The organism is Streptomyces sp. NPDC025651 (assembly GCF_055558735.1).
On record NZ_JBVHLZ010000001.1, the window covers coordinates 854329 to 960264 of the forward strand.

Sequence of the window (105936 nt, forward strand, 5' to 3'; positions counted from 1 at the left end):
CTCATCCGACTCCCGCAACTCGGCGACCGCGGCACGCCCCGCACAGTGCACCCGCACCCGCCACGCGCCCTTCGCGCCAAGCTCGATCAGATCGTCGGTACGGCCGAGCGACGGCGTCCACACAGCCACATCACCACTCACCGACTCAAAGGCCACCTCGCCCCGCGCATCCCACGCAGAGCCGTCCTCGCCGGGCGGATCCCCGTCCCACACCTGCACCGTCACCACCGCGGTATGGGTATCGCCGGCACTCGCCACATCAACCCGGCCGGGAAACGCATTCACAAACACATCGGCATCGAACCCATCAGGGAACTCGACCGGAAGCTCAGCATCCCAGGACTCCACAAACGCAAACGCGTAATTGTCCACGAACACATCGAACCGCTGCTCCTGCACCAGATCAGCCACGAGAGCCACTCCCACCCGAACACCCGGACACGAACCACGATCGTATAGCCGAAGCCCCCGCCCCCGAGGCAACGCCGGCGCGGAGTGAAACGTTGCCCTCACCCGCAGCCGGCGAGACCCTGGCCAGAAGGCGAGGAGGACCACCATGGGCTGGATCGACCGCGAACACATCCCCACGCTCCAGCAGGACTGGCGCTACACCCGGCTCCTCAACCTCACCCGGCGGCTCCTGGAGGCAGGCGTGCCCCAGTGCGGCAACTGCGTGGGCGGGACCATCACCGTCGTCGACGACCAGGGCCACGAGACCACCGTCAACTGCGACGCCTGCGGCGGCAGCGGGGAAGTCGGCGCGCTCGTCGACAACGAAGACGACGGGCAGGTCGGCGGACGGTAGTGGACGCGGCACGTGCGCCGGGAATGTGCCTCACATGGCCGGTTCGCGCGCTTGTCGACATTTCAACCGGCCTCCACCCTGACCAGGTCAACTGACGACCACAGGGGGGCTCATGCCATTCGGCGGCGGAGACAGGACCCAACTGCAACAACTCGCCGAACAACTCGACCAGATCAGCCGCGACCTCGCAGCACTCAAACAGCAGGTCGCCGACCAACAACACGCCATCGACCAAACCCGGCAGGACACCACCGCGGCCATCACCACCGGCCTCGCCGAGATCCGATCCGTCGCCCGCGACGGCATCAGCCGCAGCCAAGACATCGTCACAGGCCCACTCGCCCAGATATCCACCGAACTCGTCGCCATCCGCGGCGGCATCAGCCAACTCGACAGCCAGCTCAAGACAGCGCCACCGGACCCCCCACCAGCGAGGCAGGACCGCCCACTGGACCCGGCGCCTGAGCCGAGTGCCGCTGAAGAGCAGACCTCCGAGCTCGCCCTGCCTGAACCGGCCGCACCCGAAGTGGTCACCGAAACCACACCCGACGAGACGATCCTCTGCGCCGCCGCAGGCATCTCCGCCGCCACCCTCCAAGCTCACCGCGACACCTGGGAATTCCTCGTCAAACACGCCGGCCCCGACCAGCACTTCCACGTACCAGGCGCCGTCACCATCCAGGACGGCGCCGTCACCGCCGCAGTATCAGGACCCAGCCTCGTAGCGGCCATCACCAGCCTCGACGACGTCAGCCGCACCGGAAACTCACCCGGCACCCGCGCCATCGCCGGACACCTCCACAAACGGCTCACCGACACCGTCAAGGCCATCGTCGAGAACCCGCACCGCGGCGACGGCGCCGAACCCGTCACCATCGTCATCGACGACCGGGCAGCAGCCCCGAACAACGACCAGCCAGACAGCGACTGAGCGACGAACGCCCCCACCCGTCAGGGTGGGGGCTTCGGTGCGCCGGGCGTCAGCCGACGTCGCGGAACGGCAACTGCTCAAATCGCAGCGGCGCCACCCCGCCCAACTTCCCGTGCAGATACCGCAGGCCGCCGACCGTGATCCGGATCTGCGGTTTGGCCAGCACCTCCTCCCCGGTACGCGGGTGCCGGTACGACTGCGGGCGCTCCGTCAGATGAGAGGCGTGCCGCGAGTAGGGGACCCCATTTCGGTCGACCATGTTCAGCGCGCGGATCACCTTCATGAGCCGCTGCTGACCGGTGTCGATACTGGGGTCCCGGTTGAGGATGAAGGCGGCATCGCGGAGGCTGTAGTCGCCCTCGGCTGACGCGAGAACGTCCCACGCCTGCGCCGAGGGCTCCAACTCCTTGATGCGGGAGGCCAGCAGCTCCTTCTCCTCCTCGGCTTGCAAGACCATGAGGGCAAGATCCTTGCGCGAGACCTCCTTGGCCGAGTACGAGCCTGTCTTGCGGATGGATGGGATCACCTCGTGAGTGATCCAGCGTTTGAAGTCCTTAGCCTGCGGCTTCCGTGATCCCAGGACCAACGAGTAGAGGCCCGGCTCGTTGACGTAGGCGAGCAACTGTAGGCCGCCAGGGGTGTGCGTTGAACGCATCCCCTTCTCGTCCTCGTCGAGGCGGGACAGCGCACGCCCCGTATGGAGGTCGAGGACGGCGCAGACGTCGGCGGCGACCCACCAGGGTTCCCCGGCCTCGATCTGGGCTCGCACTTCGTTGCCGCGGAACACGAAACGTTCGACTGTCCGGTCTTCGCCGGGATCGTCGGGGGATGCGACCATGACCATGGTCTCTCCGATCTGTTTGGACGCAGCGGATTGATCGACTGGGCCCGTCCTGGACCGCCAAGAACAGGGCGGGCCCGCCGCATCTCACGATACCGAGCCGAGCGACTAACTTTCTATAACTTCGACTAGATTCGACTAGCTGACTGGTCGAATCTAGTCGAGGTTGGCATACTGGGGTCATGACAGACGACGCCTATGAGCACCTCGCGGTGATGGTGCGTGAGCGCCGACTGGAGCTCAGCCTGTCGATCACCGCCGTTGCGGAGATCGCCGCCCTGTCCAAAGAGACCTACAAGAAGGTCGAAGCGGGGCAGCCCATCCGTGACTCCAGCTACTCCAAGATCGACCATGCGCTCTCGCTGGCCCCAGGATCCTGCCGATCCGTCCTCGACGGTGCCGAAGCCGTGACAGTTCTTACCGGGCCGCACGCCACTCAATTCCCTACGCTGCGCGTCGCCCTCGAAACTGCAGCCCGCGATGCCATCGTCAGCGCGGCCATCGCGACGAAGGGCACACTCACCGCTGCCGAGATTCGAGAGCTCTCGGATCGCATCCTTGAAGAACTCAGAGACCGCGGCGTGCTCGGCCAGCAGCGGGACTGACACAACAACGCCCCCAGCCTGTTGTCGGGCTGAGGGCGCTGGCGTGCGCGGTCAGGCTTTATGAGGCAGTGCATCGTCGAGGTACTCCTGCACGGGCTCGAAGAGTCCGTAAGGCACATACTTCCGGATCTCATCGTGGTTGACCCATGCGACCTCGGCCAGCTCTTCGGCGTCCGCGACACGTGCTGTACCCGACACTGGCTCGCACGCCACATAGGTCATGTGCCGGCCCGTCTGCGGGTGGACGCGGTCACCGAGCACGGTCGTGGCCTTGACCTCCAGGTCCACCTCCTCGGAGACCTCTCGGACGGCCGCCTGCTCCGGTGTCTCGCCCGCCTCGATTCCTCCGCCCGGGAACGCCCAGAGGAGCTTGCCTTCACGCTCCTGGCGCTTGATCATCAGGACCTTCCCGGCGTCCACGATGATCGCGGTGGAGATCGGCTGCTGTTCGGTCTGCTCGCTCATGCGATCGCCTCCAGGGGTCAGTTGGCCGTGCGCAGGCTTGCGAGCAGCGCTGCTTCTAGGTACCTCTCGCGTTCGAGGGCCCCTTGCTCAACCGCCTCGGCATAAGGCACGCCCTGCGCCAGAAGCTCGTCGCGCTTACGCACCATCGCGAACCTGGCCTTCAGGCCGATCGACCTTTTGCGGCGCGCCTCGGGGGAGACGGCCCGCGCTGTGGCGGCCACCTGCTCTCGCCAGGCTGGCGTCTGGTGGACGTTGTGCACTGGTTCCTCGTTGGCGATGGCATCGCTCTCGGCCCGTGCGGCCTGGAGCCTTGTCCCGAACCAGACGACCCGGGTGCCCTCAACTTGAGGCCACCACGGCTTGTCGGCGCGGTGCTGCACAATGCGCGCTTCGGGGTTGTTGCTGATGCCGACGTACAAAAGTCGGCCGACTTCGTCGTAGAGGCGGTAGAGCGCGGTTCGTTCGGTCACTCCGGCCTCCTGCTGTACCGGGCAAGGGTGCCCTGCGTGGTCGACGGTTCTTGCAGGGACAGCGCCCACGGCCCGGTGTTGGTGTCCATGTCCTTGCCGAAGCCGACCCATTTGCCGACCATGCGCGTTCCGGTCGGCTCGACGAGCATCTGGATCGCGCCGTGGTAGCGGGCGCCTCGGTAGTAGCCGTCAACGGCCGTCTGCTCGACCCATGTTCCGGTAACCACGCTGCCCTCGATGGTGAGATCCATGGTGAGCGGGGAGTCGGGGTTCGTGGAAGCACCCGGAAGTGAGCGCACCGTGAGGCGGTTTCCTCGCTGGAGCACGAGCACGTAGTGCTGGGCCACGAAGGTCTCGTCACGTCCGCTGGAGTAGTACTCGTAGCGAGACAGCCAGACGCCGTTGTAGCTGGAGCGCGGCGACGACTTGGGTACCGGCCCCGGGGCTGGCGGAGCGACGCCCTCTGGCGAGGGCTGTACGTCGTGCCCTCCGGACTTGTCCTCGGACACGTGAGGAAAGTTCGCCGACGCCGAGAAACCGAGCTCCTCGATGGCCATCCCAGTGACGGCCTCCAAGGCCCGAATGTAGGGAGGCTGGGGGCGCTTGGTCTGCCCGGCCTCCCATCTCTGGACGAGCCGCTTGTTTGCCGACGCCGCACCCTGCTGCTTCAGTGCATCGGCGAAGTTCTCCTGACTCATGAGCATGCCCATGCGGACGGCCCGGAGTGTGGCGTTTGGTGTCGTCATGTGAGTAACCGTAGCCAGCGAAGCCGAGGAATGACACCGGTTTGACGCCCTAATGCCGTCAAACTGACGTCATCTTTGCCGCCGCGCGCCGTGGACTCGCGGGTTCACGCTGTGGTCATGCCTGATCACGGAATGAGCCTCGGGCCGTCAGGCCTCGCCATCGGGAGCCTCTTCGGCTTCGCCCGCCTGCACGATCCGCCGCACCTGCTGACGCGTGTAGCCGGTTGCCTCGCAGATGTCCTTCTGTGTCACGCCGTCGCTGTCGGCGTAGCGAATGGCGACATGCAGTTCCTGGCGCAGGATCTCGGTTCGCGCTTCGGCGTCCCTGAATCGTGCTGCCACCTGCTCCAGTGATCGCTTGTCCATAGAGGTCAGTGTCCCATCCGCCAACATGGAACCTGACGTTACGCGAACAAGCTGAAATTGCCTAGGTCTATGCGCTTGACGAAGGAACATGATGTTCCCTATGGTGGGACTCGTTGGAAGGCAAGAGCCCAACAAAACGGCCCCGCCCGGTGTTGGAGCACCGAAGCGAGGCCTAGGTCAGACGTCCTTAATGCCAAGGAGACCGACCATGGCAACAACCGTACAGCCCGCCCTTGAGGCGGCCCAAGCACTCGACCTCCCCACCGGCCACCCGTCGTGGTGCGTGCTGCGCCATTACGGCTCGGGCGCCCTGGACCGTATCCACCACGGCGAGGTCGTCGACCTCCCGCTGCCCGGTACGGACCGCGCCCTGCTGGCCTACGCGTTCCTCGCCGAGGACGGCCACACGCCCCGCCACCTGTTCGTCGAGGACGGCCTTGGTGGCGCCGAACTGGACCACGCCCACGCCGTCACGTTCGTCGTGAACCTGCGGGCTTTCGCTGACCAGGTCGAGGGTCTCGTGCAGCACCTGCCTGAGGGTGAGGTGCAGCGATGAGTGCCCCCACTGCCGCTCTGTTTGGCACGGAGTCTCCGGCTGAGGCTGCGGAGCGTATCGCCCGGATCGAGGGCCGTCTGCTGGATGCCGAGGCCGTGCGTGCGGCTGGCGTCGGCCGGACGCCGCCGGTGAAGTCGTACCCCTCCTATGAGGCGGCGCTGGCTGCCGGCCGGGGGATCGGTGCCCGGCGTGCGGATGATGCCGCACTGATGGCGCTGTTCTGCGCGGGCCCGCTGCAGCACCTGGTGGGTGCCGTGTCGGAGGAGCTCGTGTGGAGTGGCGCGCAGGTGACCGGTCTTTCTACGCGGGAGCTGGCGACGCTGGCCACCCACGACGTGATGGCCGTGTCGGATCTGCAGTGGGAGGTGGCGTGATGACCACCTTCACCGTCCGTCCTGCGGCGACGCAGCCGGGTTTGTCGGAGGCCGATCGTCTGGCGCACGACAAGTCGACGCTGGTTCGTCGCCGGATCCTGCACCGTGTCCCGGCCGGTAATCCGCGCGGCTCCTGGCCGGCGGATGAGTTCGCCGCGGCCCGTCGCGCGGAGGGTGTTCCGGCGGAGGTCGTGATGGATCTTCCGTCGGACAGCTTCCTCGTTGTGGTGAAGGGGGCGTCGTGATGTTCCGTCGCCTCACTGCTGAGCAGCTGGCCGCCAAGGACCACGTGCGTCGTGTCGCCCGTCGTGGTGATGCCGAGGCCACGGCCAGGGCGGAGCGCTTGCAGGCTGAGGTCGACGCCCGCGCGAAGGCGAAGCGCTAACCCCCATACCGCCGCGGTGGCGGATGCCAGTGGCTCCCCTCCGTCCCGCCACCGCGGCTCCCAACTTGTTGATCCCTGACATCCGCCCTGGAGGGCTGCCATGTCGTACATCAGCACTGCTCCGAGCGTCGCCGAAGACGTCGTCGAGAGCATCAACTACCACCAGAGGAACCTCGGTGCCCGCTACCACAGCGAGTACGGAACCGACCGGCTGACAGTCGGGCAGATGACCGCCGCGGCTGGGGCCACGGTCGAGGTGATGGCGCTCGTCACGTTCGAGAAGAAGGTCCGCTACGGCCTGGACGACGAGCGCTTTGTCACGGTCGGCGCCTCCGCGAAGTGCCACGGCTGGGGCTGCGCCGATCCGTGCAGCGAGGAGTCGTTCGGCGAGGCGGTGCCGCTGGACGCGAACGTGTACGACACCGCCGCAGCTGTCGAGCCGCTCGTCCAGGCGGCCCGTGAGTGGGCGCAGGCGCACGCCGAGACGTGCCGTGCCCAGCCCTACACCGGCCGCTAATCCCCTGACCGCCGCGGTGGCGGGGCCATTCATCCCCCACGGCACTCCGCCATCGCGGCTCCCCTGGCCTTTGTCCGGTCGTGACGGACGTATGCCGCAAGTGCAGGCAAGGGCGCGCAAGACAACCAATCAACCGATCACGGAGGAGAACGTCATGGCTGGCTGGGACCACGTGCGGAACGAGCCGATCTCGGAGGAGAACACGCAGGAGGTGCTGGCGGGACTGTCTGCCGCCGCGCAGGCGGCCGAGCTGTCGGGTGACTCCATGTACGCGGAGGCGTGTCACCGGGAGATGAACCGGGAGCTCGACGAGCTTGATCAGCTGAAGGGCCGCTGATGACCGCCGCGATTGTTGCTGCCGCCGCTGCTCTGGTCTCCGCGCTGTCCGGTGTGCTGCTGCAGGCGCTGATCGGTGGCCGTCGGGAGCGTGTTGAGCGGCGGCGTGCCGAGTTCGTGGCCGCGATCCGCGGCGTGCTCGGCGCCTACGTCGAGTTTCGCGGCGAGCAGTACCTGAAGATCGCTGCCCGGCGTGAGGGACACGGTGACACCGACGAGTCCCGCCGGGCCCGCTATGCGGCCCGCAGCGCGTTCACCGCGGCGATCGACGGCCTGTACACCGCCACCGGCGACCGGCAGCTGCTGGCGTCGGTGGAGGAGGCCCGCGAACTGGTGGTGGCCCTCGGTGACGCGGCGTCTGCCCCGGGGCGGGTCGACGAGGAGGCGGTGACACGCCTCGGCCGACAGGCCCGCGAGAAGCACACCGCGCTCCGCCAGGCCGCCCACCGCGCCCTGCACCCCTGAACGTCAGCCCCGGCAGCCAGCCGCGAGGGCGCCGCATCGGACGCGACTAGCACTGACGGGCTGCCCGATCCGCCGGACCCTGCACTCCCGGCGGTGAGGGGAACCGCGCCAGCGCTTCCAAACCCACCGGAAGGAGCGACATGTCGAAGGCATCCCGTGCCGAGCGTAGGGCCGCCAATCAGGCGAGCAAGGCCGCGGACGCAGCTCTGCACGCCAATCAGCAAGCCGAAAAGGCTGCCGGGATTACCGAGGAGACCCCGGAGTATCTGCGGCTGAACGCTGCCGCGAACGCCGCGGCGAAGAACGCGTCCTGGTGGCGCCGCTGACCGGCTGCCTGTGGTCCCGGACCTGGTGCCGGGGCTGCGGGGAGCCGGGACAGTCCCGGTCCGGAGGGAGCGCGTCGTGGACGACTTCCAGCAGCGCATGTTCGAGAACAGCGAGCGCGTCTACCAGCAGATCGAGCAGGGCCAGGTCGACGATGTCGAGGCCGCGCTCATGGACGCCCAACTTGAGGCGTCACAAAGCGACGAGAGCTGACCGGGGGCCGCCGTGAAGCCTGAGGAATTTCACTGCAGTGGCTGCGCGCAGCACTACCTGCTCCACAAGGGCGGCAAGAACCTGCCCTGCACCTGGTGCGAGCAGCACGCCAAGGAGAGCGAAGGCCAGCTGATCACCGCACTCGTTGCGGCCGCTGTCGGCATGGCCCTCTGACCAGACCACCCCAGCTCACCCGTCGAAGGGAGCCCGTCATGTTTGGACGCAAGACCGCCGTGGCGCTCGACACCGCCGCCGGGGCCCTGCGCCACACCGGCAAGAAGGTCGCAGGTGAGCGCGGAGGCAAGGTCGGCGACGCCATCGCCACCAAGGTGCTCGGCCCGCTCCGCGACCGCTGCAACGAGAACTGCACCTGCCCGGACTGTAACCCCCGCTGATCCCCCCATCCGAGAGGAGGCCGTCATGGGCCTGTTCCGCTGCAGGAAGTCCGTCGACCCCTTCGATACGCCGGAAGGGAAGCGAGAAGGCGCTGCGGATGCCGAGCGCCAAGCCGCCGAATTCCGCTCCAAGGGCGACATCGCGGCAGCCGAAGTCTGCGAGCGGTGGGCCGAGAAGACCCGCCGCGACGCCGACGAACTTGAGTAACCCCCACCCCCCTCTGAGAGGAGGCCGCCATGCGGCTTCTGATGTTCCTGCTGCTGGCGGCCTTCCTGCTCCTCGTCGGCGCCCAACCCGCCGTAGGCGAGGCCACGGTCGGGCTCGCCCTGCGCGGCGCGGCCGTACTCATCGCACTCACCCCCGGCACGGTGTGGCTCGCCGCCGGAGGCTGGCTCGCACTCCGGAGGACCACGTGAACTCCCCGCCCGCCCGCACCGGCTGGGACCCGCTCGTCGCGGTGTCTCTGATCGCTGGTGTCGGCTTCACCGCCAGCGCCGAGTACCACCTCGCCCGCACGATCGGCGCCCCGGTACCGGTGGCGGTACTGCTGCCCCTCGCCCTCGACGTGTACGTGGTCGCCGCGATCCGCCGCGCCTGCGGCCGGGACATCGCGCTGTCGCTCATCTTGATGGGCGTCGCGCAGGTCTCCGCGCACATGCTGGAGGCGCACGTCGTGGCGGTTTCAGTACCGCTCGTCGCCGCCGTCTCCGTGCTGGTACCGCTCGTGATCTGGCGCGTCCACGCGCTGGCGGTACTGCCCGCGAAACAGCAGGCGAAGACCGGTACCGGTGGCGGTACCGAACCGGCCGTCGACATCGAGCGAGTACCGGTACCGGGCACGCCTCCAGTACCGGTGACCGACCCGGTACCGCAACTCGCCGCGAGCCGCCCGGAACTCGACGCCGTACCGGATCCAGTACCGGCCCCGGTACCGGTACGGCCGCGCCGCCGAAGCACTACCAAGACCGCGAAGAAGACCGGGCGCAGTACCGGTACTCAGTCCCGGCAGAGGGCGGCCAATGCCGCCTCGTTCGACGAGCACGTCAAGACCGCCACGGCCTGGCTCTCCGAGGAGCCCGCGCTGTCCGGTACCGCCATCGGCAACCGGCTCGGTACCGGCGACTCCTACGGCCGACGCGTCCGCCGCGCCGCCCTCGGTACCGGGACCGCTGGCCCCGAGCACCCGACCACCAACTCCACCGTCGGACAAGGCGGAGAGGGCTACAACTGATGAGCATCCACAACGGCACAGCCGTCGAGGAGAAGCTGCGGCCTCTGACTCTGGTCAAGCCGACCGCCGACGAGACCGTCAGCCCGGAACCCGCCGAGGAGACCGCCGCGCGCAAGGTGCGGCTGCGGCGCCTGAAGGCCGTCATCACAGCCGACCGCACCCGCGAGGTGTACCGGCTCGTCGTGCGCCACGGTTCCTACGTGGCGGGCGGCACCCGCATCGTGACCCGCCGCGCCTGGGACTCGCGCAGCACGTCCCGGTTCGAGCGGATGATGCGCACCGCCGAAGCTGCGGGCAACGTCGAGGAGGCCAAGGAGTGGGAGGAACGCGCCCACCGCTTCCGCCAAGCCCGCCACCAGCGGCGCATGGAACTGCTGAAGGCGATGCGGGAAGCCCCCAAGGCCGTGGTGGCCGGCACGGCGGCCGGGGCAGGCACTCTCCTGCTTCTCGGGATCGCCCTGGCCTGGGCGAACGGCGACATCAAAGACGTGATCGCCCCGGCCGAGTTCGTCATCGACCTGATCCGCTGGGCATTCATCATCGGCTCCGTCGTCTGGGGCGCGGCGAAGATGTCGTTGCCCGCGCTCGGCTTGCTCGCCCTGTGGCGCGTCGGCCAGCAGCGGCAGGCCGCCCCCCAGTGGGCCCTGCCTGCCAAGCTCCGCGGGGACGGTGAGCCCATCACCCCGTCGATCGTGGTCAAAGCCCTGCGTGACCTGGGTATTTCCGACCTCCGCAAGGCGATCGTGGCCATGGAGGACGCCGGGGCGAGCATGCTCTCCGTCATTGCGCCTGCCGGTTGCGGCGTCGAAGTCGACGCCACCCTGCCGTCCGGAGTGTCCACCGAAGAGGTCATGAAGAAGCGGCGCAAGCTCGCCGAAAACCTCGGCCGCCACGAGCACGAGGTGTACATCACCGTCGCCCCCGCAGCCCGCACGGTGCGGCTGTGGATAGCCGACAGCGGCGCCCTCGACGAGCCCGTACCCGCATCACCACTGGTCACCGACCCGGACATGACCGCCGACTACAAGTCAGGCAGGGCGCCGTGGGGGCCGAACCTGCGCGGCGACGCCGTCCTCATCAGCCTCTACCAGAAGCACATTCTGGTCACCGGCCTGTCCAACCAGGGAAAGACCGCCTCCCTGAGGGCCCTCGCCCTGTGGCTGCTCCTCGACCCCACAGTGGAGTTCCGCATCGGAGACCTCAAGGGCATCGGTGACTGGCGTATGTTCCGCGGACTGGCCACGATCCTCATCGAAGGCCCCACAGACGACCACGTCATCGACGTGACCGAGATGGTCGAGGATGTCTTCGAGGAGATGCAGCGCCGCCTGCTCGCCCCAGCGGGCACCGTGTTTCCACCCCTCGTCTGCATCGTCGACGAAGCCCAGGTCGCCTACGGGTGCGGAGCGATCGGCCCCGACAAGCGCCCCTACGGCGGCGCCAAGGCCACATCCCGCTACTTCCAGGCCGTCAAAGGCATCCACGACCAGGGCCGTGCCGTGAACGTCACGATGTGGGAGGGCACCCAGGACCCCACCGACCAGAACCTCCCCAAGCGCTCCCGGGAAGGCAACCACATCCGTGCCGCCCTGGTCCTCGGGACCAAGTCGCAGGCCGAGATGGCGCTCGGTGAAACCCCTGTCGAGAAGGGTGCTGCGCCGCACAAGCTGCGCCAGGGCCTGGACAAGGGACAGCTCGTCGCCGCAGGTGAGGGCGTCCCGCTGGAGCCCGGCCAGGTGTCCGTGAACATCCGCACCCATTACATCGACGGTGACGAAGCCGCAGAGATCGCCGAGCGGGCGAAGACGCTGCGGAACCGCGTGACGACGATGGACCGGCTGCAGGCCATCGAGGAGCGCGACGAATTGGAGGACCTGGCCGCCGTCATCGGCAGCGAGGAGCGCGTGCGCACCCCGGAAGTCCTGCACCGACTCAAGAACCTCGACAAGCCCTACTACGAGTACTGGGACGGCAGCCGGCTCCGGAAGCTCCTCACCGACCACGACGAGGACACCGGCACCTACAAGGGCTACCCCGTGGTGAACCGCGACAGGGTCCACAAAGCCCTTTCCCATCGCGAATAGCCGCCTCCGAGAGCTTGGTGAGGCAGGCGATCCCTGGTGACTTTCCACCAACCGCCCCACCCACCAGCCCCACCAGTCCTGACCTGCATGTTCATGGGCTTGGTGAGGCAGATGAGCACCCCACCCAGACGGCTGGAACCCCTGAATCCGACGGCTCCGGTCGATCGCAACGCCTCACCCACCAGCACGATTCCCGTTTCCCGAAGGAGAACTCATGCCCGCCTCGTACACGCCCGCCGAGCGCCGCCGGATCGCCCGGCTGAGCGCCAGGACCATCAAGCAGGCCGTCGCCTCGGACGGCCCGAACGGCACCACCGACATCGTCGACCCGGCCATCGGCGCCGAACTCGATCACATTCGGCAGCGCGGTGAGGACCGCTACGAGCGCGAAGCCCAAGCCGTCTTCGCCAACCTGGACCGCGCCGAGAACGCCGTCGCTCAGGCCAAGGCGAACTTGAAGACCGCCGACAGCAAGGCGAAGCCCGCCGCCCGCCGCGCCCTGCAAGAAGCCAAGGCTGCCCAGCGCAAAGCCGACCGAGCCGCCCGCAAGTACTGACCCAACCCCGAAAGGAGCCCGCCATGGGCCTGTTCAACCGCAAGACCGGACCCGAGCCGGAGATTGTCGCCACCGCCGCTGAAATCGACGCCGCCGCCAGGGGCATCGCCGCAGACGACAGCACTCTCGCCGACCAGCTGTGCGACCGCGCGGGCGAGGACAGCCAGCGCGTGGCCATGGCCATCCTCGCCCGCAGCGTCGACTACACCCCGCAGGACTGAGAGGACGCCATGACCGAGCTGCCGTCCGACCGGCTGCCCGACCACCTTACGGCCGGGCAGCAGCCGGTACCCGCCCACCACCGGCCGCCGAACGTCATGTACTCACCGGACGGTGTGCCCTACCACTTCACCGTCGGTCAGCCGCCCGCCCCCTCCGGGCAGTACGCGACGGCTCAACTCCCCGATACGCGGCGCTTGGCGCCGGAGATGGAACGCTTGATCATCATCACGTTCCTGATCCTCGCGGTGATGGTCGTCTGTGTCGGAGCAATCTGCGCGATTGTCCTGATCTGCGGCGGCACCCTCATGGGCATCATCGGCGCTGTCGGAGCGAACGCCACCCAGATCACCATCGCCCTCATCGGCGTGATCCTCGCCGCCGGATGGGCCGCCACCAAAATCCGCCCCAGCAAGACCAAGTAGCCCACCCGACCCTGAAGGAAACCTCATGATTCGGACCATTCACCGTGCGTTCAGCACGACCGTCGAATGCGATCGCTGCGGGTTCCGGCAGACCGCAAGCAACGACGCCCTCGCGAACGCCGCCGTCCACTCCCACACCTGCCAGCGCCGCCCGCGCTCTGTCGTCCGCAACGCAAACCGCACCAGCCGAAACGACTGAATGGAGATCCCCATGACCACTACGACCGAGACTGCCGCGTTGAAGGAGCGCGCCGTGTACTTGCTCGTCGAGGCCGCGAAGTGCGTGCGGGCCGGCGCCTTCAACCCGCCCGTGATCCGGAAGAGCCAGACCGCAGTGGAAGCGGCCGTCGCTGCGGGCGCATCCCACACCGACGTCCTCCGCACCCAGCAGGAACACCCCAACGCCCAAATCTGCGCCGTCGAATACGACGGCCCCGCCTGGCGATAGGAGACCCATATGAGCTGGCCGAAGAAGACCATCCCGAACTTGACCGATGAGGAACTCGCCACCGCGATCGAGGAGCACGAGGGCGACTCGGACCCGGTCACTCAGCAGATCACCGAGGGCTGCATCCGCGAGTGGGAGCGCCGCCATGGCCTTCCCGTCACCGACCGATAGGAGACCCGTCCATGACCACCACCGTGCTCAGCGAGAAGGACATTGTTAGCCGTCACGCCGAGGACGTGGCGTATGCGGCCGAAGCCGACCCGGCTACCAGCCTTGACACCCTCATCAGCCAGCTCGACGCAGCCGTCATCAACTTCGAGGCGGCGGGCATCAACGGCCACGAGGATCTGGAGCTAGCGTCGACGCTCCTTGGCGAAGCCCGCCACGCCAAGGACGAGGCCGCACGCGGCACGTTCCTTCAGCGTGCCGACGAACTCCTCGCGCCCCTGTACGACATGAACGACGAGCTCAGCTGTATCTGACCGGCGACCGAGAAGAGCCTGGCCCGCACGCGCAGCGCCCCCTCCGCATGCAGCGCGGAGGGGGCGCTGCGCGAACACTACAGAGAGCCGAACGGATGAACCGAGGATGATGAGCCCCATGGCCATGAAGAAGATCGAACACAAGGCGCCGAAGAAGGCGTTCCTCACCCTCGATGAGCTGGCCGCGTTCGCTCAGGAAGCCTTGCGGTCCGGGGCGGACGGCGGCGAGGTCGTGGAAGCGGCCGTGAGTTTCGGCGGCAAGCTCCAGGCCCTGAGTGTCGAGGTGCCGGTCACTCCTGCGATGGACCGCGACTAGCGGGCTGGGCGGGCACGGCGCGAGCCATCCACCTATCGTCGGTCAGTAGCCGGGGGAGTAGGACCGGCTCCAACCCCAGCCGGGCGCATAGGAGTTCGAGGGCCTGCTGGCGCTCCCGCTCCGTGTCCGCCTGCACCGCGAAACGCACCGACATGCGGCCAGTGTGGCGCGGCCGGTGGGGGAGCGGGTCGGGAACGGGGGGATTACTCCGTCGTCGGCTGGGCGAGGTCGGTTCGGGCGCCCTGGCCGGGCCGCATGAGCGACGACGACATGGCCGCCGAGCGCCACGAGATGGTCGACGCCTACGCCAAGACCCTCGAAGCCGCTGGCTACACGGTGGAGCGCCGAGGTCCTCGTGCCCGCAAGCCGTACCTGCTGGCGCGCAAGGCCTGACCCACCCCAGGGCCCGCCGATCCACCGCACAACCGCCCCCAGGGGGAACCGCATGATCCGCTCGAACCGCCTCCGCCGCGCCACCGTCAAGGCCCGCCGAGGCGCCGCCGGTTGAGCCCAGCCCGGCCGGGCGTATGGCTGGTGGGAAGACGACCCGCGCACATGCGCCCGCTACGACCGCGACCACTGGGAACGAGACGAGGCCCCGTGACCGCCCCGTCGTCACCACCCTGCGAGAGGATGCGACATGACCTTCCGAGACTGGCTCTACAGTGCGATCGGCCCTTGGCTGGCGGGAGTTGCCGTCATAGCCGCGATCGTTCTGCCCGGTGATGCTGCGACTCCACGGATTGCAGCGGGAATCGTGGTCGGTATCGCAGTCGTGACAGTCGGGAGCGCGATTGGGAATCGAGCGCTACGGCGCCGGTGAACCCCAGGCTCGCTGGCAGGGCAGGGGCTCGCGGCAGTTCACGACTGTGCCATTGGTCTCCAGTGTCAACCCTCTGGTGCACTATTGGCTCAAGCGCATCCTGCTTCCCGTACCACCCGAGGAGCCTGCCGTGCACGACCACCCCACTGGCCTCGAAGACTACGAGTGGCCTGTCTGCATAACCCCCGGCTGCGGGCGGCAGCTTTGGGTCAGCGAGACGGGACGCTGGGCTTGTCGGCCCTGCGAAGACAAGACAGCTGTCCGTATCGCTGAACTCCCCACCCTGTTCCGGCGTCTCGACACGACCGCGGCGTTGATGCGGGGCGCGCGACGCATCGGCGGCGGAAGCACCGGCTCGAAGAACCCGCCGATCCCGCCGCGGCTCGAAGTCCTGGCTCTCGTCGGCCCCGGCGGTGTCGCAGCCCGACTGTCGGCGATCGAAGACTCGTGGCGGCAGACGCTCGGCTGGACCGTCGCACCGTGGCGCGGCTCCCCGGCCCAAGCCGTCCCTGGACACGTCGAGTTCCTCGGAAACAACCTCCTGTGGGCCTGCTCCAGCTACGAGTCCGTCGGCCAGGACATCGACGACCTGCGACGCCTCCACAGCGAATGCAAGGCCATCGTTGACGATGAGCGGAAGCCCGGCCACGTGCAGATCGGTAACTGCCCAGCCCACCTCGAAGGCCTCCTTTGCGGGCAGCCGCTCACCGCCTCCGCCGCATCCCACCGCGTCCGGTGCCCGGCATGCGGCAGTCGGTGGGAGACGCTGGGGGAGTGGAGGCAACTCCGCGCCGCACAGGAGCAGGTGGTCGAAGAGGCTTCTGCCGAAACTGCCGCGACAGCAGCCTGACCTTCGCGCCAACCTGGAACGTCACCGCGCACCCTGGAGCCCTTCATGCAGAAGATCCCCACGCTGTTCGTCCGCGATCCCGACGACCGCCGCCGAGTCCTGTCGGACGTGACGCCCGGCTGCGAATGGGTCCTCGACGGCCACGGCGTCGCAACCCGCAAGTACGACGGAACGTGCACGCTGCTCGACGAGTCCGGGGAGTGGTGGGCGCGCCGTGAAGTGAAGCCCGGCAAGACCCCACCACCGAACTATGTGCCGGTCGAGCGTGACGCCACGACCGGCAAGACCGTCGGCTGGGAGCCAATAGGGCAGTCGTCGTTCGCGAAGTATCACGCCGAAGCGGTCGAGATCCGCACCGGGTGGCCCCACGGGACTTACGAACTCTGCGGGCCGAAGATCAACGGTAACCCGGAAGGCCTAGACCGTCACACCCTCATCCGTCACGCGACCGCCGAGGTCATCGACCCCGGACTCGACTACCGCACCTATGACGAGATCGCCAACTTCCTTGCGGGGCATCAGTGGGAAGGCATCGTCTACCACCATCCGGACGGACCCATGGTGAAGATCAAAGCGCGTGACTTTCCGGGGGCAGCATGAGCGAGATCGCCGACTTCCTGCGGGCCCGGTATGCAGAAGCCAGGGATGCCGCGGAGGCCTGCTTGAACGAAGTAGGGTCCACGCGGGCCGGAGACACGTATTCCGACGGGTCGGGAGTCGCCACCAGCGACGATTTCCCCAGCTACCCGTGGGGAATGGAACCTGCCGAACTCGCCTATGTCCAGCGGCAGCACCCGCAGGATGTCATCGCCGACCTCGACGCCAAACTCGCGCTCATCGGCGAGGCGGAAACCTCGGAGGCATCGGTGGGACAGCCGGACTATGACGGAGGTGGGGCCGACACCCTGTGCTGGGTGCTCTGGATCCTCGCCCAGCCGTTCGCCGGGCATCCGGATCACAAGGGGGAGGAGTGGGCGCCGTGAGCGAGCGGTGCGGGACGCTTCGCGAACTCGCCGACGCCTGCGACGAGCAGGCTCGACGCGCACGGATCTCCGAGCGAAAGCGCTGGCAACTCCGGGACGAGGCGGCCTTCTACCGCCGCATGCTCTCCAACCGAGTTGCCTGTGACCCTCACACGCTGACCCTCCGCCCGTGCCTGCACCTAGACGTCACCGAGCGGTGGTGCCGCCACCACGGCTATCGCACTGTCGCAGGCGTCGACGGCATGACCATCCAACGAGGCAGTGAACCCGCCCTCATCATCAAGCCCGGCGATACCTTGCGTTGGGACGGGGAGCGGCTATGGGTGGTGTGAGCGGCCTACGCATGCCGACCTGCATGTCCTGCTTGTATCTAAGATCCTGGATGCTGTAACGTCCGTATTTGACGATGGAACATCCGTCGCAACCGTCACCCGAGACCCCCACCGTGAACATGCCGGTGGGGGTCTTCGCGTACCTCGGGGAGGTGCCATGGTCGCCTACCCGAACCCTGACGGGCTTGAGATTCACTTCGCTCAACTTGCAGGCAACGCCGACCTCGGCGACCTGTGGGATGCCGCCCGCGAAGCCGAGGTGAAGCCCGGCACCATCCGCGTCTGGGTCACCCGAGGAAAGATCGAACCCGTCCTCGACGGTGAAGCAGGCCAGTACTTCCACCTCCCCACCATCCGAGCGGCGGCAGCAGGCGGCGCCAAGTACACGCCCGCCGACCCAGCCGCCAACAGCCGCGGCCCCCACAGTCACGCCGCCTGAGTCCCCTGCGCATGGTGGTCGGCGCAGGCCGGGCCTCGTAGCGCCCCCAGCGCTCGGCCCACCCGTCCGCCCGGCTGTGGGGGCCGGGCGGACACCAACCCCAGCCGGGGCGGCCCCCCTGTTCACCCGCCCCTGTCCCGCCGCCCCACGCCCCCGCCGGGCGGCGGGACACCCCGGGCTCGAGGAGGTGGCCATGCGGCGCCGGCTTCTCACCATCACCGGACTTGTCCTCGCTTTCCTGCTCTGGGGCATTACCGCTCCGCCCGCGAAGGGCGCCGCTACCTGGCAACTACGGTTCGTCGACACCTTCAACACCGACGTCGCCAAGGGCCGGTTCACCGACTGCAACCACAATGTGGACACGCCGAAGGCGTACTGCGGCGGCCTGTCCGGCAGCGTGCGCGCGAACTGGTGGGCGTACCCGAAGGGCTGGCCAGACACCGCCACCCAGCGCGGCTATCCGGTCGGCGGCCTGTATGACCCGGCATCCACGGTGTGGATCTCCGGCGGGCAGATGCACATCCGCATGTGGCGCGGCGCCACCGGACCCGTGCACTCCGCCGCGGTCGTACCCAAGCGACTGATGGAGCAGCGGTACGGGCGGTACGAGGAACGCTTCCGCGTCTCCAAGGTCGCCGTCGGCTACAAGAGCGCGCACCTGCTCTGGCCCGTCGTCAACGAGACGTGCCCCGGCTGCGAGATCGACTTCCCCGAGTCCGAGTGGACCGAGGACATCCACGCCTTCACCCACCCCAAGGGCGGCGGCGCGCAGGACGCCTTCGACACCAACCGGGCCTGGACCTCATGGCGGACCTCGGTGATCGAGTGGCGGCCAGGCGAAGTGAAGTACTACCTCGACGGCCGTCTCGTCGGCCGCTCCGCGCGCGGCATCCCCGACAAGCCCATGAGCTGGATCATCCAGAACGAAGCTGCCCTCAACGGGGACCGGGCCGCACCCAACAGCAGCGCACAGATGGACATCGCCTACGTCAAGGGCTGGTCCTGGGGCTGACCCCGAGAGGAAGATCAAAATGGCCAACATCACCTTCAACGTGGCCCTCGGGAAGATCGCCTCACTGGCTGCGCTCCCCGCCACCAACGACGCGCTCATCGCCGTCCCCATCGAGACGTCCGGCATCGTCTCCGACGCGACCATGCGGGACTACGACGACCTCGCCGCGCTCCTCGCCGGCGCCTCCAACGAGCAGACCACCATGGGCCGCAAGACGCTGACCGGCGTGACTGTCACCGTGGACGACACCAACGACCGGGTCGCCGTCGACGCCGCGGATATCACGTGGACCGCGGCCACCGGCAACGCCATCAGCGCGATCGTCATCTGCTACGACCCCGACACCACCGGCGGCACCGACGCAGACCTCATCCCGCTGACGAAACACGACTTCACAATCACGCCTGATGGCAGTGATGTGACGGCAACCGTGGCGGACCTCTTCCGCGCCACATCGGCGGCCTGACATGCCGCTCGACGCGACCGGACGGGCCCGCGCCCTGGCGCAGTGGATGCGGGACCTCGACCTGCCACTGTCCGGGCTCACCAAGCCGGACCTCGCCGCCGCGCTCGCCGCCACCGACGACTGGATCGACGCCAACCAGGCATCGTTCAACTCGGCGCTACCGCAGCCCTTTCGCGGCACGGCCAGTCTGCAGCTGAAGACGCTGCTGTTCTGCTACGTGGCGATGCGCCGGGCCGGCAGGCTCCGAGCGGAGGAGGACGGCTGACATGGCCAACGTCCGACTCGACCTCGACCCCGAACAGGCCGTGTTCCTCGCCTCGACGTTCCCGCAGTACGACAAGGCCAACGGCACCAACTTCCCCGTCTCCGGCCTGCGGTATGACGCCGCCGCAGACGAGGCGGCCTTCTGGAAGCTCGACAGCTTCGGCTACGGCTCCGGCAACCTGACCATGGATCTTCTCTGGTACGCGGAGAACGCCACGAGCGGTGTGGTCCGGTGGGGCGCCTGCATCGCCGCGATCACCCCCGATGCGGATACCCAGGACGTCACCACGGACGGCCTTGCGACCGAGCAGACCGTCGACGACACCCACCTCGGCACCACCGGCAAACGCGTCCACAAGGCCAGCATCACGATCAGCAACCTCGACTCGATCGCCGCGGACGACGTCGTGTGGGTGCGGATCCGCCGCGTCGGCTCCAACGGGGCGGACACCATGGCCAACGACGCATGGCTGCTGCAGGCCCGGCTCACGTACTCCGACACCTAGCAGGGGGCCGGGATGGCCGTCAGGACTTCAGCAGACGGCCAGGACTACACCCACACCCTCACCCTCGGCGCACAAACGCAGATCAGCGCCTGCGGCTGGTACAAGCTCAATGCCGACCGCAACGCGAATCAGGGCTTCATCTCTATCGGCGTCAACAACAGTGACTACTGGTCCGTCTGCACCGACAGCAATGGCACCACCCTCAAGTTCTTCGACGAGGCCTCCGCCTCCACGGGCGTCGCCCTGACCGTCGGCACCTGGTACTTCATCGCCGCCTCCACCAACGGCGCCAACGGCTCCCTCTGGGTCGTCGCCCAGAGCACCGCCGCCTTCCCCACAGCGATCACCTGGACGACCGGCGCCACCAGCACGACCGCCACCTCCCTCTACCTCGCCGAGCATCACGCCACCGGTTTCTGGCTCAACGGGTGCCTCACCGGCATGAAGGTCTGGATCGGCGCGACCCTGACCGCGGCCGAGTTCGCGGCGGAGCGCTGGTCGAACCGCCCGCAGCGCACCGCGAACCTCACCGCCTGGTACCCGCTGATCCGACCCGAGACCGCCGACTACTCCGGCAACGCCCGCACCCTGTCCGGCGGCAGCGGAGCAACCCAGGAAGACGGGCCGGGTGTTGGCTGGAGCCCCGGACGGCCCCGCCGCGTCAAGAAGTCCACCGCGGTCTCCCAAGCCCTCACCCACGCCGCCGAAACCGGCACCGCGCAGCCGCTGACCCGCACCAAGACCAAGCCCCTCGGTACGGCCACCGAAACCGGCACCGCACAGGCGCTGGCCATCCCCGGCACACCGCTCGCCGACCTCACGGACAACTTCAACGACAACACCGTCGACGGGGCGCTGTGGCCCAACAGCTTCGGCACCTACAGCGAAACCGGCGGACGCGCCCGCATCGCCTGCGCCACCGGATACAGCGCCTACAGCAGCGCACTCGACTACACACTCGCCGAATCGTCGGTCTACCTGCGCTCCTACCCGCCCGCCGCCGGCGGAGCCACCACCGAGGCCTGGTCGCAGATCCTCATCAAGTCCGCCACCGCCGGAACCGACATCGGCTTCGAACACCGGCTGACCACCGGCCAACTGGCGATGTTCTCCCGCGTCGCCTTCGCCGACGCCGGCGAAGTCGCCATCACCTACTCGCCGACCGATCACGCCTGGCTGCGAGTCCGCGAGACTGCAGGCACCACCTACTGGGACACCAGCCCCGACGGGACCACGTGGACGAACCGGCGCACGCTGGCGAGCCCGGCCTGGGTGGGCGACAACAACCTCGAGTTCCAGCTCATCGCCCACCGCAGCGACGGCGCCGACGACGTCGCAGAGTTCGACAACGTCAACGTCGCCCCGGCTACGGTCGTCGCCCTTGGTACGGCCACAGAGACGGGCAGTGCCCAGGGACTGGCAGGCAGAAAGACCCGCGCACTCGGCCCTGCGGGCGAGACCAACATCGCGCAGACGCTGGCCAAAACCAAGCGGGCGACCCTGCCCACGGTCGCTGCCGCGGAGACGGCGCAGGACCTCGGCCGGATCAAGTCCCGCGCCCTGCCTGCCGCTACGGCTGTCGCAGCCGCGCAGCCGGCGGGCAAGGCCAAGGCCCGTGCCGTCACAGCCGGTTCGGAGGCGTCGGCAGCACAGGCACTCGGTCGCACCAAGACCAAGCCGCTCGGCACCGCAACCACGGCCGAGACCGCCCAGCCACTCACTGGCCGCAAGACTGCACTCCTTGGCTTCGCCACCGAGACCGGCCAGGCGCAGACTGCAGGACGCTCCAAGCGGGCAGCTCTCGCGCCTGCGGGAGAGGTCGGCTCTGCCCTGTCGGCGGGGCAGAGCAAGACCCGCACCCTGGCCCCCGCCGCAGAAGCGGATGCCGGTCAGGCGATCGGACACCACAAGTCTCAAGCCCTGGGGCAAGCTACCGAGTCCGCGACGGTGCAGCCCGTCGGCGGATCCAAGAGCAAGCCGATCGTTCCCGCGGCGGAAGCTGGCACCGCGCAGGCCCTCGGCAAGGTCACGGGCCTCGGCGTCGCCGCCTGCGTCGAGACTGCACAAGGCCTGCGTGAGAGCAAAACCCGCACCATCGGTGCCGCGGCTGAGTCGGACGGCGCCCAGGCCCTGGGGTACGCCCGCCCCCTTGCACCGGCTGGCGAAACGGCAGACGTCCAGGCTGTCACCACAGCCAAGAGCAGGGCCCTGACCGCGGCCGCCGAGACGGCATCAGCACAACCAGTGGGTGCAGCCAAGACGGCCCCGCTCACCACCACGGCACCCGTCGAGAACGCTCAGCCACTCGGCCGCGCCAAGTCATTGCCGCTGCCCACCGCCACCTCCCAGGAGACAGCGCAGCAGTTCGGTGGAGCCCGCGAAGCCGACCTCGGCACCGCCCAGGAGAGCGACGGCACACAGCCGCTCCAGGGCACGAAATCCGCACCGATCACAACCGCCGGAGAGCAGAACACGGCAGGCGCAGTCGCTGCAGGGAAGAGCAGAGCCCTTGCTGCAGCAGCAGCCGAAGCCGCGCAGTCGCTCACGGCGGGCAAGGCCAGGCCGCTCGACCAGGCTGCCGCAGTCGAGGCGGCGCAGAACCTGACCGCCCGCAAGTCCCGGACACTGGGCGTAGCAGGGGAGACCGGGCAGGCCCTGCCCGCCGTCCCCGCCGGATCACTCACGCCGACGGCCGAGGTCGACACGGCGCGCCCCCTCGGCAGGGCCAAGGCCCAGCCGCTTGGGACCGTCCTTGAGACAGGGGAAGCCCGGTTCGTCGCCGCCTCCAAGCACGCCGTGCTCGGGACGGCCGGCGAGACCGACAGCACGCAGACGCTGCACCGCACACCCCAACTCGGGACCGCGGTCTCCGCCGAGACCGCGCTCGCCCTGGGCAGGGCCAAGAGGCTCCATCTCAGCACCGCCGAGGAAGCCGCCACGGCACGGCAGCTGGGCCGCGACAAGAGTCTCCAGGTGGGCGCCGCGGGCGAGACGGGCACCGCGCTCGCCATCGGCTCCAGCATCCCGCCGCCCGTCGACATCGACGTCACCGTCGGCGCCCCCTACAGCCGCTGGTCGGCCGGAGCCCCGCACAGCGACACCTACGGCACCAGCGTCATGCCGTCCGCCTGGCGGGCCGGCACACCGCACCCCCGCCCCTACGAGGCCGAAAGGCCGGACGGCAGCGGCTTGGAGGTGGGCGCCCCGTGCTGATCCCCGCCTCCTCGACCGAGTACCTGCACGTGCCAGTCACCGCCCCGGAGGGCGTCGACCTGACCGGTGCGCCGGTGCGGATCGCCGTCGTCGGCCACTGGGACAACCCGGCCAGCACGGAGTGGAAGACCGCGGCGTGGGACGACGGCGAAGCCGTGCTCCTCATCGGGCCCGGCAGCGAACTCGCCCTCACCCGCGGCGACTACCGGGTGTGGGTGTCCGTCGACCCGCCCGGCGCCGAGAACATCACCCGCATGTCCGGACACCTCGGCGTCACCTGATCAGGAAGGAGGGCAGTAGCCATCGCAGACAACTTGAGCAACACGGCGGAGAACAGAGCGCTCGACTGGCTTATGGGCACGTCGACCACAGCTCCGACATTGCCGCTGAAGGTCGCCCTCGTCACCGCCAACGGCTCGGACTCCGCGGCCGGAACTGAGGCGACCGGCGGCAGCTACGCGCGCAAGAACTTGACCGTCGGCGCCGCAGCATCCGGCACCACCTCCAACAGCGCCGACCTCGTGTGGACCGGCATGCCCGCTGGGACGTTCGTCGGCGTCGAAATCTGGGACTCCGCAGGCAGCCCGGTGCGCCTCTGGTACGGGCCCCTCGCCGCGAGCCGCACCCTGCTCGCCGGCGATGAACTCCGCATCACCGCAGGCGGCTTGACGTTCGCGCTCTCGTGATCGCGGGGTGAGTCGTGGCCCTGTTCTCGACCCTCGTGGACACATTCAACGACAACGTCATCGGACCGGACTGGGGCAACTCCTACGGCGGCGTCTCCGAGACGGGAGGGCGAGCCCGCGTGCCGTGCGTGGCAGGCACCTACGCCGGCTACCAGACCGCCAGAGTGTGGACGCTCGCCGGAAGTTCCGTCTACCTGCAGGTTCCCCTCGCCGCAGCCGCGACCGGCGCCACCGTGGAGGCGCAGACAGTCTTCGCCATCACCCCGGATCCGCTGCAGGGCACGAACCTCGCGTTCAACATCAACACGGTGGCGGGCACCATCCGGTGCGAGTCCAACACCAACTACACCGACGGCGCCGCCGTCTCACTCACCTACTCCGCCGTCACGCACCTGTGGCTGCGGATCCGCGAGACCGGCGGAAACGTCCTGTGGGACACCTCCACCGACGGCTCGGCATGGACGAACCGCCGCACGCTCGCCACCCCCGCCTGGGTCACCAGCGCGGTCAACGGATGCGCGCTCGACCTGTGGTCCTACCGCAACAACGGCACAACGAATTACGCGGAGTTCGACAACGTCAACACCCCCGCGTCCTCAGCGGCGGTCTACTTCGCCTCGGCCGCGCTCACCGCCGACGGAACCCAGACCGCCGCGGCAACCCGCTCCATCGTCGTGGCCGCAGACCTCACCGCTGACTCCTCCCTTGACGCCGCCAGCGTCCAGGCCGCCACCGCCTCGGCCGCCCTCGCCGGGAGCAGCGAGCTCGGAGCGAAAACCGACGCCGTCGACACCGACGACATCACCGTCCAGCTCAGCGAACCGCGCGGAGGATGGACGGTGAGCCAGCCGTGGATCTAGCCGCCATCAGCACCGAGTTCGTGAAGGTCACCGTCGTCGCCCGCGCCGGCGGAACCCAGATCCAGCTCGCTGTCCCGCCGCAGTTCGCGTTCCTCCTCACCGACACCAGCCCCGTCACCGAGGACTGGCTGACCGGCGAGTGGATCGCCCCCCACGGCCGCATCCTCATCGGCCCGAACGGCGGCGTCACAACGCTGGAGCCCGGCGAGTACAGGCTGTGGATCAAGTTCGCGGGCGGCTCCGAAACCCCCGTCTACCGCACCGGAACCGTCACCGTCTACTAGGAGCCCGCGCCATGGCCGACGACCTGCTCGTCATCATTCCCACCCGCGGCAGGCCTCAGGCTGTCCCGGAGATTGTGCAGGCGTGGGGCGAGACCGGTGCCACCGCCGATCTGCTGTTCGCCGTCGACACCGATGACCCGGAGCTCGCCGCGTACAAGAAGCACGCCGTCGCGCTGAAGGGCGACAGCCGGGTGCGGTTCACGTTCGGCAAGAGGCGACGGCTCGTCGGCACCCTCAACCAGCAGGCCGTCAAGGCCGCCAAGACGTACCGGTTCCTCGCGTTCATGGGCGACGACCACCGGCCGCGTCCGGCCGCCATGTCGTGGGACGAGCGCATCCGCGTCTGCCTGTCCGGCGGCCCTGGCATCGTCTACGGCAACGACCTCCTCCAGGGCGAGGCCATGGCGACCGCCGTCGCGATGACTTCGGACATCGTCGAGACGCTCGGCGTGATGGTGCCCGACTGCCTCGTGCATTTGTGCGCCGACCTGGTCTGGGTCGACTGGGGTCGCGGTATGGGCCGGATCACCTACCTCGACGACATGGTCATCGAGCACCTACACCCAGCCAACGGCAAGGCGCAGGTGGATCAGGGCTACGAGGAGTGCAACAGCCCCGAGCAGGTGTCCACCGACTCGGCTGCCTACTACGACTACCGCGACAACGGCGGACTCGAAGCCGACCTGGCCAAGCTGCGGAAGCTCGTCGAGGAGGCATCGTGAGTACGACGCCAACGACAGAGCAGCGCTGCTCGGCGTACTGGTTCATGGGAGACGTGCACTGCGGCCTTAAGCGAGGTCACGAGCAACCCCACCATGGAACTGCTGAAGGCCATCGCTTCAAGTGGACAGGGGATCACCCGCGCCAGCGAGACCTGATCAGGGAGGCGCGGTGACCGCCGAAGCCGTGATCCAAGCCTGGGATCAGGCCGACCCCGACGCGATCCACCCGCTGCGCCGCATCTCCGAGGCCGCGTACTGGGAGTCCGGCCACGTGCAGGCCGACATGCTCGCCACCGTGATCCCCGACGGGGCGAAGGTCCTCGACTTCGGCTGCGGTGACGGGCGCGTCGCCATCCCGCTCTCCGGGCTCGGCTACGACGTGACCGCCGTCGACGCCTCGCAGCGGATGCTCGACCGGCTCACCACACGCGCGCCCGACCTGACCACCGTGCAAGCCGACGCCGATGGCATCGCCGGACATCTCGGCCGCCGACGTATGGACGCCGTGTACGCGCTCGCCGTGCTCATCCACCACAGCTACGTCGACGGCCTGCACATCATCGGCAGACTCCGGGCCGCCACGAAGCTTGGCGGGATCCTCGTCCTCGACTGGCCCGTCTCCGAGACACCCGAAGAGGCCGACTCGTGGATCGGCGTCACCACCTGGTCCCGCCAGCAGCAAGCCGACGCGTGCCAGCGGATCGGACTCGAACCCGTCGACAGCGGACTGCCGTGGGGCGTCTACCGGGCCATCAAGACCAGCTGAGGAGGCGGCATGCGCGTCCTCCTCACCGGCAACCGGGGCTTCGTCGGCTGTCACCTTGAGTCGGCCATGGTCGAGCGCGGCTGGACGGTCACCGGCATCGAACTGGCCTACCCGTTCCTGTACGACGCCCTCGACTTCTTCCGCACCGACGACCGTCGCTGGGACCTCGCCATTCACTGCGCGGCGGTCGTCGGCGGTCGGGCCAGCATCGACGGCAGCCCCCTCGGCGTCGCCACCAACCTCGCCCTCGACAGCTGGCACTTCCGGTGGCTGACCCGCACGAAGACCCCTCGCGCCGTGTACTTCAGCTCGTCCGCGGCCTACCCGGTCGCGCTCCAGCAGCCGGGCGAGATCCACCGACTCGTCGAGACGGACATCGACTACGAGCGGCCCGGACGGCCCGACGCGACCTACGGGCTGACGAAGCTCGTGGGGGAGCAGCTCGCCCGGTACGCCGAGGCAGAAGGCTGCCGCGTCCACATCCTGCGACCGTTCTCGGGCTACGGTAGCGACCAGGACGAGGCGTACCCGTTCCCTGCGTTCATCCGCCGGGCCCGCGAGCAGCAGGACCCGTTCGAGATCTGGGGCGACGGCAGCTCGACCAGGGATTGGGTCCACGTCGACGACATCGTCGGCGCCGCCCTCGCAGCCGTCGACCAAGACGTCACCGGGCCGATCAACGTCGGCTGGGGCAGGGCCGTCAGCTTCGACGAACTCGCCCGCCTCGTCACCGCCGAGGCCGGCTACCAGCCCGAGCTGAAGCATCTCGCCACCGCGCCGCAAGGCGTCCACCACCGCGTGTGTGATCCGAAGCGACTGTTCGACGTGTACCAGCCCTGTGTGGAACTCGAAGAGGGCATACGGCGCGCGCTCACCGCATAAAGGGGGCGACGTGAGCCGATCGATCTACCGCTACGAGATACCCGTCGACGACCAGTGGCACGCCCTGGACCTCACCGGTGATGTCGTCCACGTCGACTGCCGCAGCATCTACGTCGTCGAATTGTGGGCCATCTGCATCGACCGCCCTGCGACCCGGCGCAGCTTTCGCGTCTACGGCACCGGCCACCCCATCCCCGACGACACAAAGCACGTCGGCACCACCATCGCCCCCGGCGACCACCTCGTCTGGCACCTCATGGAACTGCCCCGATCCGGAAGGCCCGCGCCGTGACGACCACCTACGAGTTCACGTTCAAGAGAGCCGACGCCGGCTTGGCGGTCTATGCGGGTGGGCTGCACGTCATGACCATCCCCAAGGCAGACCGGGCAGAGCCGAACGAACAGCACGGCGGCTACAACTTCTACGACCCGCACGACGCTTACATCACCTGGAAGCCGGACTGGCTGCTCCAACGCACAGCCCACGACAGAGCCCAGAGCATCGAGTTCGGCAAGCTCCTGAACCGGATGTCCGGCTAGCTCCCCACGGAAGGCCCGCGCCCATGGCCCGCCACCAGATCACCATCACGATGTGGCAACCGTCGCCGATCGAACGCCTCTGGTACTGGAGCCTCGGCATCCCGGCGCCCGCTGCATGTGGCCCGCCGCGGAAGCGGGAAGCGTGGGTCCGGCTTCTGCCGCAGTGCTTGACCCGCATCCATCAGCGGTACGCGAAGGTCAACGGCTTCTACTGGCTGCCCTGCCTACTCTGCTCCCGCCCATACGGCGGCCACCAGCACGCGGGCAGCATCCCCGACCCCGAGTACGGGCCCGGCTCCGGCCGCACCGTCGGCATCTGCCCACACTGCACACGCCGTGGACGGCACGTCGCCCTCCCCGACGACGACCTGCCCGTCTACTGACCCCCGGAGCCCGCGCCATGGATCTCCACGCCTGGATCACCCATCAAGTCGAAAGTGTTGAGCGGTCGATCGAAGACGACTGCATCGCGAGCGACGAAGCCGCGCCCATCCTGCGCCGCTGCGAGGCTGACCGCCGCATCCTCGCCCGGCATCGCCTCGACCCGAACGTCACCTACGAGGCCGCCTGTGAAGGCTGCCGCACCTACGGTGACCTGGACATGGCGTGGACCGACAACCTCAACGACTGCCCCGAGCTGCTGGATCTCGGCCACGCCCACGGCATCACCGACGACATCCTCGCCGGACTCGACCAGTCGCGACCGCCAGAGCCGCAGGGGCGAAGGCAATCCGACGAACCATCGGTACTCGGGTCGGCTGCCGAGGCATGGCATGAAGCCCTGCTCGGCACCCTGCGCCCCACCTCGCCCATCACCACCAGCGACGTACCCGCCGCACTACGCGGCCCCCGCTGGAAGCCGTAACCGACCACCCACAGGAGCCCGCGCCATGGCCCGCTACACGATCAACTACCTGACCGGCGACACCGAGACCATCCAGGTCGATCGCATCGAAGAAGAGGGAACGCAGTACACCGCCTACCTCGGTAACGATGAGGACCACTCCGTGATCGTCAGCCACATTCCGGTCGCCAACATCCGCAGCATCCACCGCCAGGACGCCCAGGCGGTGACCGACTGATGACTGCCGTCCCCAGCTACAGGGAGCTGGCCCAGCGCACCCTCGGACAGGCGGCCCAGGATCTCAATGCGATGCCGCAGGGCAACGTAGCCACCGCCGAGATCACTGCCCGCGCGGCCAAAGCGAACGCCATCGCCACCGTCGCCGTAGCCCAAGCACTCCTGGAGATCGGCGACATCCTCCGCGAACGACTCCCGCGAGGAGACGCCTGATGGCCCGCCTCCAGATCCTCGAACTCCCCACCGAACACCACGGCGAAGACATGACCACGCCATTCGTCCTCGTCATCGACGAAGCCAGCGAAGACGTTGCCAGCACTCTGCACGGGCCGGAAGACGCCTCCTACGCCACAGCGATCAAGCGGCTCACCGGACGATCCCTCGCAGAGCAGATCGGCGCCCGCGCCATCCTCGTCTTCGAAGAAACCATCGACATCCCCGCCAACGACGTGCCACTCGACGCCGACGGCAACCCGCTCTTCCTCAAGGTCCACGTCGAGGGTGAGTTCGAGAAGTTCCGCGAGCAAGTCCAGGACGAAATCCGCAAGGCGCAGACGGAACTCCGCGACGTACTGAACCGCGATGCCTGACGTGACGGTCAAGCTGGCCGACGGCATCCGTGAGATCACCGTCGAGATCAGCGGCAGCGACGACGACCCACTCGGACACGCAGAAGCGGCAGCCGTCCGGCTCTACGGCCTCGCCACCGCCGGAAGCCCCAACGGGCGGCGCGTCGGCTTCAACAACTGGGCGCTCAGCAGCGACACCGAACGCGGCCCCGAGGAGTAGAACATGACCGCCGTCAACATCCGCGTAGCCGAGCCTCTGCTGCCCTTCTTCGAGACAGCCTTTCAGACGCTCGGGGCCACTGAGATCGACCGGACCTCAGACCCCGACGACGCATTCATCACCGTCGTCACCGTCGACATGCCCGGAGCCCCCACCGAAGCGCACACCATGGACGCCGACCTGACGTTCGCCACGGACCGGCCCGTGCACATTCAGCAAGCGACCTATCTCGACGCGCACGGCACGGAACTCGCGACCGTCACCTACTCGTGAGCGGAGGCTGGCAGAACTCCGGGCGGAAGCAGCGCCTCCCGTCTGGGTGGGCGAAGATACGGGCGCGCATCCTCGCCCGCGATCCGATTTGCAAGATCTGCAACATCAGGCCCAGCCGGTTCTGCGATCACATCGTGGCCAAGGCGGACCTCAACGGGGACACGGATCTTCAGGGCGTGTGCGGACCCTGTCATGATCAAAAGAGCAGTCGTGAAGGGAACGACGCCCAACGCGCCAACCCGCGGCCAACTCGCACTAGGCCCAGTGAAGTTCATCCGGGAATCTTGCGAGATGATCGGTAGAATTGGGGCAACAAGAAACCCCGGCGAGTGCTGGTAACACTCCCGGGGCGTGGCCGATCTAGCTAGGAGATCGACATGGCAGAGGGTATATGCAGCGAGCCCCATTGTGTGAGGAGAGCCAAGAGGCGAGGGCTCTGCAGGGCTCACTCGCCAAGTGCTCGACCATGCCGGGTAGAGGGGTGTGAGCGGCCGGTAGACAGCCATGACCTCTGCCCCATGCACGTTAGGCGCTGGCGCCTGACCGGCGACCCGGGGGAGGCGGACTCTCGACACCGCCCGAACGGAGCCGGACACGTTCGCCCTGATGGATACATTGTGACGCGGAACCGAAGCCATCCCTTGGCCGGTACGCGAGGCTACGTCTACGTGCATCGGGCGGCCCTGTACGACCGGATCGGCCCAGGGCGCCACTCCTGCCACTGGTGTGAAGTCCCCGTCGAATGGGGAGACTCCAGCTCGCCTCTCACTGCCGACCATCTCGACTGGGATCGGCGCAACAACGACCCTGGGAACCTTGTCCCCAGCTGCCTGGCGTGCAACTCGAAGCGGTACGAGACACGCACCGATCGCGGCGAAGAGAATCCCACGGCCAAGCTGACCGAACCCGAAGTGCACGCCATACGGGAATCGGGCGAGTACTGCCGAGTGCTTGCCGACCGTTACCACGTGAGTGAATCCCTCATCGTCATGATCAAAGCAGGGAAAGTCTGGGGTTGGCTGGAGCCTAGGCCTGAAGACCTGTAGTTCGCAGCGGCACGGTCCCTAGGCTTTCGGTGGTGACCGTGCCCGCATACCTGATCGTCCACGCCGAACGGCGACGCGAAGACATGCTCGTCGAAGACCCCGCCCTCACCCTGCAGATCAGAGACGGCTGGGCCATCCTCACCGACACCCACGGCATCGCACTCGCCCTCCCCACCGAACACGTCGCCTGCATCCAACGCATCGACCCCGACCCCGAAGACCAGACGCCCACGCTGCACAAGGAGTGATTTGCTGTGGCCAGCAAGGGACGAGGAAGCCGCAGCCGGCGAGGGAACGCCGAGACGCTGCGCCGATACTGGAGCAGCGGGTCGGGCGCCGCCAAGATCCGTTGGGGGACGCCTGGCGATTGGACCAGGTGCAACCGGCAGCTCAGTAAGTACATGGGAGCGCGAGCACGCGGATACTGCCAGCTCCTGCACCGCCGCAATACGGGGATCTTCACGGGCAGCAGGCTGAACCCTGGTCGACGCAGGACCCGTTGATGCCAGCCGTTGCGTACTCGCGGTGCTGCATGTGCCGCGACTCGATCCCTGTCACCATCACCTCCGATCTCGCACGCCAGCCAGGCGAGCCGATCACTCTGGTCATGGACGAGACGGATGTGTGGGCGCACGCGTGGACCCATGAGGAGCAGGCCGACAGCGAGCAGCCAGGGTGAGCGCCGGCCGCACCCTCACCCCTTGTGCCCAGTGCCCAGCCTCACGTCCGCTCGGCCCGAGTATCGGCAGGCCGGTAGGGCAGCGGGCAGTGCCGAGGTGCGCATGCGCGGTGCTGCATGGTGATGCGACGGTGATCGGGCGAGCGATCAGTCGTCATCGTCGAAGCGATCAACGGCTGAAGTCGGTTGAGATCATCAGCGGAGATCGATTCGAGGCTGGTCGGCACGATCGATACGTCTTGCTCGACACGTAGGCCAAGGTCAACTCGACTATCTGAGTGATCTCTTGAGCGATCGAGACGATCTCCGATTGGGTCGGCTAATCGATCACGCCTCTGACCTGGGGAGATATCCCTGACCTGCGGTTATGGGGATCGGGACCGTTTACACGCCGTGGCCGGGCCTGGGTCTGGGCATTTTGGATCTTGAGCTAGGCGGCTGGGGGTGATCGCCGATGGCCGGTCGTGGGCCAGCTCCAAAGGATCCCGCACGCCGGGCTGGGCACAGCAAGGACCCCCACGCACAGACGATCCTCCGCGTCGAGCACGCCGAACCTCCTGATCTGCCGACGCTGTCGGTGATGAAGGACGGCGACCTCGTCGAGTACGCGTGGCCGGCGCGGACGCTGGACTGGTGGGAGATGTGGAAGGCGTCGCCTCAGGCGGAGCACTTCTCGTCGACGGACTGGGACTTCCTCCTGGACACGGCCGTGGTGCATGCGCGGCTGTGGTCGGGGGAGATGTCCGCAGCCGCTGAGCTGCGGCTGCGCGTTGCGAAGTTCGGTGCGACTCCGGAGGACCGGGCGCGGCTGCGGATGCAGTTCGCGCAGGCCGACGAGGCTGACAGCAAACGCCCTGAGGGGCATCGGTCTGCCCGTGAGCGCCGGGGCACACTGCACGCGCTGCCCCCGCCGGAAGCCGCTGGGGGGTAGCCGTGCCGTGGAAGCCGCCGGAGCCTGGAGCAGTCCCGACCTTGGGGTTTGAGGTCATCGACTGGATCACCGAATTTCTGGCAGCCCCCGACCGCGGCGACTACGAACCGTTTCTGCTGTATCCCGAGCAGGAGGACTTCGTTCTCCGCTACTACGAGATCAACCCTGCGTCTGGGAAGCGTCGCTTCCGCCGGGGGGTGATCTCCCGGCCTCGCGGCTGGGGTTGAGGCAAGTCTCCGTTCTTGGCCGCCCTGGCCATCGTCGAAGCCCTTGGCCCTGTAGTGCCCGACGGCTGGGATGTGCAAGGCCAGCCGGTTGGTAAGCCGTGGTCGGAGGTCCGGACGCCGCTGGTGCAGATCGCCGCGGTGTCGGAGACGCAGACGAAGAACACGTGGGCGCCACTGCTGGAGATGCTGCAGGGCCCGGTGATCGACGCGTACCCCGGCCTTGAGCCTCTCGACACCTTCGTCAATCTGCCCCGTGGGCGCATCGAGCCGATCACGTCGTCGGCCCGGACGGTGAAGGGCAACAAGCCAGTCTTCGCTGTGCTGGACCAGACCGAGGAGTGGGTGCGTTCGAACCGCGGCAACCGGCTCGCGGAGACGATGAGGATCAATGCCGCCAAGGTGGGTGGCACGACGATCGAATCTCCGAATGCGTTCATCCCCGGCGAGGGCAGCGTGGCCGAGGAGTCGGCCGCCTTCTGGGCGAAGATCCGTGAGGGTCGGGCCCGTGATGACGGCCTCTTCTATGACCACCGCGAGGCTCCGCCTGAGACCGACATGACGGACCGCCAATCGCTGTTGGCTGGCCTGACCTTCACTTACGGAGACTCGGCTGACCGCAACGGTGGCCACGTCGACCTCGACACGATCGTGGCGACGATCTGGGACCCGAGCACGGATCCGCAGACCGCGCGCGCCGACTTCCTCAACCAGATCACCCACGCCTCGGACTCGTGGATCTCACAGCCCGAATGGGCAGGCGTCGCCGCGGCGGACAAGGTGGTCGCCCGGGGAGAAGAGGTCGTCCTCGGCTTCGACGGATCACGCCGCAGGAACCGCGGCGTCACGGACGCCACGGCGCTGGTTGGCTGCCGCGTTTCGGACGGACATCTCTTCCTGCTGGGCTGCTGGGAGCAGCCGGACGGGCCGTTCGGACAGGACTGGCAGGTCCCGACCATTGAGGTTCTGGCTGCTGTCGAGGACGCCTTCAGGGAGTACAAGGTCGTCGGCATGTATGCGGACCCTGCCCGGTGGGAGTCGCACGTTGCGAAGTGGGAGGCCGACCACGGCCGCCGCCTGAAGCTCAAGTCGTCGACGCAGCATCCGATCGAGTGGTGGATGACGGGCGGCCGGGCGGTTCAGATCGTGCGGGCGCTGGAGAAGTTCCGCTCAAGCGTGGTCGACGGCGAGCTGTCGCACGACGGATCGAGCGTGCTGACGCGACACATCCTCAACGCCCGGCGCCGCGAGTCCCGCAGCGGCATCCAGATCATGAAAGAGCACCCGGACTCTCCCCGAAAGATCGACGCGGCGATCGCCGCCGTCCTCGCCTGGCAGTGCCGTGTTGACGCGATGGCCAAGGGGCTCGGCAAGAAGAAGGCCGCCAAGTCGGGACGGGTGGTGGTGCTGCGGTGACCGTCTCGATCCCTGATCTTCCGTTGGTGTATCTGTCGGACGAAGAGCTCGCTCTGGTCAACATGCTGCGGGCGGACATGCTGCGCGACCGGTGGGCTCTGCAGATGCGGGACGCCTACTTCAACGGCGAGCAGCTGGTGCGTGATCTCGGCATCAGCATTCCGCCGCAGCTCAAGGGTCTACACACGGTGATCGGCTGGCCGCGGGTCGGTGTCGAGAGCCTGGAGGAGCGCCTGGATTTGGAGGCGTTTCGGTGGGCGGACGGTTCGGACTCGTCGGACTTGGCGGAGATCGCCCAGGCAAATGACCTGTTCGACGAGTCGAACCTGGCTCATCTGGATGCGTTGGTGTACGGCCGCGAGTACTTGGCGGTCGGCTCGGGTGACTGTGGCGAGGATTGCCCGCCGTTGATATCTGCGGAGTCGCCGCTGGATATGACGCTGATGTGGGATGCACGCCTGCGGATGGGTACGGCGGCGCTGCGGGAGTGTGCGGCGGACAGCTTCATCGAGTCGGGTCCCGAGGAGCGGATGCTGGTCCTCTATCTGCCGGATCAGACGGTGATGTGTCTGCCGTCTGAGTCGGGCGGCTGGGAGGTCGTCGACCGCGACATGCACAACCTGGGTGTCGTGCCGGTGGTGCGGATGGCGAACCGCCAGCGCACCGCGGACCGGGTCGGCAAGAGCGAGATCACCACCGAGGTCATGTCGATCACGGACGCCGCGTGCCGTCGGCTGATGGGTATGGAGGTGGCCGCGGAGTTCTTCGGCGCCCCGCAGCGCTACATCCTCGGCGCGTCCGAGTCTGCGTTCCAGGACGCGGACGGCACCGCCAAGAGCGCGTGGGAGACGTACATCGGTCGGGTGCTCGCCTTGGAGCGGGACGAGAACGACAACGTCCCGGCTGTCGGCCAGTTCGCGGCGCATGACCCGACGGGCATGACGAAAATCATCGACCTGTATGCGCGGATCATGTCCAGCCAGTTCGGGCTGCCGCCGCACATGCTCGGCTACACGACCGACAACCCTGCCTCCGCCGACGCGATCCGCTCGACCGAGGCGAAGCTCGTCAAGCGATCCGAGCGGCGCATCCGCCGGTTCGGGGCTGCCTGGCAGCAGGCCATGCGCCTCGCCCTGTGGGTACGCGACGGCGAGCCGCCGGACAAGGCGCGCCGCATCGAGACGGTGTGGCGAAATCCCGCGACACCGACGATCGCTGCGCAGACGGATGCCGCTGTGAAGCTGGTGCAGGCGAAGATTCTGCCCGCCGACTCCGACGTTGTGCTCGAGATGGCGGGACTGACGGAGGGGCAGCGGCAGCGGGTCCGCTCCGACCGGCAGCGGGCCAACGGCCGGGCAGTCCTAGACCGTCTGGCTGCTCTGGGCGCTGCGGACGACGAGGCGCGGTCTCCGGAGGTCGTCGATGGCGACGCTGGTCTCGGATGACGGCGCCGGCGCGCACCGGCAGCGGCGGGTACAGCGCGGCCTGACAAGGTTCCTCGTGCGGGATATGCGGGCGCTGCGGCGTTTGATCCGGCCGCAGGACCTGGAGGGCACCGTGCCGGACTGGATTGAGGCGGTGCGCGCCCTGGTGGCGCAGTACGGGACCGCCTCAGCGACGGCGGCAGCCGACTTCTACGACGCTGAGCGGGTTGCTGCCAGGGTGACGGGCCGGTTCACGGTTCCGCTGCTGGATCCTCCGCCGGACGGCAAGGTCGACAACAGTCTGCGCTGGGCGACGAAAGATCTATGGCCCCGAGATGCTGACGATCCGGCGACGACTGACGCGCAGAAGCTGCCGCTCGATGAGCGCCTGGATGCAGCCGAGAAGAAGGCGGAAGGTGTCGTCGAGAAGCTCATCCTCGACCAGGGGAGAGGCACGATCCGGAGTGCTGTTCAGCAGGATCGAGCGGCGACCGGGTATGCCCGCGCTGCAGCCTTGGGAGCTTGCGCGTTTTGCAAGTTGATGGCGGCGCGAGGGGCTACGTACAAGGATCTTGACGCGGCGGGGCGCGCAGCCAACGCGTCGTTCGTCGGCGAAGACAGCGTCATCAAGTTCCATGATTGGTGCCATTGCCAACCGGTCCCGATTTTCAGAGGGCAGCGCTTCGAGCTGTCCGACCATGCTCGTGAGTGGGAGCGGCTGTACCGGGAGTATGCCGCTGGTCACTCCGGTAGCCAGCTAGCCCGGTTCAGGCGGGCGCTGGCTGAGCACGATTCGACCCCGCTCCCCGGAGCTTTCTGACCCCGGTCGCCCTGGTGGCGGCCTTTCTCATTTCCACAGCCCCTGGAGGGCCGATTCGTCATGCCCGAAGAGAACGAGACCGAGCAGGCCAGCGAGCAGCAGGAGTCCGGCACCGAGGGGACCGTCGAGGAGACGGCGACCGAGGAGCAGGACGGCACGGAGCAGCGGGGTGACGCCCAGGAGGCGGAGTCTGGCGGCGAGGAGAAGCCGTTCGACCGGAAGCAGGCCGAGGCGAAGATCCGCAAGGCGAACCAGGAGGCCAAGAACCTCCGACAGCGCCTGAAGGAGCTGGAGCCGAAGGCTGAGGAGCTGCAGCGCATCAAGGATTCCGAGAAGTCGGAGTCCGAGCGGCTCAACGACCAGCTGGCCCGCGCGAACGAGCAGATCACCCGAACCCGTCAGCGGCTGGTGCGCACGCAGGTGCAGGCCCTGGCGGTAGCCGGGTTCGCCGATCCGGAGGACGCGGTCGGCGCGCTGGATCTCGACTCGTACATCGACTCTGACGGCGACATCGACGAGGACGCCATCAAGGCGGACCTCCAGGCGCTCTTGGAGCGCAAGCCGCACTGGGCGAAGACCCAGCCCCCGGAGGGCCCGCGGCGACCGGCACCGGATCGCACTCAGGCGTCCGGCGCCAACAAGCAACGGTCCCCCGACCCCGCTGACGAGTTCGCGGGGTTCATTAAGGCGCGGCTGAAGTAGCCGCTGAAAGCAGGCAATCATGGTGGCTACGGCCCCGCTCAAGCTGTCCGATGTCAACGCTTCGCTTCTGCCGCGCACGATCACGGCGCCGATCTTCGAGAAGTCGGTCGAACAGTCCGCGATCATGACGCTGGCGCGTCGCGCACCCCTGGCGATCGACGCGACGACGTCGGTGCCGATCCCGATGGATGTGCCGACGGCCGACTGGGTCGGGCAGGCCGCGAAGAAGCCGCTGTCGAGCGGTGGCGTCGACGTCAAGCAGATGACGGCGAAGAAGCTCGCCGTCCTGATCCCGGTCGCCGAAGAGGTCGTCATGACCAACGCGGGCGGGCTGTGGACGCAGCTGCAGAAGGACCTTCCGACGGCGTTCGCGCGGGCCTTCGACCACGCGGCCATCCACGGCAAGACGATGAAGGGCGCCACCGGGCCCTTCGACGACTACCTGGCCATGACCTCCAACTCGGTGGCGCTGGGCACCGCGTCGCAGGGCACGGGCGGCATCTGGGCCGACCTGGTGACCGGCATGGAGGAGGTCATCGACGACGACTGGGACTACACCGGGACCGTCGCCGACCACCGGCTGAAGCCCAAGCTGCTCCTGGCGACCGACACGACCGGCCGTCCGATCCTGGTGGACACGCAGACGCCGGGCACGGACATGGCAGCGGCGGGCACCCTGATCGGTGAGCCGCTGGCTTACTCGCGCAGCGTGTCGGGCAAGCAGCGCCGTCAGTCCGCGTCGACGGACACGGGCCTGCGGGCGATCGGCGGGGACTGGTCCCAGGCGGCGTTCGGCGTGGGCATGGACATCACCGTAAGGATCTCCAAGGAGGCCACGTACATCGACGAAGACGGCGGCGTGCACTCCGCGTTCCAGGAGAACCTGGTGCTCCTGCTCGCCGAGGCGTTCTACGGCTACGTGCAGGGCGACGCTGACGCGTTCGTGAAGTACACCGGCACTCCTTCGGGGTCCTGATGGCAGCCGTCCCGGCTTCCGCGCCGGGCGGGACGGCCAAGCCGCTGAAGGTCGTGGCCAGGTTCCACGCGTTCCCACCGGAGCACAACGCCGGCGCCGAGCACATGCTCGTGTCGATGCTGCGCCCTCTGGTGGAGCGCGGGCACGACGTGTCCGTGTGGCTGTCCCGCTACGGGAAGGCCTCCAAGGAGTACGAGTACCGCGGCATCGAGGTCATTCCCCTGGAGTCGCGGCTCGACTTCCCGTCGGCGATCCGCCGGGCGGATGTGGTGCTTGCGCATCTGGAGACGGTGCCGTCTACGGCGTCGATGGCCCGCGGGTACGGCAAGCCGCTGGTGGTGGTCTGCCACAACACGCACCGGCCCACTCTCCGTGACGTTGCGGCAGGCGGGACCGCTCTGGCGGTCTACAACTCGCTGTGGATGGAGCGGGAGGCAGAGTTGTTCTTCGCCGAGTACCCGAAGTCCATCCGCCCCGAGCGGTCGCTGATCGTGCGTCCGCCGGTGTTCGCCGAGGACTATGCGACGAAGCCCGGCAAGGCGATCACGCTGGTCAACTGCAATCTGGAGAAGGGCGGCAAGGTGCTCGACGCGCTGGCCCGCCGCATGCCGGACCAGCAGTTCCTTGCGGTGCGCGGTGCCTACGGCGAGCAGCTTCTCCCGGACCTGCCCAACGTCGAGATCGTGGAGCACGTCGACGGGCAGTCCATGCGGGAGAAGGTGTACGCCCGCACCCGCATCCTGCTGATGCCGTCCTCCTACGAATCGTGGGGTCGGGCCGGCTGTGAGGCGCTGGCCTCCGGCATTCCCGTCGTCGCGCACCCCACCGCGGGGCTGTGCGAGTCGCTCGGTGAGGCCGGGATTTTCGTGGACCGGGCCGACATCGACGGCTACGAGGCAGTCCTTCGGAAGCTCGCAACGGCCGCCGAGTACCGGCTCGCCAGCAAGCGCGCCAAATCCCGCTCAGCGGAACTCGACCCGTCGGCCGACCTCGCCGCCTGGTGCCAAGCTGTGGAGGCACTGCCCGCCTAGGAGGCTCCCGTGGCATTCGAGATGCCGACCGCTGAGGATCTGGGCCTGTACCTGGACCTGCCCGAGATCCTCGGGGACCGGGCGGCGCTGCTGATCCGGCAGGCCGTCAACCTCGCCCAGACGGTGGTCAAACCCCTCCCGGAGGGCGCCGAGGCCGTGGTCCTGTCGGTCGCCGGCCGGGCCTACACCAATCCGCAACAGGTGTCCTATGAGACGATCGGCCCGATGTCGGTGCAGCGACCGACGGGTTCGGGAGGCCTGTATCTGACGAAGGCCGACAAGTCGGCCCTTAAGTCCCTGGCGGGGCGCGGTGGCGCCTTCACGGTCGATCCGACGCCGGAGACGGCGGATCCGTCGCCGACGTGGCCGGTCGATGATGCAAGGTTCGCCGACGAGTTCGAGCCGGGCTGGGGTTACGCCTGATGCCCGGCCCCTACCCCTACGGGGAGACGGTCATCCGTCTGCGGCGCGGCCCGTCGCCGGGTCGTGATCCGCGAGGGCAGCCGATTCCCGGCCCGCTCGTGGAGACGCCCGTGAAGGGCTGCGTTGTGGCTCCGCGCCAGTCCACACCGCAGGTCGGTGGGGACGAGCAGCAGGCGAGGGACACCGTCATCGTCGGATTCACTGTGTACGCTCCCGCGGGCACCGACTGGCTCACGACCGACCGGGTACGGATCCGCGGCGAGACCTGCGAGATCACCGGGGAGCCGGGCGACTGGGGCCGGAATCCGTTCACCGGCACCCGCGGCCCGATCCAGTTCGCCGCCGACCGCGTGACGGGCTAGCGATCGGAGGTGGCCATGGCTGCACGGTTCAGAATGTCCCACAAGGGTGTCGGCCAGCTCCTGCGCTCCGAGAAGATCCGCGTGGAGATGGTTCGCCGCGCCGAACTCATCAAGGCGGTGGCCGAGTCGATCGCCCCGGCCGGCGGTGCGGCAGACCCGCATCCGGGTCACTACAAGGCCAGCTTCCGTGTGACGAGCACGCTGCGTGGAGGCCGCCGCAAGGACCGTGCCACGGCGACGGTCACCAACACGGCGTACTACGCGCGGTGGGTGGAGTACGGCACCGAGAAGGTGCCCGCCCACCACGTATTGCTGCGCGCGGCACAGGCTGGTGGGCGCTGATGGCCGCCGTCGGTTCCGTGGACGTCGAGCTGGAGCTCATCGGCCGCGCTCAGGCCCACTTCGAAGAGCGGGCCGTTGTCCGTGACGAGCTCGACAACAACCTGCTGGATGAATTGCCGACCATCCAGATCGAAGTGGTGGGCGGCAGCGACGATGGTTTCCGGCTGGATCGCGCGCTCGTCGACTTCAACGTCTACGCACCCACTAGGGCTGAGGCGATTGCGCTGGCGGGCGAACTGCACGGCTGGATCCTCACGGAGCTTCGTGGATCGCGCAGCGCGACAGCCGTGATCGGTCGTACTGGGACTGTCTCCCGCCCCGCTGTCCGCCCCTACGAGAACGTCTCGCTTCGCCGCGTTGGCGGCACCTACGAGATCTACAGCCACCCGGTCTCCTGACCGTTTGCGGGCCCGCGCCGGACCCCAAGTTCCCGCCCGTGCGCGGGCTTCACGCATGTCTGGAGACAACGATGGTCAACATCACCCGCGCAGCGGACCTCACCGTCATCGGAGCCAACGGCGGGGGGTGGGTATCGGACACGGGCACGTCGGCGCCTGCCTCTCCGCTGGTCCAACCCCTTACCCCGTGGGAGCCGCTCGGTGCGATCTCGGACGACGGTCTGACCTACGGCTTCGACGAGGACTCCCAGGAGTTCACGCCCTGGGGCCTTACCTCACCGTTCCGCACGCAGATCACCAAGTCGGTGCGGACGTTCAAGGTGACGCTGTGGGAGACGGCTCGCGTCGCCGTCCAGTCGATCATGTACCGGATTCCGGCGGCTGAGCTTGAGCCCGTCTCCGGGCTGACGACCTTCGCGGAGACCGCGTCGCCTGTGCCGGATCGTCGCGCGTGGTGGTTCCTCGTCATGGATGGCGACACCGCCAAGGGCTTCTACGTCCCTCAGGGCGAGGTCTCGGACCGCAGTGACGTGACGTTCAAGCAGGACGAGATGTCCGGCTACGAGATCACCGTCACCGCCTACCCGGACGATGCAGGAAACACCGTCTACCACACGGACAAGGTCCCGGCGACGCCCGACTACACCGGCTCCTGAGCTTCTCTGACTGGTGGGCGGGCCGCTTTGCCAGCCGGCGCGGGCCCGGCCCGTCCACCTCTGCACTCAGCCCGCGCCACAGATGAAGGAGGCCCGCGCCATGGCTGCCAACGCCAGGACCGCAACAGCCCGCAAGAAGACCACCGCCCGGCCGCCCCGTAAGACTGCCCCCGTTGCTCGGGATGTCGTTGAGCCCGACGAGGCCTTCGGCGAGGATGATGCCGCCGAGGCACAAGAGCGCGAAGCAGGAGGCCACTTTGTGGTCGCCCTCCTTGCTGACGAGGATATCCGTGTAGTCCCGCCAGGCGCCTGGCGGCAGTCGTGGCAGGGGTATCTCAGGCAGGGCCTGTTCGAGGCGTTCGCCGAAAAGATCGTCCACCCGGACGACCTAGATCTCTACTTCGAAGTCGACCCGACCAACGACGAGTTCGAGGCATTCGTCGAGGACGCTGTCTCCAAGTCCGGCGAGAGCCAGGGAAAATCGCATGGACCCAACAGGTCCTCAAGGCGCACGCAGAGGCGGTAGAGGCCGACCTGTGGCGCTACTACCAGCGGGACGTCCTGGACGTGCATCGCGGGGCGATGACGTGGCGGCAGCTGCGGGTCCTCATCCAGCACCTGCCGCCCGAGTCGTCGACCATGACGGCGCTGCGGAACCAGCTCACCGACGAGGAACTCGCCGAGCAGGCGGACAAGGGCGAGCCGGAGAAGGGCCGTTGGTCACAGCTCGAGCAGCTGACGGCCTCCGTGCTCGACGCTGTCCGGCGACTTGAGTACGTGACGATCTGCTCCAACACCGAGCACAAGCGCGACCGCCCTGATCCGCCGGAGCCCACGGCCCGGCCGGGCGCGAAGCCACGCAAGCCCAAGCCGAAGATTTCTGATCAGGCCGCTGAGCGCCTGTTCCAGCTCATCAATGGAGGCGCCGCGTAGCGCTGCGAGGGGAGGCCCCTCGTGGCAATCACGGTCGGCAGCGTCGAAGTCGACGTCATCCCGAACACTCAGGGGATCTATTCCCGGCTCCGTGCTGGCCTGGTTCCGGCGGCGACGCGTGCCGGTGAGGACGCGGGTAACGCTGCGGGCCGCTCGTTCGGCCCCGCCATGCAGGCGCAGGTCGGGGACGTCGGCCTGCGGATCGGCGAGCAGATCGGGCAGCAGATCGCAGCCCGCATCACCGCCTCCTTGCGGGATGCGATCCGCAATGGCGTCACCCAGGGCAGCCGTAACGCCCGTCCCGCCGCTGTGCGCGGTGGGGACGAAACGGCGGGCGCGTTCTCCCGGGCACTGAAGACCCGACTCGAGGCAGCTTTCCGGTCGCTGCCGAAACTGCAGGTCGACGCCAACACCTCGGAGGCGGATGCGGAGCTCCAGGAGCTGCGCGCCCGGATGGAACGCCTGGCGAACAAGCGGATCGGCATCGATGTCGATGCCGGGGCGGCGAAGGCCGAGATCAAGCTGATCGAGGCCGACCTGACGCGTCTCGGCGCCAAGCACCCGAACGTGCAGGTGCGCGCGGATACAGCGTCTGCGTTGACGCAGTTGGCGGCCGTGCGGGCAGCCATTGCCGCCGTCGATGAGCGGAAGAGCTTCCGTTTCGACGTCGACAACTCCGCGGCACTCGGCGCGATCTTCCAGCTGACGGTGGCGCTCGGCTCCGTCGCGGCCATACCCGCCATTCCGATCCTCGCGGCGGGCATCGGAGCCATCGCTTCGGCGGCTGTTGCCGCCGGGGCCGGTGTTGGCGCGCTCGGCGCTGTGGCTGTGCCGGCGTTCATGGGGATCGCCAAGGCCCTGCAGGCGCAGAAGTCCGCGCAGGATGCGGCGGCGACTTCGGCCATCAAGGGCGGTCAGGCCAGCGGGCAGGGCGCGTCGAAGGCCTTGCAATTGGCCGGGGCCCAGCAGGCCCTGGCGACGGCGCACCGCAATGCCGCCCGCGCCATCCGGCAGGCAGAGCAGGGTATCGACGACGCGGTGCGCACGGCCGCGCAGAACAACCTCAACGCTGCCGCGGCCGTCAAGCGGGCCCGGCAGGACCTCGCGGACGCCTATCAGCAGGCCGCCGACCGTACCCAGTCCGCGAATGAACGTGTCACCCAGGCCGAACAGTCGCTCGTCGACGCGCAGCGGACCGCCCGCCAGGCTCAACTCGACTTGACGCAGGCCCGCAAGGACGCGGCACTTGAGCTGGAAGACCTCTCCAACCGGCTCACGAACGCCCAGTTGTCCGAGCGGGACGCCGCCCTGTCTGTAGAGGAAGCCCGCACCCGGCTGCTGGCCACGCAGGCCGCCGGGGCGAAGGCGACGCTCCTGGACCAGAAGCGTGCCCAGCTTGCCTACGACCAGGCCGTCCAGCGGCTGCGAGAGCAGCAGGTCGAGACCGGCCGTCTGAAGGAGCAGAAGAAGGCTGCGGACAAGGCCGGGGTGGAGGGCTCGGACACGGTCCGCTCCGCTCAGGAGCGTCTCGCTGCGGCCCAGCGTGATGTGGCCTCGCAGCAGTCAGGGTTGGCGAAGGCGCAGCAGGAAGCGGCCCGCACGCAGGTCCAGAACCAGGCGGCCATCGCGCAGGCGCAGGAGAAGGTCGCCGAGTCGCAGCGCAACGTCACCAAGGTTCAGGAGGACGGCGCCCGGTCGGTGGCCCGCGCCCAGGACGCCCTGGTCGCCGCGCAGCAGTCCGCGTCCGACTCGATCGCTTCGGCTCAGCGTCAGATCGCCTCCGCGTCGCAGTCCGCGGCCGGGGGCATCGATCAGGCTGCCGTCGCGCAGGCCAAGTACCAGGCGACGCTCGACGAGTTGACGCCGAGCGCCAGGCGCACGTTCGACGCGTTCGTCTCGTTGAAGGGCGCGTTCGGCGGCTGGTCGAAGAGTCTGCAGCCGCAGGTCATGCCGATCTTCACGCGGGCGTTGCTCGGGCTGAAGAATTCGCTGCCGGGGCTGACGCCGTTCGTGAAGGCTGCCGCGGACGCGATCGGCGACCTTCAGGACCGGGCGTCGCGCGGCTTCAAGTCTGAGGGCTGGAAGGAGTTCAAGACCGATCTCGCTGGGGCCGTGAAGCCAGCGATCATCGGCATGGGTGTCGCCTTCGCGAACCTGTTCAAGGGCATGGGCGGCATCGTGCAGGCCTTCCTGCCGCACATGGACTCCATCTCGACACGGATGCAGGCCATCACCGGCCGGTTCGCAGCCTGGGCCACCGGCCTCAAGGGCTCCCCGGCGTTCGAGCGGTTCCTCGCCTACGCGGCGATTCAGGGGCCCGTCGTGGCCGCTGCGATCGGGGACATCAGCTCCGCGTTCTACCAGGTGGCCCGCGCCCTGGAGCCCTTGTCGGGCCCGATCCTGCAGATCCTCGGCGCGCTGGCCCGTGGTCTCGCCTCGATCGCGCAGACCCTGCCGTGGCTGATCCAGGGCATGTATCTCGCGTACATCGCGACGCGTCTGTGGACCCTCGCGATGATCCTGTTCAACACGGTGATGTCAGCGAACCCGATCACGCTGATCATCATCGGGATCGTCGCTCTCGTCGCAGCGGTCGTCTACGCGTACAAGCACTTCTCCTGGTTCCGGGAGGGCGTGCAGGCTGCCTGGCGCGGTATCCAGACCGCGGCCCTGGCAGCCTGGAATGCGGTCCTGAAGCCGACGTTCGACGGCATCGTCGGCGGGGCGCAGACGGTGGGCCGCTGGGCGACCTGGCTCTGGCGGTCGGCGATCAAGCCTGCGTTCGACGGCATCTCGTTGGCCGCGCGGATCCTCGTCGCAGTCGTCGTCACCTTGATGGTCGCCCCGATCGTGATTGCGTTCCGGGCGGCCGGCGCGGCGGGAACGTGGCTGTGGCGGGTCGCGCTGGGCCCCGCGTTCCGTGGCATCGGTGCGACCGGGAAGTGGCTGTACGAGAAGGCCGTCAAGCCCGCCTTCCACGGCATCGCCGCAGTGGCTGGATGGTTGTACCGCAGCGCTATCAAGCCCACGGCCAGCGGGATCGTCGCGTCGTTCCAGTTCGTCGGCCGGATCGGGAAGTGGCTGTATGACAGGGCTCTGCGCCCTGCTTTCCGCGGTATCGGCGATGTGGCGAAGTGGCTGTTCGACAAGGCCATCCGGCCGATCTTCAGCGGGATCGCTGACCGGGCGAAGTGGCTGTACAACCGCGGGCTGAAGCCTGCCTTCGACCGGATCAAGGAAGCGGTGCGGCTCGTCGGCCGGGCGTTCGGGACGGCGAAGGATGCGATCGGCCGAGCCTTTGGGAAGATCAGGTCGATTACGGCAGCGCCCGTGAACTTCGTGATCAAGTGGGTGTACACCAAGGGCATCAAGGCCGTGTGGGACAAGGTCGCCGGATTCGTCGGCCTCGGGAAACTCCCTGATGCCCCGAAACTCCTTGCTCGCGGCGGCACTGTCGGCGATGGCTTCGGTCCGGCTCGGCCGATGAAGACCAACAAGCCGACTGCGATCGTCGGAGAGGGCAACCCCCGCTTCCCGGAGTTCGTGATCCCCACGGACCCCAAGTACCGGAACCGAGCCCTGGCTTTGCACGCTGCAGCGGGCACTCGCCTCATGGAGGACGGCGGCATCCTCGGCAAGATCGGCGGCGCCTGGGACTGGACGAAGGACACCGTTGGCGACGTCGTCGGTAAGGGCATCGACTGGGCCAAGGCGGGCGCCGACCTGATCGCCCACCCCTCGAAGGTGTGGACGAAGCTGGTCAAGCCCATCGTTGGGAAGATCGCCAAGGGGGTGAAGTCCGCCGGTAAGTGGGGCTCCGCGATCGGCAAGTTCCCGCTGAAGATGATCTCTGGGCTCAAGGACAAGATTGTCGACGCGGTGTCGTCGATGTTCTCCGGAGGCGGCGGAGGAGCCGAGTGGCTCAAGCCGGTGAACGGCAAATACGGCACGCGCTTTGGCAAGAAGGGCTCGATGTGGGCATCCGGCTACCACACCGGCCTGGACATCCCGGCCTCCGTCGGTGCAGCAATCCGCGCCGTCTCTGACGGCACGGTCTCACGAGTCGCCTCTGGTGGTCCTTACGGAAAGCACGTCGAGATCAACCACGGCGGTGGCCTGTCGAGCTTCTACGCCCACATGTCGGCGATCCTCACCAAGCTCAACACACACGTGAACCGCGGAGCCCGCATCGGCAAGGTCGGCAACACCGGAAACACCACCGGTCCGCACCTCCACCTGGAAGCCCGCCGGAACGGCACCCCGGTCGACCCGATGCCGTTCCTCACCAGCGGTGGAGGAGGAGGCTTCACCAGCGCGGCCGTCGGCGCCGCCCAGCGCTACGCCAAGTCCATCCTCGGCCGCTACGGCTGGGGGCCCTCGCAGTTCGGTCCCCTCAAGAAGTTGTGGCAAGGAGAGTCCAACTGGCGCTGGGACGCCCTCAACGCGTCATCTGGCGCCTACGGCATCCCGCAATCGCTGCCCGCGTCCAAGATGAGGTCGGCGGGCGCCGACTATCTGACGAACTACAAGACCCAGATCCGCTGGGGGCTCGGCTACATCAAGGGCCGCCCGGACTACGGCAGCCCGGCCCGCGCCTACTCCAAGTGGCTGTCCAGGTCGCCGCACTGGTACGACCAGGGCGGCTACCTCCAGCCTGGCCTCAACCTGGCCTACAACGGCACCGGCAGGCCCGAGCCGGTGTTCACGCCGTCGCAGGCCAACGCCCTGATGCGGATCGCCGCATCCCCGTCCGCGGGTGGCGGCTCCTTCGAGGGTGACCTCTACCTCGACAGCGGTGCGTTCCTCGGACACGTCCGGGGCGAGGTCCAGCAGACGATGTCCGAGCTCACCACCACGCTGACCGTAGGCCGGAGGTGAGACGTGGCGATTCCCGGCAACTTGCTCAGCCAGACGACCGAGTCCGTCGACCCGAACAACTCCGGCTGGACGAGCAAGTTGAACTGCACGCTCACCAAAGGGACAGGCGGCCGAAACGGGGACGGCTGCCTCGTCGTCAAGAGCATCGCGGCGGGCGAGATGCAGGCCCGCACCGTCTCCTCCTACCCCGTCAGCGCAGGCACGACGTACCAGACGTTTGCCGACGCAGCCGGGGTTGTTCCCGAGCGGATCGGAATCCGCTGGCTCACCGCCACCAACACCGAGGTCTCGGTGACGTGGTCGCTTTCCACGGCGACCGCATCGTCGGGCTGGCACCGGGTCGGTGTCGCGGGGATGGCGCCTGCCGGTGCGACACAGGCTCAGGTGCTGCTGTCGTCCACCCCGGCCGCTGGACTGGTCAACCAGTACTGGGAGAACGTCTATCTGGGGCTGCCGATCCGCACGGTCGGCAACCTGTTCGCGTTCGGCACCGAGAGCGCAGAGATCGACGCCTCAGGGTGGACGGCCGAGGTCAACGCGTCCGTCACCCGCCAGGTTCCGGCTGTGTCATGGGCGGTCGACAATTACCTCGCCGGCGGGCACACCATTGCCGTCACCGCGACCGGTGCAGGCAATGCGGCAGCCGTCACTGCGGACCGTCCCGTTGTCACGCCGGGAACTGACTATCTGGCTTACGCCTACCTCAACCCTCCGACGCTGCTGGCGGATGCCTGGATCGAGCTCCGCTACTACGACGCCAACGGCAACCAGATCAGCGCCACCCGCTCCAGTCTCGTCTCGCCCACGCCGGGATCCGGCTGGTACCGGCAACGCGCCTCGGCCATCGCTCCGGCGAATGCCGCGACCTGCGGTATCGCGGCGGGCGTCAACGGCGCTTCGGCCGGGCAGGTGTTGCGCCTGGAGGGTGCGGTCGTCGCGGTCGCGCCGATGCTGGTGGCGGGCACGGTCCTTCCCTACGCGGACGGGTCGTTCGAGCAGGGCGTCGCAGGGTGGACACGGCCGTCCGGGGTGGCGGTCATCGCCCGCTCCACTCCCTGGGGGCAGACCGCATTCGACGGCTCGTACTCCCTGTCGGTCACGTCGGCCACGGCCACCGCCAGCGTGGTGCGCTCCGGACGCTTCGCAGCCCCGGGCGGCGTGGGGACCAGCTACCGGGCGCAGATCCTCGCCACCCTCGGCGCGGGCTCCTGGACCGTGAACGTCAAGGTCCGCTGGTACGACGCGGCCAACGCAGATCTCGGGGTGACGGGCGGCACCAATTACACGTTCCCCGGCGCCAGCTGGTACGCCATGTCCACCGACGCCAGCGTGCCCGCCAACGCCACCCAGGGAGCCATCGAGCTCACCCTCACCGCCGGGACCACCACCTCGGCGATGTATGTCGACGTGGCCGCTCTGTGGCAGGCGCTGCCGCTCACCGCGGTCGAAGTGGTCGACGAGACGGCCAGCATCACCCTGACCCTGCGGGAACTCACCGTCGGCCAGTCCATCACCGTCTACCGCGAAGGACCCGACGGCTCCCGCGCCCTGGTCCGCGGGCCGTCAGGCCTGCTCGACAAGACGGACATCACCTCCGACCTGATGGTCATCGAGGACTACGAAGCACCTCTCGGCGTGCCCGTGCGCTACAGGATCGAACTGTGGCCCGACGGCGCCACGACGCCGAGCACCCGCACGTCCGACACCGTGACCATCACTGGCGGAGACCCCAACTTGGCCTGGCTCAAAGACCCGGGCAACCCGCAGCGCAACCTCAGGGTGATGGTGCAGCGGGCGCCGGACTGGCAACGTCCCATCGATCAGACCGTCTACCGCGTCAAGGGCCGCAGGAACGCCGTCACCCTCTCAGGAATCCGCGGCGGTCTGGAGGGCGAGCTGACGCTGTGGACCCGATCGGACGACGAACGGGCCGCCCTGCACTGGCTCCTGGACTCCGGTAACACCCTGCTGTGGCAAGCCGTGCCGGGCATGGGCGTCGCCGACATGTACGTCACCGTGGCCCAGGTCACCGAGGCCCGGGTCGGCGGCACTGCGATGGAGCTGTGGCGGGCCTGGACACTACCGCTGACCGAGACGGACATGCCCGTCACCACAGGGCTTGGCGGCTCCGCAGGCCGCACGTGGCAGGACATTCTCTCCGAATTCGACACCTGGGGTGACCTTCTGACCACATACGCCACCTGGGAGGACGTCCTCCTCGACCAGCGAATGGGGTGATCCGTGTACCCCACGAGCGACAGATTCCTGCCCCGTCTCGCCGAAGCGCACATCCCGGCGACCGAGGTGAAGCTGTTCAAGACCGACGGTTCGGTGGTCGAGCTCGAGCACACCGGCGGCTCCGTGCCGGTCGACCGCGGGCAAGCCATCCGCCGCACGTGCACTGTCACCACTGCAGACGTCTCCCTCATTCCGCGCACACCCGCCGACGAGCTCGCCACCTACGGGGCCCGGCTGCGGATCGCCCGCGGCGTCACATACGGAGACGGTTCCCAAGAGCTGGTGCCGCTCGGTGTGTTCCGGCTCGACAGTGTCGACGGAGACCCCCTGGACGGACCGGTCACGCTGCAGGGCAAGTCGCTCGAGGCATGCGTCGCCGACGACAAACTCACCGAGCCGTGGAAGGCGACCGGGACCGTCGTCGGCGCCGCCGCCGCCCTCATCCAGCGCTCACTGCCCACCGCCGACGTCATCTCGACCATCGTCGACAGCCCTATCGGGGCCAGGACCTTCGATGTTGAAGCCGACCCCTGGGCGGCCGTGCAGGAGATCGTGGCGGCGGCCGGCGCCGAGTGCTACACAAACGCCGACGGGGTCTTCGTCATCGCTACCCTGCCCGACCTCCTGACCACCGCTGCGGCCTGGGAGGTGGCTGCCGGGGACGGCGGCGTGTACGTGCAGGGAAGCCGCGCCATGACGTCCGACAAGGTGTTCAACGGCATCTTGGCCCGCGGCGAGAACACTGAGGAGAACGTCGCCCCTGTCTCCTACCTGGCCACGGACAGCGACCCGACCTCGCCGACGTACTGGGGCGGACCTTATGGGCGCCGGCCCGACTTCTACAGCTCCAGCACCCTCACCACCGTCGATGCCTGCGCCCAGGCCGCGAACCTCAAGCTCGCTGCAGGCAAGGCCCCCAACGCATCAGGGGACTTCTCGTCGCTACCGAACCCGGCACTCGAGTGCGGTGACATCATCCGTGTCATCCACCCCGACGGCACCCGCGAGCTTCACCAGATTCAGAGCTTCTCGGTGCCGCTGGACACGGGCGGCGACTTCCCGATCACCACGATCTCGGCGAAGGAGGACGGATGAAGTCGTCCTTCGGCAGCGTCCGTCAGCTCGCTGACGCTCTCCAGAAGCAAGCCGTCGACGCGGGGGCCAGCACTCCGAGCGTGCGGGGCTCGGACTGGCGCCTCGCCACGGTGCAGACTGTCAATGGGGACGGCACCATCCTCACCACCGACGGCATCACCGCCCGTCAGCTGGAGACCTACGTCCACCCTGCCGCTGGCGACCTCATAGTCATCACTCAGTCCTCCTCCGGGAACTGGCTGGCCGCAGGCCGCACCGCCACGGCCGACCTCGCCATTGGGCAGACCCGCGTTGCCCTGAAAACGAGCGACACCTCACGCACCAACAACGCCACCCCTGCCGACGACCCGCACCTGGCATTCGCCGTCGCCGCGAACGCGACCTACGTCGTGGACGGCTGGATCAAATACTCGGCGCTGGTGGACCTCGATATCACCATCGACTGGGCCGTGCCCTCTGGGGCGCTGGGGGAGTGGACCGGTCACGGCATGGGCCTTGGCACCACAGGCCAGTCCACCAGCGGCTACAGCATCCGTACCGAGACCAACGACGTGGCGCAGCCCCGGAATTTCAGCGGCACCACCTCGGCGGCGGGGGAGTACAGCGTGCTCCTCGCCGCGACGCTCCGCGTCCAGGGAACGGGCGGCACTTACGCGCTGCAGTGGTCGCAGGGCAACTCGGGCGGCACCGCCACCACCGTCTACACCGACTCATGGCTGCGCCTGACGCGCATCGCATAAGGGAGGCCCTGTGCCGATCACGGACGACTACGGGCAGGGCATCCAGATCGCCGCCCTCACCGACCAGCCCGACGCCGGGAAGCTGGCGAAGGACATCACCAACGCGCTCGCTCAGCGCAGCGTTCTCAGCTACGCATCTGCATCGGCGCGAGCTGCGGCCCTCGTCGGGGCTGCGGCTCCCGTGGAGGGCATGCTCACGCACCTTCGGGACATCAACAGGCTTGACCATTACGACGGTTCGACATGGGTGGCGGTGTCGACGGGGGCCTCTGCGTGGACCACGATCTCGCTGGCCTCTGGCTTCACGCAGAATGGCAACAGCAACGGGAACCTGCAGTACCGGCTGCTGAACATCTCGGGCGAGGAGTCGCTGCAGCTACGCGGTTCCGTGAATCGCACTTCGTATCCAGGGTCCCCGCCAAGCTCTTACGTCATCAACTCGACCGCTCTGCCGAGTGTGGTGAGGCCGTCGACGTTGCGGACGGTGCTCATCCCCGTCTCCGACGTGAGCTCGGACCGCATCGCGCTGAAGTTGGATGTCCGCACCGACGGATATCTCGAAGTCTTCGGGTTCTCCTCCGACGTCAAGCCGCCGTGGATCGGGTTCAACGGCGTCATCGTCAGCCTGTAGGAGGCGCCATGGCCACGCAGTGCAAGCTCTACCGCGACTCCCCGCAGATCATCCCGCCGAACTTGTGGACGCTGCTCACCTTTGAGAAGGCGATCCGCAACGACCGGCACATGTACCGGGCTCCCGCGCTGATCATGCCTCCGTTCGACGCCGACTTCCTGTGGGCCCGCAACATCCGCTGGGAGCCCCTCACCATCCCCGAAGGCGACGTGCGGCAGCGTCAGTTCATGGCCCGCTTCGTCCGCGACCCGCTCGGTGAACCCGACGACACCGGCGCCGAGGACCAGCTCGACACCCCGGGCCGTGACTGGGACACCAACACCTGGTGCTTCTGGGGCGAGTCCGGTGTCCCCGTCGGCATCCAGGTCTGGCACGACCACCACGAGCCCGCCGCCGTCGGCCACGCCCAATTCGTCGCCACCACCTGGGACTACTGAAAGAACCTTCACCTCAAGCACCGAGCCGATGGCCCGGGGCTTTCTCATCTCTGGAGCCTCATGGACTTCCCTCATGTCCTCGTCACCGCTCGCGATGCCTCGGACAACCCCATCACCGTCGACCTGAAGGTGTCCTCGGACTCCACTGCCGTCAGCGAACAGGACGTCGTCGACCACGTGAAGAATTTCCTGACCAGCCAGTCCGGCGTGACGCTCGCCGCCACTACCCGGTTCGCAGTCACCGAGACCGCGGTCTGAGGAGCACCGATGAAGCTCGTCACCCGCAGCCAACTCGGCTGGTCGGCCTCGACTGCTCCGACTCAGATCTCAACCAAGGGCGTCAAGGTTCACTACGAGGGCACGCCCGTCTCCATAGAGCTCTCCACCGATCACGACGCGTGCATCGCCGAATGGAAGGCCATCCGCAAGAGCCACCTAGCGAACAAGCAGGAGAGCTACTCCGACGTCGCCTACAACTACGCGGCCTGCCCGCACGGCTACCTCCTTGAGGGCCGCGGCATCGGCAAGCGCGCCGGCGCCAACGGCAATCAGGCTCTTAACCAGGCGCACTACGCGATCGTCGGGCTCGTCGGCAGCAGCGGCCTCACACAGCCGAGCGACGCCATGCTCGGCGCGATACGCGACGGCATCGAACTTCTTCGCAAGAACGGCGCGGGCGACGAGATCAAGGGGCATCGCGACGGCTACGCCACCTCCTGCCCCGGCGGCCCGCTCTACGCCTGGGTCCAGAAGGGGGCACCGCGGCCGGACGGCACCGCAGAGCCGAAGCCTCCTGCCGACGACAAGTACGAGCCCTTCCCTGGCGCCTCGTTCTTCATGAGCGGCAGCAAGCCCGCCCTCGGCAGGAAGTCCGCGGTCTTTACCGCGATGGGGAAGCGCCTCGTCGCCGTTGGCTGCGGACGGTACAAGGTCGGCCCCGGGCCGACGCTCGGCCAGGCCGACGTCGACAGTTACGAGGCCTGGCAGCGCAAGTGCGGCTACACCGGCGCCGACGCCAAGTGGCCGCCCGGCAAATCCACCTGGGACAAACTGCACGTCCCCAACGTCTGACCTCTCCGTCAACCTCCCCCGAAGAATGGATTTGCCATGGACGCATCCCTCGACAAGGCCTACTGGCTCGGCCTCGCCATCAGTGTCGTGCTGCCCGTCCTCGTCGGCCTCGTCACCAAGCGCGTCACTCACGCTGGCGTGAAGGCCGTCCTCCTGCTGGCGCTGTCGACGCTCAACGGATTCCTCGTCGAGGTCGCCAATCCGGGCCCGGACTGGGACTTCGGCACCGCCGTCGTCCTCTCTCTCGTGGCGTTCGGGACCGGCGTGCTGGCGCACTTCGGACTGTGGAAGCCGACCGGTGTCAGCGCCAAGGCTCAGGCTGCGCTCGGCGGCAGCGCACCCCGGAGCGTCTAAGTGCCGTGCCGTGCGGCCGACTGGCTGCGGCGGCGGCTTGGCCGGCGCGGCATCTTCCTGCTCATCATCGGCGTCGGCAAGGCATGCTGGGGCGCGAGCTTCCTCGTCGACCCACCCCCGACGCAGGGCCTGCAGCTCCTGACGGACCTGTGCGACATCCGGCACTGGGCATGGCTGTGGATCGCAGCCGGACTCGTCACCGGCACCTCCGCATTCCTCAAGGTCGGCCGCGACTGGGGCGGCTTCGTCGCCGCCCTGCTGCCCCCCACCGTGTGGGCGACCGCCTACACCGTCGCCGCGATCTCCGGCGACTACTCCCGCGGCGGCTACGTCGCCGTCTGGTACCTCACCTCCCATGTGGGAGTCATCCTGTGGGCGGCTACGGTGCCCGAGCACTCGGTCCCCCACCTGCCGAGAGCCGCCCGGAGAGGCGGCGCACCGTGACGGTGTGGGCAGGAATCGTGGCGGTCATCGGAACGGTCGGCATGGTCGTGGCCGGCCTCTTCGCCGCGCGCGCGACCACACGGGCAGCGGCCGCGACAGCGGAAGCCACACGGGCAGCAGCCCGCGTGCAGACTGAGCCGAACCAGCGGGCCGAAGACCGCGCCGCGTTCGACGCGATCAAGACCGAGCTGCGGCAGGAACTGACCACGACCCGCGAGGAAGTCCGCTCGCTGCGGTCCCTGGTCCGCGCGTTCGCCTGGTACGTGGGGGAACTGACGACCCAGATGCGCGGCCACGGAATCGAACCCCCGGCCCCGCCAGACAGAGTCGACGAGTACAACCGCACCGGAGTGTGACCATGCCCGACCCGCCCCCCATGCCGCGCCGTGTCGATGACAGCGCGGGAGACATGACCAGCCTCGTACAGCTCGGCCTCGCTGAACCACAGCCCCAACCCGCCTACGAGGGACTGTTCCTCGAGCCGGATGTCCTGCCGGAGCAACCCGCCGAGTGACTGACGCCCCCGCCCCTGCCCCGCGCAGGCGGCGGGGGCGTTTAGCCATGTCCTCACAAGGGCCGGGGCTCCGCTGCGTTCAGTCAGCCAACTGCTTCTTCAGCTCGGCAACGTTGGGGCCCGAGTCCGTCGCGGGCATCTTCCAGCGGTAGGCGGTCTCCTCGCCGTCCACGTAGAGGAGCGTGCCGCCCTTCGCCTGCGCGGGAGTGAGATCGAACGCCTGCAGTCGCCACTGGTAGGTGCCGGGCTGTACCGGATCGGCGTTGTTGTACTTGCCGATGACGATGCTCGACGAGTTGCCGCTGTCGAAGCCAATCGACTCCCCGTCCGGCGCGATCCACGACCAGCCCCCGCCACTGATCGGCGCCACCTCATCAGCCGGCGTCCCGGTCATCGCCTTGTCTTTCATCGTGACGACAGCGAACACCCCGTGCTCGGCCTTCTCCCCGCCGTCCTTCTTCACGTACACGACCGTGTCGGGGGTGATTTGGAGGACGCCGGTTCCCTCATCGCCGATGGTCTGTGCAGGTTCGCCGAGCTTCAGCGTCTTCCCGACGCCGTCTCCGTCGTTTGGCTCACTGGACGCAGGCGCTTTGGCGTCTGACTTCTCGTCGGGGTTGCCGTCGTCGCTCCCACATGCGGTGAGCAGGGCGAGAAGCAGGACTGCCGTGGCTGCGGTCGCGTGAACACGCATACGTCCCCCCCCAGGGTTGAGCTGATCGGGACACCGTAGGGCAGAAGCGGCGAGTGAGGGAGAGGGGATGCCGCATTGTGGCGCGGCACCCGCAGTGCCGATCCTGGTGCAGCGAACCCCCGACGCTCCATGGCGCGTGCGGGGGCTCTTCGCTTCGGCGCACTCCGGCTCGATGCCACCGCGACCGTCACGATCCATCCAGCGTACAGAGAGTTGTTCAGTGGGGCGCCGACCGACCGCACCGAACAAGAGGCGGCAGCGCATAACGTTCCCTGAGGCGCTGTGAGTAGCTACTCGTCGTCGCGCTGTGCGGCGATGGTGAGTAGTTCGTCGGCGGCAGCGAAAATCGGGAAGTCGGTGCCCAGGTTGATCTGTACGTCTACCGCCCCGGACGGAGCTGTCACGCTCTTCACGGTCTGAACGGGGATCGAACGATCGCCGAAGTAGAGAACGTCCCCCGTCTGAACATCGTGCGCCTTGATCTGGGTTGTGCCGAAGCGGGGTGGGCCGTCGAAGCGGTGGGGCTGGGGCCGGAAGGCGTGGATGCTGGTGGCTCCTGCCTGTCGGGCGAATCGGGAGGCGGTCTCCCGGCCGAGCGGGCGTCCGTGAGTGCCGGTGATGAGTGGCCCGTCCTCGCCTGACAGACCGCAGGCCTAGGCAACTTTCCCTTGCCGGGGCCGCTGTACGCACCGTATTCAATTGAAGGAAGGGCAAGTGGACGACGTTCAGCGTATGCTCACCGACATCCGGTTCTACGATCAGGTGCGCGGCGACGCGAAGCGCACGATCATCTGCCCGCCTCACCTCGTCAGTGCTGTCCAGGCCGTCGTGGATCAGTACCAAGCCGAGGATCTGTACACGGTCCGCGCCAGCCAGGCCTGCCCGCTGGACAGGCTCATCGTCATCGACGAGCAGGCGATTGAAGCCGAAACGCAGCAGGCCGCTCAGCGCCCGATCCGGTTCCGCGAGGAGTGACGCCCGTGGCCGCCCGCGTCCCGCGCCCGGAGAGCGCAGGCCCGGTAGGCCCTGACGAGGAGCCCACGTGACCGACCTCATCCCGCGCCAGCCGGACGCCGCCCCCGCCGCCTATGACGTTGCGACGCTTGTCGCCCTGGCCGCCATGGAAGAGGCAGCCGACGAGCACCTCTGCGCCACCCGCCCAGCCCTTTCATTAAACGGTGGATAGCCGGGCGGGCCAGCGTCTGCCGGGATCGGCCGGGCGTGGGTAACCGCATCCCTCCCGCCATCGACGGCCCGTACTGGGGTCTATCAGCGAGGCGGGGCAGAGGCCCCCGGAGACGTCCAGCCTTACGCCCGCCCCCAACTCGGGGGCGGGCGTTCGTGCGTCAGCCCTGCGGTTGGAGCAGCTGCCCCGGCTTCGTCTCGCTGATCTTCACTCTGGTGCAGCCGCTGGTTTCGAGTCTCTCCTTGCGGTCTTCGGCACTGGCCTTGTCGTAGCTGCACACGGTCGCGCGCGGTACGCCGTTCTCGTCGGTCCAGGTGAGCCCGTAGTTCTTCATCGTGATCGCCATGAACGCATCATCGCCGACGGCACTGACAATCGCCCCTGTTGCCCGCACGCAGATAAGCCCCCGCCGTATTTGGTGGGGGCTTACTGCTCCGGTTCTTCGCACTCTAGCGCTCAGCGCCGCCACACGTTGACTTTTTCCGTCGACAGCAGAGGCGCTCCGTCGGGGCCTTTGACGTGGGACGGGATCCACTGCTTGGAGCCGCGCAGTTCGGCGGAATAGCGCTCGGACTGGTATGTCCGCCAGTGCCCAGAGACCACCCACCGGTGGTGGTAGTGGCGGCCGTCTCCGTCGGCGTCGGCGTCACGGTCCTGCGGTGTGTACTGACGTCGGAGGTCCACCACCGTGACCTCCGGGGTGGGCAGGCCGTCGCGGGCGTAGGCGCGAGCGGTGGGCTTGTCGGCCCGCTCTCGGGTCCGGTCGATGAGCAGGGGCTGCTGCATCAGCAGCCAGGCGGAGGCGAGCGCGGCCACCACCGGCTGCGGCAGCTCCGGGTCGATCGCGGCCAGTGACGTCGGCTCGGCCTCCACCGGGAGCGTGGCGCCAAAGACCGGGACCAGCGGCGGAATCTGGTCCGTCAGCAGCCGCACGTCGCTGCGCACCTGCGCGGACTCGGCGGCCAGTCGGTCGCGTGAGATCAGCAGCCACAGCATCATGCTGCCGCGGAACGGCGACCACGCGCAGGCCTCGATCGGGATCTGCACGCCGTGGCTGTCGATGTGGCCGATGCCGTTCTGCCAGTAGAGCAGCCCGCACGGGGATGGCCGGTCGGCCGTTGCCCAGCGCGCGGCGGCCAGTTGCTCGCCCGCGTGCACCGACAGGGCGGCCATGTCCTGCTGCACCCAGAACAGTTCGGCGGCCTCCAGGCCCGCCTGCAGCGCGTCCAGTCCCTCGGTCATCTGCGGCCCGGTGTTCTTGCGGAGCGTGTACTCGGGGTCGCGCAGGTAGCGCAGGGTCTGGCGGCGCAGCTTGGGCAGCTGCGACGGGCGCACGGTCACCGGGTGCCCTGCCGGTCGGTGCGCGCCCCGCGGCCGGGCCGGGCGGCGAGCGCGGTGCGGACCTCTCCGGCCAGGTAGATGGCCTGGGGGCGCCCGGACTCCGGGTGCGGGACGTAGGCGAACGGCTTCAGGCCCAGCTTGGATAGCACCCCGGAGGCGCTCTTCGCGGGGTTTGCTGCCGTCGACTTCAGTTCGTAGCGGCCGATGTCCTCCAGCGTGAGCGGCTCGTTGCGGTCCACGATCGTGGCGAGGTTGATGTCCTGGACCAGGGCCTTGATGTCGAGGCTGTTGGAGTCGTCGGTCGGGTAGCCGTCGAACGCGTCGTCCTCGGGCTCCCAAGGGCCGATGAATTCGTCCCCGCACAGGGCGACGCTGTCCGGGAGAGCCTCGTTGATCGCGTCGCGGTACTCGGCCTGGATCCGGGCCAGCGCGCCGGACGCTTCGAGAAGCTCCCGCCAGGCGCTGTCGCCGCCGTTGATGAAGTCCAGGACGTCGGCGTCGGGGCTGGTGGAGTAGGTGTTGACCTGGTTGCACCAGGTGCCGTAGCTGGTGGTCGTGTAGCTCATGGCGGTTGTCCTGTCAGTGAGGCGGGAGGGCGGTGCGGATTCTCAGATGTCGACCTTTGAGGCTTCTCGGAGGCGGGCGTTCTCCTCGCGAAGCTTCTGGATCTCGTCGTTCTGCTCTGCGATCACCCGGTCCTGGGCGGCGACCGTGCGGTTCCGTTCGGTCACGCGCTCGTTCAGTGCGGCGATCTGGGTACGCTGCCTTTCGATCTTGCCGTCCTGCTTGGCGATCTGGCGCTTCTGCCCTTCGATCTTGGTCCACAGGTCTTCCTTGCTGGAGTCCTGAGTGACACGGAAGGAGGCGGTCATGGCGAGAGCCTTTCTAGGTCTACGTGCGGCGGTCAGAGGGCGGCGATGGCGGTGCGGATGCCGGTGAAGATGCGGTCGACGAGGTTGACCGTGTCGCGCTCACCGTCGAGGTAGCGGATCTCCAGGGCGTCGGCACCGTAGTGCTGGACGTGGACCTGCTGGTCGGCGGTGTCGAAGTAGACCTTGCTGACCGAGCCGAGGAGCCGGGAGACGCGGCCGTTGGCGATGCCGTGGCCGCCGAGGCTGGCGCTGGAGATGTTGCCGGTGCCGTAGTGGGTGGTCTCGATCCCGGCGAACTCGGTCCAGTTGTTGAGGTAGACGCGGTCCATGCCGTTCTTCTGCCAGCGGCGCCCGCCGATCGCCGTCATCGTGTCGATGGTGTAGGCGACGGCCTTGGCGGGGCGCTTCATCTTGCCGATGGTGATGCGGGCGGCGAGGGAGGCGGTGTCGATGACCCAGCGGCCGGCCGTCTTGGTGGCGGTGACGACGCCGTTGCGGCACCAGGTGCGGACGGTGCCGACGGTGACGTGGGCCTCAAGTGCGGCGGTGGCGGTGTTCATCGGGTTCCCCTCCCTCTCGATAACCCAACTATGACGTATGTACGTCGAAGTTTGCAAGAGGTCCGGCCATGATTCTTTGGGGTCCGTCGCAGGGCTCTTAGTCCAGCTCACCGCCTGACCCGCCGCCCTTGTCAGCCCCCGCCGCTACTCTCAACGCACTACCACTACGAGCAAGTCGGGTAGCTGCTGCTGGCCCCGCCCGTCAGCGCCGGGCGGGGCTCAACCCTGGAGGGGACCGTGAGCGACGACCTGGTGCAGTGGTACGGCGAGCAGCTCGACAAGGACGAGCGGATCGCGCAGGCGGCCACCGAGTATGCGTCGCCCGAGTGGCATCTCGACCAGGACGAAACGACAGTCCTCATCTGGCCGCCCGAGCCTCAAGTCGCTGAGATGGAGCGGCGCAAAGGACTGCCGGTCACCTCAGACCGGTGGCGCGGAGTGATGGTCGATTCGTCGGGCAATGCTGGGCTCGGCCCCCACATCGCCGCCCATGATCCGGCGCGGGTGCTGCGCGAGATCGACGTCAAGCGACGGCTCTTGGAGCTGCACGCACTGGAGTACCGCGACCGCCCCGAGCGGGTTCTTGGTGAGGCCGACGACCCGTTCTGCGCCGAGTGTTCCGGGGAGGCTTTCCCTTGCGAGACACTGCGCCTGCTCGCGCTCCCCTACGCTGACCGTCCGGGCTACCGAGAGGAGTGGCGGCCGTAGCTCAGGCCGCGTCGCTGTCCGGCTCGGGGTGGCGGACGAGCTTCTTCAGCTCCGTCTCGACGGTGAGCCGCGACTCCCCGGTCTCAGCGGCGAACGCCTTGATCCGCTCCTGCACCGCCTGCGCGGTCTCCACGGTCAGCACACCGGCCTGAATCTCAGCCCAGGCGGAACGTTCCAACTTGATCAGATCATCGGGGAGTTCGATAGCCACGCCAGGATCATAGGTTGCTCACCGTTCATCCACGGCGGCGGCGCCCTCTGGCGTGCCGTGCTCGCGCCGCTTCTTCTTCACCCAGTCGTGCATGGCCTCGATGAGGGCGTCAGACGGCGTGCGCTCCTCGCCTGCGGTCAGCGCTTCGAATTCATCGCGCAGCGGCTTGGGTGGCCGGAAGCCCATGACCTTGGTCTGCCCTGTGGCGGGTCGCCCCATCGCTCCCCCTCGGTAAGTGTTTAACAGAATCTAGCATCCATCTGTGGTGACAGGTTGACAAGGGGGGTGGTCTGCGTCATTCTTGTTAAACAGAAACAAACATCAAGCAGGGGAGACGAGATGAACGCCATGGTTCGCGAGCAGTCCACGGAGAAGGTTGCCGAGATGGCCGCCAACCTCACCGACGAGGCTCTCTGCCTCGCCTGGATGGGCACAGAGGGCAGGCCCGTCACCCAGGAACTCGCCCTCATGCGCGGCTGGCTGATGGACGAGCTGAACAGGCGGCTCGGCGACGACCTCTTCGACGAGTGGCTGATGGACCTCGACGACGACGGCAACGGCATCAACCCGCTCGCCTACCTCGCCGCCTAAGGGCCCCGATGCCGAAGAACCGGGTCGCCTTCCTGGCGATGGAAGCAGACGGAATGGGCGCCGGTGAGCTGCTGTGTCTCACCGGATTCGTGCGCTGCCCCGGCTGCGGGTTCGTTGTCCATAGCGAGAGGCTCGACGTGCTGCCCGAGCACTACTGCGCACGGCGCCAGCAACTGAACCAGAAGGCTAACTCCGAGGGAACCGCGTGACTCAGACCAAAGCCAAGTACCCCAACTGCGAGCGGTGCGGCGACACCGAGTTGGACCCCGACGCCTACATCCCGCACGAAACAGAGACGGGCACCGCCTACCGGCACGCTCCATGCAGTAGCTGTCAGCCTCAATGGGAAGAGGGCCCGGACGCCATGACGTCCACACCAACGAGTAGCCGCAAAACAGGAGAAAATATGGCCACCCTCAATCACCTCGGCGCCGACGAAGCCGCCACGATCCGCGACCACACCCGACAGCTCGCCGAGATCGACAACCTGCGCAACACCAGCTCACTGCGCGAAGTCCTTCTCGACCTGTCCTACGCCCTGGCCAACCTCGCCGGACCAGTCGGCGCACTCACCGACGCATGGGTGGAGCAGAGCGAAGACGGCACCTCGCCCGACGGAGACCTCCCGGACGCAAGCGCGCTCACGACAGTGGCCGCCGACCTACGGCAGCTTGCCGACAACACCTGAAACGGGGTTCCACGGCAGTACGGGTCCCCGGTGATCGCGTCGGGTCCTGCGTGTGGGCCTACGCCGCCTCGACGATCTCTCCGCGCAGTGACTCCGCCTGCTCGGCGCGCGTCCACTCCGCGACCAGCACCTCATACCGGGCCCGCGTCTGGCCGTACAGCCAGCCGCCCGTCTCCGCGAGGAGCTCCCGGATCTCGTCGTTCACCACCGCAGCAGACCGCGCGGAACCACAGTCCGGGGGAGTGGGGATCATGCGGGAAGTCTAGGCGCCGGGTCTGACATCGCCCAGAACCTGGGCGTGACCGGCATATGACGATCACGTGCCGAGGACGTCCATCAGGTGATCGTCGAGGTCGGCGACGAAGTCCTCCCGCCGCCACGGCCGCAACTCGCGCCGGGCCCTCTTCAGCCGGATCGCCGGCACGCGCCCGCCTGTCGCCGACGTTGCCGCCACGCACTCGTGCAGCAGATCCGCCGCAGCCCGCGGCTCGCCGATCCGGATCCGCGCCAACGCCTGATCCGTGGTGACGATCGCCCGCTGCACCTGCTCCCGCGGCGCCGACAGAGCCTCCGCCGACCGGGCGAACTGGTCGTGGGCCGCAGCCGGGTCACCCACGTACAACTCGCAGACGCCCTCGAAGCCACGTAGGTGGCCGGGCGAGAATGATGTCGGTGCCGGATCCCCGGCATGATCCGCGTCTAGGTCGTACCAGGCCAGACCGAGTGCCGCCTGCGACTGCCGCTCCTCACCCGCACGCGCCGCGATCTCCGCCTGCAGCGCGTGGGCGCGCGCCCGGACCAGCGTCGAGTCCCCGGACCGGGCCGCCCGCACTGCCTCGTCCACCAGCAGCCGGGCGGGCTCGATGCCCTGCGTCGAGTACAGGGTCACCAGGGCGTGGCTCATGTGGACGCCAGCCCGCCGCCACGGCTGCTCCAGACGGCCTGCTTCCCGGGTCGCCTCCGCGTACAGAGCGCGCGACGCAGCATCGTCCCGGGTCTCGAACGCAAGCCTGCCCGCGAGCGTGGACGCCGCGACCGCAGCGTCCCGCAGCTGGGGGAGGAGCGGCTCCGGGACGGGCCCGGCGAGCAGGCGACGGCACGCCTCGACAGCAGGGGCGAGCATCAACTGCAGCCGCACGAACGGCAGGGAACCGACCTCGGCATTCACATCCGACACCACCGTGGCGAGCCCGGCCACGACATCCTCGTCAGCCCGCGACGGATCCGCCAACGCTATCGCGAGGCCCTGCTGCACGCCGAGGGACAGGAACGCAAGCATGCTGCCGCCCGAGTCTGTCATCGCCCGCACCAGCAGCGACCGCAGCTCAGCGACCCGTCGTTCACTCTCTCCGAACAGGCGCAGCGCCTCGAGGAACTCCGCGAAGTCCGAGCCGGCGCCCACCGCCAGTTCGCCAGCCGGTGTGCGGGCATACAGGTGGGCAAGGAGCAGCTGGTAGCGCTCGTCCGGCATCGTCGGCCGGGGCGACTCCCAGCGGGCCACCGACCGCTGCACGGAGGCGACCGCGGGCAGGTGCGGGTGGTGCAGATCGGACGCGTACTGGACGAGCGCCCGCGCAGTGTCGGACAGGGACAGGCCGCGGCGGCGGCGCAGCCGCTTCAGCACCGCGGCTCCCGCCGCTCTGTCGTCCATACCAGCCATCGTGGCGCAGATGCCGCCTACACGGGCACGATCAGGCGCGGTTTCCCCCGATCTGCCGTGTAGTTGAGGGTCTGCCACGTACCTGAGTTCGGCTCATCCGCCTTCGGGAAGCCGACGGTCATGCCCGACCGGTCGACCATCCACCTGTTCCGTGCGTGATACGCGGGTGACCGCAGCTCGGCCGCCTTCAGTTCGACGATTTCGGTGATGCGGTCCCGGGTGCGGGCGATGGCTTGACGGGCATCGGCCGGCTGCTGGTCGATCGTGCCGGGCGCGACCACGACAATGCGGGCGTCCGTGTTCCCGGCCAGCCAGAGCAGGCTGAGGGAGTCGATCCCTTTCGCCCCGCCGATGTAGAAGAGCGCGTCGTGGCTGAATGGCCCGAGATAGCTCGCGAACAGGTCCGCGTACTCGTCGAGGCTGCGATGCCCGGTGCTGCGCGTGCCCGTGATCGCAACCGTCCGCATGATCCACTCCGTGTCATAGGTTGTCATATCCCGCCCCCACCAGCGGGATTGAGATCGTCAAGGCGTGGACATCGACGACCTGCACCAACTAGGGAAACACCTCGAAGACCGCGGGCTGCGCGTCGCGGCCTGCGACCCCGAGCTCCGGCTCCATGTATCCAACCCCCTCAACAACCGCCTCGCCGAAGAGATTGTGCTCACCGCAGGTCGGTACATCACCAGCTTCGACTACGAAGTCGGCGAGCGGGGTGACGAGGTCGCCTGCGCTGAACGCATTGCCCGAATCCTGGCTATCGGGACAGCGCCGTGAGCACGCCTCACACGCCCCGCGGAAGCGCAGCCCAGGAGGCCGTCCGCGAGAAGACGGCCTACCCGGCCCTTCTCGACCATCTCGATCAGTGCGCGGCGTGCCAGCGCTTCAACTACTGCGCCATTGGCCGACTGTTACGGAAGCTGATACGGGAGGCCCGGCGATGATCTGCGCCCGCTGCGATCGGCCCATCCAGCCGGGGCAGCCGTACAGCAGCCACGACATCCACCGCCCGTCGACGGCCGGAGTGACGGTGCGCGTACACCTGAGCTGCCCGCCCAGTTCGCGAAGGTGATGTTCCGCGCACCGTGCGTTCGGGGCTCTGGCCAGCGCTTACACCATGGGTGATCGATTCGCACGGGGTGCGAACGAAGTGCCGCAACCGTTGCTGTGCGCAGTCTTCCGTAAGGCAGGTGTGTGCATTTGAATGGCGGACAGAACCAGGAGTGGCGCGCCACCTCACGGCCCTCACGGCGCACCGTGTGTCTCTAGTGGAGGAGGTCGGTGACGTGAACGCGCAGCTGGTGCGCGACCCGCAGAAGGTGGCTCAGCTTCATCTCCTGGCCGGCCTCCATGCGCTGGACGGTCGACCGGTCGATGCCCGCGGTGTGGGCGAGGCTCTCCTGGGTCATGTTCTCGTGCAGTCGCCGGACACGGATGCGGTCACCGGTCGCCTGGAGGGCGTCGGTGATCCATTGTGGCTGGTCGGCGGGTGGCACGCGCTCAACCGTTTACCGACCATGATCATATGTCAGCAGCAGATTTGCGGCATTAATTGATCTTGGTCGAGGCGCCCAGACCCCGCGCCCTGATCGCCCTCGAAGTGGATCCGCCCTGCGGCGTCATGGCATATGCCGTAAGGCTGGAGGTAGTGTCCGGATTCGAACTCACGTTCACGCGAACGAGTGAATGACCCGGAGCCCCGGCGCCCGTTAAGCCGGACGCACCCCCCACCCCGCGAACGTGCCGGACGCCATCGAATGGCTAGCCCCCCCTCGGTGGTGATCCGGCACCGGAGACGGCCCCTCCCGCCAGTGCGGCGCGAGGGGCCGTCCGCCGTCCCTGACCAGGACGGAGACCTTTGATCGTTTGGGAGATATTTAGGGGACGGGGCTCTGTGTCAATAGCGTGCATTGGCGTAGCGGTGACGTGCACTGGCGGAGCGGCAAGGGGGTGACGGTTCTGCGATCAGGCCGTCTACCTGCATATATGTGGCAGCGAGGCCAGGTGGGGAAGCCGTCGAACCGAGGCCCTCAACCGCACACACCCTCCCTTACAAGGAGGATGTCGGCGGTTCGAAACCGTCCGCGCCCACCGGTGACGAAGGCCCCCCGCCGATCTCGGCGGGGGGCCTTGTCCTTGGGCCGTGGCGCTCGCCGCGGCAAGGGGCGGGTCAGCGGCCGGAACCCGGGTGCGTCCTGCGGTACCTGCGGTCCCAGCGCTCCTGGCGTTCCTTGCGGATGCGGTAGTCGCGGTAGGTCTTGGGGTAACCGCCACCGCCGCCACCTCCTCCGCCGCCCGAACCTCCCATGCCTCCGCTGCTGGAGCTGCTCTTCTTGGTGGCGGATCCACCGCCTTCGTAGAACCGGACCAGGTAGAAGGCGAGTGCCGCGGCGGCCAGCCACAGGAGTGGTTGGTTGAAGCCCAGGCCGAAGAGGGCCAGGATCGCGATGACTATCAGGACGTTCATGGCTGCACCTCCGTGGCTCGAAGGGGGCTCGAACGGAGCTTGAACGGGGCTTGAAAGGGGCTTCTTCAGGCCGCTGGTAGAAGGAGTCAACGCCCGCCGTCTGCGGCTGTCAATGGCTTTACGACAGGGATCCGTCCGGCGCCTCGTGGGCGTGCTTGAGGCGGGCCCTCGCGGCGACCACGTCGGGGCCCGAGACCTGTTCCCAATAGCGATGGCAGGTCACGAAGACCGCCAACTCCCGTTCGCGCGCCCGGAGTTTCTCGACCTCGGACTGTTCGTCGGGGGTCCAGCCGGGGGAGGCGGGGCGTTCCACTTTCCGCCAGCCGCCGGTGTCGCTGAAGCCGTCGAGCGGCTCGACCGACCAGGGCAGACGTTTCAGCAGCGCCAGGAGTTCGGAGCGGACCTGGTGCAGTTCCTCCTGGCCGGCGAGGAGGTCGCTCGGGAAGTCGTACGAAGGGGATGCGGACACGCCGTAATGCTACTCCTGTTCGAATTTGCTGGGCGAGCGATACACGCGCGAACGAGCACGAACGAGCCAGACGGACGAGGGGGCGAGGAGGGTTGAGGGGGGATGAAGGGGATGAGGCGGGCGAGGGGAGCGAGGGGAGCGAGGAGGGTGAAGCGGTACGAGGGGGCGCGGTGCCGGTGGTTCACTGGGCGCATGGCGTCCGTGCTGTGGATCGGTGGGCCGCCGGGGGCGGGCAAGACGACCGTGGCCCGGCTGCTCGCGCGGCGGCACGGGCTGCGCTGGTACAACGCCGACGCCCACACCTGGGAGCACCGCGACCGCGCGCTCGCCGCGGGGCACCGGGCCGCCGCCCGGTGGGAGCGGCTGCCGCCCGCCGAGCGCTGGTCGGCGTCGCCCCAGGAGCTGCTCGCGATGTCCCTGCACCACGAGCGCGGCCCGATGGTCGCCGAGGATCTGCGCGCGCTGCCCGACGCCCCGCTCACCGTCGCCGAGGGCACGCCCGTCACGCCCGCGGTCGCCGGGGCGGGCGAGCGCGCGGTGTGGCTGCTGCCGACGCCCGAGGCGCAGCGCGCCCGCCTCGCCGAACGCGGACTGCGCCCGGGCGTCGCCGAGTTGTACCGGCTGCTGCTCGGCGAGATCGAGGCGCAGCTGGCCGGGTCCGGCGCACGCGTTCTGGCCGTCGACGGACGGCGGAGCGTGGCGGACACCGTCGCCGAGGTCGAGAAGCTCTTCGCCGATGCCCTGGCCGCGGGGCCCGTGGCGCGGAGCGCGGCCGAGCGGGTGCGGCTGGCGCGGTACGCGAACCGTGCGACCGTCCGGCAGTACGAGGGGTTCTTCGCCCGCCCCTGGTCGGCCGGTGACGCCGCGGCCGCCGTCCTGTCCCTCGTCTGCGAGTGCGGGCGTACGGCGTGCGAGGCGCAGGTCGCGCTTCCCCTCGGGGAGTTCCGCGAGGAGCGGCCCGTGCTGGCACCGGGGCACCGCCTGCCGTAACACTGGAGGCATGTGCCGAAGCATCAAGACGCTGCGCCCGCCCGCCATCCCCGAGGACGCCACCGAGGAGGAGATCCGGGCCGCCGCGCTCCAGTACGTGCGCAAGGTGTCCGGGTTCCGCGCCCCGGCCGCGCACAACCGCGAGGTCTTCGACCGCGCCGTGGACGCCGTGGCCGAGGCGACCGCGGAGCTGCTCGCCGGGCTCGAAGTGCGCGGGGCGCGAGCCTCTTAGCGCGCTCGCCCGCGAGTCCTCGGTGTGCTCGCCCGTGAGTCTTTGGCGTGGTCGCCCGTGAGTCCTCGGCGTGCTTGCCCGCGAGTCTTTGGCGTACTCGCCCGCGAGTCCTCAGCGTGCCTCGCCGGACGCGCGCCGGGGCCGCCGTACCAGGAACGCCGCGCCCGCGCCCGCCGCGATCAGCGCGAGGAGCGAGACGCCCGTGGCGAGCCAGGTCGCGCCGAGCCACTGGCCGCCGAAGTAGCCGAGGGCCACGCTGTATCCGGCCCATGCCACCCCGGCGAGCGCCGACCACGGCAGGAACTCGCGCACCTTGCGGTGGGCCGCGCCCGCGCCGAGGGAGACCACCGACCGCCCCGCGGGCGCGAAGCGCGCGATGACGACGAGGACGCCGCCGCCCCGCGCGAGCGCCGCGCCGAGCCGCTCCTGCGCGAGGGTCAGGCGCCGGGAGCGGGCGATGGCGCGGTCGAACCGTGCGCCGCCGCGCCAGGCCAGGCGGAAGGCGGCCATGTCGCCGAGCACGGAGGCCGTGGCGGCGCACAGCATGAGCATCAGGATGTCGGGGACCCCGTGCGGGACCCGCCCCGTGCCGGTCTGGGCCGCGGCCGCCGCGGTGGCCGACATGATGACGAGGACGCCGCTCGGCAGGACCGGCACGAAGACGTCGAACAGGACGGACAGGGCCACGACCACATAGATCCAAGGGCTGCCGGTCAACGCCCCCACACTCTCCAGCACCGTGACTCCCCGTTGTTCCCCGATCGGCAGTGCGTTGCCGCTGTGTCGCGAGGAAACGGCAGGGGCGGCCTGATGACAGCTGTACAGCGTACGCCGCGCGCTCCGCCGTAGATCCACTGGGGCCCCGAACGACCGTCACGCCAGGTTCACCCGGCTGCCTCCTCCGGCGCGGCGCACCCTCCCGAAGTCCCGTACGAACGAGGCAGGGGCCAAGGGGGACCAGTGCGACACGAAGGACAGGAGCGGGCGAATGGCGGCAGGAATACTGGTCGGCGCCGTGGCGGCGGCCGTGCTGAGCGCGGGCGGCGGAGTGACCGGTGGTGTGAACGGTGGTGTGGCCGAGGGCGGCACGACCGGTGGCGTGACCACCCGCAGCGCGGCGGACGGCTACTGGATGCGGGCCGAGGCGACCTTCGCGCCGCCCACGGCCTTCATCCCCTCGCCCGCGGTCACGTACGACATGGGGCTGGTCCCCGCGGCGTCCTGGATCCAGGTCGAGCAGCGCAGCGACGGGGCGGGTACGGCCGTCACGGCGCGGGTCAGGGGCCTGAAGCCGGGCCACGCGTACGGCGTGCACGTGCACCAGAAGCCGTGCGGCGCGACACCCGACGCGGCGGGCGGCCACTACCAGCACCGCGTCGATCCGGTGCAGCCGTCGAAGGACCCCGCCTATCTGAACGCCGACAACGAGGTGTGGCTGGACTTCACGGCCGCCGCGGACGGCTCGGGGTCGGCGTGGGCGCACCACCGCTGGGGGTTTCGGCCGGGCGAGGCCGCCTCCGTGGTGCTGCACCGCGAGCAGGGCGGCGCGGGCGACCGCGTCGCGTGCTTCACGGTGCCGTTCGGCGCGCTGCCCGCGTCCTGAGGCGTGTTCGGAAGGCGTCCGCCGGGGTTCAGCCGCGCCACCACGGGGCGCGGATCACGTCGTTGTCGTCGGCGGCGCAGTCGGTGCCGTGAGCGACCCCGCTCCTGTTGATGTCCCAGCCGACGACTCCGCCGGCCTGTCTCTCCAGCTCGATCATGCGGGCGCGCTCGGGACCGGTGCCGGTGTTGACGTCGCACCGCACCACGCTGGACCAGGACCTGCCGTCCAGCGATGGGGGCGGCCCCGGCAGACCGCGTACAGCCTCTTCCGGCGGTGGCGGACCGACGGGACCTGGGCACGCATTCCGCGGCAGTGCGGAAAGGGCGGCGCCCCCTTCCTCGTACGGACGAGGAAGGGGGCGCCGTCGTGCCGTGACGCGGGGGTCTCGGTCTGCAGGTCAGGCCGCGATCGGGGTGCGCTCGGAGGCCTTGTCCTCCGCGCTCTCGCCGCGCGAGGCGAAGAGCCGGTCCAGGCCGAACGCGCCGGACCCGGTGAAGACGAGCAGCAGCATCGCCCAGCAGAACATCGCCGAGGCCTCGCCGGCGTTTTCCATGGGCCACAGGGCCTCCGGCTGGTGGACCTTGAAGTAGGCGTACGCCATCGAGCCGGACGAGATGAACGCCGCGGCGCGGGTGCCGAGGCCGAGCAGCACCAGGCTGCCGCCGACGAGCTGGATGACGGCCGCGTACCAGCCCGGCCAGGTGCCGGCGTCGACGGTGCCGCCGTTGCCGTCCGCGCCGCCGAGGACGCCGAAGAGCGTGGCGGCGCCGTGGCAGGCGAAGAGCAGGCCGATGACTATGCGGAACAGCCCGAGGGCGTAGGGCTGGGCGCTGTTGAGACGTCCAGTCATGGTGAGGGACTCCTTCGGTTTGGGGACGTTAACCGAGCGGAGGCCCAAGATTAGGGGAACCTAATTAGTGCTTGCAAGTTCAACATTCGGTCAGTCGGGGGTTCCGATTCCCGCCTGGCCTGGGGAGCTGCCGCCCCGCGGGCCGTGCGCAGGGCGGCCCGCGCCACCGCGTCCGCGTCCGACAGGGTGACCGAGTCGACCCCCGGCCTGGCGCCTGCGGCGGTCACCCAGTGGACGCCCTCCGTGGGCACGCCGAACGCGAACCTCCGTGCGTGGTAACGACCTTGACGGTCGATCAGGTGGTACGGGCGCGGCGTGACGTCCAGGCCTCCGGTTTCGTGGCCGCCGACCGTGTGCGCCCTGCACCGGCCGCTCCGCAGGAGCCGTCCGAGCAGTGGGTCGATGGTGCGGCGCAGGTCGGGCTCGGGGAGCCGGGCCTCGATCAGTGTGGTGACGCGCACATCGGAGCCCGGTACGTCGGGGGAGTGCGCGAGGAAGGCGCCGTCGCCGGGGCGCACGGCGAGGCGCGGGCCGAGCACCTCCAGGACGCCCGCCTCGATCAGCGCCGTCATCTCCTCGACGCGGCGGCGCGGCGGCCCGATCGACAGGAAGGCGTTGAGCGGCGTGTACCAGCGGTCCAGGTGGTCGCGGCGCGAGGCGCCGGACAGGCCGCCGTGGTCGACGATCAGGCGGAGCTCGTTGCGCAGGTCGCGCAGGACGTCGAGGGCCGCCTTCAGCGGGCCCGCGACATTGCCGAGCGCGGCCTGCGCGGCGTCCTCGCGCAGCCGCTCCAGGAGCCAGGCGCGGTGCTCGTCGGGTGAGGCGAATCCGCGGTCGGGGTGCGGCCGCGAGAGCCGGTCCCAGGACCAGCGGTCGGCCTCGGCGATCCCGAACTCGGCCAGGACCAGGGCCTCTTGGGGGCTGCGGTGGCCGGTGGCGAGAAAGCGTTCCCGGAAGGCGCGGACGTCTCGGCTGTTTCCAGTGCCCTGGCTGTCTCCGGCGTCTCGGCTGTTTCCGCTGCCCTGGCTGTCTCCGGTGCCCCGGCTGTCTCCGCTGCCCTGGCCGTCTCTGGCACCCCGACTGTCTCTGCTGCCCCGGCCGTCTCTGGCGCCCCGGCAGTCTCCAGCGCCCAGGCCGTCCCCAGTGCTCCGGCCGTCCCCCGCCTCCTCGCGGCGCGCGAGCAGCGCCGCGTAATAGACCGTCTCCACCTCCTTGGCGACCAACGGCCATATCTCGTCGAGGAAGTCGGGGGCGTCGCCGCTGTCCGCGCGCTTGCGGAAGCGGGCTATGACGTCGGCGGTGAGGACGGCCGGCGTGTGCCGCCCGTACGCGCCCTTCGCGTTGTCGCCCCGTGCCTGGTACGGGACGCCGCGCCGCGATCCCGCGTACAGCCGCGGCTCGTGGCCGGAGGGTTCGTAGCGCAGGCCGCCGTCGGGCGTGCGCAGGTAGCGGCCGCCGCGGCCCGCGGTCAGCAGCGCCATGTGGTCGAAGAAGTTGAGGCCGAGGCCGCGCAGGAGCACGGGCTCGCCGGGGGCGATCACCGACAGGTCCAGGTCCGCGGGGTTGGCGGGCGGGAAGTGGCGCAGGCCGTGCCGCGCCGCGTGCTCCGTCAGCCGCTCCTGTTCCTGGTCGCCGGCGGTCGGCAGGTGGCCTTGCGCGAGCACGACCGCCGAGAGTCCGGACAGTTCCAGGCCGTTGTCCAGGACGAGGGTCTGCAGGCCGTCCGCCGTCTCGTCGAGGCTCACGGCGCGCGCCGCGTGGACCCGGACGCGGATCGCGTCGGGAGCCCCGCGCACGGTCTCGGCGAAGACCCACTCCAGATAGCGGCCGTAGCAGGCGCGGGTCGGGTAGTCGTCGGGCCCGAGCCCCGGCGCGTGTCCGGCGGCCGCCCATTCGTACAGGCTCGGCCCCGGGCGGATCGGGCCCGAGCAGTCGACGCTCGCGTCCGTGAAGAGGGTGACCTGCGAGGCGACGGTGTTCATCAGGAGCTCGCCGGGCTGCTCCGTGCGCCAGACGCGGCCCGCGCCCGGCGGCGCGGGGTCGACGACGTGGACCGTCAGGCGCACTCCGGGCGCGAGGGTTTCGGGCGCCGACGCGCAGAGCCGTTCGAGCACGCTGGTGCCGCGGGGGCCCGCGCCGACCAGAGCGAGGGCGGCCGCATCCGGAGCGATTCCGCGCGGCGCGGGCAGAGATGCAGGCAAGAGCGTGACTCCCGGGGCTGACGTGACGCTGGAAGCGGATGGTCCGCCTCATCATGCCGCCGGGGCCCCCGATGCCGAACCCTTGACGGAGGATCCAGTTCCGCCTGTGGGGTGTGTCACGCGAGGGACGTGCGGGTCAGGAGGGAGCCGGGGGAAAGTCCTCCACAAAGCCCTTACCAATCCCCTACGTTCGACCTCCTGCGCCCGGCCCGCGACCGTCTGTTCCCGGCCCGCGACCTCCTGCGCCCGGCCTGCTAGGAAAGCCGCGCCTCCTCCGCCGTCTCCAGGCGGACCCCGCCGCCCCGCACCGCCTTCGCCTGGTCGAGCCGGAGCCGGGCCGAACGGCCGCGCAGCGTCAGCGTCATGAGCTGGTTGCCGAACCACGGCCCGCCCGTCCTGCGCCAGTCGATGCCCGCCTGCGTCACCTCGCCGTGCCGTGCGAACCGTCGGCCGAGGGCCCGCCCCACGCGGCTCCAGCCGAAGCGGAAGCCGAGCTTTATCGAGGAGGGGATGGAGTTGTGGACGGGGGAGCAGGTCAGCTGCAGGACGCGGGCGTCGGGCCCGGCGCCCGCCGGCCAGCTCGGCTCGGCCACGTAGGCGTGGTGGACGTCGCCGGAGAGCACGCACACCGTCGCGGGCGCCCCCGCGCCCGAACCCGCCTCCGTGATCAGCGCGGTGAGCGCCTCGAAGGAGGAGGGGAAGGCCGCCCAGTGCTCCAGGTCGGAGCGCCTGCGCAGGTTCTCGCCGAAGCGGGCCCAGCGGGCGCCGCGCTCGCCCCTGCACAGCGCGGCGTTCCACCCCTCGGCGTCATGGATGAGGTGGGGCAGGAGCCAGGGCAGGGAGGTGCCGATGAGGAGGTGGTCGTACGCGCCCGTGTCCGTGCCCTCCAGGGCCTGCTCGCGCAGCCAGCGGGCCTCGTCGGCGTCGAGCATGGCGCGCTTGCCCTCCTCCAGGACGCGGGCCGCGCGGGTGTCGACCATCAACAGGCGTACGCGCCCGAAGTCCCGTCGATAGCTCCAGCGGGCGGCGGTGGCGTCCGCGTCGGCCGCGGCGGCGAAGGCGCGCAGCGCGTCCGTGCCGTCCGGGGTGGCGCGGACGGCGGCGTAGAGGTCGTCGTCCGCGAGCTCCTCGGGCCGCAGGTTGCCCAGGTGCTGGTGGACCCAGTACGACATCAGGCCGCTCAGGATCCGCTCGCGCCACCAGGGCGTGGCCCGCATCTCGGCGAGCCAGGCCGCGCTGGTGTTCCAGTCGTCGATGATGTCGTGGTCGTCGAAGATCATGCAGCTGGGCACGGTGGACAGCAGCCAGCGGATCTCCGGGTCGAGCCAGGACTCGTAATAGAGGTGGGTGTACTCCTCGTAGTCCGCGACCTGGACGCCCGGAGGGTCGGCGAGGTCGCGGCGGGCGGCGAGCCAGCGTTGGGTGGCCTTGGAGGTCTGGTCCGCGTACACCTGGTCGCCCAGGAGCAGCAGGACGTCCGGGCGCTCGGTGTCCGGGTTCGCGGCTATCCGTGCGGCGAGGGTGTCCAGGGCGTCCGGGCCCACCGGGTCGTGCTCGTCCGACGGCGGCGCCGCCCAGCGGCAGGAGCCGAAGGTGACGCGCAGCTCGGCGTCGCCGTCCCTGCGCTCGGCGGGGGTGCGGATGGTGCTCGCGGGATAGGGGGAATCGGGCAGTGGCCAGACCTCCGTGGCCGTGTCGCCCACGCCGAGCCGGACCTCGTACGCCGTCTCGGTGCCCGGGGTCAGGCCCGTCACCGGAACCAGCGCGTAGTGGTGCCCGGCGACCTGGAAGGTGCGCGCCGAGCCGTGCGCGCCGTCCGCGCACCGCACCTCGGCGGTGCAGGGCCGGTCGGCCTCGACCCAGACGGTCGCCGTGGAACCGTCGACGTACCTCAGCAGTGGACCAAGGCGCAGCCGTGCCACAGGTGATCACCCTCCTCCGTCGCCCCGTACGGTACGGAACGACGGAGGTGGGCGGGCCGGTTCCGCGATTTACCCCTGTCCTCGGAGATCTCCGGAGGTCAGCAGCCGTTCAGGATCTCAGCAGCCGTTCAGGATCGAGGAAAGGGTGCTCTTTTCCTCGGAGTTCACGTTGAGCTTGTAGTGGTGCTTCACGTCCACCCACATCCGTGCGTAGTAGCAGTGGTACGAGGTGGTGGGCGGCAGCCACTCGGCCGGGTCCTTGTCGCCCTTGGCCTGGTTGACGTTGTCGGTGACGGCGATCAGCTGCGGCCTGGTCAGGTCGTTGGCGAAGCCCTCGCGCTGGGCGGTGGTCCAGCCGCTCGCGCCGGACTTCCAGGCCTCGGAGAGCGGGACGACGTGGTCGATGTCGACGTCGGACGCGGCGGTCCAGGTGCCGCCGTCGTAGGGGGACTTCCAGGTGCCGGAGACGGCGGCGCAGCTGGAGTCCTGCTCGACGTTCGTGCCGTCGCGCTTGAGGACGACCTCGCGGGTGTTGCAGGCGCCGGACTGCGTGCTCCAGTGCGGGAACTTGTCGCGGCTGTAGCCGTCGGAGGAGCCCTCGGCCTTGACGGTGAGCTCGCCGAGGTAGGTGCGGGCGGTGGCGGCGCCGACCGGTTCCGGGGGAGCGGCCTGGGCGGGGGTGGAGGTGAGGAGGGTCGCGGCGGAGGCCAGGACGACGGCCGCGGCGGCACTGGCACGGCGGGTGCGTCGACGCGCGTAGACAGCGGACATGCGAACTCCCTTGGTGTGGGGGGAAGTTGACCGGTGGGGCGGTCATGGTTGCGTGGTGGGGTTACCTGTGGATGTGCATCCGGTGACAGGGTCGCGTCAAATGGGTGCGCACTTCAAGGGTTTGGCGCGGTGTCATATGCATTGCGCGGAGCGAGAGTTGCCTCTGTGCGGGGGTGGGAGGTGCCTCTGTGCGGGACGGGAGGTGTCTCCGTGCGGGACGGGAGGTGTCTCCGTGTGGGGCGGGGGGTGTCTCTGTGTGGCGCGGGAGCCGGGTCCTCGCGGTCCGCGTCGCGCCGCTCGCGTGATCCAGGTCACCCGGGGGTGGGGCGAAAGGCCCTGGCCGGGGGTGGTGGGAGGTCCCGTACTATGGACGGCGCAGAAGGGGAGTAGCTCTTCGCCGGACCGTCGACATACTGCTCAGCTCGTCTGAGCCGGCGCCCGGAGGCAGGCCCGTGAGGGTCGGCCAGCGAGACCTTCGGCAAGCAGTGCCGGCGTACGCACCCGCGTGCGCCGTGACGTACGCATCCGCGTGCGTCCGTGTGCGCTGCCGTGCCGAGGTGTCGTACGCGAAGCGGTGGAACACTCTCGGTGGGGCGGCCCCGACCGATTGAGGAACCCTTGATCAGCTTCAGCGTGACGGCGCTCGTCTTCGGCGTCGTCTTCCTTGCCGAGCTGCCCGACAAGACGGCGCTGGCCGGGCTCGTCCTCGGCACGCGCTACCGCGCCTCGTACGTCTTCGCGGGTGTCGCGGCGGCCTTCGCCGTCCATGTGGTCCTCGCCGTCGCGGCGGGCAGCGTCCTGACCCTGCTGCCGCAACAGCTGGTGCACGCGCTCACGGGCGTCCTCTTCCTCGGGGGCGCGGCGATGCTGCTGCTCAAGGGCGGGGACGACGAGGAGGAGGTCAGGCAGCCCGAGGACCAGAGCTTCTGGAAGGTGTCCGGGGCGGGCTTCATGCTCATCCTGGTCGCCGAGTTCGGTGACCTGACGCAGATCATGACGGCGAACATGGCCGCCCGTTACGACGACCCGCTCTCCGTCGGGCTCGGTGCCGTGCTCGCGCTCTGGGCGGTCGCCGGGCTCGGCATCGTCGGCGGAAAGGCGCTGATGAAGCGGGTGCCGCTGGCGCTCATCACGAAGATCGCCGCCCTGCTGATGCTGGGGCTCGGGGTGTGGAGCCTGTACGAGGCGATCGCCGCGTGAGGTCGCCCCGCGCGGGGTCGGGGTGGGCCGCGTGCGGGGTCGGGGGGTCTGCGGGGGAGTCGTCCCTTTTGGGGGTGCTTATGGGGTGTGACCTGCGGCGTTGGCGTTTGGCGCCCACGTTTTGTACCGTGCAGGAACAAAGTGGCTCCGCCCGTACTCCCTGACCGGCGGGCGGGGCTGCCTTGATCTTCCTCTGCGCTCTGGAGCATGCCGATGACGGCCACGACCGCCGCCTCTGTTCTGACCGCCCGCGCCGTCCTCCTCGACATGGACGGCACCCTCGTCAACTCCGACGCCGTCGTCGAGCGCTGCTGGCGGCGCTGGGCCGAGCGGCACGGGCTCGACTTCGACGAGGTCATCAAGGTCGTCCACGGGCGGCAGGGGTACGCGTCCATGGCGGTGCTGCTGCCGGAGCGGCCCATGGAGGAGAACCACGCGGAGAACCGCGAGATGCTCGCCGCGGAGACCTCCGACATGGAGGGCGTCGTGCCGGTGCCCGGAGCGCCCGCGTTCATGGCCGCGCTGTCCGGTCTGCGTCTGCCGCACGCGCTCGTGACCTCCGCCGACGTGCCGCTGTCCACAGGGCGGATGGCCGCGGCCGGGCTCGCGCTGCCGGACGTGCGGGTGACCGCGGAGAGCGTGAGCGCGAGCAAGCCGGACCCCGAGGGCTTCCTCAAGGGGGCGGCCGAGCTCGGTTTCGACCCCGCCGACTGCGTGGTCTTCGAGGACTCCGAGGCGGGCATCCTCGCCGGGCGGGCCGCCGGCATGCGGGTCGTGGGCGTCGGCCCCCGGGCCGCGCGGTTCGGTCCCACGGTGCACGTCGACGACCTGACCCGCGTCGAGGTCGCCGACGCCGGGGACCAGGGGATCCGGCTGACGTTCGGCTGAGCGGCGGCGGCCTGCGGCCGAGGCCGCCGCGCCCACGCCTTGCGACCGCCGTGCCGGGCGAGTTCCGGCCCTGCGCCCACGCTTCCCGGGCCGCCGTGCCCACGCTTCCCGGGCCCCGTGCCTACGCCTCTCGGCCGTCGTGCCTTCGTTTTCCGGCCACCGTGCCTACGCTTCCGGGTCCGTGTCCACGCTTTCCGGCCGTCGCGCCCACTCCTTGTGGCTGCCGTGCCAGCGCCTTCCGGCCCGTGCCTATGCTTCCCGGCCTCCGTGCCCGTGCCTCCGGGGCCCCGTGCCCACGCCTCCCGTGTCTACGGCTCCCGGCTCCCGGCCCCCGCGCCTACGGCTCCGTAGTCTCCGATTCGAGGCTGCGGCGTGTTTGCCTGCCGTACTCGCCCGGAGGGTCGTCGCGCAGGCCCCGTGCCCACTGGTAGCGGGTCACCGCGGACGTGACCTGGGCGGAGTACGTGCCGTCCCGTTCCCCCACGTACAGGTAGAGCTGGCTCAGGCGGCCCTGCAGCTCCGTGACCCGGGGCCCCTTGTCGCCCTCCCGCAGCGTCGTGCCCGCCGCCCTGCCGGGTGATGACGACGACGTGCCCACCGAGCCCGTCGCGCGCGCCGTCGGCGGTGGCGACGACGGGGGCCGAGCCGAGCGCGTGGGAGAGGGCGGCGGCGTCGCACTCGTGATCGCGGCCGCGGACGGGCTGCGCGTGGGCGACGGCGAACCCTTCCGTGAGGGCGGTACCGGCTTCGTCGGGTCGGCGGGCGCCGACATCGGGGCGTCCGGCAGCGCGCGGTCCCTGGTCGGCCCGTCCGTCGCCGAGGAGAACAGGCCCGTCACCAGGACGGCGGCACCTGCCACGGCGGCCACGGTGCCCACAGCCCCGGCGAGCAGCAGGGAGCGGCGCCCGCGGGCCGGTCCTCCGTCCGCCTCCGGGGGCGGGGGCTCGTACGACTCGGGGGACTGACCCTCGTACGGCTGGGGAGGCAGGCTCTCGTACGCCTTGGGAGGCGGAGCGGGCGGCACTGCGGGCCGTAGCGGCGCCGTGTCCGCGCGGGATCCGGCAGGGGCGCCCGCGTCGGGGTCCGGCAGGGACACATAGGGGCGTATGCGCAGCGGGTTGAAGTCCTCCGCTGCCGCCGCGTCCGCGGACCGCGTGCGCCGCGCCGCGTCCGAGGCGCGCCGGGCACAGCCGCACGCCGCGGTGCTCCCGGGCTCCCGCGCCGCCCGGCACTCCGGGCACCGCAGGCCCTCGGGCCCCGGCTGTCCCTCCGGCCCCTGCGGCCGATTCCGCTCCCGTCCGTCCCGCTGGTTCCGTCCGGCCATCGCCGTACCCCTCCCCTCCCGTGGCGTGCGCACCATGCGGTCCGTCCGCCCCGGGAACCCCGGCGATTATGCCGACCCCCGCCTCGCTTCAACAGGCCATAACCCGTGACACGGACCAGGATGGAGAGGGAGGCCCCCAGCGGACCCCGGCCCCCGGCCCCAGGACCCCCAGGAGGTGTCCATGACGCAGGACGTCAGCGCCCGCCCCGCGGGGCCCGAACCGGTGCCCGGCCGGGGCGGCAACGGGCATCCGCCCGGCGGCGTACTGGTCTCCATCGGCGCGCTGCTCCTCGGCATGCTGCTCGCCGCCCTCGACCAGACGATCGTCTCCACCGCGCTGCCGACGATCGTCAGTGACCTCGGCGGCATGGACCACCTGTCCTGGGTCGTCACCGCGTACATGCTGGCCGCGACGGCCGCGACGCCGCTGTGGGGAAAGCTCGGCGACCAGTACGGCCGCAAGAAGCTGTTCCTTACCGCGATCCTGATCTTCCTGGTCGGCTCGGCGCTGTGCGGCATGGCGCAGAACATGCCGCAGCTCATCGGCTTCCGCGCGCTGCAGGGCCTCGGCGGCGGCGGGCTCATGGTCCTCTCCATGGCGATCGTGGGCGACCTCGTCTCGCCGCGCGAACGCGGCAAGTACCAGGGCCTGTTCGGCGCGGTCTTCGGCGCGACCAGCGTCCTCGGGCCGCTGCTCGGCGGCCTCTTCACCGAGCACCTCAGCTGGCGCTGGGTCTTCTACGTCAACCTGCCCGTCGGCGTGATCGCGCTCCTCGTCATCGCCACCACGCTGCACATCCCGGTGCGCGGCGCCTCGCACACCATCGACTACCTGGGCACCTTCCTCATCGCGTCCGTCGCCACCTGCCTGGTGCTCGTCGCCTCGCTCGGCGGCACCACCTGGGCCTGGGGCTCGCCGCAGATCATCGGGCTCGCGGTGCTCGGCGTGGTCCTCGCCCTCGTCTTCGTGTCCGTGGAGAAGAAGGCCGCGGAGCCGGTGATCCCGCTGAAGCTGTTCAGGATCCGCACCTTCACGCTCTCCGCCGTCATCAGCTTCGTCGTGGGCTTCGCGATGTTCGGGGCGATGACCTATCTGCCGACGTTCCTGCAGGTCGTGCAGGGGGTCTCACCGACCATGTCGGGCGTGCACATGCTGCCGATGGTGGTCGGCATGCTCCTGTCGACCACCGCGTCCGGGCAGATCGTCAGCCGGACCGGACGCTGGAAGGTCTTCCCCGTCGCGGGCACGGCGGTGACGACGCTCGGCCTGCTCCTGCTCCACCAGCTGAACGAGAACAGCCCCACCCTGGAGATGAGCGCGTACTTCTTCGTCTTCGGCCTGGGCCTCGGCCTGGTCATGCAGGTCCTCGTGCTCATCGTGCAGAACGCCGTCAGCTACGAGGATCTGGGCGTCGCCACCTCCGGCGCGACCTTCTTCCGCTCGATCGGCGCCTCCTTCGGCGTCGCGATCTTCGGCACGATCTTCACCAACCGGCTCGGCGACAAGCTCACCGACGCCCTCGCCGGGCAGCAGCTGCCGCCGGGCCTGAGCGTCGGCGCCCTGGAGGCGGACCCGCGCGGTATCTCCCGGCTCCCCGCCGAGCTGCGCCCCAGCGCCCTGCACGCGTACGCCTCCTCGATCACGGACGTCTTCCTGTACGCGGCGCCGGTCGCCCTGCTCGCCTTCGTCCTCGCCTGGTTCCTGAAGGAGGACAAGCTGCGCGGCTCGGTCACGGCGCCCGACCCCACCCAGACGCTGGCCAGCAACCCGGTGGAGCGTTCCTCGTACGACGAGTGCGCGCGGGCGCTCTCGGTGCTCGGCACCCGCGAGGGACGGCGCGCGATCTACGAGAAGATCACCGCGCGGGCGGGCTACGACCTGCTGCCGGCGGCCAGTTGGCTGCTCCTGCGCATCGCACGGCACGGCTCCGTGGAGCCCGGGGTGCTCGCCGAGCGGACCACCGTGCCGCTGACCGTCATCACGGCGGCCGCCCGCCAGGTCGAGGAGCGCCGCCTCGCGGAGCGGCAGGGCCTGGAGATGAGCCTGACCGAGCGGGGCCGCGAGGTCGCGGCCGATCTCGCCAGGGCCCGCGAGGAGTCCCTGTCCGAACTGCTCGGCGACTGGTGGGGCCCGGACCGCCCGACCGACCTCGTCCGACTGGTCGGGGAGCTCAGCGCCGAACTGAGCGGTTCGGAGTCGGAGCGGCCGCAGGACGGGTCGGCGTCAGCCCGCGCCACCGCCTGAGCCGAGCTTCTTGGCGAACCAGTGCTGGGAGTACCGGTCGTCGTTGTACGGCTCGGTCTCCTCGAACCCGCACCGCGTGTACAGCGTGCGGGACTCCACCAGGTCGGTGCGGGTGTCGAGCACGAGCCGCTCCGCGCCGAGCGCACGGGCCGCGTCCTCGGCGGCCGCGATCAGCCGGGGCGCGCCGCCCCTGCCGCGCATGTCCTTGCGTACGAAGACGCGCTTGAGCTCGGCGGTGTGCGCGTCGCGGAGCCGGACTCCCGCCGTGCCGACCGCCTCGCCCTCGAACCACGCGACGAGGAGCACGCCGCCCGGCGGCGCGAGATCGGCCCCGGTCTCCTCGGCGATCCCGCGCTCCAGCTCTTCGGGGTCCGTGGGACGCCCGTCGTGGAGGAGGTAGTAGCGGTCGCTGACCTCGGTGTAGTACGTGCGCCACAGCGCGGCGGCCACGGGGGAGTCGTACGCCTCGGGGGCGATGGTCCAGGGGCCGGTGGGGGTGGTGGGGGCGGCGTTGGTCATGCGCTCATTCTGGGGCCGTGCGGACGCCGCCCCGCAAGTGAATTAGGCCTTGGGAGCGGCCTGCTGGACGACCTCGAACGACCAGACCGTCGACCCGGAGGCGGCGGGCTTGGGGCGCTCGCCGCCACCCTCGCCGCCGCCCTGGTGGGCGGCCTTCATGGGGCCCTCCATCCATGCCTGGAAGGAGGCCTCGTCGCGCCAGCGGGTGTAGACGAGGTACTGGTCGGTGCCCTCGATGGGGCGCAGCAGTTCGAACCACTCGAAGCCGTCGGAGCTCTCCACCGCGCCCGCGCGGGACGCGAAGCGCTTCTCCAGGACCTCTCGCTGTTCCTCGGGGACCGTCAGGGCGTTGATCTTCACGATGCTCATGCCGTCATCCTGCCGCACGGCAGGGCTCACATGCGCAGCAGGTGTTCGGCCGTCTCGCGGTAGTCGCGCAGGGCCAGGCGGAGCTGCTCCGTGTCGGCGGTCGGGGTTCCGTCGCCGGGCGTGCCCTCGGACGCGGACGGCAGGGACTCCCAGGACGTGCGCAGCGTGCGGCGGCGCTCGGCGAGGGTCTGGGTGAGGCCCGTGATGGCCTCCTCCAGGATGCGGTCGGCGTCCTCGACGGCGTCGCGCGGGCCGTCGACGAAGCCGTTCACCGCGTTCTGGAGGCGCAGCGTCAGCTTGTCGCGTTCCGTGGGCGGGAAGAGGGTGGCCGACCGGCCCGCGGGCGCCTGCGTCGCGGGCGTCTGGCCCGTGGGCGTCGTCTGTGCCGCGGGCGTCTGGCCTTCGGGGGTCTGGCCTGCGGGCGCCTGGCCCATGGGCGTTCGCGCTGCGGTGGTATGCGCCGGATTCGTCTGCTCAGCCATGCTGAACTCCCTTGTGGGTGATGCCGGTCGAGCGCTTGCGCGGGGTGTGCTTGCCGTGGTGTGCCGGGGCGCGGTCCGAGGGCTGCTCCGCCACCAGGGCGTCGAACAGCGCCCGCGCCTCGATCATGGCCGCGCGCAGCTCCTCGGTGCCCGCGTGGTCCGTGCCCGCACGGCCGTCCTCGGCGCCCGTCGAGTCGAGCGCCGCGCGGTGCACCCTGCGGTAGCCGTGGACGTGGTGGGCGTGGTGCACGGAGAGCGCGTCGAGCTGGTCCTCGTAGTGGCCCGCGTCGGGGAAGCCGCGGGCTCCGGCGAGTTCGGCGATGAGCCGGTCCGCCTCGGTCACCGCCTCGCGCGGGGAGTCGACGAAGCGCTCCTGGGCGACGGTCCAGCGGGCCGTGAACTGCTCGCGCGCGGCGGGCTCCAACGGTCGCGTACGCAGGGAGCCGTGCCGCTTCACACGCTCCCCGAGGTCGCGTTCGGCCGCCTTGGTGTCGCCGTCGTGGCGGGCGACCGCCCGGTCGTACTCGGGGCCGAAGCGCCGCTTGAGGCCGCGCCCGCCGCCGGCCCGCAGGCGCTTGCGGTTCAGCACGGCAGCGGCGGCGACGACGAGGACGGCGACGACCACGATCAGAGCGATGATCATGACTGTGGACATGGGGTGCCTTCTCGGCTCGGGGACGGTCTGGGCGCGGGGACTGTGGGAGTCCCGCGCCCGTCCCCGGGGCGAGTTGCCCGGAATCGGGCCGCCAAACGGCCTGCCGGGCGGTCTGCCGGGCGTTCTGCGGGTGGTCTGCCGGGCGCTCTGCCAGCGGGCTGCCGGACGAGCCGACGGCTCAGGCCGGGTGGCGTTCCCGCCAGTCGCGCGCGATCTCGTCGACGTCGTAGGGCGTCAGGCCGAGCGGAGGTCCCGGCGGCGGGGTGCGCAGCGCCTCGCGGATCTTTTCGTTGAGCTCCGTCACGAGTGTGCGCGCCACGCGTTCGGACGGGGCGGCGGCGGCCGCGGCCAGCGTGTCCTCGGCCTCCTTGCGCAGGGCGAGGGTGGGCGACAGGTAGGAGAGGCCCTCACGGGCCATCTTCTGCTTGATCCACCAGTTCTCGTCGGTCGTGGGGTCGGGGCCTTCCGGGAGGGGCTTGCCGCTGCCGGGCAGGGACGTGAACTCGCCCCGCTGCTCCGCCTCGCGGATCTGCCGGTCGATCCAGGACTCGAAGTTCACTCCAGGTGGCTTGCGCTCAGTCATGCGTCCATTGTCGCAGGGGGTCGTGCGCCCGCCCGTGGGGGCACTTAGGATGCGGCAGCGCGCGCCACGTCAACCGCGCCCGCGCCGCCGTGAGTTGAAGGAGCGTACGTACGTGCTTGAGCTGACCATGGCCTCGCTGTCCGGGGAGGACGCGGGCGCGACCGCCGGCATGCTCATGGCCGACGCGCCGAGCGAGCCGGGCGCCGTGCTGCGGGTGGGGCGCGACCGGGGCGTGTGCCGTCTGGCGACGCCCGACGACTGGCTGTTCGTGTCCCGTACGCACCTGGAGTTCCGCTGTGGCCCCGACGGGTCCTGGTCCGTCACCTGGCTGCGGGGTTCGAACCCCGACCCGGCCTCCGAGGTCCGTGTGGTGTCCGAGGGGACGGCGCGGACCCTCGCGTACGGAGGGGCCGCGCCGCTTCCCCGGGGCGGCTCGGGCGAGGTCGTCATCCAGGACCGGACGGGGCCGCGCAGCGTGAACGTGGGGTACTACCACGAGGGATGAGCCGCCCCGCGGCTCCGGTCGGTCCTTCCTCCCGCCGCGTCAGGCGACGACGCGGGCCAGCGCGAAGCCGTCGTATCCCTTGGTGCCCACCGTCTGGATCGCCGTGGCGCTCAACTTGGGGTGTTTGGCCATGAGTTCGAGCGCGGCGCGGGTGCCGCGCACGTTCGGGTCGGTGTGCGCGGCGTCGGTGACGGCGCCGCCCCGTACGACGTTGTCGAGGACGATCAGGCTGCCGGGGCGCGTGAGTTCGACCGCCCACTCCAGGTAGCGGGCGTTGTTGGTCTTGTCGGCGTCGATGAAGACGAAGTCGAAGGGGGCGGGGTGCGCGGCGTGCTCGGCGCCGAGTGCGGCGAGCGAGTCGAGGGCGGGGCCGACGCGGACCTCGGTGATCCCGTCGAGCCCGGCGCGGGCGAGGTTGCCGCGGGCCACGTCGGCGTGCTCGGGCTGGTATTCGAGGGTGACGAGGCTGCCGTCGGCGGGCAGGGCGCGGGCCAGCCAGATGGTGCTGTAGCCGCCGAGGGTGCCGATCTCCAGGATCCTGCGGGCGCCCTGGATCTGCGCGAGGAGGTGGAGCAGCTTGCCCTGGTTCGGGGCGACGTTGATCTGCGGCAGGCCGGCCGCGTCGCTGTCGCGCAGGGCGGCGGTCAGGGTCTCGTCCGCCGGGGCGAGGAGGCCGGTGAAGTAGTCGTCGACGGAGTTCCACTGCTGCTGATGCGTGGTCATGAGGGTCGGACGTTCCTTTCGACTGCCTAGTTAGTTTGGCTAAGAAGTCTTGGGCAGTCTAGCCGGGGCGCGGGGGATTGTCAGTGCGGGCTCGCATACTGGGTCGCGAAGATCGGCGGTGTCGGTGGGGCGGGGGAGCGGAATGGCGTACGAGGTGGAGCAGTTGGGGCAGGCGATGCCCGCGGCGGTCGTCCAGGGGTTCGCCGGGCGGTGGCTGCCCGAGATGGAGCGCTCGGCCCAAGACGCCGGTGGCGCGGGGGACTTCGTGTGCTCGCCCGCCGGGATGTGGCTCGCGCTGGCCGCGGTGGCGGCGGGCGCGCGGGGGCGGACTGCGGACGAGCTGCGGGAGCTGCTCGGGGTCGCGGGGGCCGACGCGGCGCGTGCGGTGACGGGCGGTGCGCGGGCGCTGGCGGGCACGGACGCGCTGGGCGTCGCCACGCGCGTGTGGAGCCGGGCGCCCGTCCGTCGGGAGTATCGCGAGGCCTTGCCGGACATCGGATTCGGGGCGATGGATCCGGAGGCCGCCGACGCGTGGGTGCGGGAGGCCACGGACGGGATGATCGAGCGCCTTCCGGTGGTCGTCACTCCGGACACGGTGCTCCTCCTCGTCAACGCGCTGGTGCTGAAGGCGCGTTGGGAGCATCCCTTTGAAGGGGCGGGGACGCGTGATGCCGCCTTCACGGATGCGGCGGGGGCCGTCCATCAGGTGCCCACGATGCATCGGGCGGTCGCGGTCGGGGACGCGTGGGCCGTGGGTGGGGCGCGTGTCGTGGAGCTGCGGTGTGCCGCGCGGGGCGGGGGGCCTTCTTCGGTGCGGGTCCGGTTCGTGCTGGGGGAGCCGGGGGAGGGGCCGGGTGCCGTGCTGCCGCTGGGGTGGGCGGCGCGGGAGCGGTGCGTGGCCCTTGACGCCGAGGAGGTCGTCGTGGCGCTGCCCCGGCTCTCGCTGCGTACGCGGGTTGACGCGACGGAGCAGTTGGCCGCGCTGGGGGTGCGGTGGGCGATGAGCGATGCGGCCGACTTCTCCGGGATGGCGCGGGAGCGGTTGGCGATGTCGCAGGTTGTTCAGGAGGCCGTGGTGAAGGTTGCCGAGGAGGGGGTCGAGGCGGCGGCGGTTACGGCTGTGCCGATGCGGCCGGGTGCGGCGTATCGGGTGCGGCGGGTCGAGCGGGTTGCCTTTGAGCGGCCGTTCGGGGTGGTGGTGCTCGACGGGGCGGGGGAGGTGCCGTTGTTCGTGGGGTGGCAGGCGGGGGTGCCTGGGGTGCCGTAGGCCTCCGGCGGTTTCGTCCCCGAGCCCGCCCCTTCCCGAAGCCGGGGGCCCTGCCCCCGCGCCCCCGAAGCCGGCTCGGCCTCCTGGGGCTCCGCCCCAGACCCCGCTCCTCAAACGCCGGAGGGGCTGAAAAGCAGCAGGCGTCGGAGGGGCTGGGAACGGCGGACGCCGGAGGGGCTGAAAAGCAGCTGGGATCGGAGGGGTTGAGGGCGGCAGGTGCCGGAGGTGCTGAAAGCAGCAGGCGTCGGAGGGGTTGAGGGCGGCGGACGCCGGAGGGGCTGAAAGCAGCGGGGATCGGAGGGGTTGAGGGCGGCAGGTGCCGGAGGGGCTGAAAGCAGCAGGCGTCGGAGGGGTTGAGAGCGGCGGACGCCGGAGGGGCTGAAAAGCAGCGGGGATCGGAGGGGGCGGAAGGTTCGGGGCTGTCCGCGAGGCTGGGTGTCAGGTGGGCTGGCGCAAGGCCCTTGCCTCTGCTTCGGTCTCCACCGACGCCGGTGAGCCCGGCAGGGGCCTGCGGGCCGACTCCGTCAGGAACCAGACCGCGATGCCGCCCACCACGGCCGCCGCCATCATGTAGTACGCGGGCATCATCTTGTCGCCCGTCGCACCGATCAGTGCCGTCACCACCAGCGGGGTCGTGCCGCCGAAGATCGAGACCGAGATGTTGAAGCCGATGGAGAGCGAGCCGTAGCGGACCTTGGTCGGGAACAGCGCCGGAAGGGTCGACGGCATCGATGCCGTGAAGCAGACCAGGAGCAGGCCGAGCGCGCCGAGGCCGAGGGCGATCGCCCAGAGCGAGCCCTCGCGGATCAGGAGGAGCGCGGGGACCGAGAGCAGGAAGAAGCCCGCGCAGCCCGTGGCGATCACCGGGCGGCGGCCCACGCGGTCCGTGAGCGCGCCCACGAACGGCTGGGCGCACATCATCAGGGCCATGACGGCCAGGATGACCAGGAGACCGTGCGTCTCGTCGTACTTCAGCTCGCTGGTCAGGTAGCTCGGCATGTACGACAGCAGCATGTAGTCCGTGACGTTGAAGACCAGGACCAGGCCCATGCACAGGAGCAGGGCCTTCCACTGGCCCGCGACCATGTCGCGCAGCCGCACCTTCGGGCGGGACTGCTCGTCCTTGTGCGCCTTCTCCAGCTCGGCGGCGAACGCCGGGGTCTCTTCGAGCTTCATGCGCAGGTACAGGCCGATCAGGCCCATCGGGCCCGCGATCAGGAACGGGATGCGCCAGCCCCAGGAGAGCAGGTCGTCCGTGGAGAGCAGCGCCGTCATCAGCGTGACCAGGCCCGCGCCGCCGATGTACCCCGCCAGCGTGCCGAACTCCAGCCAGCTGCCCAGGAACCCGCGCTTCTTGTCGGGGGCGTACTCCGCGATGAACGTCGAGGCGCCCGCGTACTCGCCGCCCGTCGAGAAGCCCTGCACCAGACGGGCCGCGAGGAGCAGGACCGGCGCCCAGACACCGATCGTGGCGTAGGACGGGATCAGGCCGATCGCGAACGTGCCCGCCGCCATCATGATCATGGTCAGCGCGAGCACCTTCTGACGGCCCACGCGGTCGCCGAGCGGGCCGAAGACCATGCCGCCCAGCGGCCGGATCAGGAAGGCCGCGGCGAAGGCGCCGAAGGTGGACAGCAGCTGGGCCGTGGGGTTGCCCGAGGGGAAGAAGACCTTGCCCAGCGTCACCGCGATGTAGCTGTAGACGCCGAAGTCGAACCACTCCATCGCGTTGCCGAGGGCCGCGGCCTTCACCGCGCGCTTGACCAGCGCCGGGTCGGTGACGGTGACCTCCTGGGCTGCTCCGCCGCCGGATGCGGGGGCGGGCAGGTGCTCTTCGGAGGGCTTCCTCGGTGCGACGGATGTGGCGCTCGGCAAGGGTTCGCTCGCCTGCTTTCGATCGACGACAACGGCAGGGCCGCACCCGGAAACCGGGGCGGCCCGAAAGCGACCATAGGTGCATACGGCACCGTTACGGTGGGTGTTCGAACGGATGCGCAACTCGTGAAAATGGCTTCTGTCCAGGTCAAACGGCATTTGTTCCGCTCGCCGCGACGAGCCGCCTTTGTGATCTATGTCGCTGCGTCGGCCGGGAACCGCGCACCGCGGCCCCGCCCGCACGCGAGGGACACGACACGAAAAAAGCCGACAGAAGACGGTGTGGCTGCCAGGTGAAGTGGTGGTTGCGTGCGTCTCACCCGTGGGGGCGCGGACTCGAAGGGCCGCACAAGGACCCGTCTCGACCGGGTCGCGCGAAGGCCCGCTCAATGACAGAGCCGCTGACGTACGGACGAGGCGGGAGGGTCGACGAGGCGTGGCGAACGTGGAGCACAGGGGACCTGGCGGAGCCTTGGGGACGGGGCGGGCCGGTGGACCCGAGGCGCGGATCGGGGTCATCCGCGTCACCCTCTGGCTGATCGCCGCCGTCCTGGCGATCCGGCAGGCGGCCGTCGTCCTGCGCACGCCGGAGGGCGAGCGCCTGACCGACCTGGAGACCTGGATCGGCCCGGACGGCGTCCTCCATGTCAACGGCTCCCTGTACGACGCGGACAAGTTCACCGGCACGCCCTTCGCGGGACTCGTCCTCAAACCCCTGGCCCGCTCCGGCGAACAGGCGCTCGGCTGGGCCTGGACCTTCGGCACGCTCGGCCTCGTCGTCGTGCTCGCCCTGGTCGCGGCGCGCGCCCTGCCCCAGCCGGTCTCCCGGCGCACCTCGCTGCTCGCCGCGCCCGTCGCGGTCAGCCTGCTCATCCTGTCGCTGCCGGTGCGCAACACCCTCCACCTCGGCCAGACCAGCATCATCCCGGTCCTGCTCGTCCTGCTCGGGCTCTTCGCGGTCCGCGGCGAGCGGGCCGGCGGCGTCCTGATCGGCATCGGCGCGGCCCTGCAGCCGACCATGCTGCTCTTCGCCGGGCTGCTCTGGCTCACCGGGCGCAGGAGGACCGCCGCGTCCACCGGTGCCGCCTTCGCCGCCTGCACCGCGCTCGCCTGGGCCGCGATGCCGGGCGACTCGGCGACGTACTGGATCCATCACCTCGCGGGAGCGGGCCTCGGCGCGAACCCCGACGCCAACGCCAACCAGTCGCTGCACGGCATGCTGCTGCGCCTCGGTCTCGAAGGCCCTCTGGAAGTAGGGCTGTTCGTGGTCCTGAGCGCGGCCGTCGTCGTCCTCGGCCTGCGCCGCGCCGTGCGCTACGCCGAGGACGGGCAGCTGCTGCTCGCCGTGGCGATCACCGGCTGCGTCGCGGTCGCGGTGTCGCCCACGACCTGGCAGCACCAGCTCCTGTGGGTGCTCTTCGCCGTGGTCGGCCGGGTCGGCAGGAAGCAGTCCGACCGGTACATGTGGCCGGTGGCCGTCGTCCTCGTGTCGACGCTGCCCGCCACGATGATGCTGCCGAACATGCCGGTGACCGAGCCGGTCCGCGACAACGTCGTGCTGATCGCGGCGCTCTCCGCCGCCGTCGCCGTGCCGTTCCTCTCCCGGACGCACCCGCAGTACCGGAGCCCGATCCCCACGGACTACGCCGCCGCCGTCCCCGCCCGCTGGACGTGGGTGCCGCTCGTCCCGTTCTGGCGGCGCGTCCTGACCCGCCCGAACCTCCTGCTCGAACTGCTCCTGATCCGCGTCGGCTACTCCGCGTACCAGCAGGTCAGGCTCGCCGCGACCGGCGGCACGATCTCCGGGGGCCGGGCCGACGCCGAGCGCCACGGCGCGCAGATCCACGGGATCGAGCAGGTCCTGCGCATCGACGTCGAGCACTGGTTCAACCACCTGACGGCGCGCACCGGCTGGCTGGAGGACTTCTTCAACTTCTATTACACGTCGTTCCACTTCGTGGTGCCGCTGACCGTCCTCGCCGTCCTGTACGCGCGCAGACCCGCCGAGTACCGCTGGGCTCGCTCCGCGCTCGGCTTCGCGACGGTCCTCGCCCTCGTCGGCTTCTGGGCCTACCCGCTCGCCCCGCCGCGCCTGATGCCGGAGCTCGGCTTCGTCGACACGGTGCACGGCGTGCAGGACTTCACCAAGCCCAACTACGGCACGCTGACCGACCTCACCAACCAGTACGCGGCGATGCCCTCGCTGCACTTCGGCTGGTCCCTGTGGTGCGGGCTCGTCATCGCGGTCCTCGCGCCGAAGTGGTGGATGAAGGCGCTCGGCCTGCTGCACCCGTTCCTCACGCTCTGCGCGATCGTCGGGACCGGCAACCACTGGGTGCTCGACGCGGTGGGCGGCGCGGCCGTGGTGGGCGCGGGCTTCGGCCTGACCTACCTCCTGTCGGGCCCCCGGGTGCGCGGGGCCCTGCGGAAGGCCCCCGTCACCGGCACGCCGCGGGAGGCTCCGGCGAACGACCGTACCCCGAGCTGATCTTGTAGGTGCCCGGCGCGGGCACCGAGAGACGCGTGAACTCGCCGTGCCGCTCCAGGCACGCGCCCTCGGCCCGCAGCCACGGCGAGTACACCAGGCGGACGGTGACCGAGCCGCGCTCGGGGACGCGGACCACCACGTCGGATCCGGTGGAGCGGACCACGGACGCGGGCTTCGACACCAGCGGCACGGAGTTCCTCACCTCGTAGATCCGCCAGTGCGCGTCCTTCCACACCGGCCGCAGCCACTTCGGGCCGTTCGCCACGAGGGCGGCCTCGTCCTCGGCGAACCCGTCGGGCTTCCCCGAGGGCAGCACCACATAGCCGACGGCCCACTTGTCCAGCCACGCGCGGTAGGTGCGCGCCGAGAACGAGCCGTCGTAGAAGAGCCGGCCGCGCTCGATGTCGAGCTGCCGGTTCCAGCCGCGCGCCATGTTCACGTACGGCGCGAGGGCGGTGGCCTCGCGGTGGTTGCGGGCCGGGACGACCTCGACGCGGGTGCGGTCGGCGCCGAGCCGCTCCAGCTCGCGGACCACGCCATGGGTGTCCACCGCCCACTTCGGGACCTTCGTCGAGACCACGAGGTCGTCGTAGGTCTTCTGGGCCACCCAGGCCGACGACAGCACGAGCGCCACCGCGAGGACGATCCGGCGCACGCGGTCCAGGCCGGGGGCGAGCAGCGCGGCGAGCAGCATGGCGGGGCCGACCAGCTCCGCGAGCCGCTCGACGTTCGTGCCGATCGGGGACGGGATGAGATACGTGAGCACGGTCCCGACCGCGTACACGGCGGCCCCCCACCGCGCCACCCGCCACTCGCGCGGCCCCGCGACGATCAGCGCCAGGCTGAACAGGACGGGCGGGAAGATCCGGTCGAAGGGCATCAAGTGCTCGCCGTCGAAGGGGAAGAGCACGGTGGTCGCCGCCACGACCAGGAACGGCGGCACGATCAGCGCCGCCGAACGCGTCCAGTCGCGTACGAAGAAGTAGCCCGCGCCCGCCACGACGAGGAAGAGCCCGGCCACCGGGGACCCCATGGTGGCGAGGGCCGCGCACACCACGGCGGCGACCGGGCGCCGCCGCCCGACCAGGGCCAGGCAGGCCGCGAGCCCGAAGGCGAGGCCGAGCGCGAACGTCGTACGGCCGGAGGCGACGTTGCACCACACGGCGAGCGAGGCGAGCACCGCGGGCCACAGCGGCCTTCGGATGCCGGTGCGCTCGATCAGGGCGGCGACCAGCCAGGCGCCCGCCACACCGGACAGGACCGTCACGGTCTTCACGCCGAGCACGGCCATCAGATGGGGCGAGATCAGGCTGTAGTTGGCGGTGTGCATGCCGCCGTACCAGAAGAGGCTGTACGCGGACGTGCCGTGCTCGGACGCGAACCTCGCCCAGGCTTCCTGCGCCGCGAGGTCACCGCCGCCCGTCGCGAGGAACGCCACCCACACCGCGTACAGGGGAAGGGTGGGCAGCGTCGCGAGGAGCGGCACGCGGTGGCGTCTTCGGAAGTCCCGGAAGGACGTGTTCCGCGAGCCCGGCGCACTGGTCGGAGTGAGCGAGATGTCAGCAGAAGCCACGGCCACCGTTTCCGTTCGAAGTCTTGGAAAGGCAAGGTTCACTTCTCAAGACGCCGCTCGCAACGGAAACGTTGGTTCAGCGGAGTGTCGGGCGAAGGCTTTTGAGACCTGTCGGCACCCTCCGGGGGAGGCAGGGGCGGGGCGTGAGGGAGAGAGGGCCCCTGCCTCCCTGGAGGCGGGTCAGCGCGTGCTGACCCGGAGCTCCTTGACGCCGTTGAGCCAGGCCGAGCGGAGCCTGCGCGGGTCGCCGGTCAGGCGCAGTCCCGGCATGGCGTCCGCGATGGCGTCGAAGATGAGGTTGATCTCCAGGACCGCGAGGGACTTGCCGAGGCAGAAGTGCGGGCCCCCGCCCCCGAAGCCCAGGTGGGGGTTGGGGTCGCGGGTGATGTCGAAGAGGCCGGGGTCCTCGAAGACGTCGGGGTCGTGGTTGGCGGAGGAGTAGAACATGCCGACCCGGTCGCCCTTCTTGATCCGGGCGCCGCCGAGTTCCGTGTCCTCCGTCGCGGTGCGCTGGAAGGAGACCACCGGGGTCGCCCAGCGCACGATTTCCTCGGCCGTGGTGCCGGGGCGCTCGCGCTTGTAGAGCTCCCACTGGTCGGGGTGGGTGAGGAAGGCGTGCATGCCGTGGGTGATGGCGTTGCGGGTGGTCTCGTTGCCGGCCACCGCGAGCAGGATCACGAAGAAGCCGAACTCGTCGGAGGAGAGGTTGCCCTCGTCCTCGGCGGCCACCAGCTGGCTGACGATGTCCTTCGCGGGGCACTCCTTGCGGGCCGCGGCGAGGTTCATCGAGTACGCGACGATCTCCATCGCGGCCTCGGCGCCGATCTCCTCGGTGATGGCGTACTCCGGATCGTCGTACGCCGCCATCTTGTTGGACCAGTCGAAGAGCTTGGAGCGGTCCTCCTGGTCCACGCCGATCAGCTCGGCGATGGCCTGCAGCGGGAGTTCGACGGCCACGTTCGTCACGAAGTCGAAGGCGCCCTCCGCGTCCGCGTTCTCCAGCGCCGTCTCGACGATGGAGCGGGCGCGGGTGCGCAGCGCCTCTTCGAGCGAGCGTATGGCGCGCGGCGTGAAGCCGCGCTGCACGATCTGGCGGACCCGGGTGTGCTCGGGCGGGTCCATGTTGAGCATGATCAGCTTCTGGACCTCGATCTGGTCGCGGCTGATCGACTCGTTGAAGCGGATGACCGCGGTGTTGAGGTTGGAGGAGAACAACTCCGGGTGGGTGGAGACGTACTTGACGTCCTCGTGCCGCGTCACGGCCCAGTAGCCCGCGTCGTCGAAGCCGGAGATCCGGGGCGGCTGGGTGATCCAGCGCACCGGCTCGGTCTGCCGCAGCCGTGCGAACTCCGGGAGGGGCACGCGGTCTTGGAGCAGGTCGGGGTCGGTGAAGTCGAACCCGTCGGGCAGCGCTGGACAGGGCATCGGCAACTCCAGGCGTGTGCTGAGTTCTGACGGTCCATCAGGAGATGGCTCGAAAGGTAGTAACGGGTTCTACAAGAGGCAAGGCCCATGACCGGCCGTATTGCGTGCGGGTTCTGCGCAAGGTGCGTGCAAGACCCTTGCGGCGCCGGGGGCCCGCTCAGCAGACTGCTGGGCAGAACTAGAACGCGTACTAGTTCCTCTCGCGAGCCGCCGGGACGGCTCGCGGGACGTGGAGGGAGAGGACGAGCCCATGGCCGCGGAACCCGTCATCGTCGAAGCAGTACGCACGCCCATCGGCAAGCGCGGCGGCGCGCTCGCCAATCTCCACCCCGCCTATCTGCTCGGCGAGACCTATCGCGAACTCCTCGGCCGCACCGGCATCCACGCGGACTGCGTCGAGCAGATCGTCGGCGGGACGGTGACGCACGCGGGCGAGCAGTCCATGAACCCCGCGCGCACGGCCTGGCTCACCATGGGCCTCCCCTACGAGACCGCGGCGACCACCGTGGACTGCCAGTGCGGCTCCTCGCAGCAGGCGAGCCACATGGTCGCCAACATGGTCGCGGCCGGCGTCATCGACATCGGCATCAGCTGCGGCGTCGAGGCCATGTCGCGGGTGCCGCTCGGCTCGGGGTCCAAGCACGGCCCCGGCAAGCCCTTCCCCGACGAGTGGAACGTCGACCTGCCCAACCAGTTCGAGGCCGCCGAGCGCATCGCCCGCAAGCGCGGCCTGACCCGCGAGAACGTGGACTCGCTCGGCCTCATCTCGCAGGAGCGGGCGGGGGCCGCCTGGTCCGAGGAGCGCTTCAAACGCGAGACGTTCGCCGTGCAGGTGCCCACCACCGAGGAGGAGCAGGCGGCGGGGCAGGGCATGTGGCGGCTCGTCGACCGGGACGAGGGCCTGCGCGACACGACCATGGAGGCGCTCGGCGGCCTCAAGCCGGTCATGCCGACCGCCGTGCACACGGCGGGCAACTCCTCGCAGATCTCGGACGGCGCGGCGGCGATCATGTGGGCGTCCAAGCGGATGGCGCGGGCGCTGAAGCTGAAGCCGCGGGCGCGGATCGTCGCGCAGGCGCTGGTGGGCGCCGACCCGCACTTCCACCTGGACGGTCCGATCGACGCCACGCGGGCGGTGCTCGGCAAGGCCGGGATGTCCCTGAAGGACATCGACGTCGTGGAGATCAACGAGGCCTTCGCGTCGGTGGTGCTGAGCTGGGCGCAGGTCTTCGGGCAGGACCTGGAGAAGGTGAACGTGAACGGCGGCGCGATCGCGCTCGGCCATCCCGTGGGGGCGACGGGCGCGCGCCTCATCACGACGGCCCTGCATGAACTGGAGCGCAGGGACAAGGAGTTCGCGCTGGTGACGATGTGTGCGGGGGGCGCTGTCGCCACGGGGACGATCTTGCAGCGGCTGTAGTCCGGGGCCGGCGTCCGTCACCGGCTTCGCCGAGTTCGTCCTCAAGCGCCGGACGGGCTGGAACTTCCCCGAGGTTCGTTGTCGGCTGCCGGGCTGATTCTGCCGAGGGCCGTCCTCGGGCGCCGGGCGGGCTGGATCTTCCGCTCCGGGCCGGGCCTGGTGTCCGTAAGTACACTCTCCGCTCGGGGGATTCTCGGATGTCGGCGTGGCAGGGGTCCTTCGTAACGTCGGTGCATGACCAAAACGATGTCTGGCCACGCCCGTTCCGTACGGCGAGGAGGCGCTGCCCTCGCCGCGCTGATGCTCGCCGGGCTTGCCGGTGCGCCCGTCGCGCGGGCGGCGCAGTCTGCTGACGGGCGGCCCGCGGCGGTGCAACGTGCCGCGCGGGGCGCCCTGTTGGAGGTCACCCCGGTCGCCGACCTGAACCGTGCCGAGGTCACCGCCTTCCTGAAGAAGGGGAAGGTCGACGCGGGGGAGGTGCGGTACGGAGTGAAGGCGTACCGCCTGACCTATCGGACCGTCGGACCGCGGGGGCAACCCACCACCGCCACCGGCCTGTTCGTGCTGCCCAAGACGCCCGAGGGGCGGAGCCTCGGTCTCGTCTCCGACACCCACGGCACCATGGTCCACCGCGACTACGCACCCTCCGTCGGCGAGGACTTCGGGCGGCTCGGCCCCTATCTGCACGCCGCCGCGGGCAGGGCCGTCGCCGCCCCGGACTACCTCGGGCTCGGCAGGGGCCCGGGCGTCCACCCGTACATGGACACGCACTCGGCGGTGACCGCGTCCGAGGACATGCTGCTGGCCTCGCGCACCGCGGCGGACCAACGGGGCAGGAACCTGACCGGCGACGTCTACCTCACCGGCTTCTCGCAGGGCGGCCAGGTCGCGATGGCGCTCGCCCGGGAGCTGAGCGGCGAGCGGTCGCCCTTCAGACCGCGCGCCGTCGCTCCCGTCAGCGGCCCCTACGACCTCTCGGGCGAGGAGGTCCCCGCCCTGTACGACGGCCGCGTCAACGACATGAGCGGCATCCTCTACCTCTCGTACTTCCTGGTCGCCCAGAACCGGCTGCACCCGATCCACAAGGATCCGTCCGAGGCGTTCCGCGCCCCCTACGCGGACCGGATCGAGAAGCTCTTCGACGGCGGCCATGACGAGGACGACATCCTCGCGGCGCTCCCCGGGAGCGTGAAGCAGCTGCTCACGCCCTCCTTCTACGAGCGTCTGAAGCACCCGGCGGGAGGTCTGAGGCAAGCGCTGGAGGCGAACGACGGCGCCTGCGACTGGAAGCCGGAGGTGCCGGTGCGGCTGTACGCGGCGCGGGGCGACACCGACGTGCCCATCGGCAACGCCCGCAGCTGCGCCGCGGACCTGGCGGCGCGCGGCGTGCGGGCGCCGGTCCTCGACCAGGGCGACGTACCGCACATGGAGTCGGCGGTGAAGGCCGCGCCGAAGGTCGCGCGGTGGTTCTCCACCCGATGAGGGGCGGATGGACGAAACGAAAGAGGCGGCAACCCCCGCGAAGGGGTTGCCGCCTCTTTCGTGACGGGATCCGTCAGCGGCGGGACGCGGCGGCTCAGTACCAGCCGTTCGCCTGCCAGAAGTTCCACGCGCCGACCGGGCTGCCGTAGCGGTCGTTCATGTAGTCGAGGCCCCACTTGATCTGGGTCGCGGGGTTCGTCTTCCAGTCCGAGCCCGCCGAGGCCATCTTCGAGCCCGGCAGCGCCTGGACCAGGCCGTAGGCGCCGGAGGAGGAGTTCGTGGCGGTGTGGTTCCAGCCGCTCTCGTGGGCGACGATGTTGCTGAACGCCTGGTACTGCGCCGGGTCCGGGATCATCTGCTTGGCGATGGTCTGGGCGGACGCGGGAGCGGCGGCGGGGGCGGCGGCCGGAGCGGCAGCCTTCGCGGTGGTCGGGGTGGCTGCCTGAGCGGGGGCCGCGGCGAAGACCATGCCGGTGGCGGCAGCGGCGACGAGGCCGCCGGTGAGGGCCTTCTTCGGGGAAGCGATGCGGCGGATGAGCGAGGCGGACACAGAGGACCTTCCGGTGGGGTACGGGGCTGTCGCTGCGCACGCCGTGAAACGTGGGGGACATGCGGCGGCGCCGAGTCCCGTGAGGGGCGTCGGCGCCGTGCGACTCGTCCAGAGAAGCAGGGCTGTTACGTCGCCGCAATGACCCCATTTACTAGTGGAAGTCGCACCCGCGCCGAATGTCCGTCGTGTGACGTGGCTCTCAACGTGCAGGTCAGCGCGGTGATTGACGCGTGTACGTCAAGCCGTGCGTGCTACGAGCCTCCGTAGTAGAGGACCAAAGTCCTGTGGGCCGCCTCACGGCCACGGGCCCTCCAGGTAACGGAGAGCGCAGGACCCCCTACGGCTTCGGCGCCTCGAATGTGACCGGCGCCTCGAACGCGGCGCGGCGCGTGGCCCGGCGCAGCGCCTTCAGGACCGCGGGCCCGAGCGCGAGGCTCAGCAGGACCGTGACGACGGCCCGCGGCAGGTCCCAGCCGAGCGAGGTGGCCAGGCAGTACGCGACGAAGCGGCCGAGGTTCTCCACGAGCGGGTCGCCCGGCACGTAGGAGACCCCGGTGGCCAGGCCGCCGAGGTAGGGCCAGCCCTGGAGGTTCATGACCGTGCCGTACAGGACCGAGGCCACCGCGCCGTAGGCCGCGAGCAGCCACAGCTCGCGCCGCCCCCGCAGGGTGTGGGGGCCCGGCAGCAGCCCCGCCCCCATGCACACCCAGCCCATCGAGAGCATCTGGAACGGCATCCACGGCCCGACGCCCCCGGTCAGCAGCGCCGAGGCGAACATCGACACCGCCCCGAGCACGAACCCGAAGCCGGGCCCGAGCACCCGCCCGCTCAGCACCATCAGGAAGAACATCGGCTCGATGCCCGCCGTGCCCGCGCCCAGCGGCCGCAGCGCCGCCCCCGCGGCGGCGAGCACCCCGAGCATCGCGATGGCCTTCGCGTCAAGACCCACGTCCGCGATGGTCGCCACCACCACGGCGAGCAGCAGCGGAAGCAGCGCCGCGAACAGCCACGGCGCGTCCTGCGCGTGCTCGCTGAACCCGGAGTTCGGCCCCGCGAGGAGCGGCCACCCGAAGGCGACCACGCCCACGGCGCTGACCAGGCCGAGCGCGGCGATCGAGCGGCGGCCGAGGCGGATGGGGCGGGCCTGGGGACTGCCGGGGCGTGCCGGGCGCCCGGAGCCGGGGCGGCCCGAGGCGCAGGGCTCGCGCGCGGTGTCGGCAGCCGGGCCTGCGCCGTGGGGCGCAGGGCTGCTGCCGTCGGCAGCCCCGGGGCGGCCCGGCTCCTCGGGCCCGCCACCCATGGACGCGGGCCTCACGACGGGGTCCGCTCGGTGTCGGCCGCGCCGTCCGCGCTCTCCCCGGCGGCCGTGGCCGCCCCGGTCCCCGCAGCGCGCAGCGCTTCGCGCACCTGCGTCACCGTCAGCCACTCCTGCGGCGCGAGGATCTTCGTGACCTGGGGCGCGAAGGACGGTGACGACACCACGATCTGCTCGGTCGGGCCGTCGGCGACGATCTCGCCGTCCGCGAGGATCACCACGCGGTGGGCGATCTCGGCGGCCAGCTCCACGTCGTGCGTGGCGAGGACGATGGCGTGGCCCTCGGCGGCCAGCCGCCGCAGGATCGTGACCAGGCGGGCCTTGGCCGCGTAGTCGAGGCCGCGGGTCGGCTCGTCCAGGAGGAGAAGGGGAGGGCGGGTCGTCAGCACGATCGCCAGGGCGAGCGCGAGGCGCTGGCCCTCGGAGAGGTCGCGGGGGTGCGTGTCGTCCGGGACGCCCGGCAGCAGCTCGCTCACCAGGGCGCGGCACACCCCGGGCTCGGCGCCCGCGTCGTGGTCGGCGGCGGTGCACTCGGCGGCCACCGTGTCCGCGTACAGGAGGTCGCGCGGTTCCTGGGGGACCAGGCCGACGTGCCGGATCAGCTTGCGCGGCGCGGTGCGGTGGGGGACCGCGCCGCCGACGCGGACCGTGCCGGAGGTCGGTTCGAGGAGGCCCACCAGGGTGGACAGGAGCGTGGACTTCCCCGCGCCGTTGCGGCCCATCAGCGCGACGGTCTCGCCGGGCGTGACGGTGAGGTCGACGTGGCGCAGCGCCTCGACGCGGCCGCGGCGCACGGCGAGGCGGGAGACGGCGGCGGCCGTCGCCTCGTCGGGGCTGCGGTCCTTGCGCAGCCGGGGCCTGCGGTCCGGCGCCCGCTCCGGGGCCGGTTGTGTTGGCGTCGGGCGGGGCCCGGCCTGCGCGAGCCGCTCCCGCAGCGCGCCCGCCCTGCGCCGCGCGTCCCGCACGGTCAGCGGCAGCGGCGACCAGCCCGCGATCCTGCCGAGCGAGACGACCGGCGGGAACACGGGGGAGCGGGCCATCAGCGCGGCGGGGTCGCCGAGCGCCGGAGGCTCGTCCGGGGCGCCGAGCAGCAGCACCTGGTCCGCGTACTGCACGACCCGCTCCAGCCGGTGCTCGGCCATCAGGACCGTCGTGCCCAGGTCGTGGACGAGCCGCTGCAGCACGGCGAGGACCTCTTCGGCGGCGGCCGGGTCGAGCGCGGAGGTCGGCTCGTCCAGGACGAGGACCCGGGGGTGCGGGGTGAGGACGGAGCCGATCGCGACGCGCTGCTGCTGGCCGCCAGAGAGAGTCGCGATGGGGCGGTCGCGCAGGTCGGCGAGGCCGAGCAGGTCGAGGGTCTCCTCGACGCGGCGGCGCATCACGTCCGGGGCGAGGCCGAGCGACTCCATGCCGTAGGCCAGCTCGTCCTCGACCGTGTCCGTCACGAAGTGCGAGAGCGGGTCCTGGCCCACCGTGCCGACCACGTCGGCGAGTTCGCGCGGCTTGTGCGTACGGGTGTCGCGCCCCGCCACGGTCACGCGGCCGCGCAGGGTGCCGCCGGTGAAGTGCGGCACGAGCCCGCTGACCGTGCCGAGCAGCGTCGACTTGCCGACCCCGGAAGGCCCGACGAGCAGCACGAGCTCGCCCTCGGGGACGGTGAGGTCGACCCCGCGGACGGTGGGCCCGGGCGCCCCCTCGTAGGTCACCGAGACGTCCTCGAAGCGGATCATGACGGTTCCTCGGGGGGTACGGGGACGGGGGAATCGGAGGCCTTGCGCACCGAAGCGTCGGCATCGGCGGGCGCGCGGACCGGCCCGTCGGCGGGGGACGGCGCGACCGCCGCGCGCCAGGCGGCGGGCGAGGGCTTGGTGAGGGGGACGGGCGCGGGCTCCTCCGGCGCGGCGGGCTCCTTGCGCCCGGGACGCGCGGGCACCGGCGCCACGAAGGCGGGCAGCAGTCCCACGAGTGCCGCGAGCGCGGGCCACAGCGGCAGCTCCGGCGCGAGAAGCGGGACGACGCCGGGGTGCAGGGCGGCCGCGTCGTACGAAGCCGCCCAGATCATCAGCCCCGCGACCGCGACCCCCGACCCGGCGACCAGCCAGGCGCGCACGCCCCACCGGTCGGGCCGGTAGCGGGTGCGCACGGAGCGGCGGCCGCCGAGCCGCAGCCCCGCGAGCGCGGCGAGCAGACCGGCGGCCAGAACGGGCAGCCCGTAGGAGGCACCCTGCGCGGTCAGCAGTCCGTACGTCCCCACGCACACGCCCATCAGGCCGCCGAGCGTCAGCACCGCCGTCGCCCTGCGCACGCCCGCGGGAACGGCGGCGGTGCGCCCGAAACCCCGCGCGTCCATCGCGGCGGCCAGCGCGACCGACCGCTCCAACGCGCCCTCAAGGACCGGGAGTCCGACCTGCAGCAGCCCGCGCACGCCGTTGTCGGGCCGCCCGCGCAGGCGCCGCGCGGCCCGCAGCCGCTGGACGTCGGCGATGAGGTTCGGCGCGAAGGTCATCGCCACGACGACGGCGACCCCGGCCTCGTAGAGCGCGCCGGGCAGGGACTTGAGCAGCCGTGCCGGGCTGGCCAGGGCGTTCGCCGCGCCGACGCAGATCAGCAGGCCCGCGAGCCTGATGCCGTCGTAGAGCGCGAAGAGCAGGCCCTCCGCGGTGACCCGGCCGCCGATCCGCACGCCCTTCGCCCAGTCGGGCAGCGGGACCTCGGGCAGCGTCATGACGGTGTGCGTGCCGGGGATCGGCGAGCCGAGCACGATCGCGAAGACCAGCCGGATCGCGATGACCACCAGGCCCAGCTTCACGAACGCGCCGTACGACTTGGCCCACGGCGCGTTCGTGCGCCGCGCCGCCACGACATAGCCCGCGACGCCGATCAGCAGCCCGAGGAGCAGCGGGTTGGTGGTCCGCGACGCCGCGGTGCCGAGGCCGAGCGCCCAGATCCACCAGGCGCCCGGGTGCAGGGCGTTGCTCCGGTGCGCCTCGGGGGCGAGGCGCCGCCTCAGGAGGCGGGGCGCGCCGCTGCCGTGGTCCGTCATCGTGCTGTCCGTGTTCCGGTGTGCCGGGGCCGCGTCAGCCGCGGCGGCGCCGGGCCTGCCAGATCGCGGCTCCGCCGAGCACCACGACCGCGGCGCCCCCGGCGATCAGGCCGACGGAGGGCCCGCCGCCGTCGCCGCTCCGGTCGGAGTCCGCTGCCGTCTCCTTGCGCGCGGAGCCGTCACCGGAGACCTGCTCGCCGCAGCCCGACTTCGGGTAGTCGTCGATGGCGCACAGCAGTGCGTTGTTGTCGTAGCGCAGCGGCTCGGCGACGGATGCCAGGGCGTCCGCGCTGGTGGCGTCCTCGGCGACCTGCGCGCAGGCCGTGCGCGGCGCGGGCGGCTTCTCCCCCTCGGGGGCGTCCTTCGGCAGGCCGAAGTCGATGACCAGCGCGACGCGCTTGCGGCCGTCCTTCGCGGGGGTGCTCGCGCAGATGTCCTTGAAGTCCGCGGGACCGCGCGGCTTCGCGGAGTCCTTGGAGTCCTCGGAGACCGAGAAGCGGAAGCCCTGTACGTCGCCGTCGCCGGGCCGCGCGGTGCCGGGCCCCTGGCTGGCGTACGTCCAGGTGGCGCCGTCCCGGTCCCAGAACGACCAGTACCGGTAGCCGGCGGCCTGGGCGGGCGCGGCGGCGAGGACGCCGAGCAGAGCGGCGAGGAGCGCCCCGACCGCCAGGCGTCCGCGCCGTGCGCGGCCCCGCGTCGGACGCACAGGGCCCCGCGTCACAGCTGCTTCTTCCTGCGGTTGCCGCTGAACAGGAAGCCGATTCCGATGCCGGCGACCATGCCGACGCCGATGATCCACCAGATGCTCACGCCGCCGTCGTCCTTCTTGTCGTCCTTGTCCGACGCGGACGGGGACTCGGAGGAGGTCTGCGGCGCGGGGCCCGTGGCGTTCAGCTGCTCGACGAGGTCGGCGCCGCCGAAGTCGCGCGGGTCCATGCCCGTGGCGTGGGCGGCGAAGATCAGCTGGGAGTAGGCGGCGGGGCCGCCCTTCTTCGCCCAGTCCGCGGAGTTCTTCGAGAGCCACTCGGCGGACTTCTCGGCCTGCTCCTTCTGCCCGGCGGCGGCGAGGGCGACCACGGCGTCCGCGGTGTTGCCCAGGTCCGGCACGTCGGTGGCGCCCATCAGGTGGTCGTCGGTCTTGCCGAGGGTGTCGAGGAGATAGCCGGTGCCGTTGCTCGCGGCCTGCGTGGCGCTGTCCGGCTTCGCGCACTTGGGGGCGTCGGTCGCGGCCTTCTTGGACGGCTCCACGACCAGGCCCTTGCCGAGGCTGCCGAGCACGCCGGCCGCGGTGGCGTCCGCGTTCGGGAGGAGCTTCTTGGACTTGGTGTCCATGAGGCCGAAGGCGCCGCCGTCCTTGCCGCAGTCCAGGGCGAGCTTCGGCAGCGCGTCGTAGGCGGACTTGCCGTCCTGGGACTTCACGTTCGCGGGGTTCTCGCCGGCCGCGACGAGCGCGCCGACGACGATGCCGGTGGAGTTGGCGTCCGAGGGCAGGCCCGGGTTGTACCCCCAGCCGCCGTCCGTGCGCTGCACGGACTTCAGCCAGTCGACGCCCTTCTTGACCGTCTTGTCCTGGCCGCCGAGCGCGGCGAGGGCCTGCACGGCGGCGGCGGTGGAGTTGCTGTCGACGGCGGTCTTGGAGTTGCACGGTTCGGAGGCGTCCGCGCGGTACGCGGCGAAGCCGCCGCTCGCGCACTGCTGCCCGGTCAGCCAGTCGACGGCCTTCGTCGCGGGCTTCACGCCCACGGCGTCCTGGGCGAGCAGGGCGTACGACTGCCGGAAGACCCCGTCGTACTGGGGGTCGGACGTGCCGTACAGGCCGGAGGGGAGCGCGGTCGACGGCGACGGCGACGCGTCGTCCGCGAGGGCGGCCGGTGCGCCGGCCGAACCCAGCACGGCGACGGCGGCCAGGACCGCTGCGCTGCGGCGAACGTTCATGATGCGGCGGGTTGCCTCTCCCTGCGGGGAGCGGGGGCGGCACGGGCCGTTGCGAGCACGGCTTCCGGGCGGCTCCGGCTCCGTATACCTCGACGGTGCCGCTCATCGGAGGTCCCGATGAAGCGAGCCGGTCACGCTCCGCACCGGGCATTCCGGCTCACCGACCGCGAGGTCGGACACGGCTGCGGGTCAGCGCCGGATTCGCACCGGCTTCCCCCAGTACGGGCGTGAGGACGACCCGCTCACTCTACCGGCCCGGCCGGAGGAGCTCTCGGGTCACACCGCCACGTACGTCACCGGATCGCTCCCCACCACGGCCTCCGCGCGCCCCAGCTTCACCAGGCGCCGCACATGGGCCTCCGCCTCCGAAACCGCGATGTTGCGCGAGCCGTAGGGGATCTCGGACCAGGGGCGGTTCCACTCCATGCGGGCCGCGAGCTGCCAGGGGGTCAGGGGAGTGGTGAGCAGGGCGACGAGGTCCCTCAGGCGGTCCTCGTGGTGGGCGAGGAGCTCGCGGACGCGGGCCGGTGCGTCGGTGAAGGCGTGCTGGTGGGCGGGCAGGACCTCGGCCGGGTCGAGGCGGCCGACCCGCTCCAGGGAGTCGAGGTAGTCACCAATGGGGTCTCCCCTGCTCGAGCGGAGCCGAGAGCTTGGGGAAGGATCGGTCACCGTCTCGTCGTCCGGGTCCTCGTACAGGCCGATGTGCGGGGTGATGCCGGGCAGCAGGTGGTCCCCGGAGAAGAGGCGGCCGTTGCCCCGCAGTCCTGCCGGGTGCTCCTCCTCCAGGTGCAGGCAGACGTGGCCCGGGGTGTGGCCGGGTGTCCAGATCGCGCGCAGGCGGCGGCCGGGCAGGGCGAGGAGTTCGCCGGGGGTGATGCCGCGGTCGGGCAGGGCGGGGCGCAGGCCGGGGAGCTTTCGGGGGCGTCCCTCGTCCCTGGCGCGGATCAGCGGGGCGAGGTGGTCGGCGGGTGCGCCCGCGGCCGTGAGCTTGTCGACCATGTAGGCGTACCAGCGGTCGGGAGGATGGGAGCGGGTGCGGCGGACCACGGAGGCGTCGGCCTCGTGCATGGCGATCCATGCCCCGGACGCCTCGCGGACCTTCGCGGAGAGGCCGTGGTGGTCGGGGTGGTGGTGCGTGATGACCACGCCGTGCACGTCGCCGACCGCGACGCCGCACGCGTCGAGCCCGGCGGTCAGGGTCCGCCAGGACGTCGGGTCGTCCCAGCCGGTGTCGATGAGGACCGGGCCGCTGTCGGTGTCCAGGAGGTGGACGAGAGTGAAGCCGAGGGGGTTGTCCGGGATCGGGACCTTGATGCTCCACACGCCGCCGCCGTGCTCGATCACCGGCGGGCCGCTCGGCCGGGTGCCGCTCGCCTGCGTCATGGGCGCCTCGTCTCCTGTTGCCGTCTGCCCGCCACTATAACTAGAACTAGTTTCATTAGTAGCCCAAGTCGACCGACCTGCGCGTGAGTTGGCCGTTCCGCCCGTGGACTCCTCCAACTAGAACTGGTATCAGTTCTGAAACGGTGTCAGAAAGCGCCCCGCAGGAGTCACAGCAGTCGCAGGAGGCAGTCAGCCATGACCGAGCTCGTGGAACACGGACAGCTGTTCATCGGCGGGGAGTTGGTGGACCCGCTCGGCAAGGGCGTCATCGACGTCGTCTCCCCGCACACCGGAAAGGTCTTCGCCCGCGTGCCGCACGCTGCCCCCGCCGACGTGGACCGCGCCGTGGCCACCGCCCGCAAGGCCTTCGACGACGGGCCCTGGCCGCGCATGACCCTGGACGAGCGGATCGAGGTCATCGCCAAGATCAAGGACGGATTCGCCGTACGCCATGAGGAGATCGCCCGGGTCATCAGCTCCGAGAACGGCACCCCCTACACCTCCGGCGTGATGGTGCAGGCGCTCGCCGCGATGATGGTGTGGGACGCGGCGATCACCGTCGCCCGTGACTTCACGTACGAGGAGCGGCGCGACGGAGTCCTCGGCAAGCTGCTCGTGCGGCGCGAGCCGGTCGGCGTCGTCGCGGCCGTAGTGCCCTGGAACGTCCCGCAGTTCACCGCCGCGGCCAAACTCGCGCCCGCGCTGCTCGCCGGCTGCCCGGTGATCCTGAAGACCTCGCCGGAGGCGCCCCTGGACGCCTACATCCTCGCGGAACTCGCCGCCGACGCCGGTCTGCCGGAGGGGGTGCTCTCCGTCATCTCCGCCGACCGCGAGGTCAGCGAGTACCTCGTCGGGCACCCGGGCGTCGACAAGGTCTCCTTCACCGGATCCGTCGCCGCGGGCAAGCGCGTCATGGAGGTCGCGGCCCGCAATCTGACGCGCGTGACACTGGAGTTGGGCGGCAAGTCGGCCGCGGTGGTCCTGCCGGACGCCGACGCGGCCACCGCCGTCGCGGGCATCACGCCCTTCGCCTGGATGCTCAACGGCCAGGCGTGCGTGGCCCAGACCCGCATCCTCGTGCCGCGCACGCGGTACGACGAGTTCGCCGAGGCCTTCGCCGCGGCCGCCTCCGCCCTCAAGGTCGGCGACCCCCTCGACCCCGCCACCGAACTCGGCCCGCTCGTCGCCGAACGGCAGCAGCGGAGGTCCCTCGACTACATCCGCATCGGCCAGGAGGAGGGCGCCAAGATCCTTGCGGGCGGCGGCCGTCCGGCCGGTCTCGACCAGGGCTGGTACGTGGAGCCGACCCTCTTCGGCGGCGTCGACAACTCGATGCGTATCGCCCGTGAGGAGATCTTCGGACCCGTCATCTGCCTTCTGCCGTACGGCGACGAGAGCGAGGCTGTGAAGATCGCCAACGACTCCGACTACGGACTCAGCGGAAGTGTCTGGACGGCCGACGTCGAGCGGGGCATCGACGTCGCGCGCCGGGTGCGCACGGGAACGTACTCCGTGAACACCTTCAGCCTGGACATGCTCGGCCCCTTCGGCGGCTACAAGAACTCCGGTCTCGGAAGGG

General features: G+C 69.9%; 141 protein-coding genes and 1 riboswitch (2 of these 142 cut by a window edge). Of the genes, 98 read left to right on the forward strand and 43 right to left on the reverse strand.

Going from position 1 to position 105936, the window contains the following annotated elements:
- Positions 1-411 carry the 5' portion of a hypothetical protein gene (locus ACZ4D5_RS03875; RefSeq protein ID WP_467770709.1) on the reverse strand. 51 nt of this gene lie to the left of the window's left edge, so the window shows 411 of its 462 coding nt (coding positions 1-411); its start codon is at positions 409-411; the stop codon falls past the left edge of the window.
- A gap of 145 nt (positions 412-556) precedes the next feature.
- Here ACZ4D5_RS03875 and ACZ4D5_RS03880 point away from each other — a divergent pair, with 145 nt between their 5' ends.
- Both ACZ4D5_RS03880 and ACZ4D5_RS03885 read left to right on the forward strand, forming a co-directional pair.
- The gene (locus ACZ4D5_RS03880) at positions 557-805 is read left to right on the forward strand and encodes a hypothetical protein (protein ID WP_467770710.1); all 249 of its coding nucleotides are present in this window, start codon (positions 557-559) and stop codon (positions 803-805) included.
- A 112-nt stretch (positions 806-917) separates the two neighbouring features.
- The gene (locus ACZ4D5_RS03885; RefSeq protein ID WP_467770711.1) at positions 918-1736 is read left to right on the forward strand and encodes a hypothetical protein; all 819 of its coding nucleotides are present in this window, start codon (positions 918-920) and stop codon (positions 1734-1736) included.
- A 49-nt stretch (positions 1737-1785) separates the two neighbouring features.
- Here ACZ4D5_RS03885 and ACZ4D5_RS03890 read toward each other — a convergent pair whose 3' ends face one another.
- Positions 1786-2580 carry a phage antirepressor gene (locus tag ACZ4D5_RS03890; RefSeq protein WP_467770712.1) on the reverse strand — a complete coding sequence of 265 codons (795 nt, stop codon included), beginning with the start codon at positions 2578-2580 and terminating at the stop codon, positions 1786-1788.
- A 179-nt stretch (positions 2581-2759) separates the two neighbouring features.
- Between ACZ4D5_RS03890 and ACZ4D5_RS03895 the strand changes: the two genes are divergently transcribed.
- Complete coding sequence (locus ACZ4D5_RS03895; protein WP_467770713.1) at positions 2760-3182, forward strand: hypothetical protein; 423 nt, start codon at positions 2760-2762, stop codon at positions 3180-3182.
- A 51-nt stretch (positions 3183-3233) separates the two neighbouring features.
- Here the strand turns inward: ACZ4D5_RS03895 and ACZ4D5_RS03900 are convergent, their stop codons facing one another.
- The 4 genes from ACZ4D5_RS03900 to ACZ4D5_RS03915 form a co-directional block, all read right to left on the reverse strand.
- Positions 3234-3647: an NUDIX hydrolase gene (locus ACZ4D5_RS03900; protein ID WP_467770714.1), complete on the reverse strand. Its 414-nt coding sequence runs from the start codon at positions 3645-3647 to the stop codon at positions 3234-3236.
- A gap of 17 nt (positions 3648-3664) precedes the next feature.
- A complete protein-coding gene (locus ACZ4D5_RS03905) occupies positions 3665-4117 on the reverse strand; it encodes a GIY-YIG nuclease family protein (RefSeq protein WP_467770715.1) in 453 nt (150 codons plus the stop codon).
- The gene (locus tag ACZ4D5_RS03910) at positions 4114-4863 is read right to left on the reverse strand and encodes a helix-turn-helix domain-containing protein (RefSeq protein WP_467770716.1); all 750 of its coding nucleotides are present in this window, start codon (positions 4861-4863) and stop codon (positions 4114-4116) included. The genes ACZ4D5_RS03905 and ACZ4D5_RS03910 overlap by 4 nt, the downstream gene beginning before the upstream one ends.
- 147 nt (positions 4864-5010) lie before the next feature.
- Entirely contained in the window at positions 5011-5229 is a 219-nt protein-coding gene (locus ACZ4D5_RS03915; protein WP_467770717.1) for a helix-turn-helix domain-containing protein, read from the reverse strand.
- 208 nt (positions 5230-5437) lie between these two features.
- Between ACZ4D5_RS03915 and ACZ4D5_RS03920 the strand changes: the two genes are divergently transcribed.
- The 76 genes from ACZ4D5_RS03920 (at position 5438) to ACZ4D5_RS04295 (ending at position 54934) form a co-directional block, all read left to right on the forward strand.
- Complete coding sequence (locus tag ACZ4D5_RS03920) at positions 5438-5785, forward strand: DUF6907 domain-containing protein (protein ID WP_467770718.1); 348 nt, start codon at positions 5438-5440, stop codon at positions 5783-5785.
- The gene (locus tag ACZ4D5_RS03925; RefSeq protein ID WP_467770719.1) at positions 5782-6159 is read left to right on the forward strand and encodes a hypothetical protein; all 378 of its coding nucleotides are present in this window, start codon (positions 5782-5784) and stop codon (positions 6157-6159) included. Before ACZ4D5_RS03920 ends, ACZ4D5_RS03925 begins: the two co-directional genes overlap by 4 nt.
- On the forward strand, positions 6159-6404 hold the full coding sequence (locus ACZ4D5_RS03930) for a hypothetical protein (protein ID WP_467770720.1): 246 nt from the start codon (positions 6159-6161) through the stop codon (positions 6402-6404). Before ACZ4D5_RS03925 ends, ACZ4D5_RS03930 begins: the two co-directional genes overlap by 1 nt.
- A gap of 240 nt (positions 6405-6644) precedes the next feature.
- Positions 6645-7061 carry a hypothetical protein gene (locus ACZ4D5_RS03935; protein ID WP_467770721.1) on the forward strand — a complete coding sequence of 139 codons (417 nt, stop codon included), beginning with the start codon at positions 6645-6647 and terminating at the stop codon, positions 7059-7061.
- A gap of 154 nt (positions 7062-7215) precedes the next feature.
- Entirely contained in the window at positions 7216-7398 is a 183-nt protein-coding gene (locus ACZ4D5_RS03940; protein ID WP_467770722.1) for a hypothetical protein, read from the forward strand.
- On the forward strand, positions 7398-7862 hold the full coding sequence (locus tag ACZ4D5_RS03945) for a hypothetical protein (RefSeq protein ID WP_467770723.1): 465 nt from the start codon (positions 7398-7400) through the stop codon (positions 7860-7862). Before ACZ4D5_RS03940 ends, ACZ4D5_RS03945 begins: the two co-directional genes overlap by 1 nt.
- A gap of 140 nt (positions 7863-8002) precedes the next feature.
- Positions 8003-8188, forward strand: a complete 186-nt coding sequence (locus tag ACZ4D5_RS03950) for a hypothetical protein (protein ID WP_467770724.1) — start codon at positions 8003-8005, stop codon at positions 8186-8188.
- A gap of 76 nt (positions 8189-8264) precedes the next feature.
- Complete coding sequence (locus ACZ4D5_RS03955; RefSeq protein ID WP_467770725.1) at positions 8265-8399, forward strand: hypothetical protein; 135 nt, start codon at positions 8265-8267, stop codon at positions 8397-8399.
- 12 nt (positions 8400-8411) lie between these two features.
- Positions 8412-8573, forward strand: a complete 162-nt coding sequence (locus ACZ4D5_RS03960; RefSeq protein WP_467770726.1) for a hypothetical protein — start codon at positions 8412-8414, stop codon at positions 8571-8573.
- 38 nt (positions 8574-8611) lie between these two features.
- A complete protein-coding gene (locus ACZ4D5_RS03965; RefSeq protein ID WP_467770727.1) occupies positions 8612-8794 on the forward strand; it encodes a hypothetical protein in 183 nt (60 codons plus the stop codon).
- Between the two features lie 25 nt (positions 8795-8819).
- The gene (locus tag ACZ4D5_RS03970) at positions 8820-9002 is read left to right on the forward strand and encodes a hypothetical protein (RefSeq protein ID WP_467770728.1); all 183 of its coding nucleotides are present in this window, start codon (positions 8820-8822) and stop codon (positions 9000-9002) included.
- 29 nt (positions 9003-9031) lie between these two features.
- Complete coding sequence (locus ACZ4D5_RS03975) at positions 9032-9211, forward strand: hypothetical protein (protein WP_467770729.1); 180 nt, start codon at positions 9032-9034, stop codon at positions 9209-9211.
- Positions 9208-10026: a hypothetical protein gene (locus ACZ4D5_RS03980; RefSeq protein WP_467770730.1), complete on the forward strand. Its 819-nt coding sequence runs from the start codon at positions 9208-9210 to the stop codon at positions 10024-10026. Before ACZ4D5_RS03975 ends, ACZ4D5_RS03980 begins: the two co-directional genes overlap by 4 nt.
- Entirely contained in the window at positions 10026-12110 is a 2085-nt protein-coding gene (locus tag ACZ4D5_RS03985; protein WP_467770731.1) for an ATP-binding protein, read from the forward strand. The genes ACZ4D5_RS03980 and ACZ4D5_RS03985 overlap by 1 nt, the downstream gene beginning before the upstream one ends.
- A 214-nt stretch (positions 12111-12324) precedes the next feature.
- Positions 12325-12666, forward strand: a complete 342-nt coding sequence (locus tag ACZ4D5_RS03990; protein WP_467770732.1) for a hypothetical protein — start codon at positions 12325-12327, stop codon at positions 12664-12666.
- Positions 12667-12689: 23 nt separating this feature from the next.
- Entirely contained in the window at positions 12690-12887 is a 198-nt protein-coding gene (locus ACZ4D5_RS03995; RefSeq protein ID WP_467770733.1) for a hypothetical protein, read from the forward strand.
- A gap of 9 nt (positions 12888-12896) precedes the next feature.
- Entirely contained in the window at positions 12897-13310 is a 414-nt protein-coding gene (locus tag ACZ4D5_RS04000; protein ID WP_467770734.1) for a hypothetical protein, read from the forward strand.
- A 211-nt stretch (positions 13311-13521) separates the two neighbouring features.
- The gene (locus tag ACZ4D5_RS04005; RefSeq protein ID WP_467770735.1) at positions 13522-13758 is read left to right on the forward strand and encodes a hypothetical protein; all 237 of its coding nucleotides are present in this window, start codon (positions 13522-13524) and stop codon (positions 13756-13758) included.
- A gap of 9 nt (positions 13759-13767) precedes the next feature.
- Positions 13768-13929 (forward strand): hypothetical protein, encoded by a 162-nt coding sequence (locus ACZ4D5_RS04010; protein ID WP_467770736.1) that lies wholly within the window; start codon positions 13768-13770, stop codon positions 13927-13929.
- Positions 13930-13940: 11 nt separating this feature from the next.
- Positions 13941-14240 (forward strand): hypothetical protein, encoded by a 300-nt coding sequence (locus ACZ4D5_RS04015; protein WP_467770737.1) that lies wholly within the window; start codon positions 13941-13943, stop codon positions 14238-14240.
- Positions 14241-14358: 118 nt separating this feature from the next.
- Positions 14359-14556 carry a hypothetical protein gene (locus ACZ4D5_RS04020; RefSeq protein WP_467770738.1) on the forward strand — a complete coding sequence of 66 codons (198 nt, stop codon included), beginning with the start codon at positions 14359-14361 and terminating at the stop codon, positions 14554-14556.
- 255 nt (positions 14557-14811) lie between these two features.
- Positions 14812-14949 carry a hypothetical protein gene (locus tag ACZ4D5_RS04025; RefSeq protein ID WP_467770739.1) on the forward strand — a complete coding sequence of 46 codons (138 nt, stop codon included), beginning with the start codon at positions 14812-14814 and terminating at the stop codon, positions 14947-14949.
- Between the two features lie 560 nt (positions 14950-15509).
- Positions 15510-16229 (forward strand): hypothetical protein, encoded by a 720-nt coding sequence (locus ACZ4D5_RS04030; RefSeq protein WP_467770740.1) that lies wholly within the window; start codon positions 15510-15512, stop codon positions 16227-16229.
- A 45-nt stretch (positions 16230-16274) separates the two neighbouring features.
- Entirely contained in the window at positions 16275-16829 is a 555-nt protein-coding gene (locus ACZ4D5_RS04035) for a hypothetical protein (RefSeq protein ID WP_467770741.1), read from the forward strand.
- Positions 16826-17212: a DUF6221 family protein gene (locus ACZ4D5_RS04040; RefSeq protein ID WP_467770742.1), complete on the forward strand. Its 387-nt coding sequence runs from the start codon at positions 16826-16828 to the stop codon at positions 17210-17212. Before ACZ4D5_RS04035 ends, ACZ4D5_RS04040 begins: the two co-directional genes overlap by 4 nt.
- Positions 17209-17544, forward strand: a complete 336-nt coding sequence (locus ACZ4D5_RS04045; RefSeq protein WP_467770743.1) for a hypothetical protein — start codon at positions 17209-17211, stop codon at positions 17542-17544. Before ACZ4D5_RS04040 ends, ACZ4D5_RS04045 begins: the two co-directional genes overlap by 4 nt.
- A gap of 157 nt (positions 17545-17701) precedes the next feature.
- Complete coding sequence (locus ACZ4D5_RS04050; RefSeq protein ID WP_467770744.1) at positions 17702-17983, forward strand: hypothetical protein; 282 nt, start codon at positions 17702-17704, stop codon at positions 17981-17983.
- Between the two features lie 193 nt (positions 17984-18176).
- Positions 18177-18995, forward strand: coding sequence for a glycoside hydrolase family 16 protein (locus tag ACZ4D5_RS04055; protein WP_467770745.1), 819 nt, complete (start codon positions 18177-18179; stop codon positions 18993-18995).
- A gap of 19 nt (positions 18996-19014) precedes the next feature.
- Positions 19015-19461, forward strand: coding sequence for a hypothetical protein (locus tag ACZ4D5_RS04060; protein ID WP_467770746.1), 447 nt, complete (start codon positions 19015-19017; stop codon positions 19459-19461).
- A gap of 1 nt (position 19462) precedes the next feature.
- Positions 19463-19726: a hypothetical protein gene (locus ACZ4D5_RS04065; RefSeq protein WP_467770747.1), complete on the forward strand. Its 264-nt coding sequence runs from the start codon at positions 19463-19465 to the stop codon at positions 19724-19726.
- 1 nt (position 19727) lies between these two features.
- Positions 19728-20231 (forward strand): hypothetical protein, encoded by a 504-nt coding sequence (locus ACZ4D5_RS04070; RefSeq protein WP_467770748.1) that lies wholly within the window; start codon positions 19728-19730, stop codon positions 20229-20231.
- A 12-nt stretch (positions 20232-20243) separates the two neighbouring features.
- Positions 20244-23444: a hypothetical protein gene (locus tag ACZ4D5_RS04075; protein WP_467770749.1), complete on the forward strand. Its 3201-nt coding sequence runs from the start codon at positions 20244-20246 to the stop codon at positions 23442-23444.
- Complete coding sequence (locus ACZ4D5_RS04080) at positions 23438-23725, forward strand: hypothetical protein (RefSeq protein ID WP_467770750.1); 288 nt, start codon at positions 23438-23440, stop codon at positions 23723-23725. The genes ACZ4D5_RS04075 and ACZ4D5_RS04080 overlap by 7 nt, the downstream gene beginning before the upstream one ends.
- Positions 23726-23758: 33 nt before the next feature.
- A complete protein-coding gene (locus ACZ4D5_RS04085) occupies positions 23759-24130 on the forward strand; it encodes a phage tail fiber protein (protein ID WP_467770751.1) in 372 nt (123 codons plus the stop codon).
- 35 nt (positions 24131-24165) lie between these two features.
- Entirely contained in the window at positions 24166-24990 is an 825-nt protein-coding gene (locus ACZ4D5_RS04090) for a hypothetical protein (RefSeq protein ID WP_467770752.1), read from the forward strand.
- Complete coding sequence (locus ACZ4D5_RS04095; protein ID WP_467770753.1) at positions 24981-25274, forward strand: hypothetical protein; 294 nt, start codon at positions 24981-24983, stop codon at positions 25272-25274. The genes ACZ4D5_RS04090 and ACZ4D5_RS04095 overlap by 10 nt, the downstream gene beginning before the upstream one ends.
- Before the next feature lie 11 nt (positions 25275-25285).
- Positions 25286-25996, forward strand: a complete 711-nt coding sequence (locus tag ACZ4D5_RS04100; RefSeq protein WP_467770754.1) for a hypothetical protein — start codon at positions 25286-25288, stop codon at positions 25994-25996.
- A 169-nt stretch (positions 25997-26165) separates the two neighbouring features.
- Positions 26166-26762 carry a class I SAM-dependent methyltransferase gene (locus tag ACZ4D5_RS04105; RefSeq protein ID WP_467770755.1) on the forward strand — a complete coding sequence of 199 codons (597 nt, stop codon included), beginning with the start codon at positions 26166-26168 and terminating at the stop codon, positions 26760-26762.
- 9 nt (positions 26763-26771) lie between these two features.
- Positions 26772-27644: an NAD-dependent epimerase/dehydratase family protein gene (locus tag ACZ4D5_RS04110; protein WP_467770756.1), complete on the forward strand. Its 873-nt coding sequence runs from the start codon at positions 26772-26774 to the stop codon at positions 27642-27644.
- Positions 27645-27654: 10 nt separating this feature from the next.
- Positions 27655-27936: a DUF7352 domain-containing protein gene (locus tag ACZ4D5_RS04115; protein ID WP_467770757.1), complete on the forward strand. Its 282-nt coding sequence runs from the start codon at positions 27655-27657 to the stop codon at positions 27934-27936.
- Positions 27933-28184 (forward strand): hypothetical protein, encoded by a 252-nt coding sequence (locus ACZ4D5_RS04120; RefSeq protein ID WP_467770758.1) that lies wholly within the window; start codon positions 27933-27935, stop codon positions 28182-28184. The genes ACZ4D5_RS04115 and ACZ4D5_RS04120 overlap by 4 nt, the downstream gene beginning before the upstream one ends.
- Before the next feature lie 167 nt (positions 28185-28351).
- The gene (locus ACZ4D5_RS04125; RefSeq protein ID WP_467770759.1) at positions 28352-28567 is read left to right on the forward strand and encodes a hypothetical protein; all 216 of its coding nucleotides are present in this window, start codon (positions 28352-28354) and stop codon (positions 28565-28567) included.
- A gap of 17 nt (positions 28568-28584) precedes the next feature.
- Positions 28585-29049 carry a hypothetical protein gene (locus tag ACZ4D5_RS04130; protein ID WP_467770760.1) on the forward strand — a complete coding sequence of 155 codons (465 nt, stop codon included), beginning with the start codon at positions 28585-28587 and terminating at the stop codon, positions 29047-29049.
- Between the two features lie 25 nt (positions 29050-29074).
- Positions 29075-29266 (forward strand): hypothetical protein, encoded by a 192-nt coding sequence (locus tag ACZ4D5_RS04135; RefSeq protein ID WP_467770761.1) that lies wholly within the window; start codon positions 29075-29077, stop codon positions 29264-29266.
- Positions 29266-29478, forward strand: coding sequence for a hypothetical protein (locus tag ACZ4D5_RS04140; protein ID WP_467770762.1), 213 nt, complete (start codon positions 29266-29268; stop codon positions 29476-29478). The genes ACZ4D5_RS04135 and ACZ4D5_RS04140 overlap by 1 nt, the downstream gene beginning before the upstream one ends.
- On the forward strand, positions 29478-29855 hold the full coding sequence (locus tag ACZ4D5_RS04145; RefSeq protein ID WP_467770763.1) for a hypothetical protein: 378 nt from the start codon (positions 29478-29480) through the stop codon (positions 29853-29855). Before ACZ4D5_RS04140 ends, ACZ4D5_RS04145 begins: the two co-directional genes overlap by 1 nt.
- Positions 29848-30054, forward strand: coding sequence for a hypothetical protein (locus tag ACZ4D5_RS04150; RefSeq protein WP_467770764.1), 207 nt, complete (start codon positions 29848-29850; stop codon positions 30052-30054). Before ACZ4D5_RS04145 ends, ACZ4D5_RS04150 begins: the two co-directional genes overlap by 8 nt.
- Positions 30055-30057: 3 nt before the next feature.
- Positions 30058-30327 (forward strand): hypothetical protein, encoded by a 270-nt coding sequence (locus ACZ4D5_RS04155; protein WP_467770765.1) that lies wholly within the window; start codon positions 30058-30060, stop codon positions 30325-30327.
- Positions 30328-31405: 1078 nt separating this feature from the next.
- The gene (locus tag ACZ4D5_RS04160) at positions 31406-31621 is read left to right on the forward strand and encodes a hypothetical protein (protein WP_467770766.1); all 216 of its coding nucleotides are present in this window, start codon (positions 31406-31408) and stop codon (positions 31619-31621) included.
- Between the two features lie 254 nt (positions 31622-31875).
- Complete coding sequence (locus ACZ4D5_RS04165) at positions 31876-32052, forward strand: hypothetical protein (protein ID WP_467770767.1); 177 nt, start codon at positions 31876-31878, stop codon at positions 32050-32052.
- Between the two features lie 454 nt (positions 32053-32506).
- Positions 32507-32983, forward strand: coding sequence for a phage terminase small subunit (locus tag ACZ4D5_RS04170; protein ID WP_467770768.1), 477 nt, complete (start codon positions 32507-32509; stop codon positions 32981-32983).
- Between the two features lie 41 nt (positions 32984-33024).
- Positions 33025-33210, forward strand: coding sequence for a hypothetical protein (locus ACZ4D5_RS04175; protein ID WP_223828235.1), 186 nt, complete (start codon positions 33025-33027; stop codon positions 33208-33210).
- 15 nt (positions 33211-33225) lie between these two features.
- The gene (locus tag ACZ4D5_RS04180) at positions 33226-34623 is read left to right on the forward strand and encodes a terminase (protein ID WP_467770769.1); all 1398 of its coding nucleotides are present in this window, start codon (positions 33226-33228) and stop codon (positions 34621-34623) included.
- Positions 34620-36068, forward strand: a complete 1449-nt coding sequence (locus ACZ4D5_RS04185) for a phage portal protein (RefSeq protein ID WP_467770770.1) — start codon at positions 34620-34622, stop codon at positions 36066-36068. Before ACZ4D5_RS04180 ends, ACZ4D5_RS04185 begins: the two co-directional genes overlap by 4 nt.
- Positions 36046-36867, forward strand: coding sequence for a VG15 protein (locus ACZ4D5_RS04190; RefSeq protein WP_467770771.1), 822 nt, complete (start codon positions 36046-36048; stop codon positions 36865-36867). The genes ACZ4D5_RS04185 and ACZ4D5_RS04190 overlap by 23 nt, the downstream gene beginning before the upstream one ends.
- Before the next feature lie 60 nt (positions 36868-36927).
- Positions 36928-37569 carry a hypothetical protein gene (locus tag ACZ4D5_RS04195; protein WP_467770772.1) on the forward strand — a complete coding sequence of 214 codons (642 nt, stop codon included), beginning with the start codon at positions 36928-36930 and terminating at the stop codon, positions 37567-37569.
- A gap of 19 nt (positions 37570-37588) precedes the next feature.
- Positions 37589-38545, forward strand: a complete 957-nt coding sequence (locus tag ACZ4D5_RS04200; protein ID WP_467770773.1) for a phage major capsid protein — start codon at positions 37589-37591, stop codon at positions 38543-38545.
- Complete coding sequence (locus tag ACZ4D5_RS04205; protein WP_467770774.1) at positions 38545-39576, forward strand: glycosyltransferase family 4 protein; 1032 nt, start codon at positions 38545-38547, stop codon at positions 39574-39576. The genes ACZ4D5_RS04200 and ACZ4D5_RS04205 overlap by 1 nt, the downstream gene beginning before the upstream one ends.
- Positions 39577-39585: 9 nt before the next feature.
- Positions 39586-39999, forward strand: coding sequence for a hypothetical protein (locus ACZ4D5_RS04210; RefSeq protein WP_467770775.1), 414 nt, complete (start codon positions 39586-39588; stop codon positions 39997-39999).
- A gap of 110 nt (positions 40000-40109) precedes the next feature.
- A complete protein-coding gene (locus ACZ4D5_RS04215; RefSeq protein WP_467770776.1) occupies positions 40110-40361 on the forward strand; it encodes a hypothetical protein in 252 nt (83 codons plus the stop codon).
- 15 nt (positions 40362-40376) lie between these two features.
- Positions 40377-40703 carry an HK97 gp10 family phage protein gene (locus tag ACZ4D5_RS04220; protein ID WP_467770777.1) on the forward strand — a complete coding sequence of 109 codons (327 nt, stop codon included), beginning with the start codon at positions 40377-40379 and terminating at the stop codon, positions 40701-40703.
- The gene (locus tag ACZ4D5_RS04225) at positions 40703-41101 is read left to right on the forward strand and encodes a phage tail termination protein (protein WP_467770778.1); all 399 of its coding nucleotides are present in this window, start codon (positions 40703-40705) and stop codon (positions 41099-41101) included. The genes ACZ4D5_RS04220 and ACZ4D5_RS04225 overlap by 1 nt, the downstream gene beginning before the upstream one ends.
- Positions 41102-41172: 71 nt before the next feature.
- Positions 41173-41757: a phage tail tube protein gene (locus ACZ4D5_RS04230; protein ID WP_467770779.1), complete on the forward strand. Its 585-nt coding sequence runs from the start codon at positions 41173-41175 to the stop codon at positions 41755-41757.
- A 100-nt stretch (positions 41758-41857) separates the two neighbouring features.
- Positions 41858-42283 carry a hypothetical protein gene (locus ACZ4D5_RS04235; RefSeq protein WP_467770780.1) on the forward strand — a complete coding sequence of 142 codons (426 nt, stop codon included), beginning with the start codon at positions 41858-41860 and terminating at the stop codon, positions 42281-42283.
- A 56-nt stretch (positions 42284-42339) separates the two neighbouring features.
- A complete protein-coding gene (locus ACZ4D5_RS04240) occupies positions 42340-42690 on the forward strand; it encodes a hypothetical protein (protein ID WP_467770781.1) in 351 nt (116 codons plus the stop codon).
- A gap of 21 nt (positions 42691-42711) precedes the next feature.
- The gene (locus tag ACZ4D5_RS04245; protein ID WP_467770782.1) at positions 42712-47568 is read left to right on the forward strand and encodes an aggregation-promoting factor C-terminal-like domain-containing protein; all 4857 of its coding nucleotides are present in this window, start codon (positions 42712-42714) and stop codon (positions 47566-47568) included.
- A gap of 3 nt (positions 47569-47571) precedes the next feature.
- Complete coding sequence (locus ACZ4D5_RS04250; protein ID WP_467770783.1) at positions 47572-49806, forward strand: hypothetical protein; 2235 nt, start codon at positions 47572-47574, stop codon at positions 49804-49806.
- Positions 49807-49872: 66 nt separating this feature from the next.
- Complete coding sequence (locus tag ACZ4D5_RS04255; RefSeq protein WP_467770784.1) at positions 49873-50901, forward strand: DUF5047 domain-containing protein; 1029 nt, start codon at positions 49873-49875, stop codon at positions 50899-50901.
- Positions 50898-51641 carry a hypothetical protein gene (locus tag ACZ4D5_RS04260; protein WP_467770785.1) on the forward strand — a complete coding sequence of 248 codons (744 nt, stop codon included), beginning with the start codon at positions 50898-50900 and terminating at the stop codon, positions 51639-51641. Before ACZ4D5_RS04255 ends, ACZ4D5_RS04260 begins: the two co-directional genes overlap by 4 nt.
- A 10-nt stretch (positions 51642-51651) precedes the next feature.
- Positions 51652-52272, forward strand: a complete 621-nt coding sequence (locus ACZ4D5_RS04265; protein WP_467770786.1) for a hypothetical protein — start codon at positions 51652-51654, stop codon at positions 52270-52272.
- Between the two features lie 8 nt (positions 52273-52280).
- A complete protein-coding gene (locus ACZ4D5_RS04270) occupies positions 52281-52709 on the forward strand; it encodes a hypothetical protein (RefSeq protein ID WP_467770787.1) in 429 nt (142 codons plus the stop codon).
- A gap of 60 nt (positions 52710-52769) precedes the next feature.
- The gene (locus ACZ4D5_RS04275; protein WP_467770788.1) at positions 52770-52967 is read left to right on the forward strand and encodes a hypothetical protein; all 198 of its coding nucleotides are present in this window, start codon (positions 52770-52772) and stop codon (positions 52965-52967) included.
- A gap of 9 nt (positions 52968-52976) precedes the next feature.
- Positions 52977-53780: a peptidoglycan-binding protein gene (locus ACZ4D5_RS04280; RefSeq protein WP_467770789.1), complete on the forward strand. Its 804-nt coding sequence runs from the start codon at positions 52977-52979 to the stop codon at positions 53778-53780.
- 36 nt (positions 53781-53816) lie between these two features.
- On the forward strand, positions 53817-54134 hold the full coding sequence (locus ACZ4D5_RS04285; RefSeq protein WP_467770790.1) for a hypothetical protein: 318 nt from the start codon (positions 53817-53819) through the stop codon (positions 54132-54134).
- The gene (locus tag ACZ4D5_RS04290; RefSeq protein WP_467770791.1) at positions 54135-54578 is read left to right on the forward strand and encodes a hypothetical protein; all 444 of its coding nucleotides are present in this window, start codon (positions 54135-54137) and stop codon (positions 54576-54578) included.
- Positions 54579-54595: 17 nt separating this feature from the next.
- On the forward strand, positions 54596-54934 hold the full coding sequence (locus ACZ4D5_RS04295; protein ID WP_467770792.1) for a hypothetical protein: 339 nt from the start codon (positions 54596-54598) through the stop codon (positions 54932-54934).
- A gap of 237 nt (positions 54935-55171) precedes the next feature.
- Here the strand turns inward: ACZ4D5_RS04295 and ACZ4D5_RS04300 are convergent, their stop codons facing one another.
- Positions 55172-55786, reverse strand: a complete 615-nt coding sequence (locus ACZ4D5_RS04300; RefSeq protein WP_467770793.1) for a hypothetical protein — start codon at positions 55784-55786, stop codon at positions 55172-55174.
- 714 nt (positions 55787-56500) lie between these two features.
- On the opposite strand from ACZ4D5_RS04300, the gene ACZ4D5_RS04305 reads away from it, so the two are divergent.
- Both ACZ4D5_RS04305 and ACZ4D5_RS04310 read left to right on the forward strand, forming a co-directional pair.
- Positions 56501-56761, forward strand: a complete 261-nt coding sequence (locus ACZ4D5_RS04305; RefSeq protein WP_467770794.1) for a hypothetical protein — start codon at positions 56501-56503, stop codon at positions 56759-56761.
- 67 nt (positions 56762-56828) lie between these two features.
- Positions 56829-56972 carry a hypothetical protein gene (locus ACZ4D5_RS04310; protein WP_467770795.1) on the forward strand — a complete coding sequence of 48 codons (144 nt, stop codon included), beginning with the start codon at positions 56829-56831 and terminating at the stop codon, positions 56970-56972.
- Between the two features lie 160 nt (positions 56973-57132).
- Here the strand turns inward: ACZ4D5_RS04310 and ACZ4D5_RS04315 are convergent, their stop codons facing one another.
- The 5 genes from ACZ4D5_RS04315 to ACZ4D5_RS04335 form a co-directional block, all read right to left on the reverse strand.
- Entirely contained in the window at positions 57133-57318 is a 186-nt protein-coding gene (locus tag ACZ4D5_RS04315) for a hypothetical protein (protein WP_467770796.1), read from the reverse strand.
- A gap of 110 nt (positions 57319-57428) precedes the next feature.
- Complete coding sequence (locus tag ACZ4D5_RS04320; protein ID WP_467770797.1) at positions 57429-58313, reverse strand: hypothetical protein; 885 nt, start codon at positions 58311-58313, stop codon at positions 57429-57431.
- A complete protein-coding gene (locus tag ACZ4D5_RS04325; RefSeq protein WP_467770798.1) occupies positions 58310-58879 on the reverse strand; it encodes a hypothetical protein in 570 nt (189 codons plus the stop codon). Before ACZ4D5_RS04325 ends, ACZ4D5_RS04320 begins: the two co-directional genes overlap by 4 nt.
- A 42-nt stretch (positions 58880-58921) precedes the next feature.
- Entirely contained in the window at positions 58922-59185 is a 264-nt protein-coding gene (locus tag ACZ4D5_RS04330; RefSeq protein ID WP_467770799.1) for a hypothetical protein, read from the reverse strand.
- A gap of 32 nt (positions 59186-59217) precedes the next feature.
- Positions 59218-59745, reverse strand: a complete 528-nt coding sequence (locus ACZ4D5_RS04335; RefSeq protein ID WP_467770800.1) for a hypothetical protein — start codon at positions 59743-59745, stop codon at positions 59218-59220.
- Between the two features lie 237 nt (positions 59746-59982).
- On the opposite strand from ACZ4D5_RS04335, the gene ACZ4D5_RS04340 reads away from it, so the two are divergent.
- Complete coding sequence (locus ACZ4D5_RS04340; protein ID WP_467770801.1) at positions 59983-60453, forward strand: DUF6221 family protein; 471 nt, start codon at positions 59983-59985, stop codon at positions 60451-60453.
- A gap of 1 nt (position 60454) precedes the next feature.
- Here ACZ4D5_RS04340 and ACZ4D5_RS04345 read toward each other — a convergent pair whose 3' ends face one another.
- A complete protein-coding gene (locus tag ACZ4D5_RS04345) occupies positions 60455-60664 on the reverse strand; it encodes a hypothetical protein (protein WP_467770802.1) in 210 nt (69 codons plus the stop codon).
- 18 nt (positions 60665-60682) lie between these two features.
- Positions 60683-60883 (reverse strand): hypothetical protein, encoded by a 201-nt coding sequence (locus ACZ4D5_RS04350; protein ID WP_467770803.1) that lies wholly within the window; start codon positions 60881-60883, stop codon positions 60683-60685.
- Between the two features lie 120 nt (positions 60884-61003).
- On the opposite strand from ACZ4D5_RS04350, the gene ACZ4D5_RS04355 reads away from it, so the two are divergent.
- From ACZ4D5_RS04355 to ACZ4D5_RS04365, 3 genes are all read left to right on the forward strand, one after another.
- Positions 61004-61255, forward strand: a complete 252-nt coding sequence (locus ACZ4D5_RS04355; RefSeq protein ID WP_467770804.1) for a hypothetical protein — start codon at positions 61004-61006, stop codon at positions 61253-61255.
- An 8-nt stretch (positions 61256-61263) separates the two neighbouring features.
- The gene (locus tag ACZ4D5_RS04360; RefSeq protein WP_467770805.1) at positions 61264-61464 is read left to right on the forward strand and encodes a hypothetical protein; all 201 of its coding nucleotides are present in this window, start codon (positions 61264-61266) and stop codon (positions 61462-61464) included.
- A gap of 197 nt (positions 61465-61661) precedes the next feature.
- Positions 61662-61943, forward strand: a complete 282-nt coding sequence (locus ACZ4D5_RS04365) for a hypothetical protein (RefSeq protein WP_467770806.1) — start codon at positions 61662-61664, stop codon at positions 61941-61943.
- A gap of 58 nt (positions 61944-62001) precedes the next feature.
- Here ACZ4D5_RS04365 and ACZ4D5_RS04370 read toward each other — a convergent pair whose 3' ends face one another.
- From ACZ4D5_RS04370 to ACZ4D5_RS04380, 3 genes are all read right to left on the reverse strand, one after another.
- Complete coding sequence (locus ACZ4D5_RS04370) at positions 62002-62196, reverse strand: hypothetical protein (protein WP_467770807.1); 195 nt, start codon at positions 62194-62196, stop codon at positions 62002-62004.
- 63 nt (positions 62197-62259) lie between these two features.
- Positions 62260-63594, reverse strand: coding sequence for a hypothetical protein (locus ACZ4D5_RS04375; protein WP_467770808.1), 1335 nt, complete (start codon positions 63592-63594; stop codon positions 62260-62262).
- Between the two features lie 26 nt (positions 63595-63620).
- Positions 63621-64070: a hypothetical protein gene (locus tag ACZ4D5_RS04380; protein WP_467770809.1), complete on the reverse strand. Its 450-nt coding sequence runs from the start codon at positions 64068-64070 to the stop codon at positions 63621-63623.
- 64 nt (positions 64071-64134) lie between these two features.
- Between ACZ4D5_RS04380 and ACZ4D5_RS04385 the strand changes: the two genes are divergently transcribed.
- Positions 64135-64380 (forward strand): hypothetical protein, encoded by a 246-nt coding sequence (locus ACZ4D5_RS04385; protein ID WP_467770810.1) that lies wholly within the window; start codon positions 64135-64137, stop codon positions 64378-64380.
- A gap of 488 nt (positions 64381-64868) precedes the next feature.
- Here ACZ4D5_RS04385 and ACZ4D5_RS04390 read toward each other — a convergent pair whose 3' ends face one another.
- The 3 genes from ACZ4D5_RS04390 to ACZ4D5_RS04400 all read right to left on the reverse strand — a co-directional run bounded on the left by ACZ4D5_RS04390 (position 64869) and on the right by ACZ4D5_RS04400 (position 66539).
- Entirely contained in the window at positions 64869-65099 is a 231-nt protein-coding gene (locus ACZ4D5_RS04390) for a helix-turn-helix domain-containing protein (protein WP_467770811.1), read from the reverse strand.
- 674 nt (positions 65100-65773) lie between these two features.
- Positions 65774-66070, reverse strand: a complete 297-nt coding sequence (locus ACZ4D5_RS04395; protein WP_467770812.1) for a hypothetical protein — start codon at positions 66068-66070, stop codon at positions 65774-65776.
- A gap of 118 nt (positions 66071-66188) precedes the next feature.
- Positions 66189-66539 carry a hypothetical protein gene (locus ACZ4D5_RS04400; RefSeq protein WP_467770813.1) on the reverse strand — a complete coding sequence of 117 codons (351 nt, stop codon included), beginning with the start codon at positions 66537-66539 and terminating at the stop codon, positions 66189-66191.
- A gap of 192 nt (positions 66540-66731) precedes the next feature.
- On the opposite strand from ACZ4D5_RS04400, the gene ACZ4D5_RS04405 reads away from it, so the two are divergent.
- Positions 66732-67529, forward strand: a complete 798-nt coding sequence (locus ACZ4D5_RS04405) for a hypothetical protein (RefSeq protein WP_467770814.1) — start codon at positions 66732-66734, stop codon at positions 67527-67529.
- Between the two features lie 10 nt (positions 67530-67539).
- Positions 67540-67761 (forward strand): DUF2277 domain-containing protein, encoded by a 222-nt coding sequence (locus ACZ4D5_RS04410; protein WP_062769581.1) that lies wholly within the window; start codon positions 67540-67542, stop codon positions 67759-67761.
- A 111-nt stretch (positions 67762-67872) separates the two neighbouring features.
- Here the strand turns inward: ACZ4D5_RS04410 and ACZ4D5_RS04415 are convergent, their stop codons facing one another.
- Positions 67873-68499, reverse strand: coding sequence for a DedA family protein (locus ACZ4D5_RS04415; RefSeq protein ID WP_467770815.1), 627 nt, complete (start codon positions 68497-68499; stop codon positions 67873-67875).
- A gap of 250 nt (positions 68500-68749) precedes the next feature.
- Here ACZ4D5_RS04415 and ACZ4D5_RS04420 point away from each other — a divergent pair, with 250 nt between their 5' ends.
- On the forward strand, positions 68750-69364 hold the full coding sequence (locus ACZ4D5_RS04420; RefSeq protein WP_467770816.1) for a superoxide dismutase family protein: 615 nt from the start codon (positions 68750-68752) through the stop codon (positions 69362-69364).
- A 28-nt stretch (positions 69365-69392) separates the two neighbouring features.
- Here the strand turns inward: ACZ4D5_RS04420 and ACZ4D5_RS04425 are convergent, their stop codons facing one another.
- The 5 genes from ACZ4D5_RS04425 to ACZ4D5_RS04445 all read right to left on the reverse strand — a co-directional run bounded on the left by ACZ4D5_RS04425 (position 69393) and on the right by ACZ4D5_RS04445 (position 75108).
- Complete coding sequence (locus ACZ4D5_RS04425) at positions 69393-69569, reverse strand: hypothetical protein (RefSeq protein ID WP_467770817.1); 177 nt, start codon at positions 69567-69569, stop codon at positions 69393-69395.
- A gap of 192 nt (positions 69570-69761) precedes the next feature.
- Entirely contained in the window at positions 69762-70214 is a 453-nt protein-coding gene (locus tag ACZ4D5_RS04430) for a DoxX family protein (RefSeq protein ID WP_467770818.1), read from the reverse strand.
- 50 nt (positions 70215-70264) lie between these two features.
- The gene (locus ACZ4D5_RS04435) at positions 70265-72415 is read right to left on the reverse strand and encodes an FAD/NAD(P)-binding protein (protein ID WP_467770819.1); all 2151 of its coding nucleotides are present in this window, start codon (positions 72413-72415) and stop codon (positions 70265-70267) included.
- A 254-nt stretch (positions 72416-72669) separates the two neighbouring features.
- Positions 72670-74337, reverse strand: a complete 1668-nt coding sequence (locus ACZ4D5_RS04440; protein ID WP_467770820.1) for a DUF7800 domain-containing protein — start codon at positions 74335-74337, stop codon at positions 72670-72672.
- Between the two features lie 117 nt (positions 74338-74454).
- Complete coding sequence (locus ACZ4D5_RS04445; RefSeq protein ID WP_467770821.1) at positions 74455-75108, reverse strand: HNH endonuclease family protein; 654 nt, start codon at positions 75106-75108, stop codon at positions 74455-74457.
- Positions 75109-75726: 618 nt separating this feature from the next.
- Between ACZ4D5_RS04445 and ACZ4D5_RS04450 the strand changes: the two genes are divergently transcribed.
- Entirely contained in the window at positions 75727-76308 is a 582-nt protein-coding gene (locus tag ACZ4D5_RS04450) for a TMEM165/GDT1 family protein (RefSeq protein ID WP_467770822.1), read from the forward strand.
- Between the two features lie 213 nt (positions 76309-76521).
- Entirely contained in the window at positions 76522-77196 is a 675-nt protein-coding gene (locus ACZ4D5_RS04455; protein ID WP_467770823.1) for an HAD family hydrolase, read from the forward strand.
- Between the two features lie 337 nt (positions 77197-77533).
- Here the strand turns inward: ACZ4D5_RS04455 and ACZ4D5_RS04460 are convergent, their stop codons facing one another.
- On the reverse strand, positions 77534-78520 hold the full coding sequence (locus tag ACZ4D5_RS04460; RefSeq protein ID WP_467770824.1) for a peptidoglycan-binding domain-containing protein: 987 nt from the start codon (positions 78518-78520) through the stop codon (positions 77534-77536).
- Positions 78521-78701: 181 nt separating this feature from the next.
- Here ACZ4D5_RS04460 and ACZ4D5_RS04465 point away from each other — a divergent pair, with 181 nt between their 5' ends.
- Positions 78702-80765 (forward strand): DHA2 family efflux MFS transporter permease subunit, encoded by a 2064-nt coding sequence (locus ACZ4D5_RS04465; protein WP_467770825.1) that lies wholly within the window; start codon positions 78702-78704, stop codon positions 80763-80765.
- Here ACZ4D5_RS04465 and ACZ4D5_RS04470 read toward each other — a convergent pair.
- The 5 genes from ACZ4D5_RS04470 to ACZ4D5_RS04490 all read right to left on the reverse strand — a co-directional run bounded on the left by ACZ4D5_RS04470 (position 80745) and on the right by ACZ4D5_RS04490 (position 83373).
- Positions 80745-81284, reverse strand: a complete 540-nt coding sequence (locus ACZ4D5_RS04470) for a GNAT family N-acetyltransferase (protein WP_467770826.1) — start codon at positions 81282-81284, stop codon at positions 80745-80747. The genes ACZ4D5_RS04465 and ACZ4D5_RS04470 overlap by 21 nt on opposite strands.
- A 42-nt stretch (positions 81285-81326) precedes the next feature.
- Positions 81327-81653, reverse strand: coding sequence for an antibiotic biosynthesis monooxygenase family protein (locus tag ACZ4D5_RS04475; protein WP_467770827.1), 327 nt, complete (start codon positions 81651-81653; stop codon positions 81327-81329).
- 26 nt (positions 81654-81679) lie between these two features.
- Complete coding sequence (locus ACZ4D5_RS04480; RefSeq protein ID WP_467770828.1) at positions 81680-82135, reverse strand: hypothetical protein; 456 nt, start codon at positions 82133-82135, stop codon at positions 81680-81682.
- Positions 82128-82790 carry a hypothetical protein gene (locus ACZ4D5_RS04485; protein ID WP_467770829.1) on the reverse strand — a complete coding sequence of 221 codons (663 nt, stop codon included), beginning with the start codon at positions 82788-82790 and terminating at the stop codon, positions 82128-82130. The genes ACZ4D5_RS04480 and ACZ4D5_RS04485 overlap by 8 nt, the downstream gene beginning before the upstream one ends.
- A 178-nt stretch (positions 82791-82968) precedes the next feature.
- Entirely contained in the window at positions 82969-83373 is a 405-nt protein-coding gene (locus ACZ4D5_RS04490) for a DnaJ family domain-containing protein (RefSeq protein ID WP_467770830.1), read from the reverse strand.
- Positions 83374-83485: 112 nt separating this feature from the next.
- Between ACZ4D5_RS04490 and ACZ4D5_RS04495 the strand changes: the two genes are divergently transcribed.
- The gene (locus tag ACZ4D5_RS04495; protein WP_467770831.1) at positions 83486-83878 is read left to right on the forward strand and encodes an FHA domain-containing protein; all 393 of its coding nucleotides are present in this window, start codon (positions 83486-83488) and stop codon (positions 83876-83878) included.
- A gap of 39 nt (positions 83879-83917) precedes the next feature.
- Here the strand turns inward: ACZ4D5_RS04495 and ACZ4D5_RS04500 are convergent, their stop codons facing one another.
- On the reverse strand, positions 83918-84601 hold the full coding sequence (locus ACZ4D5_RS04500) for an O-methyltransferase (RefSeq protein ID WP_467770832.1): 684 nt from the start codon (positions 84599-84601) through the stop codon (positions 83918-83920).
- A gap of 142 nt (positions 84602-84743) precedes the next feature.
- Here ACZ4D5_RS04500 and ACZ4D5_RS04505 point away from each other — a divergent pair, with 142 nt between their 5' ends.
- Complete coding sequence (locus tag ACZ4D5_RS04505) at positions 84744-85868, forward strand: serpin family protein (RefSeq protein ID WP_467770833.1); 1125 nt, start codon at positions 84744-84746, stop codon at positions 85866-85868.
- A 438-nt stretch (positions 85869-86306) separates the two neighbouring features.
- Here ACZ4D5_RS04505 and proP read toward each other — a convergent pair whose 3' ends face one another.
- Positions 86307-87695 (reverse strand): glycine betaine/L-proline transporter ProP, encoded by a 1389-nt coding sequence (gene proP, locus ACZ4D5_RS04510; protein ID WP_467771481.1) that lies wholly within the window; start codon positions 87693-87695, stop codon positions 86307-86309.
- Positions 87696-88179: 484 nt separating this feature from the next.
- On the opposite strand from proP, the gene ACZ4D5_RS04515 reads away from it, so the two are divergent.
- Positions 88180-90231 carry a bifunctional glycosyltransferase 87/phosphatase PAP2 family protein gene (locus ACZ4D5_RS04515; protein WP_467770834.1) on the forward strand — a complete coding sequence of 684 codons (2052 nt, stop codon included), beginning with the start codon at positions 88180-88182 and terminating at the stop codon, positions 90229-90231.
- Here the strand turns inward: ACZ4D5_RS04515 and ACZ4D5_RS04520 are convergent.
- A complete protein-coding gene (locus tag ACZ4D5_RS04520; RefSeq protein WP_467770835.1) occupies positions 90182-91810 on the reverse strand; it encodes a hypothetical protein in 1629 nt (542 codons plus the stop codon). The two genes, ACZ4D5_RS04515 and ACZ4D5_RS04520, sit on opposite strands and share 50 nt — an antisense overlap.
- A 174-nt stretch (positions 91811-91984) precedes the next feature.
- Positions 91985-93229 (reverse strand): cytochrome P450, encoded by a 1245-nt coding sequence (locus ACZ4D5_RS04525; protein WP_467770836.1) that lies wholly within the window; start codon positions 93227-93229, stop codon positions 91985-91987.
- A gap of 250 nt (positions 93230-93479) precedes the next feature.
- Between ACZ4D5_RS04525 and ACZ4D5_RS04530 the strand changes: the two genes are divergently transcribed.
- Both ACZ4D5_RS04530 and ACZ4D5_RS04535 read left to right on the forward strand, forming a co-directional pair.
- Positions 93480-94649 (forward strand): steroid 3-ketoacyl-CoA thiolase, encoded by a 1170-nt coding sequence (locus tag ACZ4D5_RS04530; RefSeq protein ID WP_467770837.1) that lies wholly within the window; start codon positions 93480-93482, stop codon positions 94647-94649.
- A 234-nt stretch (positions 94650-94883) separates the two neighbouring features.
- Positions 94884-96131, forward strand: a complete 1248-nt coding sequence (locus ACZ4D5_RS04535; protein ID WP_467770838.1) for an alpha/beta hydrolase — start codon at positions 94884-94886, stop codon at positions 96129-96131.
- 94 nt (positions 96132-96225) lie between these two features.
- Here the strand turns inward: ACZ4D5_RS04535 and ACZ4D5_RS04540 are convergent, their stop codons facing one another.
- From ACZ4D5_RS04540 to ACZ4D5_RS04570, 7 genes are all read right to left on the reverse strand, one after another.
- Positions 96226-96681: an aggregation-promoting factor C-terminal-like domain-containing protein gene (locus ACZ4D5_RS04540; protein ID WP_467770839.1), complete on the reverse strand. Its 456-nt coding sequence runs from the start codon at positions 96679-96681 to the stop codon at positions 96226-96228.
- Positions 96682-97018: 337 nt separating this feature from the next.
- Positions 97019-97996 (reverse strand): ECF transporter S component, encoded by a 978-nt coding sequence (locus ACZ4D5_RS04545; protein ID WP_467770840.1) that lies wholly within the window; start codon positions 97994-97996, stop codon positions 97019-97021.
- Positions 97993-99726, reverse strand: a complete 1734-nt coding sequence (locus ACZ4D5_RS04550) for an ABC transporter ATP-binding protein (RefSeq protein ID WP_467770841.1) — start codon at positions 99724-99726, stop codon at positions 97993-97995. Before ACZ4D5_RS04550 ends, ACZ4D5_RS04545 begins: the two co-directional genes overlap by 4 nt.
- On the reverse strand, positions 99723-101039 hold the full coding sequence (locus ACZ4D5_RS04555; protein ID WP_467770842.1) for an energy-coupling factor transporter transmembrane component T: 1317 nt from the start codon (positions 101037-101039) through the stop codon (positions 99723-99725). Before ACZ4D5_RS04555 ends, ACZ4D5_RS04550 begins: the two co-directional genes overlap by 4 nt.
- 34 nt (positions 101040-101073) lie before the next feature.
- Entirely contained in the window at positions 101074-101760 is a 687-nt protein-coding gene (locus ACZ4D5_RS04560) for an SCO2322 family protein (RefSeq protein ID WP_467770843.1), read from the reverse strand.
- Complete coding sequence (locus ACZ4D5_RS04565) at positions 101757-102974, reverse strand: prenyltransferase/squalene oxidase repeat-containing protein (protein ID WP_467770844.1); 1218 nt, start codon at positions 102972-102974, stop codon at positions 101757-101759. Before ACZ4D5_RS04565 ends, ACZ4D5_RS04560 begins: the two co-directional genes overlap by 4 nt.
- 145 nt (positions 102975-103119) lie before the next feature.
- A riboswitch (cobalamin riboswitch) is annotated at positions 103120-103191 on the reverse strand.
- A 59-nt stretch (positions 103192-103250) separates the two neighbouring features.
- Entirely contained in the window at positions 103251-104357 is a 1107-nt protein-coding gene (locus tag ACZ4D5_RS04570; RefSeq protein WP_467770845.1) for an MBL fold metallo-hydrolase, read from the reverse strand.
- Between the two features lie 195 nt (positions 104358-104552).
- On the opposite strand from ACZ4D5_RS04570, the gene ACZ4D5_RS04575 reads away from it, so the two are divergent.
- Positions 104553-105936, forward strand: partial view of an aldehyde dehydrogenase gene (locus ACZ4D5_RS04575; RefSeq protein WP_467770846.1) — the 5' portion only. 83 nt of this gene lie beyond the right edge of the window; only the first 1384 of its 1467 coding nucleotides appear in the window; its start codon is at positions 104553-104555; the stop codon falls past the right edge of the window.

Excerpts from the sequence above, each read along its gene's own strand:
- ACZ4D5_RS04225 (WP_467770778.1), top strand. The coding sequence starts at position 40,703 with ATGGCCGCCGTCGGTTCCGTGGACGTCGAGCTGGAGCTCATCGGCCGC.
- ACZ4D5_RS04075 (WP_467770749.1), top strand. The coding sequence starts at position 20,244 with ATGGCCGTCAGGACTTCAGCAGACGGCCAGGACTACACCCACACCCTC.
- ACZ4D5_RS04355 (WP_467770804.1), top strand. The coding sequence starts at position 61,004 with ATGAACGCCATGGTTCGCGAGCAGTCCACGGAGAAGGTTGCCGAGATG.
- ACZ4D5_RS04535 (WP_467770838.1), top strand. The coding sequence starts at position 94,884 with ATGACCAAAACGATGTCTGGCCACGCCCGTTCCGTACGGCGAGGAGGC.
- ACZ4D5_RS04480 (WP_467770828.1), bottom strand. The coding sequence starts at position 82,135 with ATGGCTGAGCAGACGAATCCGGCGCATACCACCGCAGCGCGAACGCCC.
- ACZ4D5_RS04050 (WP_467770744.1), top strand. The coding sequence starts at position 17,702 with ATGGTCGCCTACCCGAACCCTGACGGGCTTGAGATTCACTTCGCTCAA.
- ACZ4D5_RS04285 (WP_467770790.1), top strand. The coding sequence starts at position 53,817 with ATGGACGCATCCCTCGACAAGGCCTACTGGCTCGGCCTCGCCATCAGT.
- ACZ4D5_RS04055 (WP_467770745.1), top strand. The coding sequence starts at position 18,177 with ATGCGGCGCCGGCTTCTCACCATCACCGGACTTGTCCTCGCTTTCCTG.
- ACZ4D5_RS04240 (WP_467770781.1), top strand. The coding sequence starts at position 42,340 with ATGACGTGGCGGCAGCTGCGGGTCCTCATCCAGCACCTGCCGCCCGAG.
- ACZ4D5_RS04530 (WP_467770837.1), top strand. The coding sequence starts at position 93,480 with ATGGCCGCGGAACCCGTCATCGTCGAAGCAGTACGCACGCCCATCGGC.
- ACZ4D5_RS03890 (WP_467770712.1), bottom strand. The coding sequence starts at position 2,580 with ATGGTCATGGTCGCATCCCCCGACGATCCCGGCGAAGACCGGACAGTC.
- ACZ4D5_RS04325 (WP_467770798.1), bottom strand. The coding sequence starts at position 58,879 with ATGAGCTACACGACCACCAGCTACGGCACCTGGTGCAACCAGGTCAAC.
- ACZ4D5_RS04230 (WP_467770779.1), top strand. The coding sequence starts at position 41,173 with ATGGTCAACATCACCCGCGCAGCGGACCTCACCGTCATCGGAGCCAAC.
- ACZ4D5_RS03895 (WP_467770713.1), top strand. The coding sequence starts at position 2,760 with ATGACAGACGACGCCTATGAGCACCTCGCGGTGATGGTGCGTGAGCGC.
- ACZ4D5_RS04380 (WP_467770809.1), bottom strand. The coding sequence starts at position 64,070 with ATGCGGACGGTTGCGATCACGGGCACGCGCAGCACCGGGCATCGCAGC.
- ACZ4D5_RS04200 (WP_467770773.1), top strand. The coding sequence starts at position 37,589 with ATGGTGGCTACGGCCCCGCTCAAGCTGTCCGATGTCAACGCTTCGCTT.
- ACZ4D5_RS04235 (WP_467770780.1), top strand. The coding sequence starts at position 41,858 with ATGGCTGCCAACGCCAGGACCGCAACAGCCCGCAAGAAGACCACCGCC.
- ACZ4D5_RS04410 (WP_062769581.1), top strand. The coding sequence starts at position 67,540 with ATGTGCCGAAGCATCAAGACGCTGCGCCCGCCCGCCATCCCCGAGGAC.
- ACZ4D5_RS04130 (WP_467770760.1), top strand. The coding sequence starts at position 28,585 with ATGGATCTCCACGCCTGGATCACCCATCAAGTCGAAAGTGTTGAGCGG.
- ACZ4D5_RS04155 (WP_467770765.1), top strand. The coding sequence starts at position 30,058 with ATGACCGCCGTCAACATCCGCGTAGCCGAGCCTCTGCTGCCCTTCTTC.
- ACZ4D5_RS03990 (WP_467770732.1), top strand. The coding sequence starts at position 12,325 with ATGCCCGCCTCGTACACGCCCGCCGAGCGCCGCCGGATCGCCCGGCTG.
- ACZ4D5_RS04220 (WP_467770777.1), top strand. The coding sequence starts at position 40,377 with ATGGCTGCACGGTTCAGAATGTCCCACAAGGGTGTCGGCCAGCTCCTG.
- ACZ4D5_RS03930 (WP_467770720.1), top strand. The coding sequence starts at position 6,159 with ATGACCACCTTCACCGTCCGTCCTGCGGCGACGCAGCCGGGTTTGTCG.
- ACZ4D5_RS04035 (WP_467770741.1), top strand. The coding sequence starts at position 16,275 with ATGCAGAAGATCCCCACGCTGTTCGTCCGCGATCCCGACGACCGCCGC.
- ACZ4D5_RS04470 (WP_467770826.1), bottom strand. The coding sequence starts at position 81,284 with ATGACCAACGCCGCCCCCACCACCCCCACCGGCCCCTGGACCATCGCC.
- ACZ4D5_RS03935 (WP_467770721.1), top strand. The coding sequence starts at position 6,645 with ATGTCGTACATCAGCACTGCTCCGAGCGTCGCCGAAGACGTCGTCGAG.
- ACZ4D5_RS04260 (WP_467770785.1), top strand. The coding sequence starts at position 50,898 with ATGAAGTCGTCCTTCGGCAGCGTCCGTCAGCTCGCTGACGCTCTCCAG.
- ACZ4D5_RS04330 (WP_467770799.1), bottom strand. The coding sequence starts at position 59,185 with ATGACCGCCTCCTTCCGTGTCACTCAGGACTCCAGCAAGGAAGACCTG.
- ACZ4D5_RS03940 (WP_467770722.1), top strand. The coding sequence starts at position 7,216 with ATGGCTGGCTGGGACCACGTGCGGAACGAGCCGATCTCGGAGGAGAAC.
- ACZ4D5_RS04335 (WP_467770800.1), bottom strand. The coding sequence starts at position 59,745 with ATGAACACCGCCACCGCCGCACTTGAGGCCCACGTCACCGTCGGCACC.
- ACZ4D5_RS04205 (WP_467770774.1), top strand. The coding sequence starts at position 38,545 with ATGGCAGCCGTCCCGGCTTCCGCGCCGGGCGGGACGGCCAAGCCGCTG.
- ACZ4D5_RS04360 (WP_467770805.1), top strand. The coding sequence starts at position 61,264 with ATGCCGAAGAACCGGGTCGCCTTCCTGGCGATGGAAGCAGACGGAATG.
- ACZ4D5_RS04550 (WP_467770841.1), bottom strand. The coding sequence starts at position 99,726 with ATGATCCGCTTCGAGGACGTCTCGGTGACCTACGAGGGGGCGCCCGGG.
- ACZ4D5_RS04060 (WP_467770746.1), top strand. The coding sequence starts at position 19,015 with ATGGCCAACATCACCTTCAACGTGGCCCTCGGGAAGATCGCCTCACTG.
- ACZ4D5_RS04350 (WP_467770803.1), bottom strand. The coding sequence starts at position 60,883 with ATGGGGCGACCCGCCACAGGGCAGACCAAGGTCATGGGCTTCCGGCCA.
- ACZ4D5_RS04420 (WP_467770816.1), top strand. The coding sequence starts at position 68,750 with ATGGCGGCAGGAATACTGGTCGGCGCCGTGGCGGCGGCCGTGCTGAGC.
- ACZ4D5_RS03880 (WP_467770710.1), top strand. The coding sequence starts at position 557 with ATGGGCTGGATCGACCGCGAACACATCCCCACGCTCCAGCAGGACTGG.
- ACZ4D5_RS04195 (WP_467770772.1), top strand. The coding sequence starts at position 36,928 with ATGCCCGAAGAGAACGAGACCGAGCAGGCCAGCGAGCAGCAGGAGTCC.
- ACZ4D5_RS04005 (WP_467770735.1), top strand. The coding sequence starts at position 13,522 with ATGACCACTACGACCGAGACTGCCGCGTTGAAGGAGCGCGCCGTGTAC.
- ACZ4D5_RS03975 (WP_467770729.1), top strand. The coding sequence starts at position 9,032 with ATGCGGCTTCTGATGTTCCTGCTGCTGGCGGCCTTCCTGCTCCTCGTC.
- ACZ4D5_RS03900 (WP_467770714.1), bottom strand. The coding sequence starts at position 3,647 with ATGAGCGAGCAGACCGAACAGCAGCCGATCTCCACCGCGATCATCGTG.
- ACZ4D5_RS04135 (WP_467770761.1), top strand. The coding sequence starts at position 29,075 with ATGGCCCGCTACACGATCAACTACCTGACCGGCGACACCGAGACCATC.
- ACZ4D5_RS03925 (WP_467770719.1), top strand. The coding sequence starts at position 5,782 with ATGAGTGCCCCCACTGCCGCTCTGTTTGGCACGGAGTCTCCGGCTGAG.
- ACZ4D5_RS04270 (WP_467770787.1), top strand. The coding sequence starts at position 52,281 with ATGGCCACGCAGTGCAAGCTCTACCGCGACTCCCCGCAGATCATCCCG.
- ACZ4D5_RS04475 (WP_467770827.1), bottom strand. The coding sequence starts at position 81,653 with ATGAGCATCGTGAAGATCAACGCCCTGACGGTCCCCGAGGAACAGCGA.
- ACZ4D5_RS03945 (WP_467770723.1), top strand. The coding sequence starts at position 7,398 with ATGACCGCCGCGATTGTTGCTGCCGCCGCTGCTCTGGTCTCCGCGCTG.
- ACZ4D5_RS04395 (WP_467770812.1), bottom strand. The coding sequence starts at position 66,070 with ATGAACGTCCTGATAGTCATCGCGATCCTGGCCCTCTTCGGCCTGGGC.
- ACZ4D5_RS04525 (WP_467770836.1), bottom strand. The coding sequence starts at position 93,229 with ATGCCCTGTCCAGCGCTGCCCGACGGGTTCGACTTCACCGACCCCGAC.
- ACZ4D5_RS03885 (WP_467770711.1), top strand. The coding sequence starts at position 918 with ATGCCATTCGGCGGCGGAGACAGGACCCAACTGCAACAACTCGCCGAA.
- ACZ4D5_RS04300 (WP_467770793.1), bottom strand. The coding sequence starts at position 55,786 with ATGCGTGTTCACGCGACCGCAGCCACGGCAGTCCTGCTTCTCGCCCTG.
- ACZ4D5_RS04000 (WP_467770734.1), top strand. The coding sequence starts at position 12,897 with ATGACCGAGCTGCCGTCCGACCGGCTGCCCGACCACCTTACGGCCGGG.
- ACZ4D5_RS04430 (WP_467770818.1), bottom strand. The coding sequence starts at position 70,214 with ATGACTGGACGTCTCAACAGCGCCCAGCCCTACGCCCTCGGGCTGTTC.
- ACZ4D5_RS03920 (WP_467770718.1), top strand. The coding sequence starts at position 5,438 with ATGGCAACAACCGTACAGCCCGCCCTTGAGGCGGCCCAAGCACTCGAC.
- ACZ4D5_RS04275 (WP_467770788.1), top strand. The coding sequence starts at position 52,770 with ATGGACTTCCCTCATGTCCTCGTCACCGCTCGCGATGCCTCGGACAAC.
- ACZ4D5_RS03965 (WP_467770727.1), top strand. The coding sequence starts at position 8,612 with ATGTTTGGACGCAAGACCGCCGTGGCGCTCGACACCGCCGCCGGGGCC.
- ACZ4D5_RS03950 (WP_467770724.1), top strand. The coding sequence starts at position 8,003 with ATGTCGAAGGCATCCCGTGCCGAGCGTAGGGCCGCCAATCAGGCGAGC.
- ACZ4D5_RS04455 (WP_467770823.1), top strand. The coding sequence starts at position 76,522 with ATGACGGCCACGACCGCCGCCTCTGTTCTGACCGCCCGCGCCGTCCTC.
- ACZ4D5_RS04100 (WP_467770754.1), top strand. The coding sequence starts at position 25,286 with ATGGCCGACGACCTGCTCGTCATCATTCCCACCCGCGGCAGGCCTCAG.
- ACZ4D5_RS04280 (WP_467770789.1), top strand. The coding sequence starts at position 52,977 with ATGAAGCTCGTCACCCGCAGCCAACTCGGCTGGTCGGCCTCGACTGCT.
- ACZ4D5_RS04070 (WP_467770748.1), top strand. The coding sequence starts at position 19,728 with ATGGCCAACGTCCGACTCGACCTCGACCCCGAACAGGCCGTGTTCCTC.
- ACZ4D5_RS04015 (WP_467770737.1), top strand. The coding sequence starts at position 13,941 with ATGACCACCACCGTGCTCAGCGAGAAGGACATTGTTAGCCGTCACGCC.
- ACZ4D5_RS04025 (WP_467770739.1), top strand. The coding sequence starts at position 14,812 with ATGAGCGACGACGACATGGCCGCCGAGCGCCACGAGATGGTCGACGCC.
- ACZ4D5_RS04505 (WP_467770833.1), top strand. The coding sequence starts at position 84,744 with ATGGCGTACGAGGTGGAGCAGTTGGGGCAGGCGATGCCCGCGGCGGTC.
- ACZ4D5_RS04110 (WP_467770756.1), top strand. The coding sequence starts at position 26,772 with ATGCGCGTCCTCCTCACCGGCAACCGGGGCTTCGTCGGCTGTCACCTT.
- ACZ4D5_RS04020 (WP_467770738.1), top strand. The coding sequence starts at position 14,359 with ATGGCCATGAAGAAGATCGAACACAAGGCGCCGAAGAAGGCGTTCCTC.
- ACZ4D5_RS04485 (WP_467770829.1), bottom strand. The coding sequence starts at position 82,790 with ATGTCCACAGTCATGATCATCGCTCTGATCGTGGTCGTCGCCGTCCTC.
- ACZ4D5_RS04555 (WP_467770842.1), bottom strand. The coding sequence starts at position 101,039 with ATGACGGACCACGGCAGCGGCGCGCCCCGCCTCCTGAGGCGGCGCCTC.
- ACZ4D5_RS03985 (WP_467770731.1), top strand. The coding sequence starts at position 10,026 with ATGAGCATCCACAACGGCACAGCCGTCGAGGAGAAGCTGCGGCCTCTG.
- ACZ4D5_RS04375 (WP_467770808.1), bottom strand. The coding sequence starts at position 63,594 with ATGGACGACAGAGCGGCGGGAGCCGCGGTGCTGAAGCGGCTGCGCCGC.
- ACZ4D5_RS04010 (WP_467770736.1), top strand. The coding sequence starts at position 13,768 with ATGAGCTGGCCGAAGAAGACCATCCCGAACTTGACCGATGAGGAACTC.
- ACZ4D5_RS04465 (WP_467770825.1), top strand. The coding sequence starts at position 78,702 with ATGACGCAGGACGTCAGCGCCCGCCCCGCGGGGCCCGAACCGGTGCCC.
- ACZ4D5_RS04165 (WP_467770767.1), top strand. The coding sequence starts at position 31,876 with ATGCCAGCCGTTGCGTACTCGCGGTGCTGCATGTGCCGCGACTCGATC.
- ACZ4D5_RS03970 (WP_467770728.1), top strand. The coding sequence starts at position 8,820 with ATGGGCCTGTTCCGCTGCAGGAAGTCCGTCGACCCCTTCGATACGCCG.
- ACZ4D5_RS04490 (WP_467770830.1), bottom strand. The coding sequence starts at position 83,373 with ATGACTGAGCGCAAGCCACCTGGAGTGAACTTCGAGTCCTGGATCGAC.
- ACZ4D5_RS03915 (WP_467770717.1), bottom strand. The coding sequence starts at position 5,229 with ATGGACAAGCGATCACTGGAGCAGGTGGCAGCACGATTCAGGGACGCC.
- ACZ4D5_RS04405 (WP_467770814.1), top strand. The coding sequence starts at position 66,732 with ATGGCGTCCGTGCTGTGGATCGGTGGGCCGCCGGGGGCGGGCAAGACG.
- ACZ4D5_RS04190 (WP_467770771.1), top strand. The coding sequence starts at position 36,046 with ATGGCGACGCTGGTCTCGGATGACGGCGCCGGCGCGCACCGGCAGCGG.
- ACZ4D5_RS04365 (WP_467770806.1), top strand. The coding sequence starts at position 61,662 with ATGGCCACCCTCAATCACCTCGGCGCCGACGAAGCCGCCACGATCCGC.
- ACZ4D5_RS04150 (WP_467770764.1), top strand. The coding sequence starts at position 29,848 with ATGCCTGACGTGACGGTCAAGCTGGCCGACGGCATCCGTGAGATCACC.
- ACZ4D5_RS04460 (WP_467770824.1), bottom strand. The coding sequence starts at position 78,520 with ATGGCCGGACGGAACCAGCGGGACGGACGGGAGCGGAATCGGCCGCAG.
- ACZ4D5_RS04570 (WP_467770845.1), bottom strand. The coding sequence starts at position 104,357 with ATGACGCAGGCGAGCGGCACCCGGCCGAGCGGCCCGCCGGTGATCGAG.
- ACZ4D5_RS04445 (WP_467770821.1), bottom strand. The coding sequence starts at position 75,108 with ATGTCCGCTGTCTACGCGCGTCGACGCACCCGCCGTGCCAGTGCCGCC.
- ACZ4D5_RS04065 (WP_467770747.1), top strand. The coding sequence starts at position 19,463 with ATGCCGCTCGACGCGACCGGACGGGCCCGCGCCCTGGCGCAGTGGATG.
- ACZ4D5_RS03995 (WP_467770733.1), top strand. The coding sequence starts at position 12,690 with ATGGGCCTGTTCAACCGCAAGACCGGACCCGAGCCGGAGATTGTCGCC.
- ACZ4D5_RS04140 (WP_467770762.1), top strand. The coding sequence starts at position 29,266 with ATGACTGCCGTCCCCAGCTACAGGGAGCTGGCCCAGCGCACCCTCGGA.
- ACZ4D5_RS04315 (WP_467770796.1), bottom strand. The coding sequence starts at position 57,318 with ATGGCGATCACGATGAAGAACTACGGGCTCACCTGGACCGACGAGAAC.
- ACZ4D5_RS04565 (WP_467770844.1), bottom strand. The coding sequence starts at position 102,974 with ATGAACGTTCGCCGCAGCGCAGCGGTCCTGGCCGCCGTCGCCGTGCTG.
- ACZ4D5_RS04370 (WP_467770807.1), bottom strand. The coding sequence starts at position 62,196 with ATGATCCCCACTCCCCCGGACTGTGGTTCCGCGCGGTCTGCTGCGGTG.
- ACZ4D5_RS04145 (WP_467770763.1), top strand. The coding sequence starts at position 29,478 with ATGGCCCGCCTCCAGATCCTCGAACTCCCCACCGAACACCACGGCGAA.
- ACZ4D5_RS04040 (WP_467770742.1), top strand. The coding sequence starts at position 16,826 with ATGAGCGAGATCGCCGACTTCCTGCGGGCCCGGTATGCAGAAGCCAGG.
- ACZ4D5_RS04500 (WP_467770832.1), bottom strand. The coding sequence starts at position 84,601 with ATGACCACGCATCAGCAGCAGTGGAACTCCGTCGACGACTACTTCACC.
- ACZ4D5_RS04170 (WP_467770768.1), top strand. The coding sequence starts at position 32,507 with ATGGCCGGTCGTGGGCCAGCTCCAAAGGATCCCGCACGCCGGGCTGGG.
- ACZ4D5_RS03910 (WP_467770716.1), bottom strand. The coding sequence starts at position 4,863 with ATGACGACACCAAACGCCACACTCCGGGCCGTCCGCATGGGCATGCTC.